Consider the following 115343-nt stretch of genomic DNA (forward strand, 5'->3'; position numbering starts at 1 on the left):
TCTCGGCAGCTCTGCTCGAGGTAACCCAAAATTTTCCGGTTCGGAACTTCGAATCGGCAACCAGGCCACATCGTGGCCAATCAATAAATAAGGAAATAACACTATGGCCACTGGCACCGTGAAATGGTTCAACGCTGAAAAGGGCTTCGGCTTCATCGCTCCTTCTGATGGATCTGCTGACGTTTTCGCACACTACAGCGCTATCCAGAGCTTCGGTTTCCGTAGCCTCGAAGAGGGCCAGACCGTTGAGTACACCCTGGAAGCTGGTCCAAAGGGCCCACAGGCTACCAACATCCAGGCTCGCTAAGAGACTTCCTTCGAAGGTGCAGTTCCCCCGCAAAGGTTGGAACTGCACCTTCGATGTGTTTAACCCGGAAGTTCAACTCATTTTGTTCGTCGCGCTGCCAATGGTGAGTGCTCCTGAATAACACCAACACCAAGCAAACGGGCAGGTATTGAAGCCAGCTTGGGAAAACGTCGAAGCAACACAGCTACCGGCAGCGGTAAAGTGACTTCTTCGTTGCTCCGCATGATCCGCCGCAGCCTACGATGCATGATGCGTTGCACTGATTGGACAATAATCGTTGGGACAATGCGTCGCTTCTGAACTCTTTGAACGTCTCTGTCGGAGATCGTCCATTTCCGTAACGGTTCAGCCAGAATTCTGGCGGTCGCCACCGCGTCTTGAACCGCAAGGTTGACGCCAACTCCACCAACCGGGCTCATCGCATGCGCCGAATCTCCGATGCACAATAATCCGGAGCGCCACCACCGTCGGGCACGATTAAGCTTGACGTCTAAAAGTTTCGCATCATCCAAGCTCAGATCGCCAACACCGGTGGCAAGTTCTGGATCGGCTTCAATGATTGAACTGCGCCACGCCTGAACTCCTTGGGCTCGAAGCTCGGAATCCATGCCTTTAGGCAGCAACATCGCCATCTGCACATAGTCAGTTCTGGGAATCATGACGAACGACTTATCTCGAGCGAATGCTGGGGACAAAACATTCGGGCGATCCAATTGGCCTGGTACCTTGAACCACCAGACATCAATCGGAACTGCAAAGTCTTTCATCACAATCCCTGCGGAATCCCGAATCCTCGACCACCGCCCGTCTGCTGCGATCGTTAACAGGGCTCTGATCTCCTTGACCCCGTCTGGCCCTGAATATCGAACACCGACAATCCTGTCGCCCACACTCAAGACGTCAAGGACTTCGCAGTTCATCCGCAGATCAAAGTTCGGCTCGGCTTCCCCGGCACGAGCTAACAGATTCAAGAAGTCCCACTGTGGCGCCATCGCTATATATGGATAGGGATGATTGATCGCCGCTAGGTTCAGCACGGTAGTTACCTTGCCGTCGCGGGTAGGGAACTGTGCACCGCTAACCTTGCTGAAATCGATCTTTTCAAATTCGCTCATCAAGCCAAGCTCATCTAGCAACTGCAGCGTTGATGGATGGATTGTGTCACCGCGAAAATCTCGGAGAAAATCTGCGTGCTTCTCCAGTACGGTCACTGGCACACCACAGCGGGCCAGCAAGAGACCTGCCACCATGCCGGCAGGGCCTCCCCCGGCAATTACACATCTAGTGTCGAACTCCATCGTCGTTTCCCTTCGGGAATGATCTGCCAGTTCCAGCTTGTCACCAATGCTCGCACATGAATAGTGCTTGCAAAGCTGATCACCAGGACTTGCTAGTTTCTCGATTCAGGAAAGTTCACGTCTTGTGTTCACCGACGTAGCAATGAATTTGGAGACGATAGAAACGAGCCAGGGCCTGCAGTAATCTGCAGGCCCTGGCTCATTTATACCTTTTCAGGCGACTCGAAGTTGAAGGACTAGAAGTCCCAGTCCTCGTCTTCGGTGTTGACTGCCTTACCAATGACGTAGGAGGAACCCGATCCGGAGAAGAAGTCGTGGTTCTCATCAGCATTCGGGCTCAATGCAGCCAGAATTGCTGGGGATACGTCGGTTACGGTCGATGGGAACATCGCTTCGTAGCCCAAGTTCATCAGCGCCTTGTTAGCGTTGTAGTGCAGGAACTTCTTAACATCTTCAGCCAAACCAACTGGATCATAAAGATCGTGAGTGTACTGAACTTCGTTTTCGTACAGCTCGTACATGAGCTCGAAGGTGTAGTCCTTCAGCTCCTGCTTGCGTTCTTCGCTAGCGCCTTCCAAGCCCTTCTGGAACTTGTAGCCGATGTAGTAGCCGTGGACGGCTTCATCGCGAATGATCAAGCGGATCAAGTCAGCGGTGTTGGTCAGCTTTGCGTGCGAGGACCAGTGCATTGGCAGGTAGAAGCCGGAGTAGAACAGGAACGACTCGAGCAGAGTCGAAGCGATCTTTCGCTTCAGTGGATCTTCACCGTGGTAGTAGCCTTCGATGATCTGAGCTTTCTTCTGCAGGTTCACGTTCTCAGTGGACCAACGGAAAGCCTCATCAATTTCCTTGGTGGATGCCAAGGTCGAGAAGATCGAGGAGTAGCTCTTTGCGTGCACCGATTCCATGAACGCGATGTTGGTGTACACGGCCTCTTCATGAGGGGTGATTGCATCTGGAATCAACGACACTGCACCGACGGTTCCCTGAATGGTATCCAGCAGGGTTAGACCGGTGAATACACGCATGGTCAGCAGTTTTTCGTCTTCGGTCAAGGTAGCCCACGACTGGATGTCGTTGGACAGCGGCACCTTCTCAGGAAGCCAGAAGTTGTTGACGAGACGGTTCCAAACCTCAACGTCTTTGTCATCCTGGATACGGTTCCAGTTGATCGCTTCAACCTTATTGGTCAGCTGAATCTTCTCGGTCATTGCCCCTCATCGAAAAGCTAAATCGTGTAACGAACTTTGCTACCAACTCTACCGTTCTTTCAAACTGTACAGAGTCAGCAAAACTTAAATCTAGCGTCAGATCTCATGTGATCTGACGTGTGTTTTTATACAAAGCAGCTGCCGTTGGTTCGGACCAAACGGCAGCTGCTTTGTGATATTAGCGCCCTATTGAGTGGCTACTAATCTCAGGCATTACAGTGCGCAGGAAACGCAACCTTCAACTTCGGTACCTTCCAAGGCCATCTGGCGCAGGCGGATGTAGTAAAGGCTCTTAATGCCCTTACGCCATGCGTAGATCTGTGCCTTGTTGATGTCACGAGTAGTTACGGTGTCCTTGAAGAACAGAGTCAACGACAAGCCCTGATCCACGTGCTGGGTAGCAGCAGCGTAGGTGTCAATGATCTTCTCGTAGCCGATCTCGTAAGCATCTTCGTAGAAGTCGATGTTCTCGTTGTTCATGTAAGGAGCCGGGTAGTAAACGCGGCCGATCTTACCTTCCTTGCGGATCTCGATCTTCGCTGCGACCGGGTGGATCGAGGAAGTCGAGTTGTTGATGTACGAGATCGAACCGGTTGGTGGAACAGCCTGCAGGTTCTGGTTGTAGATACCGTGCTCCATAACCGACGCCTTCAGAGCGTTCCAGTCTTCCTGGGTAGGAATGTGGATGTCGGCAAAGAGCTCGCGTACGCGCTCGGTTGCTGGAACCCACTGCTGGTCGGTGTACTTGTCGAAGAATTCTCCCGACGCGTACTTTGAGTTCTCGAAGTTATCGAAAGTTTCACCGCGCTCCATGGCGATCTTGTTCGACGCAGTCAATGCGTGGAACAGAATCGTGTAGAAGTAGATGTTGGTGAAGTCGATGCCTTCTTCAGAACCGTAGTAGATGTGCTCGCGAGCGAGGAAGCCGTGCAGGTTCATCTGGCCTAGGCCGATGGCGTGCGACTTCTTGTTGCCGTCTGCAATCGAAGGAACCGAACCGATGTAGGACATATCCGACACGGCGCTCAGTGCGCGGATCGCGATGTCTACAGAAGCTGCCAGGTTCTTGCCGTCCATAGCCTTGGCAATGTTCATGGAACCAAGGTTGCAAGAAATATCCTTGCCAACCTTTGAGTAGCTCAAGTCATCGCCGAATTCAGAGGCTGACGAAACCTGCAAGATTTCCGAGCAGAGGTTCGACATGGTGATACGGCCGGCAATTGGGTTTGCCTTGTTCACGGTGTCTTCGAACATGATGTACGGGTAACCGGACTCGAACTGGATCTCTGCCAGAGTCTGGAAGAAGTCACGAGCGCTGATCTTCGCCTTCTTGATACGCGAGTCATCAACCATCTCGTAGTACTTTTCAGTAACCGAGATTTCGCTGAACGGTACGCCGTAAACGCGCTCTACATCGTAAGGGCTGAACAGGTACATGTCTTCGTTCTTGCGAGCAAGTTCGAAGGTGATGTCTGGGATGACAACGCCCAAAGACAGGGTCTTGATACGGATCTTCTCATCAGCATTTTCACGCTTGGTGTCCAAGAACCGGTAGATGTCTGGGTGGTGTGCGTTCAAGTAGACCGCGCCAGCACCCTGACGTGCGCCAAGCTGGTTGGCGTAGGAGAAGGAATCTTCAAGAAGCTTCATCACTGGGATGACGCCCGAGGACTGGTTCTCAATCTGCTTGATCGGTGCACCGTGCTCACGCAGGTTGGTCAGTGATAGTGCAACACCGCCACCGCGCTTGGAAAGCTGCAGCGAGGAGTTGACCGCACGGGCGATGGATTCCATGTTGTCTTCAATACGAAGCAAGAAGCAGGAAACTAGTTCGCCACGCTGAGCCTTACCAGCGTTGAGGAAGGTTGGAGTTGCAGGCTGGAAACGACCGTCAATGATCTCGTCAACGAGCTGGGTTGCCAACTTTTCATCGCCACGAGCAAGGTGCAGTGCAACCATGCATACGCGGTCTTCGTAACGCTCTAGGTAACGCTTGCCGTCAAAAGTCTTCAGCGTGTAAGAGGTGTAGAACTTGAAGGCGCCCAAGAAAGTTTCGAAACGGAACTTCTTGTCGAAGGCGTGCTTAAACAGATCACGAATGTAGTTCATCGAGTACTGATCAAGAGTCTCGCGCTCGTAGTACTCGTGCTTTACGAGGTAAGCCAGCTTCTCGTCAAGATCATGGAAGAACACGGTGTTGTTGTTCACGTGATCCAAGAAGTACTGACGGGCTGCGTAGCGATCTACTTCAAACTGGATCTTTCCATCTGGACCGTAAAGGTTCAGCATGGCGTTCAGGTCGTTGTAGCTCAAGCCCTGGAACTGGGCTGGGAGCTCCTTTGAGCTCGTCATCGTTCCTGCCAATTCGGCGACGCTGGTGTCCAAAAGGTTTCAAGCCCTTCTTTGACTTTGAGAACGTCTTCCGACGTCCCCATAAGTTCGAATGTATAAAGTACGGGTACGTTGCATTTCTGAGCAATTCGCTTAGCCGCGATGCAGTAGTACTCGCCGAAGTTTGTGTTCCCCGCACCGATCACTCCACGAAGATTTACTCGATTTTCGTCATACCGCAGGAATTTCATGATTTGCGGAACGATGGAGTGTTTGCCTCGCTCTCCCCCATAGGTGGGGATGAGCAATACGTACGGTGCGGCGGAAATGAGCGGCGGCTCGGTGGCAAAGACCGGGATCCGAGCCGCATTCATCTCTAGTTTGTCCACGAACCTCTTGGTGTTCTCCGAAACCGAAGAGAAATAAATCAACTGCGATTTGGTGAGGTTAACTGATTCGTGGGCCTCAGCGTTTTGCTTGTCGGCAAGTGCTGTGGGTGACATCTTTTTTGCCTCCACTACAAAGTGAGCGGATTGGGCTGGTGCTTAGTTAGCTGGAGCCAGCAGATCGATCTTGTCTGGACGGAAGCCCGACCAGTGATCATCGTCGGTAACGACGACAGGTGCCTGCATGTAGCCCAAGCCACGGACGTGCTCCAACGCAGTGGCATCTTGCGAGATGTCGACCTTGTTGTACTCGACGCCCTTCTTATCCAACGCGCGGTAAGTAGCGTTGCACTGAACGCAGGAAGGCTTCGTGTAAACGGTGATGGCCATGTCCCTGATCCCCTTTAGAAAATTCTTGATGTTGGCCGGATTCCATCTGCTGATGGAAATTCCCAGCTGTCCTCTCGGATGCCTCAAAAACAGGGTCTTTGAGGTGCTACTGGTGCGAGCCGCACCAACGAGTTCAATACTACATGTTGTGTTTAGTCGGTCAAGCAGCCACAAGATGATGTATTACAAGTATGTCATTCTTCCCCCGCTACGTCCACAGGAACTGTGGATATTCGACCCCGTTTAAACCGCGATTTTTCGGGGTCTGTCAAACTTTTTCCACAGCTTCGTCGCCACAGCATGTGGGTTAAAAATTATTCTGTGACAAGTTTCTCGGCGTGTTCTCATTGCTACATCTAGTCCGCCGTGTGCCCTCGCCCCACTACATATAGTGTGGCTCCAAATGCCGACACTTCAGCTTCTAGCCCACGCGCTGTGCACAACCGGAGAACCTCAACCGGCGAGCACGGGGCAGAGGAAAGGGCAGCAAGCCAAATTAGCTCGCTGCCCTCCTATGGATCCGTCACCGGCCGCTAGTCGCTAGTCGCTAGTTGCTCACCGTGTTAGGCGTAGTTGCGAGCGCCAAAGATTCCCTGGCCCACCCGCACCACGGTGGCACCTTCGGCAATAGCCAGTTCGTAGTCGCCACTCATGCCCATAGACAGGTGTTTAAAGCCCGCCGGCGCATCCGGCTGCAAGGACTCTAGGGTTTGACGCAACAGGGAGAAGCTCGCGCGAATCTGTTGTTCATCAGTGGTGTGGGCGGCCATAGTCATCAGCCCTACCGGATTAAGCCGATCCAACGACGAGAGACCATCAAGTAACTCTGCAGCAGCTGAGGCAGAAATTCCCGACTTACTTTCCTCACCCGAGGTATTTACCTGGATGAACACCTCAAGGGTGCGGTCCTCTAGTTCTAGACGACGCTGTAGGGTTTCAGCCAGCTTCAACGAATCCAATGCGTGGAACTCATCAGCAAACTGGGCCACAAATTTTGCCTTGTTGGTTTGCAACGGGCCAATGATGGCGTAGCGCAGGTGAGGGAACTGCTCGCGGAAAATTTCGTGCTTCCCCTGAGCTTCTTGAACCTTGTTCTCCCCCAAGGTACTGACCCCGGCCGCGATGGCCAGCGACAACCGATCAACATCGATGGTCTTGGTGACCGGCAACAATCGCACAGAGTCCGCTTCACGGCCTGCAGCACTGGTGGCCGCAGCAATGCGCTGGTTCACCGCCGCAAGGTTATTAACGAAGTCTTCGGTGGTAGCCGCGTGCGCGGCAGCAGGTTGCGAAGTCAAGACGCCTACTTTCTAGCTCTCACAAAAATGTTGCTGGCGCCAAAGGCGCCAGCAACAAGCATATGCATAAATCCTTAGAACACTTGACGCCAGTTGGTCTTGGCCAGATCCAGCAACTCATCTCCACGACCCGACAGGACCGTACGGATGGCATAGAGCGCAAAGCCCTTAGCCTGCTCGAGCTTCACATTTGGTGGCATCGACATTTCCTGGCGATCCGTGATCACATCAAGCACTGCAGGGCCATCGTGAGCCAAGAATTCCTTGACTGTGGACTCCAGCTGAGCCGAGTCCTCCACCCGGTAGCCCTTGAGTCCGGCCGCGGTGGCCACTGCACCAAAGTCAGGATTCTGCAGATCGGTGGCATAGGTGACAAAGCCGGCGGCCTTCATTTCCAGCTCAACAAAGTTCAAGGACGAGTTGTTGAAGACCACTACCTTGACCGGCAACTTATTCTGCGTGGCGGTCAGCAGTTCGCCCAGCATCATGGCTAGCCCACCGTCGCCAGCAAAGGCAATCACCTGACGGCTACGATCCACCGCCTGGGCACCCAGAGCCTGCATCAGCGCGTTAGCCATCGAACCGTGGTTAAAGGACCCGAGCACCCGACGCTTGCCGGTCATGGTCAGGTAGCGGGCAGCCCAAATCACCGGGGAGCCAACATCGGCGGTGAAGACCGCGTCCTCATCGGCCGCTTGATCAATAAGTCGTGCAAGGTACTGCGGGTGAATCGCCGAGCCAGGCTTCGAAGGCTCAGCGAGCTCGTCAAGCTTGGTGCGCGTCTTACGGTAATGCTCTAGGGCGTGCTCCAAGTGCTTACGATGCGTTTGCACCGGCAATAGTGCGCTCAGCGCAGCGGCAGTGTCTTTGACCGTACCCACCAATGGCACGTCAACCTTGGTGCGTCGCCCAATCTGTTCGCCGCGGATGTCCACTTGGATGATCGTGGCGTTTTGTGGGTAGAACTGTTGGTACGGGAAGTCTGTGCCCAGCATCAACAGCACATCACACTCGGCGATGGCCTTAGCGCCGGAGGCGAAGCCCAGCAGGCCGGTCATGCCCACGTCGAAGGGGTTGTCGTACTCGATATGTTCCTTACCGCGCATGGCGTGGACAATCGGGGCGGCGAGCTTATCGGCTAGGGCCACGACCTCGTCATGGGCACCAGCAACGCCGGCGCCAGCAAGGATGGTCACCTTACGCGAACCCTCAAGGATCTCTGCGGCACGCTCGAGCTCCTGCTCATTGGGCAGAACACGAGGGTTGGTCTTAGCGATGAGCTGAGTTGCAGTGCGCTCCATTTCCGACAGGGCAACGTCTCCGGCAATCACCAATACGGCGACGCCACGCTTTTCGATGGCCTCACGGATGGCGATGCGAAGCATGCGTGGCATTTGCTTTGGATCAGAAACCTGCTCAGCATAAACGGAGCACCCACGGAAAACTTCCACCGGGTTGGTTTCCTGGAAGTAGTTGGAGCCAATTTCCTCGGTGGGGATCTGTGCGGCGATGGCCAACACCGGAACTCGCGAACGATTAGCGTCGTACAGGCCGTTGATCAGGTGAAGGTTGCCAGGTCCACAGGAGCCAACGCAGACGGCCAGCTCGCCGGTAATTTCTGCTTCAGCTGCGGCGGCAAAGGCGGCGGCTTCCTCATGTCGATGGTGAACCCACTCCATTCGACCGTTCTCGCGTAGTGCATCGGTGAGTCCATTTAGCGAGTCCCCCGGGATACCGTAAATACGGCGAACCCCTTGGGCATCAAGCTGTTCAATCAGGTGGTCGGCTACATTAGGCAAAACATTCCTCCTGCACACATTTTTTTGCGGGTCTACTGCTCACAGTACTGCGCCCATCTACCTTGTGCCATGGCTACGCACCAGTTGACATGGTTCCGCTGAGCACAACAACTAGTGCCGCAGAACACATCTGCTGACACTTCTTAATGTTCAGCGTGCACCAAAGCCATGACAGGCCAGCACTTAGCTAGGCTGAACTAATAAGGCAGTGCACCAACAAGTGCACCAATACAGGAGCAAGAGGCAAGCTAATGACTCAACCGCGCCGCATGGCCAACACCAACCAACTACCTGCTGGGGTGAAAAACGGGGCGATTTGGAAGCTGGAACCAGAAGAACGAGACCTTGATGCCAACGTCATCTCCTTGGCGCCAGACCAGAGCATCGGGGCACATCAAGGCCCGGCGCTCGATGTGCTGCTCCACATTTTTGCCGGCTCGGGCACCTTGGTCACCGAGGACTCGCGAATCGAGTTAACTCTCGGCGACATCATTTATCTGCCCGCTCGATCACAACGAGAATTTATCGCTGGGTCAGCTGGCTTGGCCTACTTCTCGGTGCACCAGCGTAAACGCACCCAGGGTTTGATGCCCACACCACCAGCTGTCTAAAGCAAAAAGCTAAAAAGCAAAAACTAGTGCTCGAACGTACCTGTGGCGAGGAACTGCTCCATCGCTTCGGTGTACGGGGCAAGGTTCAAGCCTTGATCATCAAGCCACTGCTGGTTGTAATAGGTGTTTGTGTAGCGCTCGCCGGAGTCGCAGAGCAGGGTCACCACACTGCCCTGCTCACCGTTTTTTAGCATCTGCGAGATGGTCTTAAACGCGGCGTAAAGGTTGGTGCCGGTGGAACCGCCAGCAAAGTACCTAGTCTTGGCACGCAGCAAGTGCATGGCTGCCAAGGAGGCTGCGTCCGGGACCTGCATCATATGGTCGATCACGCCGGGCATAAAAGAAGGCTCAACCGTCGGTCGCCCGATACCTTCAATTCTTGAACCCGTACCGGAGACGTAATCGGGGTTTCCGGTTTTCCAGCCTTCATAAAATGCGGAGCCTTCTGGGTCCGCAACACAGATGCGGGTGTCGTGCTGCTTATAACGAGCGTAGCGGCCAAAGGTTGCACTGGTTCCGCCGGTTCCGGCGCCTACGACAATCCAGCTTGGGATTGGGTGCGGTTCGGCAGACATCTGGGCATAGACCGATTCAGCAATGTTGTTATTCCCTCGCCAATCGGTGGCCCGCTCAGCGTAGGTAAACTGGTCAAGATAGTAGCCACCAGACTGGGCTGCCAACTCGCGGGCTGCAACATCTAATTGCCCAGCACCGTCAACAAGGTGGCATCGACCGCCGTAAAACTCGATGAGCTTAATCTTCTCGGTGCTCGTGGAGGCGGGTACCACCGCGATGAATTCCAGTCCGAGCATGCGCGAGAAGTAGGCTTCTGATACCGCGGTTGATCCGCTGGAAGCCTCCACCAAGGTGGTACCTTCCTTGATTCGTCCATTAACTAGTCCGTAGAGCAGCAGTGAACGGGCTAGTCGGTGTTTGAGCGAACCGGTGGGGTGCACCGACTCGTCTTTGAGGTACAGCTCAATCCCCCAGTGCGCCGGAAGCTCAAACCCCAACAGGTGTGTGTCAGCGCTGCGATTGGCGTCGGCGTTGAGCTGAGAAATTGCCTGTCGAACCCAAAGATCAGTCATATCTCAACTCTAACCGTGGCTTGCAGTTTGCACACGTCAACCGTGATAAATTCAAAACTGTGGAAATAAGGTTGGTATCCGGCGCCTACAGCGCACTCATGCTCCTTGGTTTGAGCTGGGCCTTATGGGCAGTACTCGCGGCGTCTAACCTGGTTGACGTGGCCGGTAGCTGGCTGGAACGGGACGCTTTTGTCAGTTCTGTTCCCTTGGCTGGACTGCTTCCGTGGCTCGGGCTCATGGCGGCCTTGGGCCTCTATGCCATCTGGCAAGGTATCGCGCGGTGGCGCCTTGAGCTACATCGACGTATGCGACTCTGGGTTCTTGCTGTAGTGCTCTTTAACGCCTTGTGGGTGCTGTGCCTGAAGCAGGAAATGATTGGCCTGAGCCTGCTTTGCGGTTACGTCCTGCTAGCAATTCTTATTCGAATCGCCATCATGATCGATCGCAGCTTCTTGGTCCACCAGATTGATCGCTGGTTAACCAGAGCGTGTTTCGGCTTATTTGCCGGTTGGTTGGCGCTCATTATCCTGGCTCAAACCATCGCCTTCGTCGCCATCCATCACGGCGACCCGAATTCTCTGATGTTCAAAGGCGCCACGGCTTTGGTGCTCGTTCTGCTCGCACTGTTCTTATGCGCTATTAGTTTCAAAAATCCCATCGGGATTTACCTCAACGCCGGAGCACTATGGGTTTTGGTCTGGATCATTATCGATCGGTACACGGGCCGAGATTCCTCGCCGTTATTTGCCACCGCCAGCCTGGTTGCCGCCATACTGATGCTCATTTGTCTGCTCAGTGCGCTACGCACACGCATCCGAAAGATCCTCGGTTCGCACTGAGCGCAACGCCGTGCGCTTGAGAGCTAACGGCTAGCTGGCTAGGCTAGTGAATGAGACCTAAAGGTCCACCAGAGAGGAAAACATGTCGAAGACTGCTAAGAGCTTTAAAGAAGTTGAGAAGTCATTGGCGAAACTCGCCAAGGCTGCCAAAGAAGAACTGCCAAAGGAAATCCGTGGCGGCTGGAATGAGGCTGTTTCCGGTGTCAATGTTGAAGCAATCAGCAAGGCTGGCTCCAACTTGATCGACAACGTCGGTGGTAACTCCAAGGCTGCTAAGCGTGCTCGAACTTCGGTTCAGAGCGCCGTACAGTCGGCTCAGAAGAACTTGGCTCCGAAGGAGAAGTCCAATAAGGGCGGCAAGTTCCTTCTTATTTCCTTGGTAATCGCAGCCGTTGCTGCTGTGGTCGTTTCCCAGGTTCAGAAGAAGAAATAAGCTTATTTTTTAGGGCGTGGCATCCATGGATGCCACGCCCTAATTCATGCCCAGAACCTGGAGCTGACAGCTATTTCGTTCGACGCTCTCGTGCTGATTTGACTGCAGCTGCAGCTCCTAGAACCGCAACCACCAGACTCACAGGAATCAGCCACAAGCTATCGGCGCCAGTTCTGACTTCCTTTACTCGTGGCTGCGCCTGGGCCAGTGGCACCAGTTGTGCGCGGCCAGGTTTCTCAGAGATGACTCCTTGGCTTGCTACATCAGGTAATGGCGAATCCTGCAGATCAAATACGTTTGCTACTGCCCCAAGCTTGGCAAAGACTATTTCGCCGGTAGCCTCATCCACGGCATCATTGTCGGTCGCTACGTAAACCTGGTCACCGGCTACCGCCAGTCCTTCCAGCTTTTCTTGGGTCCACCCGTGAGATTGTTCAAGTACCGGCAATACGTCAACAGCGAGTTTCTTGTGCACCATTGGTACCGACTCGCCTGAGTCACCCTGCTGGGCCAGCGGCCCCTCGAACTGGTAGATCGCTTTGTGCTTGGCCGCAGGTCCTGGCTGGTTATCGCGTTCGATGACAGCATAAGACCCATCAGGTAACGCGGTAATTTCCGAGAGGCCATTCCACGTTCCCTCAACCGCGGGATCCAGTTTGTATCCAAACCAGCTGAAACCTCCCGTGCTGGGTCTGTACGTGCCGATACGCACAAATGATTCATCTGGAACTTCTCGCTGAAGGGTGAATACAACTTCTTCGTCCTTACCGGTGCCACGAACGCTCACACCTTCAAGGCCCTGTTTCTGCAAGGAGCCCACAACCTCTGAGGGCAGCGCAACTTCCTGCTGCACCTTACCGGTTTCGTCAATCTTCACCAGCGTGTTGTTCTTGCCCGTCGATCCCTCGTTTGCGGCCCAGAACCCACCTTCTTCACGCGCTGCTATTCCTTCGAGGTCTAAGTCGGTACTTGCACCGGTCACGGGAATCGAGCTATCGACAGTGGCGGGATTGCCTGTGGTGATGGAGTAGATCCGTGACGCGTAGGCGTTGTCACTGACCGCATAGAGCTTATTTGGATCTTTTGGATCAGAGCTCAGACCGCTCAAGGCGCCGAATGGAACCAACGATTTTGTATTTGATTCCAGCTGCGGGAATTGTGGCTGATCCGCGCCAAAGGAATACAGGCTCACTACCGAGCGGACTTGATCTTCATCCGTTTCGGAGGCCACGGCCAACAAATTTCGTCCTGGGATTGGCAATAGACCTTCGGGGCCATTGGTAGTAGGTAGCGTCTGCACATAACGCGGTGATTTTGGATCAGACAAGTCATAAACGGCCACGAAGTTAGCTCGCTCTGTTGCTACAAAGCCGTAGTCCACCCCGTTGTAGTTAGCGATGGCCAGACCCTCAGGCTCCGTACCTTTTTTATCAGCCCGGCCTTCTGGGAACAGACCTTGAGACAGCGCGAGTTGTTCTAGCGAATTACCGGCGTCCCAGACGATTTTCCCGGTGCGTGAATCAAAGATCGTGAAACCTCGGCTTCCGCCCTTCCAATCGCCTTCATTGGCGGTGGCTAGATATCGGTCTTGAAGCCATGCAATCGCATCAGGTTCACGAGGCACGGCGTCCAGTGATCCGTTGACATCCAGTTGCCCATCGTCCTTTGTGTCGATGCCTTCTAGATCAACGGTGCCGGTGCTAAATGCGCGCCTGAGTTTTGCTGTGCGCAAGTCGATGAGCACAACTCCGTTATTTTCTTGGAGGGTTACCGCCAACTGATTTTTGGTGTTGATACTGACGTATTCTGGCTCCGGATCTTCTGGAGTATCCAGCCCTGCCTTGGCCAGTAGTGGCAGGGGCTTAGGATCGGAGCGTGTTCCGGAGGTGAGGGGTACCTCTCGAAGCCGCCACGACTCAGCGTTTTTATCTTTGAAGTCAATGATGGCAACTGCCCCAGCTGGCGCTTGCGGTAGACCGCCCTCGCCTAATTCCTCATCGCGTTCATTCTCAATGGCAATGCCTGCATAAGCTCCATCTTTAGAAATTGCTATGGAGTCAGGTTGGCCGGACAGTTTGATACTGTGTACCAATTTGCGGTCAGAAATTCGAACTACGTCTACTCGTCCAGAGGGATCACCATAGCTAGCGGAGCTATTGACGACCACAAGCACGTATTGACCGTAGGCGGCAACACTCGTGGGCTCGTCTTCGGCGCTTCCTAATTCATGCAAACCGAGCAGGCCAAGTCCTCGAGGGCTGGAGGGGTCTCTAATATCAAGGAAGCCGATGCTGCCAGAGAGTGCATCTGAGTAGATCAGTGTGTTTTCGTCGGAAGAGACCGTCGAAATTTCCGCTGCCGTTGTCGCTTGGGCTCCATCAGGATGGTTTTGATAAACAGGATAGGTAGCGACCCGTTCGAAGTACTCGGCGTTGTCCGCCATTACCGGTGGTGCGATGGCCGATGCCAGTAAAACTGCTGCCATCAATCCAAAACTCTTTGTTGCAGCGCGAGACACGCGTTTCTCCCTTGAGTATTTCCAGACTTTTCCTCCCAAGATTCTCAGTACAGAACCAAATGCTGGTGAACGAAAAGCAACGGTAAACCAGACTGTTCAAGTCGAATGGTTCCGCTCCTCACATTTAGTTGCATGCTTTCAACTAAAAGCGCAAACTCTGATTGTAAGTTCAATTTTCAAGGAGATCCATCATGCAACTAACCAATACCACCGTCCTAGGAACCGGCGTCCTCGGCTCACAGATCCTTTTCCAGACCGCCTACCACGGACTGCCAACTGTCGGCTTCGACATCAACGAGGAGGCACTTCGCGTTGCCGCAGGACGTCTGGACGCACTGGTCCTGGAATATGCCAACTTCTTTGGCGATCAGCACAAGGCCCAGGCCGCCCGTGACTCAATCAAACTGACCACCGATCTAGACGAAGCAGTGAAGCACGCAGATCTAGTCATAGAGGCGGTACCAGAAAGCTTGGCAGTCAAAGAACAGACCTACAGCAAGCTCGCGGAAGCCGCACGCCCGGAGACGATCTTTGTTACCAATTCCTCCACACTATTGCCGTCCGACATCGCCCCCTTCACCGGACGACCAGAACAATTCTTGGCACTGCATTATGCGAACAACATCTGGAAGAACAACACCGGTGAAGTCATGGGCACCGCCCAGACAAGCAAGGAAGCCTACGAGGCAGTCGTAGATTTTGCCGAACGCACCGGCTTGGTAGCCATTCGAGTTCTGAAGGAGCAGCCAGGCTACGTCCTCAACTCGATGCTTGTTCCATTCTTGGAATCGGCGAGCCACCTGTTAGTCAACGAAGTGGCTGACGCTGCCACCATCGACACCACCTGGAAGCTAGGAACCGGTGCACCCTATGGACCGTTTGAAATCTATGACATCGTCGGGCTAAACACCGCCTATCACATCTCCAGCAACGGCGACGAGACCAGCAAGAAATTCGCCGCTCTACTCAAAAGCGAATACATCGATCACGGCAAGCTCGGCGTCGCAACCGGCGAAGGATTCTACAAGTACAACAAGTAGTCCGCGACCCTGAGCACTAATGGGTGCAACCGCTCGGATAGGATGGCTTGGTGGCTCATATCGACGTTACTGACATCCAATACTTCCTCTCCGACGGCACCCAATTGCTGGGCGGCGTCACCTTCAAGGTCTCAGCTGGCACCAAGACCGCACTGATTGGCCCCAACGGTACCGGCAAGACGACCTTATTTAAGATCATTGCCGGTGACCTCAAAGCCGATGAAGGAACCATCAACCGCACCGGAACGCTGGGCATCATGCGCCAGTTTGTTGGCCAAGTCCGGGATGAAACAACCGTCAAAGAATTGTTGCTTTCCACCGCCGCCCCAGCACTTGCTCAGGCCGCACAGAAAGTCGCAAAATACGAAACGCTGATGCTCACCAGCGAGGACGAAAAAGTCCACATGCGTTACGCCGAAGCCATTATTGAATGGGGCGACGCCGGTGGTTACGAGCTAGAAACCACGTGGGACAAGGTCTGCATGGCAGCCCTTGGTGTGGAATTTGATGCCGCTTCCAGTAGGCTCGCCCGCACACTTTCGGGCGGCGAGCAAAAGCGTTTGGTTCTCGAAGCGCTCTTTGAAGGTAACGACGAACTGCTTCTGCTGGACGAGCCAGATAACTATCTTGATGTTCCGGGTAAACGCTGGCTTGAAGAGAAGATGCTCAACTCGCCAAAGACGGTACTTTTTATTAGCCACGACCGCGAGCTACTGAATAACGCTGCCACCCGTATCGTCACACTTGAGCCAGGCCATGGCGGAGCTACCGCTTGGATTCATGGCGGTGCCTTCGGCAGCTACATTCAGGCACGCCAAGAGCGCAACGAGCGGTTTGAGGAACTACGCAAACGCTGGGATGAAGAGCATGCCAAGCTCAAGGAACTGGTCAATATGTATAAGACCAAAGCCGCCTTCCGCTCGGACATGGCCAACCGCTACCATGCGGCAACCACTCGTTTGGAGAAGTTCCTAGAAGCTGGCCCTCCACAGGCAATCCCCCTGGAACAAAACGTGCAGATGCGCCTGAAGGGCGGGCGAACCGCAAAACGTGCCGTAGTAGCCGAAAAGCTTGAACTCTCCGGTCTAATGAAGGCTTTCTCAACAGAAATTTGGTTCGGTGACCGAGTCGGCGTTCTAGGTTCCAACGGATCAGGTAAGTCCCATTTCCTGCGCTTACTAGCCACCGGTGGCAGTGATCCAGAACGTGAGCATCTTCCCGTCTCAGATGTGGTGATTGCCGAGGTTCAGCATGAAGGTACGGTCAAGCTCGGGGCTCGAATCCGCCCGGGGTACTTTGCCCAAACGCACACGCGACCAGATCTTTTTGGTAGGACCCTTCTGGAAATCTTGCACCGAGGCGACGAACACCGCTCAGGCATGGCACGCGAAGCCGCATCCGGCGCGTTGGACGGGTACGGGTTGGCCGGTCAATCGGAACAGAAATTTGAGTCTCTCTCCGGTGGCCAGCAGGCTCGATTCCAGATCTTGTTATTGCAACTTTCTGGTGCCACACTGCTGCTTCTTGATGAGCCAACCGATAACCTCGACCTGCATTCGGGTGAAGCTTTGGAACGGGCCATTAACGCTTTTGAAGGAACCGTTCTTGCTGTCACGCACGACCGCTGGTTTGCCCGCGGCTTTGATCGATTCTTGGTCTTTGGCTCAGACGGAAATGTGTATGAGTCTGCTGAACCAGTGTGGGATGAACAGCGTGTAGTACGCAAACGTTAAGAACCACAGACATAAAACAGCCGGTGAGTTTGGTTGCTTTTGTAAAGACGAAATCAACTAAGCTCACCGGCTGTCTTCATTCACGCGCTTACCGGCATGTTACTGAAAGACGCTAAACCTGATGTTCGGGATGCAATTTCGAATGCGGCGCTTCAAGCTGATGTAAGAGTTGATGGATTCCGGGATGAATCAGCTGCCACCTACGGTATTTGCCGTCACGTTGCACCTGCACCACTTCAGCGCGGTGCAAAGTAGCCAGTGCCTGGGTGACCGTGTTGGCCGAAAGTTGCGTCGCCTCGGCTAGCTGGCTAACCGACGAACCCGGCGCTGCGTGCATGGCGATAAGTATCCTGATACGCGTTTCGTCGGCACATAAAGAAAAAACTTCGATCCATTCCGGAATCGTCTGATGCACCTTCGCGAGCGCGTCAGAGCCAATTCTTTCTAATTCTTCTTCAGCCACGGTTCACCATCGTTTCAAAGGGCGCTACGACTCCGAGTAACACAGACATCTGTCCAGCTGAACACATGTATTCTGAGATCATCAAACACCCTTTTGCTTGGAAAGGACCTGTGCCCGTGCGCAAGCCCGTGTCCCGCGCCGTAGCGATTCTGCTTCCCATCGTAATTGCATGCACCGGCTGCCAAGCAATTACTTCTGATGCATCGGTGAAACCAACGGTAAATTTGCTCACTCCAGCACTACCGGACTCACTGAATCCACTGGCAGGTTTTGATAACAATGGCGTGGGAAAAATCAACGAATCCTTATTCACTCTAGAGGGCGAATCTGACACGCTGCCGCAAATCGTTCCGCTCTTGGCCCAGAAAGATCCTAAGATTTCCGCCGACGGATTAACTTGGGATATTACGCTACGAAATGGCATCAACTTCAGCGATGGGACAACGCTGGATCCAGCCGACGTCGTCGCTAGTTATCAGGCAATCAAAGACCCACGCACTGCCTCTCCCCTAGCGAGCACGCTGGAAAATCTTGCAACGGTCAAAACCCATCGCAAAGACGGTGTGCGCTTCACCCTCCATGAACCGCAAGTCTCGTTTAAGACTTCCTTGCTCGTCGGTATTGCCCCTTCTGAACTGATCCATGAAGGTACACCAATCAGTGAGTCTTCACTGAACCGATCGCCAGTAGGCACCGGTCCCTATGTGCTCGATCATTTCGACAGCTCGTCACTCACCTTGAGCGCCAATAAGAATTACCGTGACGGACCGCCGGACGTTCAAAAAGTTTCTTACACTCAGTCGGAAGACGACAACGCTCGAACTCAAGCGATGGCTAGTTCCGATTTCACTGGCACCGTTTTACCTCCTCGCCTCGCAGCCAGCTTTGCCCAACGTGAAGGATACGAAGTCGTTACTGCCTCCAGCGCTGACTGGCGCGGCATCTCGCTCCCGGCCGATCACCCGTTTACCAAGGATCCAAAGGTTCGCCTAGCCCTGAACCTGGCGATCAACAGGGAAGAAATGATCTCCGGTGTATTGGCGGGGGCAGGCCGCCCTGCCTACACCTTTGTGCCACCGGAATATGGGCAGTTCTACAATTCCAAGGCAGTCTTCACCCGTGACCCGCGGCGAGCCGAAGAACTACTAGATGATGCCAGCTGGGTCTCGAACAAAGATGGCATACGGAACAAAAATGGGCAACGGGCCGAATTCACCTTGCTCTACAATCCTGGCGACACATTACGCAGAGACCTATCTTTGGCGCTGGCTTCCCAACTCGAAAAGTTTGGCATCAAGATTTCAGTCCAGCCAGCGACTTTTGACCAGGCTGAACCACGCGTGGGTACAGATTCCATCATGCTCGGCGGCGGAGACACTCCATACGACGTAGATACGCAGCTCTACAAAATGCTGCACTCCAGCTATCCCGAGGCCGGAGCGTACTACGACAATCCGACTCACTTCTCAAATGCAAAAATGGATCAGGCGCTTCATCAAGGACGTACCAGCACTGATCCAAAAACCCGCGCTACAGCGTACAAAGACGTTCAGGATCTTTACGTTAAAGATCCTTCAATGCTCCTGATCGCTTTCATTGATCACAGCTATGTACAGCGCAGCGACGTCCACAATACGTGGAACACCACCGGCACACTTCTTGAACCGCATGAGCACGGCACCGCATGGGGACCTTGGGCCAAAATCGGCGCGTGGAGCAAAAAATGACGATGACGACTCATTCAAGTCGGTGGGCTCTAGCTGGCAAGCTGGTTCTGCGACGCCTGCTCGTAGCCCTTCCGGTCACAGCCGGGCTAACCGCCGTGGTCTTCGCGCTAGCAAGCATTGCACCGTTTAATCCTTTGGCAACTTACCTTGGCTCCAGCTATGCGCATACCGACCCCGAACTGCGTGAACAGCTTCGAGACGAACTCGGATTCAACAAGCCTTCGCTTCAAGTCTGGACTCACTGGATCACGCATGCGATCCGCGGTGACTTTGGCGTTTCCATCTCGGCCTCTCGGCCGGTAGGTCAGGTGCTACTTGAACGCATTCCTTACACGTTGCTTCTTACCGGCACCGGCCTGATCCTAGCAATCCTCTTATCCCTGATTTTGGCTTTGGCAGCCGCTCGTTATCGCAACCAACTAATTGATCGTTTGGTTCAGGCCATCGGGCAGCTGGCGCAGTCGGTTCCAGTATTTGTTCTGGCGCTGGTAGCCATCGCCGTATTTGCTTTGCCGCTAGGCTGGCCCACCTCAGGTGTAGCGGCAGCAGGCATGACCCCGACGCCCACATCGATACTGTCGCACTTATTCCTGCCGGCAGTCATTCTGGCCATTAGCTTGTTGCCCTGGCTGCTTTTAAACTTGCGCACTTCGCTGCTGGAAGCAGTAGATTCTGATGCGGTCTTGGCTGCCCGCGGTCGAGGTGCAAAACAGGTGTTACTTGCCGAAGCCTTGCCCCAAGCGCTACTTCCTTTTATTACGGTCATTGGTGCTCGTCTAGGCGAATTGATCACCGGCGCTCTACTAATTGAAACCATCTTTTCCTGGCCAGGTGTCGCCTCAGCAGTTGTTGGTTCAGCCATAGCAGGAGACTTCGCTCTGCTGGCAGCGGTCACTGCTTGTTCTGCGCTGGCGGTCTTTGCAGGCAATGCCCTAGCCGATGCCGCATACCTACTAGCGGATGCCCGGGTGAACAATGACTAAGTCCAGTTACTCCTGGTTTGTAGCAATCATTGGGGCTGCGCTGCTGACATACGCTCTGTTGGTTCCCTCGCTGGATCCTACAGCGGTAAATACAGTGAATCTCGCCTCGGTGTATCAGCCCCCAAGCCCCAGTCATTGGTTTGGTACAGACCAACTTGGACGCGACCTCTGGTCCCGCACAGCCGCTGCATTGCGCGTCTCGCTGGTGATGGCCATCGGCGCCGCAGTTTTCTCGACGCTTTTGGGGATTCTTGCTGCGGTAGTGGCGGTCACCTCCGGTAAATGGGCCGACCGAATCATCACGCGACTCATTGATGTACTCAATGCGATTCCGCACCTTTTACTTTCCGTAGTCATTTTGGCCTTGTGGCCAGGGCAGATCTGGGCCATTGTGCTGTCCATTGCACTCACCCATTGGACTCAAACCGCCAGGCTACTGCGTGCCAAGCTCCTCTCGGAGCGCGAACGTGGATTTGTGCAACTGAGTCTCGCGACAGGTGCACGGCCACTAGCCGTGTGGCGAACTCACCTCATCCCGGCCGTGCTACCGCAGGCCACAATCGCTTTCGCCCTTCAGATACCACACGCCATGTGGCATGAGTCCGCACTGTCGTTTCTCGGCGTGGGGCTACCTGCACAGTCAGCTTCATTGGGGCTGCTACTCGAAGACGCCCGCAGCGGGATTCTCTCCGGCGCGTGGTGGCTGCTCGTATTCCCGTCCATAGCGTTGATCCTGGCCAGTTGGACGGCCACGACCGGATCGCATCATCTCCACGAACCAAAACAGGGTGCTCGCCACAAGGCACCGGCGGCATTATCCAAAGAATCATCCGGGCAATTCCAAAAGCAGATATCCGCGCCCGGGCTACAAATCACGGCGTCGGTTACAGCCGGAACAAGTCATCTAGTGCGTTCGGCTTCGCTCTGTGCCTCCCCCGGAACTATCCATGCGCTCACTGGAGAATCTGGGGCCGGGAAAACCTTGTTTTTGCGAGCCATCGCAGGACTACTTCCTGAAAGTCTGGAGGCCAATTCCATGCTGACCTTCCACGGAAAATCGTACAAAAATGCCGCTGAAGGAAAGCTCTTGGGTAAAGAACTTGTATTCATCCCCGGCTCTGCAGCCACCGCCCTCAATCCAGTACGCACGTTGCGTTCGGCGCTCAAACGAACTTTCCGTCAGCAGTTACGCCCAACCAGCAATCCTGACCTCATTGGGTACTGGCAAGGATTCGGATTAGAGCCACACCTACTAGATCTGTATCCGCACCAACTATCCGGTGGACAGGCTCAACGTGCGGTTCTGGCTCTCGGACTGGTCTCAGAGCCGAAATGCATCTTGCTCGATGAACCAACCAGCGCACTGGATAACACGACCCGAACGATTGTGGCTGACATTCTGCGCGGCGCAGCTCAACGGGGCGCGATCGTCCTCATCGTTACCCACGACCATGATCTGGCCGAAAACATGGCTGATGTTGTGCACGTGATGGATCACGGGCAACTCGTCACCATCCAGGCCGACAGTGTAGGAGCAAAGCGTTGAGCCTGACTCTTGAAAAGGTAACTGTAAGTCGTGGCGGACAAATGATCTTATCGTCAGCGTCACTGACTGTGGCCGCCGGAGAAGTCGTTGGAATTACGGCGCCTTCTGGGGCGGGCAAAACGACAATGCTGTCCGTGGCCTCTCTACTGCACTTGCCGGACTCGGGAAACGTTGTGATCAGCGGAACGGTGGTCTCGGCAGGAACCAACAAATCGAAAATCCCTGCAAGACTGCGCCAGAACATCGGTTTGCTCCCCCAAAATCCTAGGAATTATGCAGATCCTCGCCTGAGCTTGGCCGAAACGATCTGTACACCTTTGTCTTTCCGGGACGGCCGGTCGAGACCTAATCAAAAGCGCTATCGAGACCACATACTCCAACTTTGTGCCGAGGCCCAACTACCCGAAACCCTTTTGGAACGGCGTCCGGCGGAAGTCTCGGATGGTCAGTTGCAAAGAGCACTGCTGGCACGAGCGATCAGTTTAGATCCAAAGGTGTTGCTCTGTGATGAGCCGACGTCCGCCTTAGACCCAAAAACGACAGGTGCCGTTTTTGAGGTCCTGCGTGCCCGAGCGTCGAGGGGTGCCGCAGTCATCATCGCTTCGCATGACCTTAGTTCACTTGCCAATACCTGCGATGAGGTTCTGGCCCTAGATCAATTACAACGACGATAAGGACTCAGTACTTACGCAGTTGTACAGCTGCCTGACCGCGCAAACGCTGACGCAACTCGTTGACGATACTCATCAACACTGCGGTGGCACCTTCAGTTGATGTACCCAAGGTTCGTACCGACAGCCCTGAGGTAGCAGTCTCGGAAACCCCAACATGCACGGGCTCACTTTGTTGCTCAGCAACCTCGTAGGCAACGTCTCTCAAGGATTCAACCATCTGAGAATCGATCCGTGAATCCACCGCCAGAAGCATTCCCACATGGGTGTACTCCTGCAAATACAGGAGCGACTCTACGGCTTGGGCTCCCGGTTCTACCAATAGATTGTCGAGTACTGCCAGCTCACCGTCCACGTGAATTTCGGTACGCAAACGGATTCGATCATAACGAAATAACTGTCCGTCAGGGCTCCAGCCAGGCGTAATTACTTCGAAGATGACCAGTGAACTGGAGCTGTCCATCTTCACGACGGTTTCTTGCCGATAACTTGCATCTTGATAAGCGATAAGCTGATCGGGCAAATACTCTAGGACTGCGTCTTGCTCTAGCTCAACGATCATACGTGAGAGCGCTTCACCCTGTGGCGTGCGGTAGATCTTTGTTGCAGACTGCGTAGTTAATAGAAGGCTGGCCGAAGCCGCAACCTGCACGTCAACGCCGTACGTATCGGCGCCAAGATACCCGCCTCCGGGATTAACTACGGTGTAACAGACCTGCGGGGTGCTATCGAGATAGTGGGGTCGCAAAACCCGCAGGGCACCTTGATGAAACTGGCTGGTGGCGACGTCCTTACCCGCCCTGCGCTCAATACGCAGCGCCAGTTCACCGGTGAGTCGAGACTGGTCCACTAGGCAAGATCCGTCATCAAAACGTCGCGCTTGAGCCAAGTGATGACCTCTTCGAGTCCGTCATCCGTCTTCAGATTAGTGAAGCAGAACGGCTTGTGGCCTCGAAATTGCTTGGAATCAGATTCCATAATCGACAAGTCTGCTCCAACGTAAGGGGCCAAGTCTGTCTTATTAATGATGAAAAGATCCGACTTGATCATGCCCTGGCCTGCCTTGCGGGGAATCTTCTCCCCCTGGGCCACGTCGATGATGTAAATAGAAAAATCAACCAACTCTGGCGAGAACGTGGCTGAAAGGTTATCGCCACCAGACTCAACGAAGATGACCTGCAAGTCCTCATGCTTTGCTTTCAGGTCTTCAATGGCGGCTTCGTTCATCGAAGTGTCTTCACGGATAGCGGTGTGTGGGCAACCGCCAGTTTCAATCCCAACAATTCGGTCCAACGGCAGCACTCCGTTGGCTGCCAGAATTTTTGCGTCCTCGATGGTGTAGATGTCGTTGGTGATCGCCGCCATCGAGATCTCCCCGTCAAGTGCACGGGTGATGCGTTCAATTAGTTGGGTCTTTCCGGCGCCCACGGGGCCTCCGATACCAATACGAATCGGTTCCATAAGTGTGTTCCTCAAATTAGTTCGGACCGCGTCAACGGTCTTTGGCAGATGTTTTAAGACATGAACATGCGTGCGCGCTGGTGCTCATGTCGCATCTGTGCGATCTCGAGTCCCGGTGCGGCCACACCCAAATCTTGGTCATCCAGGGTGAAGATTTTGGTAACTGTTTCACCAACGGCTTCGTGCATCGAACGGATCACCCGTTGCCCGGCATCTTGCCCCAGCGGAATGGCACGAATTGCGTTCTGTGTCAGGCTTATCGCTGTCGAAAACAAGTAGCTGCTCAGCGCATCCGCCAGCGGTGCTCCGGCTCCGCGAGCGGCCAACGCAAAAGCGATGGCCGGATGCCCTACGCACCGCCCCGAACGTATCGCTTGTTCATAGCTTCGCAGCTCAGGCACCTCAAATCCTGCCAAGGATACGGCCAACATCCGCCCACCCATTTTTTGAGCCGCCAGACGTAGCTGCTTAGGCAGTGCCGAAGCATGGATCATTGAGTCCAGCGCAATAATGCGTTCCTTATCTTCAGCTTCGAAAGCAAAGCGAAGTAGCAAGCCATCTGTATAGGCCAACGATTGCGCTAGAAACTGCCGAAGCCACAGGGCAAAACTATGTTCATCCTGAACCTGACCTGATTCCAGATAGGATTCCATTCCAAACGAGTGACTGAAGGCGCCCGTGGGAAGAGCAGAATCCGAAAGCTGCAATAAGGTCAGCAGATGCCCAGAGCTAGTGGGTGTGTTCTGCATGTCGGAAAGGAACAGGCATAACACGTTCCTGACGTTCGTATGGAGCGTGGTGATGCTTCAAGAAGTCCTCAACAGTATGGTCGTATTGCACCACCATCACCTCAGCCTTGTACTCCGATTCAATATCGAAGAATTGTGCCTGCAGGTGACGATTGCCCAGTGAATGAGCGATGAAAGCCATCTCGTAGATTGATTGTGAAGCGATAACCAAAACGTCTGTAGGCAAGACAGAAATGGTGATGAGCTCGGAATCTGAAATCATCAAGATATCACCGTCTTTCAAATCCGGTCCCGGTGCTAGCCGAAGCCCTAGTTCTCGCCCATGGTCAGTGCTAACCCGTTGGATTCGTTTGACCAGATCCGCACTGGGCAGAACCACCTTCTCGTGATGCCTGTCGGCAAGCAGATCGGCGGATTCCTCATGGATGTTTCCCACGAGTTTTTCAATAATCATTGTGCTCCTTCTCAAAAACTTTCATGCGATAGCTCTGCTAGAACAGGAAATACCGTTGAGTCATCGGCAGTTCCTTGGACGGTTCGCAGGTGGCCAGTTCACCATCAACAGAAACCTCATAGGTTTGAGCATCAACCTTGATCTCTGGGGTATGCCCGTTGTGCTTCAGATCAGCCTTGGTGAGGTTGCGGATGCCGTGGCAAGGTCGAATGATCTTGCGAAGTCCCAACTGCTCCGGGACCCCGCCATCAATGGCCGCCTGGGACATGAAGGTGATGGAGCTGGAATGAACTGCCGAACCCATAGCACCAAAGCTAGGGCGGAGCGTGCGCGGCTGTGGGGTTGGAATCGAAGCATTTGAATCGCCCATAATCGATTGCACGACCATGCCACCCTTGATCACCAGGTCTGGTTTCACACCGAAAAACGCAGGATCCCACAGCACCAGGTCAGCGAACTTTCCTTCTTCAACGCTACCGATGGAATCTGAAATTCCTTGCGCAATTGCAGGATTGATCGTGTACTTGGCAACGTAGCGCTTCAGCCGCGCATTGTCGCCAATCTCTGGATCCCCGGCTAACTTACCGCGCTGGCGTTTCATGGAATCCGCTACCTGCCAGGTACGTAGCACCACTTCGCCCACGCGGCCCATGGCCTGCGAGTCCGATGAAGTAATGGAAAATACTCCCATGTCGTGCAGAACGTCCTCGGCAGCAATAGTTTCAGGACGAATGCGTGAATCGGCGAAGGCGACATCCTCGGGTATATCGGGATTTAAGTGGTGACACACCATGAGCATGTCCAGGTGCTCATCAACCGTGTTGGTTGTATAAGGCAGCGTGGGATTGGTCGAAGCAGGGATGACGTTGGACAGGCCAGCCATGCGAATGATGTCCGGAGCATGACCACCTCCGGCGCCTTCGGTATGGAAGGTATGAATAACGCGCCCAGCGATCGCCTCAATGGTGTCTTCGACAAAGCCACATTCGTTCAACGTATCGGTGTGAATCGCGACTTGAACGTCATATTCATCGGCTACCTTCAGCGATGTGTCGATGGAGGATGTAGTTGCGCCCCAATCCTCGTGGATCTTCAGCCCAATGGCTCCGGCTCGAATCTGTTCGACTAGAGGTGCCGTATCGCTGGCGTGCCCTTTACCCAAAAATCCGATGTTGACCGGAAGGTTTTCCACTGCCTGCAACATCCGTGCGATATTCCACGAACCAGGGGTCAGACTGGTCGCCTTGGTTCCTTCAGCTGGTCCAGTACCGCCACCGATCATAGTGGTGGTGCCATTGGCTAAAGCCGCTTCTACCTGACCCGGAGAAATGAAGTGAATATGGGTGTCGATGGCTCCGGCCGTCAGTATCTTGTGTTCACCGGCAATGATCTCGGTTGCGGCACCAATAGTGATGTCGACGCCGTCAGAGATATCTGGGTTGCCAGCCTTTCCGATTTTGAAGATGTGTCCATCGCGCAAAGCTACGTCTGCTTTGTAGATACCGCTGTAATCCAGAACCACGACGTTGGTGATCACGGTATCGGGAATGTTTTGATCTCGGGTTAGGCGACCATTTTGTCCCATGCCGTCACGAATGACTTTTCCCCCACCGAAGACAACTTCTTCTCCATAGGTTGTGTAGTCCTTTTCGATTTCTAGAAGCAGTTCCGTGTCAGCCAGGCGAATTGCGTCACCGGTGGTTGGGCCATACATTTCCGAGTACTGCTTGCGGGTCATTTCGAAGCCCATGATTACAGCTCCTGCTCATTCTGCGATGCTTCGTTGGCTGTGATCTGATCGGCGGTATTCTCTAGTGGACCGCCAACCGCATTTCGGAATCCGTGAACCTCTCGTGCTCCGGAATATTCGACTAACCTAACGCTGCGTGCGTCCCCTGGTTCGAACCTCACCGCTGTTCCGGCGGGTATGTCGAGGCGGAATCCGCGAGCGGAATCACGGTCAAATTCAAGCTTTGGGTTGACTTCAGCGAAGTGAAAATGGGAGCCCACTTGCACCGGGCGGTCGCCACGGTTCACGAGATTAATCGTTCGGGTCTTCTGCGTCTGGTTGCAAGCTATCGGCTCGTCGCGAAGTACGTATTCTCCGGGAATCATGATCAGTGCCTTTCTAACCGTCGATGCTAACGGATGGGACTATGGACCGTAACGAGCTTGGTGCCGTCAGGAAAAGTTGCTTCGACCTGAACGTCATGCATCATTTCGGCGATTCCTTCCATCACGTCCTCACGTCGAAGGATCGTGGTTCCGTAGCTCATCAGGTCCGCCACGGTGCGACCGTCACGGGCGCCTTCCATCAGCTCATAGGTGATGATGGCCGTAGCTTCTGGATAGTTGAGCTTCAGTCCGCGTCCTTGACGCCTGCGCGCCAGGTCCGCGGCGACAACGATCATGAGCTTTTCGTGCTCGCGCGGCGTTAGATGCATCGACAGATTCCCCATTCAACAGTTGCTCTGAGCTTTTCGTACTCTGACCGATAAACGGCCGCGAAACACTCATAGACAAAATTCATTGTCCCTAGACAATCTTGATTTTACCCATCGACCGCGTCGGCTCCCCCACGTGTCTATTTCTATGAAGTTAAGACTTCATTACGGCTGTTGCCTTTCCAGGTCAGTAGCGGTTCAAAGAAGGAGAATTACTATCAAATGAACGCAGTCTGCTCCCCGGAACGCCACTGGCAAGTTACGCCATTTTATTCGTTCCGAGGAGCAGGAGCATGTCGATTTCTCGCGTCCAATAAGACCTATTCGACCAGCTTGCCGATTTGCGAGACTTCGGTGATCAGTTTTTCGATCTCTTCAGGCACTGCAGGAATCGCTTCACGAACAATTCCCTCTGGCGACCACACCAGATTCACTTGCAACCTTGGATCCGTCATTGGGTAATCACTACGGTTATGACAACCGCGTGTCTCTTTGCGTTCCACGGCGGATTCCAATGTTGCCCTGGCAGCTAGAACAGAAGACTTGAGATCAAAGGCATGACAGAGGTCTTGGTAGCCAGCGATGTCCGGATGAATACCAATGTTTTGCATTCTCTCTTCGATCTCCGCCAGTTTCTCCAGTCCGCGATTTAGGCTCTCTTCGTTGCGAACGACCCCGGCATGTTCGGTCATGACATCCCGAATTGCTCGTTGCAAGGAACGAACGTTTTCCTCACCGTCGGCGTTCACTAGCGAATCCACAGTGCTGCGTGCCTTGTTTATGGCTTCATGCGACCGATGGTGCACCGACAGTGAGCGTGAATAATCGGAAGCTTCCTGCCCAACGATTCGGCCGAATACAAGCAACTCAATTAATGAGTTGCCGCCAAGGCGGTTGGCTCCGTGGAGTCCGGATGAGGCTTCTCCGATGGCGTACAGTCCTGGAACCTCACTGGCATGAGTCAACGGATCAACCCACACCCCTCCCATCGAATAATGGGCTGTCGGTGCAATCTCAATTTTTTCTCGGGTGATATCGAGCATCTGTTCTTCAAGCATGGTCTGATAGACCCGTGGAAGTCGCGACATGATGGTTTCGCGTGGCAGGTGAGAGACATCAAGCCATACACCGCCCTTGTCCGTTCCGCGTCCTTCGCTGATTTCCGTATAGGCGGCCAACGCAACTCGGTCGCGGGTGGACAGTTCCATGCGTTCGGAATCGTAGCTTTTCATAAAGCGCTCGCCCAAGGCGTTGGTGAGGATTCCGCCCTCGCCTCGGGCTGCTTCAGAGATCAATGTTCCAGCGACGGATTCGGGTTCGATAATGCCTGAGGGGTGGAATTGCACCAGCTCGGCATCGCGCAGACGGGCGCCGGCCTCTACGGCAAGACGGAAGGAATCTCCGGTGTTTTCATCTCGCCGTGAACTACTGCGACGCCAGATGCGGTTGTGTCCTCCGGCGGCCAAGATGACTGCGTCGGCTTGAATCAGGTAGCCCGTACCATCGTTGACGTCGAAGCCGTACGCTCCAAAAATCACGCCGTCGGCGACCAAGAGTTCGGTGACGTAGACCGAGTCCAGAATCGGGATCTGCAATTGTTCGGCACGCTTGATGAGTGTGCGTTGAATTTCTAGTCCGGTGTAGTCTCCGGCGAACGCGGTGCGACGGAATTTGTGGGCTCCGAAGAATCGTTGTGAAATTCGGCCGTCGTGTTCCCGTGCAAAGTTCATGCCGTAGCGTTCAAGGTCCTCGATGCCACGGGTTGCGCCTTGAGCCACGACCTGCACGGTCCGCGGATCCGCCAGGTAGTAGCTTTCCTTGATGGTGTCCGCAGCGTGTTGCTGCCAGCTGTCTTCTTCATCCATGGTTCCGAGTGCGGCGTTGATGCCGCCGGCGGCGAGTGAGGTGTGAGCGTCATTCTTTGGACGCTTTCCCACGGCGAGGACGTCGGTGCCCAGTTCGGCCAGTTCGATTGCGGCTCTTAGTCCTGAACCACCGGTGCCGATGACGAGGACTGAAGTTGATATTTGCTTTTCTGTTCTCATATTTCTCAGCTTCGACCTTTGCCGAGAATACGTCCAATGAATAATAATCATGCTTTCAATAGCGATAGGCTATGCATATGAATTTAGAGCAATTACGAGGCTTCGTCACCATCAGCGAGGTGGGGCACTTCACACGCGCTGCCGAGCTTTTGCACCTGACTCAGCCTTCGTTGAGCCGCCAAGTTTCGACGTTGGAGCAGGAGCTAGGGTCAGAACTGTTCCACCGTGCTAGGGGAAACATTTCACTCACCTCTGCTGGCCAAGCGCTGCTTCCTCGCGCGCGGCGCATGCTTGCCGATGAAGAATCTATCCGAAGCGAGATGGCCGACCTCGCGGGCTTACGTAGAGGTCGGGTGCGTCTGGGTGCGCCGCCAACACTTTGTGTGTCAGTGGTGGCCCAGGCTCTCGGTACGTTCCATGATCGATACCCTGGGGTGCAATTACAGATATCGGAGGCCGGGTCACGAGAGTTACTAGATCAGCTCAACGGCGGCCTGTTGGATCTGGCCCTGATCGTCACTTCAGAGCACTCGATCAACGGAAGTAACTTGGACAGCTTGGCATTATTCAAAGAAGAACTAGTGGTTGTTGATTCAACGACAAATCCGCATTTGCCGGAACTCGAAGAACTAGATTTACGCGCGTTAGCCCCTGTTCCACAGATCGCATTCTCGCGCAGCTACGATCTTCGAGCTAGCACCATGCGCACCTATAGAGACGCAGGCCTTCATCCAAATGTCGTTGTTGAAGGCGGGGAAATGGATGCCGTCTTGCGGTTCGTAAAGCAGGGGCTAGGCGTTGCGGTGGTCCCCGCGACCGTTGCACTTGAATCGTCAGGGCTGCGCACCATTGCGTTGCGCGCGCCGCAGTTGTCACGAACCGTTGGACTGGCACATCGTAAAGATGTCGCCTTGACCAGGGCCGCAACGGCTATGCAAGACTTACTTGCAGATACGGCCAAGGAATTATCAGAGCGCCACGAACAAATTACTTAGCTAGCTTGATCCCCAAGTGCGAGGCCATTTGTTCGGCCAGCATAGAAAGTTGCATTGTGCTGATCTGCGCGCCGCGGAGCCCCTCGAGTCCATCAACAAAGCCGAAATCCAATCCTTGAAAATCAACCTCGCGAAGCGTCGCCTGAGAACTCGACAGCTGCCCAGCGCGGCTATCCACGAATGACATGCGCTGAATCTTTGCTCCTTGCAGGTCCAGCTCATCAAACTGACAATTGCGAAACTGAACATCGCGAGCGTTCACTCCACGCAAATTCAACCAACCAAATTTGCAGTTATCAAAAACCACGGAATCAAATTCGGCGTCCGCAAAGTCAGCTGATCCAAACCGTGAATATCCAACTCGTACGTCATTGAAGTACGTTCCGGCGGCCTGCATGACTGGTGAGTCGATCTGTCTCAATTCGCACTGGATCAACCGAGCGTTGCTGATCTGTTCAAGTTGCAGCGAACTGATCAGGCATTCTTCTAGGCGCGCTTCACGGGCCTGCAGCGGTTCTACAAGCCTGTCAAAGTGGAGAAGTTCTAGGTACTCGCCGCCATCTAAATCACCGCTGTATCCGGTCGCCAGCTGGGGCAGGGTAAACGGTCTGATTTTCGGCGCGTGCATCAACTCTCCTCTTTTTGACCGACTTTAGAACTCGTCGATCACCAGCTTCTTCATCCCAAGCATATGCTGGAAAGCATCTGGTCGTTTCATCAATTCGTCCATGTTGGCAGGGACGATTTGCCAGCTAACGCCGAATTTGTCGCTGAGCCAACCGCAGGCTTCCGCCTCTGGAACGGCGGATAATGCATCCCAGAGTCGATCAATCTCTGCCTGACCTTCACAATCCCATTGCAGAGAAACACCGGGGGTAAAGGTGAAGGGTTGACTCACCCCTGAATCCATTGCTGAGAGAACATCCTCACCCAACGAAAATTGGGAAAACATGATTGATTCGGCATGTACTACTTCATTGGCCTGCCCATACGGCACTTGCATATGGACCTTTGCCCCGAAGACGTCTGAGTAGAATTCCAAGGCCTCCGCTGCACGATTCTGTGCCTGGCCGCAGAACATAAGGCTTGGCAATACCTGGGCACCGGGCTGAATCTCTTGGGCTGATTCCATCAGTTGCCACGACACACCAAAACGGTCAGTGACCCATCCATAGTGCTCGCTGAAAGGATACTGCTGCAGTGGCATCATGACCTGGCCGCCATCGCTGAGCGCCGCCCATGTACTGTCCAGCAACTCTCGTTCCGAGGCCCGGAAATTGAGAATAATCGAAATCGAAGGATTCGGGTCAAACTCATTTCCGGCATTAATGAGGGTAATTTTCGTGCCCCGAACCCACACGGAGACCGTCAGCGCCTCTCCCGCAAAGGGTTTCTGAAAGTCCAACAGCCCCTCGGTGGGATATCGGGATTCCACCTCAGATCTAGCTTCGGGCAACGCAGCTGCGTAGAAATCTCCGGCTTCCTCAGCGTTTCCTTGCATCCATAGATTTACCGTCAGATTTTGCATTGCGTCCCCTATCCCTCGCTGTCATTCCAAGTTACGAACTCGCTTCCATTATTGGAAGAGCAATCAGCGATTTTTCAGATCAGTAGTCTCTCGATCACGACCCTTGAACTCATCCATTGAGTTATAGACGCCAATGACGTTCTCAGCCACGTAGTCCCAGGCGACGCGGGGCAAGACACCGCGTAGGAACTGACCCAGCCTGCTGGTCCACGGTAGGAGCACCAATGGCGTACCTGAGAGCATGGCTTTCCATGCACGCTCAACGACCTGCTCTGGTTGCAAGATTGGGGTGAGCAACATTGGTTTCGCTCCCTCAAACATCCCCGTTGAAACGTAGGTGGGACAGATGGTCGTGACTGCAATCTCTGGATCGCTTTCAAGCTCCAGCCTCAACGAGTCGCTCCATGCCAAAGCTGCCGACTTTGAGGCGCAGTAGACACTCATATTCGGGTTGGACACCAGCCCTGCTGCAGAAGCCATCGTCAGAATGCGTCCGGTGCCCCGTTGCGTCAGTTGAGACAACAACTCGTGAGTGATGTACATCGGAGCCAAGGTATTGATTTGAATCGTGGTGGTGATCTGCTCGGTGCGGTGTTGTTCAAATGGAGATCCAGTAACAACGCCCGCGTTATTGATCAGAATGTCCACACCGCCGGAGCTGATGGCCTGGGCTGCAGCACTCTTGATTTGATCCAGCTGAGCCAAGTCAACCACTTGAGCGTCAACATTAACTTCGAGTAACCGGAGTTCTGCAGCTACCTCTTCTAAGCCTGCCTCATTAACGTCCCAGATGATCACTCGGGATGCGCCTTCGAGAGCAGCCTTACGGGCAAACAATCGTCCCATCCCGCTAGCCGCTCCAGTGACCAATACCTGTTTCCGTGCGACTGATTCCAATGCTGGCTTTGACATGGTTACCCTCCCGTAGATTCTTTCTTGGGCTCAGCATATCCTGTGACGCGGGTTACAACCACGCACATCCTGAGTCAGACAATCGCGTTTGCCAGTTAGCCTTGAAATATCAAAAACACACCCCGGAGGGACTATCGTGCGCATTGACCGCCTAGACGCGGACCTTATTGAGTTACTGACCGAATCACCGATGCTGCCGGTCATGGAATGTGCACGGCGCCTTGGTGTTGCCCGAGGGACAGTAAGTAGTCGGTTGACCCGGCTACACGATGCCGGTGTGATCCAAGGAATTATCCCGCGCATTGAACCTGCGGGATTCGGCTACTCTTTGGTGGCGTTTTGCCAAGTAGAAATTATTCAGCGATACGGGCATGGTCCGGTCGCTTCGGCCCTAGAAGAGTCCATCCCCGAGATCGTAGATATGTACACGGTCACCGGAACCTCGGATCTGCAATTACGTGTAGTTGCACGCACGGCCGAAGACCTGCAAGAAATTTTTGACAGGATCAACCGCGTGCCCGGTGTGGCAAGGACCTCATCCTCATTTGCCCTGCATGAACATTTTCAAGGGCGCACGCTTCCATTAGTCTCCGCTTGCGCTAGGGCCGAGGCCGAGACGGAAAAGGCTAAGCAGAATGACTAGTAAAATAGTCAGGTGGGCAATGACCACTATGCAGCCTGCATAGGTACTCAGACTCCGATTGCACGGTTCAATCGTTCAACCTACAGTCATTGCTTGTGAATCGCGACACGCGAGAATATGAGCGAGACCACTGCAAGGAGTGTCGTTGCAAGGGTCTTGCTGTTTGAACGATTGCCAGCCTCAAGTTGTTTTGGCAATCAGAGAGGAAACTCATGACCCTTCACCAGCGCCCCTCCTTGCAGAAAGTACCCGCTTACAAGCAGGGTAAGCCCGCACCCGCTGGAGCTTCTAAACTCTCCTCCAACGAATCCCCGCACAGCCCACTTCCCTCTGTGCTCTCCAGCATCCAGGAGGGGCTGGCAACTATCCATCGTTACCCGAGCATTGCAGCTCCACAGCTCACCAATGCACTCAGCGACCAATTCGATATCGCCCCTGAGCACATCACCCTCGGGGCAGGTTCAGTTGAAGTCGCGGCCCAGATCATTCATGCCGTCGCCGCAGAAGGTGACGAAGTCATGTACGCCTGGCGTTCGTTCGAGGCCTACCCATCACTGGTCCGAATTGCTGGCGCCACTCCGGTTGAAGTCCCCCTCGACAGCGAATCACGTCACGATCTGCCGGCCATGCTCAACGCGATTACCGAAAAAACACGCCTCATTTTTATCTGCAATCCCAACAACCCGACTGGAACGGTTGTTCAGGCCCAGGCACTCGATGATTTCATCAATGCTGTGCCACGCGATGTCCTTGTCGTAGTCGACGAAGCCTACGTGCATTTTGACCGTTCCACCGTACGCGCTGATGGACTTGCCCTCTTCTGCAAGTACCCACACGTGGCCGTACTCCATACGTTCTCCAAGGCTTACGGACTTGCCGGCCTGCGAATCGGCTATGCAATCAGCCCTTTGAAAGTAGCAGAAAACTTGCGTAAAGTCGCAGTGCCCTTCGGTGTCTCTGACCTAGCACAGCGTGCCGCAGTAGCTTCCCTAGCTGCCATCGATGAGCTCTCCGTACGCATCGAAGAGGTCGTGACTCAGCGCGAACGCATGTATGAGGCTCTAGCGGCCGCTGGATACCCAGTTGTGAAGTCGCAGGCAAACTTCGTTTGGGTTGATGCCGGTGAGCAAACCATCGAGTTGGAAGCCCAGCTTGCTTCCGGCGGAGTCATTGTCCGCGCATTCGCCGGTGATGGACTACGTATTTCCTCCGGCACCGAAGAAGATGTCAATCGTGTGCTGGCAGCTTTGCCAGCAATCAAACCCGCAGAGGCGGCCACCGCATGACCGCAATAAAAACTCCGACTTCCCAGCTCCACTCTTCGCTGACTCAACGCCAGATTTCCATGATGGGTCTGGGCGGAGCTATCGGCGCTGGCCTTTTTGTTGGATCCGGCCAGGCGATCTCCATTGCAGGCCCGGCAGTATTGATTTCCTACTTGATCGCCGGAGCGGTCATCATCGTCATCATGGCGATGCTCGCCGAAATGGTTGCTGCACACCCATCCTCCGGCGCATTCAGTACCTTTGCCCACAGGGCCATGGGTCGAAGCGCCGGGAGCACCTTAGGCTGGCTGTACTGGATTCAGCTAGTCGTTGTGATCGCCGCCGAGGCTACCGGTGCAGCAGCCATCACGGCCACTTGGCTCCCTGCAGTCCCTCAATGGGCATGGGTGCTCGGCTTTGTAGTCATCCTGACCGCCGGGAACCTATTGGGTGTTCGGAACTATGGACGGTTCGAATACTGGTTTGCGGTCATTAAAGTTGCCGCGATTCTCGCGTTCTTGGTCTTCGGCGTCTTGGTTCTTACACGCGTTATCCCTACCGACGCATCCGTAGGATTTGGCAATCTTTCTGCTCACGGTGGATTCGCACCGGGCGGAATGCCCGGGATCGCTGCCGCACTGCTCATCGTGATCTTCTCCTTCGGTGGCACCGAAGTTGTTTCTATTGCCGCTGCTGAGTCGAGTGATCCTGCTGGCAACATCAAGCGAACTGTGAAGTCAGTGATGCTTCGCATCCTCTTCTTCTACCTCGGCTCGATCCTCATCATTGTGGCACTGCTGCCATGGAACGATCCGGCTATTGCCGACGGTCCTTTTGCTGCCGCTTTGGGCGTTATGAACGTCCCGGGTGTCGGACTACTGATGAACGCCGTGGTCGTCGTTGCATTGCTCTCGGCAATGAACGCCAATATCTACGGGGCATCGCGCATGCTCTACTCGCTGGGTCAGCGCAAGTTGGCTCCACGAGCTGTCACCCACGTGACTGGCAAGGGCGTGCCATCCAAGGCCGTGCTCAGTTCGGTCACTTTCTCATTCCTCGCGGTGGGTCTGAATTGGATTTGGCCTGAGACCGTCATGCCTGTCCTGCTCAATGTAGTCGGGTCAACGATCATCATCATCTGGGCGTTTATCGCGGTAACTCAGTTGATCTTGCGACGCCGGGCAGATAGGAATGGCGAGAAATTGCCTTTGCGCCTGTGGGGTTTCCCAGCACTGAGCATCGCAACTCTGGTTGTTCTCGCGGTGATCGTAGTTATCGCCATGACTGATCCTGCAGCACGCACCCAGTTGCTACTGACCGGTGGACTCACCGCAGCGATCTGGCTAGTTTCCAAACTAGTCTTACGTGAACAGTCCGACGAGTTGGTCAGCAACGAAAGTTAACGACTGCCGTCGAGATCGAAGCCTAGGTTCAATTCATCCGTGAATTGAACCTAGGCTTTTCTTTTCACCATTTCGTGGATCCAGATTGGAGCGAATGGTGAGGTGCACCCGGGTGACGTCGGATAATCCGCGAGTACCTGCAGTTTCTCGCCAATTGCCAAAGCCCTGGCACGAAGCGGGGCATGTTCAATTCCGATATTTGCCAAGGTATTGTTCATTGCCCACTGCAAGCGGTCCGGTGCCGTGACCATCCGTCGCTCGATGGTATCCAGCAGTTCTGGAAGATTAAGCTTGTCGGGGTCCTTGGCCACTTGGTGTGCTGTCAGCTCCCAACCTGCTGCTTCCAGGACTGGGTCTTGCTCGAGCATTAGCGCGCATCGAAGCTGTTCAAGGAGCTTAGTTTTTTTGACGATGTAGCTAAGGAACCAGCTCTGCACCTTAGGCGTGCTGGCTTGTTTGCTCCATTGAAGAAGCTGTTCAAGGGTGAAGCTACGTGGCTTAGCAATCAAGATGGCAACCAAAGCGCTTGCTGTGTCCTGCGTGTTCCAGAGTTGCTCGGCAAGTTCCTGATTAGACTTCAACGACTTCGCTAAAGCCCTCAACTTACTCAAGTTAACGCCAAAGTCATCGCCGTGGCGTTCGTTGATGGCCCTAGCTTTGGGGTCTTCCAGCTCGGCCAGCGCCTGCTGGACGTCCTCGACCAAACTGTCTGGTCCTAATTGCTGGCTCAATTTCTGCTCCACATCTAGTAGTTGCTAAAGCGACTGAACAGGTTGTCGAAGTATTGTTCTTAACTTCGACGGGGTCACTCGTCTAGGATCGCCAAGATAGATTTCGTGATGTTTGCCGGTCATCTGCAATCCATGCTTTGGGATGAAATCCTCGTGCATGCTCTTGAGCACCGGTCCCTCGTCATCGTAAGTACCAACGTGCAAGGTCTGAACGCATTGACCTTCATCCAAGACTTCTATGCGCACCTTGTCGACGGCAGGCAAGTTCTTGCTAGCTTGTGCGGCTTCTTTAGCTTGCAGCGCGTCACCGTCGTCTAACCACCGTGGAATCATCAACATCAGCGTCCAGTGCCACAAAGACTTATCCCTATGATCAGTGAAGCTAGTCAGATCATCGGCCCACCACAGCCCTTCAAGCGGTGGCACCACGTAATCCCTCCCGATCTGCTTACTCGCGAATTTCAGCTTGTAAGCAATTGGGTATAGCGACTCCACCGCCTGGGTATAGGCCGTGGATATATTGGGATCTCCGGTTCCGTCAACCATCAGATAACGAGTGGGTTCAAGGGTTAGTACTTGAAATTCGGAAGCCTTCGCACGATAACCGGGGCTAACTTTTTTGAAATCAATCTTCTCGACCAATACTTCGCTCCCCTAGTTCCACGACTACTTAGAACCACTTACGCCATTTGAATACACCATATAGTGCTGCAGCAAATACGACCATGAACAGCACCGCACCGGGATACCCAAAGGACCAGTGAAGTTCCGGCATGTTATCGAAATTCATGCCATAGATGGCCGCGATCAGCGTCGGGGCGAAGAGAATTGCGGCCCAACCAGAGATCTTCTTCATGTCTTCGTTTTGCCGTTGGGCGACCAATGTGGCGTTCACGTTCAAAATCTGGGACAAGGCTTCTCGATACTCAAGCGCTTGGGTATTAGCGCGAGTCAGGTGGTCAGTGACGTCCTGTAGATAGGTTTGCAGCTCCTCAGGAACTGGATACTTACTGAACCCGTCGTCCAGTGAGCGCACTACCTCAAGCAGGGACGCCGTGGAGTGCTGCATATCAACGACCTCTTGGCTTAGTCGATAGATGCGTTCGGTGACGGCTGCATCTCCGCCGAACACCTGGCTTTCGATCTGTTCCTTATCAATGCCTAGTCCGCGAAGAACTGGAGCGTATCCGTCAACAATTTCATCCAATATCCGATAGAGCACAGCCTCCGCCCCTAGCCGCAGGAGCTTAGGGTCTTTGAGCAACATCTGATGTTGTTGAAGGTTTCCATTACTGATGGACTCAGCAAATTCGTGACCGTCGGTTCCATCAATCCAGCGGTGATCTTGGCAAAAGACCGCAACGGAGCCAGGCCTGACGAGAATATGGAACTCAGAAAGTTCAACTGTCTCGGCTTCATCAAGATACAGCGCGGAACGAACAACGATGAGGAGCACGTCGCCATAGCGTTCAAGCTTGGGGCGCTGCCGAGCATGCAAGAGGTCTTCAACGAGTACCGGGTGCAGGTTCCAAGCCTCGGTCAGTTCTTGGATATCGGCTTCGTTCGGCGTTGGGTACAGCGAAAGAGCGATCCTGTTGTCACCAGTTTGGCTGAATTCAAGAGCTTGAGTTGCGGTGATGTCCGCTGGAGCCGTCTCCACAGCACCGTCATCAATGAATCGCACTCGCTTCAGGCTATGAGTCGATGCCTGGTTGTTGGCGGTGTATTTTGCTCGTGAGCTGCGTCGCTGAATTCGTGCCATGGTGCTCCTGGTTGAATGACTTTGTTCCAGTATCGCAAGGAGAATCAAAATAGTGGTGCACAAAGCTTTCGGCAACACAACGAGTTTTGTGCAACTGCTCTCTGCGTGAGGTCCCCGCTGCTCTGGTCCTTCAAAGACACGTATCTATTGATGAAATCAATGAGCCTATAAACGAGAAAATCCTGAAATTCTTTTCCAAGAATTTCAGGATTTAATTGGTGGAGATAAGGGGATTCGAACCCCTGACCTTCTGCATGCCATGCAGACGCGCTACCAACTGCGCCATACCCCCAAAGGATTGCTACCCCGATCAGGCAACTCCATTATCATAGAGGACTAACTGATCAGGATGCAAATTCCAGATTACTGGTTGTTCTGGGACAATTCCTCAGGCAACTCAATAACTGGGCAGTCGGCCCAGAGGCGTTCCAAAGCGTAGAAGATACGATCTTCCTGGTGCTGAACGTGGACAACAACGTCGCCGTAATCCAAAAGTACCCAGCGACCCATGCCGAAGCCTTCACGGCGGACCGGGCGCATGCTGTACTCTGCGAGAACCTTTGCCTGGATCTCGTCAACGATTGCGTTCACCTGCGGTTCTGATCCACCAGAGACAATCAAGAAAGCGTCGGTGACGCCCAAGCGATCGGCTACGTCGAGCGCGACCATGTTTTCTGCCATCTTGTCAGATGCAGCATGAGCTGCAATCTTCACGAGGGCAATTGAATCTGCGTGTGCTCCCATTGAGTGGGGTGTCTCCTTGTTAGAGGTGTAGATCGAGAATCTTATTTTGCTATGAAATTAGTTGCCGAGCAACATGATCAGTCCTGCGATCAGTGCTGCGCCGCCAAGGCTAAGGGCCACAATCATGGCAATCAGCATGTTGTTGGCACGTCGAACACCGTGGGTTTGTACGTCCAAGGGTTCCAGACCCTGAGCATTTACCGCGTTGATGCGAGGCATCTGTACTGCTGCCGAATCACCAGCAGGTGTTGCTTTCTTCTGCTCAACAGCTGACTTATCTGCAGGCTTCACCGCAGGTTTTGCGGCCGGCTTGGCAGCTGGCTTAGCTTCTGGTTTTGCCTCAGGCTTAGCCACTGGTTTTGGTGCTGGCATAGCAGTCTGCTTTGGAGCAGGCTTTGCCGTAACACCAGACTTGCCAGCTGGCTTCTTAGCTGCAGGAGCGGCCTGGTTCTTCTTCGAGCTGATCTTGCCGTCAGCATCCAGGTTCAGCGAAACGCTTTGTGTCTTTGGACCTTGAACGCCAGTCTTGGCGATACGGTCCTCAACCTCGCGAATGTTGCCCATCGCGCCGGTGAATGGATCAGAGGACTTGTCGTCCTTGCCCTGCTTCGCATTCTCCACACGCAGACGTTCGCGTTCAGCTGCTCGACGAGAAATGATCGCTGCACGTGCAGCCATTTCACGCTGGTGAGCAAGAACTTCGAGATCAATCTCGGAGTCGTCCTCCCCCAGCAGGTTTGGATCAATTGGAGTCTTCGGTGCATGAGCACGACGTGCTGCCAAGGCCTGCTCAACACTCATCACCGTAGTTTCAGGTGAATCATCATGATCCGCCGGCTTCTTCGCTGGCTTGGTTACAGGCTTTGGCGATGCAGCTGGCGCGGCATGACCTTGCTCGGCTAACGCCTGAAGGCGCAGTTGACGACGAGTAAGTGGCTTAGGGTCATCGCCAGGTTCCACGGTTGGAATGTGGCTAGTCAGAGCGTCAACTTCGCCCTCTAGGCGGCGACGCTCGCGCAGTGCCTCACGGTTGCGTGCGCGGCGCAATGAGGCGCGCTCCCCCGTGGACCCCTCAGGAGTATTTTCAGCTTCGGCAGATTCTTCGCTGGCATCAGGCTTGGCCGAGGCTGCTGCTTGAGGCTGCGCTTTTGAAGAATCGTTCTTTGGCTGCTCTGGCTTGCTAGATGCAGGGGCAGGCACAGCTGCTTTAGCCTGACTTTGCGGTGCAGGTTTAGCAGGAGCTGCGACAGGCTTGTCCGCGGGCTTGCTTGTAGTGGATGCTGGGGTGACCTTAGCCTCATTCTGCTTAGCAGGAACTGGCTTGGCTGCGTTTGGCTGTTTTGCGGCGTCAGGCTTCGGAGCAACAACTGGTGCTGGCTTAGCAGTAGCTTGCGCGGCAGGGGTCGACGGCTTGACAGCCGGCTTAGCGGCTGGAGTCGAAGGTTTTGGAGAAGCAGCGGGCTTAGCCTCTGCTTTAGCTTCGGGCTGTGACGCCTTCGGCTTGACTGCATCCGGCTTCGCCTCAGGGCTCGCTTCAGTTCTCGCAGGCTTGGCCGACTTCTCGGACTCCCCTGTGTTCTTCTGATCTGCGAGTTCTTTAGCGTCTTGCTCAGCCTTGCTATTAGCTAGCAAAGCTTCCATTTCGGCGCGTCGCTTTTCTCGCAGAGCTCGCCTGCTAGAAACCGGCTGCGAGTTATCGCTCATCCTGTACTTCTCCCGACCGCATAGACAAATACCGTCACCCTTACCTAGAGATTATGCCGTGTTACGTCACCGAATGTGAGGTTACGACTCGGTATACAGCCCATATTTTGCAATGTACTGCACCACACCGTCAGGCACAAGGTACCAAACTGGCTTCTCTTGGGCGACGCGTTCACGACAATCCGTAGAGGATATCGCTAGTGCTGGAATTTCAAGCTGTGAGACATTTTCACGTCCCAAATCACTCATCACGTAACCCGGACGACTAACACCAACAAAATGCGCTAGGTCCCAAACTTGATCGATGTCGCGCCAACTCATGATCTGACTCATCGCGTCTGCACCGGTAATGAAGAAGAGTTCTGCTTCCGGGCGCTGGGCGCGTAAGTCCAAGAGAGTATCGCGCGTGTAAGTTGCACCCTCACGGTCAATGTCTACCCGGCTTACAGTGAAGCGGGGATTCGACGCCGTCGCAATGACAGTCATCAAGTAACGATGCTCTGGGCTCGTTACTTGCTTGTCTGCCTTCTGCCACGGCTGGCCGGTAGGTACAAAAACTACCTCATCCAAATTCAGCTCAGCTGCCACCTCGCTGGCGGCGACCAAGTGGCCATTATGGATAGGGTCAAAAGTACCGCCCATCACGCCGAGGCGTAATGGGCGATCACGATGCTGACGCTCAGCCAAGACTAATGACTGTGTGGTTCGTGAGTCTTGAACTGACGGTGAATATCCTGCTCTTCTTCCTTGGCAGGATGACGGTTGCCTACGTTGGTGTAGGAAACGGTGATCAAAAGCAAGATCATCAATGCAACGAAGATGCCGCCACCGATAAGCAGGGACCAGGTGTGCCCACTGATGCCAGTGGTAGAGGCTTCAGAGGCCAGAATCAGCGCGTTCAAGTAATTCTCCAGTCGTATCCACGGTACCGATTGAGCCGTAGACCAAAGCCAACGGTTCAACGGCCCGAAAAGTAACGGTACGTTTCTTCTACATCCTACCGAAAAGCGCCGTCAGAAACTATTTACGGACGTGACCGTCACCCTGAACAATCCACTTGGTAGTGGTTAGCTCAGTCAGACCCATTGGACCACGAGCGTGCATCTTCTGAGTCGAGATACCAACTTCGGCTCCAAGACCTAGCTGGCCACCATCGGTGAAACGAGTCGAAGCGTTAACAATGACCGCAGCCGATTCAATCTCAGCAATGAAAAGCTCAGAGTTCGCCAGCGATGAAGTCAAGATAGCTTCTGTGTGACCGGTCGAGTATTCACGGATGTGATCCAGAGCCGCGTCAATGTCATCTACTACCTTGACGGCAATATCCAGATCCATGTACTCGGTGCTCCAGTCCTCTTCCTGGGCAGCCACCGTTTCTAGGCTAGGAACCAACGCTGCAGCGCGCTCATCAACATGCAGGGTCACCCCCGCAGCCGACAGGGCCTTCAGTACAGCCACAGCGGCAGTGGAATCCTTATGGATCAACAGCGTCTCCACGGTGTTGCACACACTTGGTCGCTGAGTCTTGGCATTGGTCAGAATGTCGATGGCCATCTGCTGTTCAGCATCTGCGTCCAAGAAGATGTGCACATTGCCTTCACCGGTTTCAATCACTGGAACCTTGGCAGTGGTGACAACACGCTGAATCAGGTCACGGCCACCACGAGGAATCAAGACGTCAACCTTGCCTCGTGCGCCCATCAACGCATCTGCGCCGTCGCGACCATATTGATCAATGGAAGTCACGAGGTCTCGTGGAAGAGACACAGATTCTAGTGCGTCACGAATAGTCGAGACCAGTGCCTGATTTGAGTTGAAGGCAGCGGTTCCGCCTCGCAACAACACGGCGTTGCCACTCTTGAGCGACAGCCCAGCAATGTCTACGGTCACGTTGGGACGAGCCTCGTAAATAGTTCCAATGACACCCATTGGGACATTGACCTGACGCATGCGCAAACCGTTAGGCAGGGTCTCGCCGCGAACTACGCGACCGACAGGATCTGGCAGGCCGGCAAGTTCATGCAAGGCGGAAATCAGACCGTCAATGCGCTTATTGTCCAGCTTCAGGCGGTCCAGCATGGCCACAGAAGTTCCGTTGCCACGGCCAACTTCTAAGTCTTTTTTGTTTTCTTCAATGATCTTGGAGCGGTTCGCGTCAATCCCGGAGGCGATGGCCAACAGCGCGCGGTCTTTCCAATCTCGGTTGGCTCGTTTGAGAACCCGCGATGCACGGCGAGCTCGATCAGCGAGCTGATAAACCGAATTGGTGACGTCGGTGATCTGTTCTTCTGTTCGTACTGCGTCGATACTCATAGTTCCCATCCTAGAAAATAGGTTCGATCAAAGCTAGGTCATCGACATGCACTACTGACTTGTCGTAACCTTCGCCGAGCTGATCCACCAGGTCTCCGGTGTTCTGCCCCAGCATTTCAGGTAGCTCATCTGACCCGTAATTAACCAGGCCACGGGCAAATGGAACTCGGTCAGATCCGCAGAGTTCCACGGCGTCCCCAGCTTCAAATGCACCTTCAACCCCAATGATGCCGGCGGCAAGCAGCGAGTTGGTTCCCCGCGCAATAGCCTTGACTGCACCGTCATCAAGAATCAGCCGGCCTTCAATACCAGCGAGGTAAGCCAACCATACGTCTCGTGCGGAGCGGCGTGAATTGCGTGCGGCAAACCAAGTGCCGACGTCCTGACCACGCAAGGCCTTAGCCGCGTTGTCGGTACTGGTAACGAGTGTTGGGATACCTGCTGAAGAGCTCATGGTTGCAGCATCAACCTTGGTGATCATGCCACCGGTGCCCACTCCCGCAGCTCCTGGGGTACCCAGATCAACGGATTCAAGCTCGTCGGGGTGCTCAATGGTGCTGATTCGGCTTCCGCCGTCCGCAGGGTGTGCGTCATAGACGGAATCAACATCCGAGAAGAGCAGAAGGGCATCGGCTTTCACCAAGTGAGCTACCAGGGCAGCGAGGCGATCATTGTCGCCAAAACGAATTTCACGGGTGGCTACCGCGTCATTTTCATTCACGATAGGTAGCACGCCCAGGTTCAGCAATCGAACCAAAGAACGCAACGCGTTGGTGTAAGAGGAGCGACGCATCAGGTCATCTGCGGTCAGTAGGACCTGACCCACTCGCAAATCATGCTCTTCAAATAGCTGTGTGTATTCGGCCAGCAGCAGACCCTGACCAACTGCGGCCGCGGCCTGCTGGGTTGCCAAGTCCTTTGGACGTTTTGGCAAACCCAGCGGGGCCAGTCCGGCGGCAATTGCACCGGAGGAAACAAGGATAACCTCGGTCCCGTTATTCACGGTCTCGGCGAGAGTGTCCACCAAGAACTTCAGTCTTTCATGCGATATCCCCCCGCTAACTGTGGTTAGCGAGCTTGATCCGACCTTGACTACGATCCGCCGTGCTTCGGGCAGTTCGTGAGGAGAGGTAATGGCTGAAATAGTCTTAGTGGCACTTTCACTCATACTTTAATTTTCCTCCTGGGCTGCCTTCGGTGGTGCAGCCTTCTTGTTGCGTTTTGCGTTCACCGACTCAGTCCAGATGCCGGCCTTGCGTTCAGCTTCAAGCTCTGCACGAGCTTCAGCCTTCGCGGCCTTGCGCTCTTCGTGATCGGCGCGCTTTTCTTCGCGAGTCTTGCGATCTCCGCGGTCTTCCAGACGGATGTCTTCACCACGTCGGCTTCCGCCGAGTAGTTCAGCACCGGCAGCCATAGTTGGCTCCCAGTCAAAGACCACGGAATCTTCTTCGGAGCCAATGATGACAGCGTCACCAGGCTTGGCACCGGCCCTAAATAGCTTGTTCTCTACCCCCAGTTTTGCTAGGCGGTCGGCTAGGTAGCCAACTGCCTCATCATTACGGAAGTCAGTCTGCATGATCCAGCGCTCAGGCTTTTCGCCGATAACGCGCCACAATGGCTCAAGGTTCTGCTCTTCGCGGCGGATGTAGAACTCTTCCTGCTTCGAAGAACGCTGACGGATCACTGGCACCTCAACAACTGGTGCCTCGACAACTTTTTCGGCTCGCGCCTGTTCTACCAATTCAGCCATAGCGAAGGACAGTTCACGCAATCCATTACGCGAGAGTGCCGAGATCTCAAAGACACGGTATCCGCGCTTTTCCAGCTCTGGACGGACAAATTCAGCCATTTCGGCGCCGTCTGGCATGTCAATCTTGTTTAGGGCGATCAGCTTTGGGCGCTCGATCAGTGGAACGATCGTGCCGTCAGTTCCAGCAAAGGTGGAGTCGGCTTCATAGTTGGCCAACTCGGCTTCGATGATATCCAGATCGGTCAGTGGATCACGATCTGATTCCAGCGAGGCACAGTCCAAGACGTGCACAATGGCTGCACAGCGCTCTACGTGGCGCAGGAACTCGTGTCCCAAGCCCTTGCCTTCGGAAGCACCTGGGATCAGTCCTGGCACGTCGGCTACGGTGAAGCGAACTTCGCCGGCCTGGACTACGCCTAGGTTAGGAACCAAGGTGGTGAACGGGTAGTCGGCGATCTTTGGACGCGCTGCAGAAACAGCGGCAATCAACGAAGACTTACCAGCCGATGGGTAACCCACCAGAGCAATATCTGCCATGGACTTCAGTTCAAGGACAATGTCCTGAGCGGTGCCTGGAATACCCAGCAATGCGAAGCCTGGAGCCTTGCGCTTATCCGAAGAGATTGCCGCGTTGCCCAGACCACCCATGCCACCAAGGGCCGCGATGTACTCGTCCCCGATGTTGATGAGGTCACCAAGGATGTCGCCATCTTTGGTCTTGATTACGGTACCTGCAGGCACGCCAAGGATCAGATCCTCACCGTGCTTGCCTGGGTGCAGTCCACCCTTGCCTGGCTCGCCGTTGCCGGCTTTGCGGTGTGGCAGGTGGTGGAAGTCCAGCAGCGTGGTGACCTGAGGGTCAACGCGCAAGATGACGTCGCCACCCTTGCCGCCGTTGCCGCCATCGGGTCCGCCAAGCGGTTTAAATTTCTCGCGCTTGATGGACACACAACCGTGGCCACCATTACCTGCGGTGACATGAAGGGTTACGCGATCAACGAATGCAGCCACGGGGCCATCTTCTCCTAGTACGGGGTTGCGAGCTGTGCTCGCAGAAAAGTCTAACTATGCACGCAAGGGGCGGACCGAATAACGGCCCACCCCTTGTGTACTAAAAAATTTGCCTGTTGCCTAAATTAGGCTGCGGCAACAATGTTCACCACGCGGCGACCACGACGGGTGCCGAACTCGACTGCGCCAGCAGCCAGGGCGAACAGGGTGTCATCCTTGCCACGGCCTACGCCGGCGCCTGGGTGGAAGTGGGTGCCACGCTGACGAACGATGATTTCGCCAGCCTTGACTTCCTGACCACCAAAGCGCTTTACGCCTAGGTACTGTGCGTTGGAATCGCGACCGTTGCGAGTGGAACTCGCACCTTTCTTATGTGCCATGCCTTTTAGCCTCTTTCGCTACAAAAATGGATATTACGATCGGCCCAATTAGGCGATCGAGGTGACCTTGACCTTGGTCAGAGCGGCACGGAAGCCCTGGCGCTTCTTGTAACCGGTCTTGTTCTTGTACTTCTGGATTACGATCTTCTCGCCGCGAAGGTTTTCTACAACCTCAGCGGTGACCGTGACCTTAGCCAAATCAGCAGCTGCGGAAGTAACCTTCTCGCCATCTACCAACAGCAAAGCTGGAAGCTCGATGGAGCTGCCTGGGGCAGCCTGAAGACGGTCAACGGTGATGAGGTCTCCAACGGAAACCTTCTCCTGGTGGCCGCCTGCGCGGACAATTGCGTACACCACGTGGGTACTCACTTCTACTCGACGTTTATTGTCTTACCGGCGCAGATATCGACCCGAACACCCAATAAAGGATGCGAATCCCGGGGATCTCATGCGCTTGTGCCTTGACGCCGAGCGGACGGAAAGTCCGTGATCTTGGCGTTTAGCACCGATCAACTAGATTACGCTAGTCCACACCACTGGGGCAAATACAAAGTGCCCCAGCGGGGGAAGCGTGACCAAGTTCATCTATTTCAGCTCGCGTACCGGAACACCCACTCCGAGCATTACCGGTTGCCCGGCAGGCTCAGATGGCTTTTCTTTGTGCGAACTGGAGACATCCATTTGAACTACCGAACCGGTAGCTTCGGATACCTCAGCCACGAGAACTTCTGCACTCGCGTCGCCTTGAGCCGAGGTGGCTCGACGACTGCGTCGCTTCGGTTTCGTGGAACTCTGTGGGGCTACCGCGCTAACGGTGGCCGTTGATTCAGCAGGGGTGCTGATCTCAGAGGCGATAGGGGCGTTTGCTGCCGGCATGGCCAGACCGGTCAATACCGGCTGGTCCTGCTGCGACTGCGCTGCTCCTGCGCCCTGTGGTCGTGAAGCACGGCGTGAGCGCTTGCGAGGCTGCGTGGCAGCCTTTGGCTCCTGATGAACTTCAACCGCTACCGACTGTACCTCTTCGGTGCTCGATTCAGCTTCATCAACCTTAGCGTCCTGCGTCTCATTCTCCGACTGGGAACGGTTACGTCCCCGTGAGCGTGAACGACGACGTGGCTTGCGCCCGCCCTCATTATCCTCATCGGACTCGCCCTTGCCCGGTAGGGCCGCTTCGAGAGCTTCAAGGGTGACCGAGATGTCGCCGTCAGGCTGCACGCTGGTCTTGATCACAGGAATCTGCTCACCTTCGATGTTCACCGCATTTTCAGCGTGTACTTCGAGGTGCGAGGCAGCAGCGATGCTTGCCAACGCGTTACGCGCGGCTTCATCCTTCTCACCGTCTACGGTGCTCTCCTGCTTTGCAGCTGGCTTGGTCTCGTCCTTCTCGCCACCACGACGGCGACGGGAATTACGAGCAGGCTTTTCATTAAACTTTTTTACCTGAACTTCGCCGGCCGAGTTGAAGGTGCGACGCGACTCAACTGGTTCTTCGTGAGTGATCACACCAGCGCCAGCACAATGCTCGCACTCTTCACCGAAGACTTCCAGCAATCCGGTGCCCATACGCTTACGCGTCATCTGGACCAGACCCAAGGAGGTCACCTCGGCTACCTGGTGCTTGGTGCGATCTCGACCCAAGCACTCAACAAGACGACGCAAGACAAGATCGCGGTTGGACTCAAGGACCATATCGATGAAGTCGATAACGATGATGCCACCGATGTCACGCAAACGCAGCTGGCGAACAACTTCTTCGGCTGCTTCCAAGTTGTTCTTGGTCACAGTCTCTTCAAGGTTGCCACCGGAGCCGGTGAACTTACCGGTGTTCACGTCAACGACGGTCATCGCTTCGGTGCGGTCAATAACCAGCGAACCACCCGAAGGCAGGTAGACCTTGCGGTCCAGCGCCTTGGCAATCTGCTCATCAACACGGTAGTTAGCGAAGATATCCTCGTCGGATTCCCACTTTTCCAAGCGTCCCATCAGATCTGGTGCTACGTACATGACGTAGGCCTCGATGGTGTCCCAAGCGTGCTCGCCGGAGACGATCAGCTTGGTGAAGTCTTCGTTGAAGACATCGCGGACTACCTTGATGGTCAGATCTGGTTCGGAGTACAGAAGCTCCGGAGCCAGGGTCTTGGTCGAGTTGGCCTGCTCTTCGATACCTTCCCACTGCGCACGCAGACGGTTAATATCGTTGGTCAGCTCCTCTTCGGAGGCACCTTCAGCGGCGGTACGTACGATGACGCCGGCGTTTTCTGGCAGGTGATCCTTCAAAATCTTCTTCAGGCGCTGGCGCTCAACATCTGGCAGTTTGCGCGAGATGCCGGTCATGGAACCACCTGGTACGTAGACCAAGTAGCGTCCTGGCAAGGAAATCTGGCTGGTCAGGCGTGCACCCTTGTGACCCACTGGATCCTTGGTGACCTGAACGAGTACCGAGTCTCCGGCCTTCAGCGCGTTTTCGATGCGACGTGGCTGACCTTCAAGGGCAGCGATATCCCAGTTAACCTCACCGGCGTACAGCACAGCGTTACGGCCGCGTCCGATATCCACGAAAGCTGCTTCCATGGATGGCAAGACGTTCTGCACCTTGCCAACATAAACGTTGCCGATCAGCGAATCCTGCTGAGTTTTGGAAACGAAGTGCTCTGCAAGCACACCGTCTTCCAGGACACCGATCTGAATGCGGTCCTCGCGCTGGCGAACGATCATCTTGCGTTCTACCGACTCGCGACGTGCCAAGAACTCTGCCTCGGTAATTACCTGACGGCGACGGCCGGTCTCGCGGGATTCACGGCGACGCTGACGCTTTGCCTCAAGACGCGTTGAACCGCGCACCGAGGTTACTTGGTCGCTGGCTGCGCCGTGGCTCTCCACACTGGCACGTGGGGCACGAACTCGGGTGACCGTGTTGGGTGGATCATCTTGTGAGCCACCTTCAAGTTCCAAGTCCACATCTCCGCGACGGCGGCGGCGGCGACGACGTGAAGTTACGTCATCGGCCTCAGCATCGGAGTCCAGCGCTTCACGGCGGGCTGGTTCATGCTTCTTAGCCACGGCCTGAGCCAGAACTGCCTGAGCGGTTTCCGGAACAGCAAATGGGTTAAGGATCATGGAGCTGCCGTGTTCAGCAAGTAGCTGACCGGTGTGGTCTTCTACTACTGGAGCCGGAGCATCAGCCACTGCAGTTTCTTCAGTCTGCGCAGTCTCGGCAGTTTCTGCAGGTGCAACAACAGCGCTAGCTAGTTCTTGCTGATCCGCAGTTTCTTGCCGGGTGGCTGCTTGCTCGACTGCTTCGTCGCTGGCAGCGTGGCGTGCAACCTGAGCTTTACGCTCAGCCTGACGGTTGGCCCGCTTGGTTGAATCAGGGGTTGAGACCTGGGTGCGGCGAGTCGCTCGCCAGCGGTATGGGCTTTCTTCAACGCCAGCTGCGGCGTTGAGTTCTGCCAAGGTCATTGCACGACGCAGTGGTCGCGCTGGTGTGGTTGAAACGCTGGTTCGACGGGCACGTGTTGAACGATTGCCTCGCTTGTTACCTTGCGCCCCGCCCTTTCGTTGATTTGCTGCGCTCATTAGATTCGCGTACTCCTACTTTGTCCCGCTTAGGCATCCTCCACAGACGGCGCCACCGCTGAAACTACAATCATCACGTGTCTCTTGGCCGACTAGTTACTATCGGTCAGACACAAAAGCTCGCTATTTTCCGCAAGATTGCCACTAGCTCTGAAATAGAACTGGACGCAATTCCTGCGGATCAACGTGGCCTATGAAAACCGGCTGCTTTCCTTTGCAGCCCTACGATCCGCGGTATTCCCTCGGGAGGCGCACGTATTGGGCACTCAACCGAAGCGATGCATCGCCAGGCGATCTGTTGTTTCAAAAGTCTGTCGTCGGGTTGAAAGCAGACTGTGGATCCGCGAGCAACCATCACTATTCTCTCATATATAGTTCACACCGCGTTCACCGCTTCTCATCAGTTCCACAGAATTGCTCCTTAAGATGAAAAGGCTCAAAGCGGAAACTCCCGCTTTCCTACAAATTTATGGAATAGTCGAAACATGGTTTCATCACTAGAAAAGAGCCAAAACCCGGGCGTGTTGCCTTGGTGGGCTAGAGAACGCGGTTTCGGGCTGCTCTTGGTAATTACCGGATTCATCTCATGGCTAGCTGCCGGAATCTTGGTATTAGAGCGCTTGGAGCTGTACAAGAACCCGGATTACGTCACCAGCTGCGACATCAATCCATGGATTTCTTGTGGCACTGTGATGCGATCTGCGCAAGCCGGAATCTTCGGCTTCCCCAACCCATTCTTCGGTATTGTCTGCTTCGCTATTGTACTCACTATTGGTGCCGTACTACTGGCGGGTGCAACAAACTTCAAACGCTGGTTCTGGATCTGCTTCCAAGTAGGCGTAACTGCAGCTACGGGTCTGGTCATTTGGTTCTGGTCCCAGGCTCTTTATGAAATCAATGCCCTGTGCCCTTACTGCATGATTGTGTGGGTCATGGTGATTCCACTCTTTGTCTTCACTACAGCGCGCAACGTAGTCACCGGCGTTATTCCGGCAGGTGCAGCGGTCAAGCGATTCTTCACCGAGTGGAGCTGGATCATTACCGCAGTTCTGTGGATCCTAGTTGCCGCTTCCATCGTCTTGCGCTTCCCTAACGCGTTCTTCGGCTAATCCGCCTTTAGCCATCTCGAATAGTCTTGGCCAGCCGGGTCGTTGCCTTAGCAACGACCCGGCTGGCTTTTAACTGCCTTGTTGATTTGGTGGTGTTGAGTTCAGTGACATAACTCAACTACGCATGTGCAGGACTTCGCGCTCCGCGATTTTTTCAAATTCTCCACAGCAAAGACCGGTAGATTAGGTACATGGCAAGTGACAAATGGAACACAGAGAATGCCCAAAATTATGGAATCGATCTACTGATTTCAGACCAATTGCGATTGCGTGAGCTACAAGAGGATGATCTCGCTTTCCTCACCCAATGGTGGAACAGTCCAGAATTCATGGCTCTCCAAGGAAGCCTCGTACTCCCCCACCCGGTCAATGAAGCTGCCACACTTTTCAAGTCACGAAGCCTGAACCGGGGCACCACCGACGGCGTTGGCCTGTCGATCACGCTTCCCGATGACACGCTAATTGGCCACACCGCACTGTATGACTACAACGCTCCAGCACGATCCGCTGAGCTGATGATCATGATCGGTGGGTCTAACGTAGGTCAGGGTTACGGAACTTTGGCAACAAAGATGATCATTGATTACGGCTTCCGCGAGATGGGTCTTAACCGGATCGGCCTGAACGTCTGGGCATACAACGAGAGAGCCTTACGCACTTTTGTTCGCACCGGTTTCCACGAGGAAGGCCGAATCCGCCAGGCAGGATTCCACGATGGCTCGTTCCACGACAAGATAGTCATGGGGCTACTGGCCGAGGAATATTTCAAGGCCTAAAAGTCCCGGCTCGTAGGTTTCATCAGGTGATCATCCCGCATTGGGACGGTCACCTGACTGCCTTAACTACGTGCTGTCCACTGACCCCGGATTCCAGCGCACGGTTACCTCGCACGGATAATCAATCGACAGGCTTCAGTCCCTTATTTTTCGGCTAAAACCTAGGCTGAATAGGATTTAACCTGCCCTGAGGTGTCGGCCTAGGTGCTCGTCAACTCGTTGGCCTATTGTTAGAACTACTTAGTACAAGCTACGAGGAGCAACAATGGCTTTTTTCGGCAAGGGCAAAGCCCAAGCGCCAAAGAAGAAGCAAACAAATCCAGCAAAAGCAGCATCCGGAGCCCAGCAACTAGTCACCAAAGATACCGAGCCTGACTTTACTGTCAGTGGACTTTGGAGTGATCTCTTAGGACGACTAGGTATTCGCAGTGCCCAGCTACTCATCGTCGGTACACTTGCCGCCTTCCTTATTGTGGGCATGCTGCGCCTGACAATGATCGTGATCCCAACTTTGTTGGCCGTGATCATCTCTTGTGCACTTTGGCCTCTCGTAGTGAAACTGCGCAAGACCTTTTCGCCATTACTTTCGGCCTGGATTGTTTTCCTTGGGACCTTCCTGGTTCTCGGTGGCATCGGAACCGGGCTAGTCTTCTCTGTCATTAACGAATGGCCAAAGTTGGTAGATAAGGCCGTACAGGGTTTCAACCAGCTCAACGATATGGTTCAAGGCTTGGTTGGCAATCTGCCAATCACAATTGATCAGACCCAAATTGATGAAGCGGTAAAGACTGTCACTGGCTTCATGACCAGTTCGCAGTTCGGCACGGGCGCATTAAATACGCTTAGTGCTGCCGGCAGCTTCTTGACTGGGCTAGTTCTACTTTTGGTGATCCTCTTCTTCTTCCTGAAGGACGGAGATCGTATCTGGGCATTCGCCGTTTCATGGACTCCTGATCACTACCGCAACAAGTGGATCCAGTCCGGTGACCGCGCCTTGCGCACCTTCGGCGGGTACATTCGAGGCACCGCAACGGTTGCTGCCGTTGACGCCATTGGTATCACCGCGACCTTGCTGATTGTCCGTGTACCGCTGGCAATCCCGCTAGGTGTCATCGTCTTCCTCGGTTCATTTGTTCCGATGGTCGGTGCCACTGTGGCCGGCATTCTTGCCACCTTGATCGCGTTGGTGACCAATGGACCGGTAGTCGCTTTGATCGTCTTGGCTGCGGTAGTCGTGGTGAACCAGCTGGAAGGTAACTTCCTACAGCCGGTTGTCATGGCGAGCGCACTGAACCTGCATCCACTAGTCGTACTGCTCGCATTGACCGGCGGCACCGTGCTGGCTGGAATTATCGGTGCGGTACTAGCTGTTCCCCTGGTAGCTGCAGCGTGGGCTGTGATCAAGGTTTGGACAGGGCGAGACAAATCCAATCCGGTTGCTGCGGCCAGCGCCGATATCCAAACGGAAGCTGAGATCGAGGAAGAGGATGCAGCGTTGGCTAAGGCCGATCGCGCTGAAGACACCTCGTCCGAAGAGGCCAAAGGGTAGCCGTTTTTGTTGACAAGCTCTCCGGAAGATCATCCCTGAAAAATCAGGGAAATCTTCCGGAGAGCTTTTTTTTACCCTGATCTTGACTGGGTCGATTTGTTACGCAAAACGTCAACTAATCACGCTGATAGTCATTTTCTTCCCTGAGTATCGTTGTCACGAGACTAGGCTTTGTGTTTAATGTGACTTATGTGAGGTAGGCTTTCCATCCCAGGATGCTTCACTTAAACCACGGTATTGCAGTTCCTGATCCAGATTCAGTCAGCTTCGGGATAACGCGGCAAGAGCCACTGGAAGGATTGTGCATGTTGAATTTTGAGAACGGGAATACAGATGATGACTTCCCGCATCTAGCCGACTCCTTGGCCGAGCATCATCAGGTCGTGATGATTGGAATACCTGAGGAGCAACAGTTAGATCAAGGCGGCAGCACTGCCCCTCCAAGCGTTGAGAGCCTCGACGATTGGCTCTAGAAATTCGCCAAGGCAAAAAATCCCGGCAGATCATCGATCTGCCGGGATTTCTCATGTTCAGCTTACTTGCCGAACCAGATACCAATTTCGCGTTCTGCTGACTCAACGGAGTCCGAACCGTGCACGAGGTTCTGCTGAACCTTCAGGCCCCAGTCGCGGCCGAAGTCGCCACGGATGGTGCCAGGTGCTGCGGCGGTTGGATCGGTGGTGCCAGCTAGCGAACGGAAGCCAGGAATTACGCCCTGTCCTTCAGCAACGATGGCTACAACAGGACCGGAGAGCATGAACTCAACCAGTGGCTCGTAGAATGGCTTGCCTTCGTGCTCTGCGTAGTGCTCGGCCAAAAGCTCGCGAGTAGCTTCCAGCTGCTGCAGCTTCACAATGGTGTAGCCCTTGGCTTCAATGCGGGCAAGGATCTGTCCGGTCAGGGCGCGCTTGACGCCATCTGGCTTGACCAAGATCAGTGTACGTTCAGTCATTTGACTACCTCTTCGTATCGTTGATGTATTTCTAGGTTATTAGGCTTGTTCGGGGTGCGCTTGGTCCCAAGCTTCTTGGGCTGCGGCGCGACGTCGATTCTCAGCGTCAATTTCTTCACCCTTGGATAGGGCGTACCACCAGCACAAGGCGAAGGCCGCGGCGAGGTAGAACATATCGACCAAGATAAATCCGCTGAGGAAAAAGACCAACTGCAAGACCCATCCGATGATGAATCCGATCTTCTTTCCGAGTAACGCACAGTTAAGAATGCACAGTAACGCGATGACGGCGCCAAGGCCGAGCACCACAGCAGGTTCTCCCCCACGCTTGAGACCAAATGCAGCCAAGGTGACAAATACTGCCAGCAGGGCTTCACAGACCAACACGGTGGAAGCAAACATCGTTTTTGTAGAACGTTGCTTCTTTTTCATACCAGGACGCCACTCGCGCTGTGCACGGGTGAGTTTGGCCATTACGATTCACTTCCCTTGAGCAACAATGAAATTTCGCCCACCAGTGTAATCGAACCGGTGACCAAGACGCCGCCGCCGAGATCTTCTCCAGCTTCAGCGCGACCCACCGACCATTCCACGGCATCTTCAAGATCTTCAGTGACGTGGATGTCTTCTTCAGGCCATCCAGCGTTCATGGCTAGGGTGGCCAGCTCACCGGCTGGGATGGCACGAGGCGAGGAAGACTGGGTGATGCAAAGGTCCTCAACCATATCGCCGTACTCTTCACGCATGGTGTAGAGCATTGCTTCTGCGTCCTTTTCCTGCAGGATGCCAACCATGAGTACCAGTCGGGTGAACCCGTATGATTCCTTGATTGCATCTGCAGAAACGCGAATTCCCTCAGGATTGTGTCCAGCATCTACCAAGATGCTTGGTGCGCTACGTACCAATTCAAGGCGACCCGGACTGGAGGTCGCGGCAAAGCCTTGACGCACTAGATCCGCGTTCAGCTCGCGCTGGCCTCCCCCAAGGAACGCCTCAACAGCAGCAAGGGCCACGGTTGCGTTCTGTGCCTGGTGGGCACCAAGCAGTGGCAGGAAGATCTCATCGTAACGAGCAGCCTGTCCCTGAATGGAAATTAGCTGTCCACCCACACCAGACTTACGCTCCAAAAGCTTGAAGTCCAAGCTGTCAAAAGCTGCAGGAACTTCCAGCTCACGCGCACGGGCAAGCAATACGTCAGCGGCATCGGTAGGCTGCACCGAAGAAACTAGGTATCCGCCTGGCTTGAGGATCCCCACCTTCTCTTCAGCAATCAGCTCGGTGGTGTCCCCCAGCAGGTCGGTGTGATCCAGCGAGATAGGGGTGAAAACCGAGACATCGCCATCGGCAACATTGGTGGCATCGGTGATGCCGCCCAATCCAACCTCTAGCACCACAACGTCCACTGGTACCTCAGCAAAGATGGCAAAGGCCAAGATGGTGACCGCTTCAAAGTAGGTCAGCTTGTTTTCGCCGCGCTCGACAAGCTCAGCATCAACAAGTTCGATGAAGGGCAAGATCTCGTCCCAGACGCGAACGAAAGTTTCATCATCAACAGGATCCCCGTCAATGCTGATTCGCTCGGTGACGGAAATTAGGTGCGGCGAGGAATACCGCCCGGTGCGCAGGTCATGGGCACCGAGCAGTGACTCGATCATGCGTGCAGTCGAGGTTTTGCCGTTGGTACCGGTGATGTGAATGACCGGGCAAGACTTGTTTGGTTCGCCCAGGAACTCCATGGCACGGAACATCGGATCCATCCGAGGTTCCATCTTGTTTTCTGGAGCACGGGCCAGCAACTGGCCGTAAACCCGATTTAGTTCGCTCACTAGTTAGCCTCTGCTGTGGTGGTGTCGAGCTTCTGTACGCTTACGCTTTCAGCCTTGGCGTTTTCATCAACACGCAATTCAAGCTGCGCGGTGAGAGTTTCACCGGAGATCAATTCGCGGTTAGCTTCTAGCGCTGCGATGGTGGCCGCGTTAGCAGTGATCACCGTCTGGATGCGATCCGAAACCTGCAGGTCTGCATCCTTACGGGCAGACTGGATGGAACGAACCATGTCACGTGCGGTGCCTTCAGCAGCCAGCGCCTCGGTCACCTCGGTGTCCAATACCAAGAAGCCGCCGTCGATCACTGCGGCAGCGATATCGCCTTCTGCATCTACGACGGTATCCAAGGTGTATTCACCTTCAACAAGTTCCAGACCGCCAGCGGTCACCACGCCATCGGTCACTGACCAGTCACCGGACTTGGCGCCCTTGATGGCCTGCTGCACATTCTTGCCCAAGCGTGGACCGGCGGCACGAGCGTTGACTACCAGTTGCTGGCTGATGCCGTACCTAGCTGCGTCGACACCCTCAGCGTCGATCAAGGTCACGGCTTTCAGGTTCAGTTCATCCTTGATGATCGAAGCGTAGGTACCGTCCAAACGTGCAGCACCAGCCAAGACGATCTTCAGTTCAGCCAGTGGCAAACGCACACGCAGGTTCTTAGCCTTACGCAGTGAGGAGCCCACCGAGCAGATCTTACGAGTGGTTTCCATGGTTTCCAACGAGCCTGCATCGGTTGGGAACTCGTTGGCATCTGGCCAATCGGTCAGGTGCACCGAACGCTGGCCGGTCAGTCCGCGGAAGATCTCTTCGCTGGCCAGTGGCAGCAGCGAAGCGGTGACCTTCACCAAGGTTTCCAGTGCGGTGTACAGGGTGTCGAAGGCCTGGGTATCTTCATCGAAGAAACGCTGGCGGCTTCGGCGTACGTACCAGTTGGTCAAGGTATCCATGTACTGGCGTACAGCTTCGGTGGCGTCAGAGACTTCGTAAGTGTCCAGAGCAACGGTGACATCACGCACGAGCTGGCCGGTCGCGGCGAGCATGTACCGATCCAGCGGGTCGGTTGAGCTGGTTGAACGCTTGGCCTCGTAGCCAGCCCCGTTGTTCGCAGAGTTGGTATAGAGGTTGAAGAAGTGCCAAACATTCCACAGTGGCAGTAATACCTGACGCACGCCATCACGGATGCCCTGTTCGGTGACAACGAGGTTGCCGCCGCGCAGGATTGGGCTAGCCATCAGGAACCAGCGCATCGCATCGGAGCCATCGCGGTCTAGGACCTCGTTAACATCCGGGTAGTTGCGCAAGGACTTGGACATCTTTTGACCGTCTGAGCCCAACACGATGCCGTGGGAGATCACGTTGGTGTAGGCAGGGCGGTCAAAGAGCGCGGTGGAAAGCACGTGCATGGTGTAGAACCAGCCACGGGTCTGACCGATGTACTCAACGATGAAGTCAGCCGGGTGGTGTCCGGAATCAAACCAGTCTTGGTTGTTGAATGGGTAGTGAACCTGGGCGTATGGCATCGAACCGGAATCGAACCAGACATCCAGTACGTCTTCTACGCGCACCAGGGTGCCGCCTTCGGCGCAGCCTTCGTGAGCCTTGGTCAGCTCATCGATGAATGGGCGGTGTAGATCTGGCTGTCCTTCGTGGTTCAGTGGCAAGCGACCGAAGAAGTTCTTCAGTTCATCCAATGAGCCAAAGACTTCGCGGTGGGTGCATTCTGCTCCCGTGCATTCCCAGACTGGGATTGGCGAACCCCAGTAGCGGTTACGCGAGATGGACCAGTCGCGAGCGTTTTCCAGCCACTTGCCAAACTGGCCGTGCTTCACGTTGCCTGGGATCCAGTTGATCTGCTCGTTCAGCTCGACCATGCGGTCCTTGAACTTGGAGACCTCAACATACCAAGAAGAAATCGCGCGGTAGATCAGCGGGGTACGGCAACGCCAGCAGTGTGGGTAGGAGTGCTCGTAGGAGGCCTGCTTGATCAGCTTGGCTTCATCCTTAAGCACGTTGGTGATGGTCTTGTTGGCGTCAAAGACCTGCACACCAACGATGTCAGCCAGTGGGCCGCCGGCAAAGACGGAGAGGAACTTGGCGCCCTCATCGACAGAGATGATGACAGGGATGCCGTTTTCTTCACAGACCTTCTGGTCATCTTCACCGTAGGCCGGAGCCTGGTGAACGATGCCGGTACCGTCAGCTACGGTGACGTAGTCGGCGGTGACAATCTGCCATGCGTTCTCGGTGCCGTACTTCTCGGTGTCGGTGTAGGTATCCCACAGTGGCTGGTAGCGTACGCCAGCAAGATCAGCACCAGCAAAGGTGGCGGTGATCGCAGCGGCAGCGTCCTTGGCATCCTCATAGCCCAAGTCCTTGGCGTAGGAGCCCAAAAGGTCCTTGGCCAGCAGGAATGGACCGGCGGCGGCTGAGGCCTTCACGCCGGCCTCACCAGCTGGAACGACAACGTACTCGATCGATGGGTGCACTGCCAGCGCGGCGTTGGTTGGCAGGGTCCACGGGGTGGTCGTCCAGGCCAGGGCCTGTACGCCAGCAAGGGCCTTGGAGGCCTCGGTTTCGCCGGCAAGGATGGTGAAACCAACGGTGACGGTCTGGTCCTGACGGTTCTTGTAAACGTCGTCGTCCATACGCAACTCGTGGTTGGACAGTGGGGTTTCGTCCTTCCAGCAGTATGGAAGCACACGGAAGCCCTGATAGGTCAGGCCCTTGTCCGAGAGCTGTTTGAAAGCCCAGATGACCGACTCCATGAACTCAACGTTCAGGGTCTTGTAGTCGTTCTCAAAATCAACCCAGCGAGCCTGACGGTTGACGTACTGCTTCCACTCGTCGGCGTACTTCATCACCGAGGTGCGGCAGGCGTCGTTGAACTTATCGATGCCCATGGCTTCGATCTGCTTCTTGTCCGTCATGCCCAGCTGCTTCATGGCTTCCAGCTCGGCTGGCAGTCCGTGGGTATCCCAACCGAAGCGACGCTCAACGCGCTTGCCCCGCTGGGTTTGGTAGCGAGCTACAAGGTCTTTGACGTAGCCGGTAAGCAGGTGGCCGTAGTGTGGCAGACCATTAGCGAAGGGAGGGCCATCGTAGAAGACGAATTCTTCACCCTCACGCTGATCAATGGAGGCCTGGAAAGTGTCGTCGTTCTTCCAGTATTCGAGGACGCGCTTCTCAAGTTCTGGGAATCGCGGTGAAGCCGGGGTCGAACCGGTTGGGTCAGTGGTGACCTTCGGGTAAAAGCTCATCGAATGGGCCGTCCTTCAAGCGTAGGGTCGATAATTCCTTGCCTACGAGGACGGCAGAAATGCCGCGGTACCACCCCGCTTATTCCTCACCCGATGGTGAAGAACCACTTGTCATCAGCTATGACGGGCTGGTCCCGTTCGGTTCTACTAGGTGGTGCTGGCAAACCAGTACCGCTGTTCTTCCGAAGGCTCCCCGGTGATAGCCGGATCAATACCTGAGTAGTTCTATCCTACCGTGTCATTGTTGTGGTGAAAATTCCCCTGATCACCATGGCGTGAAGTGAGTTAAGGCTCACAACCAATAGCTAGTAAAACCCATTGCGCCACTTCCTACATTTTCAGAATAGCGCGTTGAGGGGGCCTTGCCGCAAGGCCCTACCCATGGTTCATAATCAATAACTTCCCCTTTGAGCATCACCCACGTCCGGGAGTCACCGTGCCAGAAAGAGCCATGAGCATCAGCTACTTTGAGATTTCCGAAAAATCATCCGACACCGAACCTTTCACCGCCCTCGACGAAGATCAGCAACGCTTAGATGAGATCGCCGCACGCGTAGAAGAACTGCGCAGCGAAACCGTGCAGCGCATCGCCCGTCGCGGGAAAGACCACGCCGGCAACTTGCAACAATCCCTAGAACGCGACATTGAGCTCAACGAGTTAGGTCAAAGGCTTCGCCAGCTTGACCGCATGGGGCCCATTGCCTGCCTGGGGTTCATGCAAAACACGACTACCGGCGAGCGCCAGTACATCGGCCGCGTTGGGCTAAGCGATGCCGTAGGCAAGCAACTGATGCTCGATTGGCGCGCACCGGCTGCAGAACCATTTTTCGCAGCGACCCATGAAAATCCTTATGGCTTATCTCTACGCCGGCGTTATCGGTGGCGTCGTCAGGTCATCACCGATTTTTGGGATGAAGTGTTTGATTCATCGCTACTGTCCGAGCATCAAAAACTAGATGATCGCTCATCCTTCCTCGCTTCGCTCTCAAGCACTCGGACATCAAAGATGCAAGATGTCCTCTCAACCATTCAGACGGATCAAGACGCAATCATTCGCGCCAGCTCGAAAGGTGCACTGGTAGTTGATGGTGGGCCCGGAACCGGGAAAACCGTAGTTGCTCTTCACCGGGCGGCTTATTTGCTCTATGCGGATCCGCGCTTGCGCAGCCAAGGCGGCAAGATTTTGGTTGTCAGTCCACACGAAGCCTATTCAGCCTACGTCTCCGATATCCTGCCCAACCTTGGCGAGGAGGAAGTACAAATCTCAACGCTTTCGAACATAGTTTCGATTGAGGGTGAGGTGCTTGCCGAGACAGACCCGGACATCATTCGTATCAAGGCCAGTACCTCGATGCTCAATACTGTCCAGAGAGCGGTGAAGGTTTTCCAATTACCTCCGAATACCAGCTTGGAAATTCAACTCACTGACGGCCAAGTTACTCTTTCGCCTGAGCTGTGGCGCAACGCGGTATCGATGGTTGACTCCGCTACGCCTCATAACGAAGCAAGAGTTCAACTACGCGAGGCACTGATTGAACTGCTTCTGCCACACCTAGCCAGCGAAGCATCATTGCACCAGACCCTGCGCCATGAGCTCGAAAGAAATACCGACCTCGCTGCCCACCTCAATGAGTGCTGGCCACTACTAGATCCAATGAATCTGTTGCGCAGCCTGTATACGACACCAGCGCTGCTGCGCTATAGCGGTGTAGAGCTGGGCGATGACGACATCAAGAAGTTACTCGCCGCTCCCTCAACACGTTCGTGGACCAATGCCGATATTCCGCTGATCGACTTGTCTCGCTCGCTGATCGGTGATCCCGCCAACGAATCAAAGCGGCAGCGCCGTGAAGCGACGGTGCGGGCAGAACGTCAACAGTGGAAAAGTGTGATCAGTGATTTAGTGCAGTCCGCTGACGATAAAGAGGACTTGAGTTCTCAATTGATCCACGAAGATCTTCAAGAGCAACTACTGAACCAACATCTTGAAGCCGACTCCGAAACGGAAATTTTCGATGGACCCTACTCACATGTCGTGATTGATGAAGCACAAGATCTGACTGACGCCCAGTGGGCTATGGTCTTGCGCCGATGCCCCTCGGGCAGTTTAACGATTGTTGGAGATCGGGCCCAGGCATCAAGAGGCTTCACCGGTTCGTGGGAGGAACGCCTGAGTCATCTCGGGATCAGAGATGCCACGGTCTCGCAGCTACGGGTGAATTACCGTAGCACCGCAGAAATCATGGAAGTTGCTGCCGCGCAGATACACAGTCAGATGCCCGATGCCAATGTTCCTGATTCCCTGAGATCTGATGGAGAGTCGGTTCGCTTCGCCAGCCCAACACAGCTGACGTCGATTCTTGAGCAATGGCTGGCCAATCATCCAGAAGGTACAGCAGCTGTTATCAGCCACCCTGCCTACATTGCATCCAACCGGGTTAGCTCGCTTTCGCCAGAAAATGTCAAGGGCCTTGAATTCGATTTTGTGGCTGTCTACAAACCCGAAAACTTTGGCACCGGTCTATCGGGCGCAGTTCGGCGGTACGTTTCGATGACCCGGGCAACTGCCCAATTGGTAGTGCTCACAGACCAGTAGTCAGCCACAGCTTTAGTAGGCTGGCATTCATGAGTACTAATGAGCCACAACGACTGGACCTAGAGATCCAGCAGCATTCCTTGGCATCGCCAAGGGTGCTGTTGTGGGGTCAGCATCTAGTCACGGCCATACTGCTGGTGATTGCGATGCTGCGACAAGTCTCAACGCCAGAGCATCTTTGGGCGGCCGTCCTGGTCTCGGTACTTTTTGCTTGCTGGTACGCCATGGGGTTCGTTCCATTGACCAACAACAAGATCATCAACAGGCCCGCTTGGTGGTTAGCAATCCTCCTGACCATTTGGATAGTCAGCCTGTTTGTCTCTGCAGAATTCATGTGGCTAGCTTTTAGCCTCTGGCTCCTGCTGGGACACCAGCTTCCATTTGTACCGTCCATACTGTGGTCCGTTGTGGTCTACGCATTCACGTTGATCGCACCCTTTCTACACCACGGGGAACTCAACGTTGCCGCGGCGGCGGGCCCACTGGTCGGTGGCCTTTTCGCTTGGGGCATCTCGCGTGGTTACTTACAGATGGAACGCGATGCGCAGGAGCGCACCTCATTGGTCAACTCCCTGATGCGTGCTCAAGAAGAGACATCAGCCTTACAAGAGGAGCTGGCCCGTTCGCAGCATGAAGCAGGCATAGCAGCCGAGCGTACTCGGCTGGCCCGAGAAATCCATGACACCATTGCTCAGCAGCTTTCCTCTATCGGGTTACATGCAAAAGCCGCAAGCGCTGCAAGCAACCTCGATGCTGCCAACGAGGCTTTGGAACGGATCGACCATCTCTCCGGGCAGTCCCTGACAGACCTCCGCAGAATCATCGCCGCGCTGGCTCCAGCAGAACTTGATTCCCAAGCGCTCGCCGGAGCCCTCTCCCGCATCCTTGATGACTTCGCAACAGATTCCGGGGTGAAGAGCAGAGTAGATATTGAGCCTGGTTTACCCCTGCTCGATCCAAGCCTGCAGATTGCCCTGCTTCGTACCGCGCAGTCAGCCCTGTCCAACGTTCGACGCCATGCGCAGGCCACCACTGTGGTGCTCAGCTTGAGCTACAGTGACGACGAAGTACGCCTAGACATCGTCGATGATGGGCGCGGCTTCACCCCACCGAATGGCAAACTGCAACACAATACGCCCGTAGGTGGCTTCGGGCTGACCGCCATGAACCGTCGGCTTAATGAACTTGGCGGAGGATTGGACGTAGAGAGCGCCATTGGCGAGGGTACTGCCCTCTGCGCTCACCTTCCACTGCACTTTGCAAAGGACAACTCATGATCAAGATCCTGCTCGTTGATGACCACCCGATTGTTCGCACTGGCCTTCGCGCATTGTTTGATAATTATGCGGATATCCACGTTGTCGGCGAGGTCTCCACCGGCGAGCAAGCCGTGGACTTCGTCAAAGACACGGCGGTTGATGTGGTGCTGTGCGACCTGCGATTAGGCGCCGGCATGAATGGTGCGCAAACAACCGCTGCCATCCGTAAACTTCCCAAGGCTCCGCAAGTATTGATCTTGACGACCTTTGACAAAGATTCAGAGATATTAGCTTGCATTGAAGCTGGGGCCTGCGGTTATCTGCTCAAAGACGTCAGCGCTCAGACCATCGTCGAGTCCCTTCGACAAGCCGCCGCCGGCCACATGGTGCTAGCCCCAGAAATGACGCTGCGTGTTGTTGAAGGGATGCGCCGACCCAAAGTGGAACTCACAGCACGTGAACGCGACGTGCTTTTACAACTCGCTACCGGTGCGGGCAATAAACAGATCGCCAAGGCGCTTTTTGTTTCCGAAGCTACGGTCAAAACGCATTTGGTGCACATCTTCGACAAGCTCCAGGCAACCACACGAACCGACGCAATCAATAAGGCTAAGGACCACGGTCTGCTCTAGTTCGTTTCTGGGTCAGAACAACACACCAGAGCCCGTCTCAACCTTTCGGTTGATCTTTTATTCAGCTCATTCCACGATGGCTGGAACAGCAAATTCTCGTTAACTGGAACTATGAAAGTTTCAGTTGTTTCTCGGGTTGCTCAGTCACTGACCAGCCGCCGCGGCGCCCGCATTTGGGTCGGCGCAATAATCGCTTGTATCGCCATTCTTTTTGGAGCGCTCAGCAGTCTTGAAGCTCCAGCCCGTTCCGACAGTTCATTAGTAGACGGCTCAGACTCGGCCAAAGTTCAACAGATCTTGGACGAGAACACCTCAGCCAACAACACCACCGCCCTATTGGTCGCCACGAAGACTGATAGTTCTGCTCTCACGAATCAAGACAAGAGCGACCTAGAGAGCCAAAGCAAGGCACTGTCCGAGGGTGCAAAGGTTACCGGTGGTCGCTTCTTGTTCAGCGATGATGAGCAAGCAGCAATGCTCCCGCTTTCGTGGAGCACGGTGTCTACCGAAGCAGACAAACAAACACTGCAGGATATCCGTGATTGGATTCAACAAAATCCAGTTCAGGGTCTTGATCTGCGAGTAACTGGTTCCACCGCCTTCGCTGTAGATATCACCAACGCGTTCGCAGGGGCCGATTTCACCTTGCTGGCAGTCACCGTAAGCATCGTTGCTGTGCTGCTCATTCTCACCTACCGCTCGCCTGTGCTGTGGTTGCTTCCGCTAGCCGTTGTAGGCATAGCCGACCGTAGCGCCTCGCTGGTAGCTAATCTGTTGGGCAACCTCTGGGGCTTAAGCTTCGACTCAGGCGTGCTCAGTGTCCTAGTCTTCGGTGCAGGTACCAACTACGCCCTGTTGTTGATCTCGCGCTACCGCGACGAACTGCACAAGACCGACGACCATCGTCAAGCACTGAGCAAAGCTTGGACTTCCAGCCTCGCAGCCATCCTGACTTCAAACCTCACCGTCGTCCTTGCGCTATTGACCCTCGGCCTAGCCGTCATGGACGACACTCGTGGACTAGGTATTGTCTGCGCGGCCGGACTATTGATCGCTGCAATCTTTGTTCTATTACTTCTGCCTCCCGTACTTGCAATGAGCGGACGTAAAGCCTTCTGGCCGTTGATCCCTCGCCCCGGAACAGAAATCACAAAAGAGAATTTCTTCGGACGTGCAGCACGAGTAGTAATGCTTCGTCCCGGACTGAACCTGACTGCCTTGGTAGTTCTCTTGCTGGTACTTGCTAGCGCGCTGGCCGGAACTCGAATCGGTTTGTCGCAGACGGAACAATTCCGTACGCCAACACAGTCGGCTACCGCAATGGAACAACTCTCTGCTCATTTCCCGGCCGGCGAAGCCCAACCAATTACGGTCCTTGCTCATGCAGATCAAGTTGATGCGCTGAACAGTCAGTTCGCTGGAGTAGAGAACGTGAAGCGTGTGGGCGCTGCAACGCAGGTAGGAACCTCGGACTGGCAGCAGATTTCCGTCATTCCCGAAGTTGATCCAAACTCAGCTGCGGCGAAGGAGCTAGTGACCGAGCTTCGCACGCTTACCGCAGATCAAGAGCAAGTACTCATTGGCGGACAAACCGCTGCGCAATTGGACTCACATCAAATGCACTTGCGTGATTTGTATGTGATTGCCCCATTGATCATGATCATCTGTTTGGTCATGCTCGGATGGCTTACCCGTTCATGGCGTACAGCCCTCGCCTTAGGACTGGTAAACCTGCTCAGTGCCGCCGCTGCCGTTGGGTTAGGCTCACTGGTTTCCTCACTCGTCTTTGACGCCAAGGCCCTGGACGTTCAGGTTCCACTCCTCGCCTTCGTCTTTTTGGTGGCGTTGGGTGTGGACTACACGATCTTCTTCACCCATCGGGTCCAACAAGACGTTCAAGAACTTGAACTCCGCAAAGCAGTGGTGCAGGCAGCAAGCCGTACCGGGTCAGTGATCACCAGCGCCGGATTGGTTCTGGCGGGAGTCTTCGCAGCGTTGGCTACCTTGCCGCTCACCGTGCTTGGTCAGCTGGGCTTGATAGTCGGACTTGGCGTCTTACTCGACACCTTCGTTGTCCGAACGCTATTGCTCCCAGCCCTCTTCTCCGTACTGGGTTCAGCCAAGCGACCCATATTCGGCAAATCATCGTCCTCTGCAGAAGCTCCTGCAGATTCATCAGCTCACAAAGAAAGTGAAATCAATGCGTAAGCTCGTCAACTTCTCCTTCATCTACATGATCCTCGGCGTCGCTTCAGGACTGTTCTACCGCGAATTCACCAAAATCAATGACTTCCCCGAAGGTCAGTCAACCCAGCTCTCGGTGGTGCATACACACTTGCTGATCCTGGGCTTCATGATGCTCCTGTTGGTCTTGCTTTTGGAAAAGGCGTTCACGCTGAGCAAGCACCGCAAGATGTTTGCATGGTTCATGGGTACCTACAACGTCGGTGTTGTTCTGACCGCCGGCATGCAGCTAACCCACGGCATCATGACTGTGCTAGGAATTGAATCATCTGCGATGATCTCTGGCATCGCGGGGCTAGGCCACATGTCTATCACTGCGGGCATGGTCCTGCTGTTCGTCATGCTTCGCCGTAACGTGACCGAAGGCAAAACCCTCGAAAAGGCTGCGGTTGCGAGCTAACCGGTAACTAGGCAAAACCGAATAATGCAACAGCTCAGGCACTTAGTGCCTGAGCTGTTGTCTTTCCTGAGACGTTTTCTTCCCATACTGGGGTGTGTCCCTGCTATAAATTGAGGCAACAGCGTTCTCCGGAGGAGCAAAATTGAACAACGCATTATTCTCGATTCTGGATACAGAGACCACAGGGCTCTTCCCTGGAGGCAACGATCGCATCGCCGAAATTGCGATTGTCACCATGACTCGGTCCGGAGAGATAGTTGAACGATGGGAAACGTTGATAAATCCCCAGCGCGATCTTGGCAAACAATCAATTCATGGAATCCAGAGTCGCGACATACTGGCCGCTCCGACCTTCCAAGAAGTCGCGGAAGAGCTCCATTGGAGGCTCTCCGGCACGGTTCTAGTCGCTCACAACCTTTCATTTGACGCTCGATTTCTTGAAGCAGAATTCCGAAATAGTTCCGTACCTGTTCCAGTTGATTTTCTAGACCAGGGTATTTGCACCATGCGGATGTCTCATCGATATTTGCAGGGCGCTGGCCGGTCTCTGCAGGACTGTTGCGACTCGTTTGGCATCGAACTGCAAAACTCCCACAGCGCTGCAGGTGATGCCGCAGCTACCGCGGTGCTACTGGCTCGTTACATGGAACTAGATCCTGACGAACGCGAATGGGACGCCAAACTACAATTGGCATCAGCTGCTGCTTGGTTTTCTTCGGAACCCCAAAATCGAATCGTTCCCGTGATTCGCCAATCGACTTCCAAGAAACCCACAGAGCATTTTCTCGAAAAACTGGCGGCTGAACTTCCCGAGTTTCTCGGGACTGAATCAGAAGAAAACTATCTAGCGCTACTAGACCTGGTACTCATGGATCGATACCTCTCAGCTCACGAAGAATCGCAATTGATTCAAGCTGCTCAGGAAATCGGATTAGACAAAGATCGTGCTCTGGCACTGCACAAAATCTATTTTCAGCAGCTCGTTGATACCGCTTGGTCAGACGGAATTCTCACCGATGAGGAAATCAAGGATCTCGAAAAGGTCATCGCTTTGCTTGGACTGCCCCAAACATTGATCGATTCGGTTCGAGATCGACCAGCTGAGTTCGAATCCAACAAGCGTCCTCCGCTTGGACACCACAGCGCAGGAATCGCACCCGGATCCTTGGTCGTCTTAACTGGAGACATGAGTCAACCGCGCTCGGATATCGAGGCAAAGCTTAGTTCCGCCGGATACACGCCACACAGAGCGATAACGAAAAAGGTAGCGTTATTGGTTGCCGCTGACCCTGACTCGCTTTCGGGTAAGGCGAAAAAGGCCCGGGACTACGGAATACCAGTAGTCGGCGAGGACTATCTATGGAAGACGCTGCTGTAACTCACGAACGTAGGCAAATACACCAATGGCGGTGACTGCTAGCAATTTCTTGCTAGCAGTCACCGCCATTGAGCACCAGAGTCTGGGGTGAAGCTTACAGACTCTCAGCTAATTTTTTTGCGCGTGAGATTTCCAAAAGCTCTTCACGCTCTACAACCTTCACGCGGTCACGGGTGATGTCACCGAAGCGAGTGGAGACGGTGCCTGCGGACGCGCCCAGGTCCTTCTCGTGCTCATCCAAGGTCTTCCAGCCGTCCCAATCCGAGTAAGCAACTTCGCGGCTTTCAAGCAGCTCAGAAATCGACTCTGTCGACTCTGGCTGCGCCAGGTTGCCCAAATCTTCAAGCAGGTGGGTGATGGTCTCAAGAGCGTCGCCCTTGGTGTGACCGATCAGGCCGATAGGTCCACGCTTGATCCAACCGGTAGCGTACAGGCCAGTTACATGGGTGCCTGCTGCGTCAAGAACGCGACCTTCCACGTTTGGAAGAACACCCTTGGCGCCGTCGTATTCGATCTCTTCTACTGCGGAGCCGAAGTAGCCGACTGCGCGGTAGATAGCCTGCAGTGGGTAGTCAACAAACTCGCCGGTGCCGCGGGCGCCGCCGTTTCCATCAAGTTCGTTGCGCTCTACCTTCAGACCGGTAACCTTGCCGTCTTCGCCGAGAACCTCAACTGGGGACTGCAAGAAGTGCAGGTGCAGGCGACGTGAAGCGCTTGGTTCCTCTTCACGTTCTTCCTGCTCAATGAGCCAGTTGGTCAAGGTGGAGACCATGGTCTTGGTCTGGTTGTTGCTCTTCATAGCTTCATCCGAAGCCTTGTCGAACTCGAAGTCCTCTGGGTAAAGGACGATGTCTACATCCTTGGAGTGCGAAAGTTCGCGCAATTCCAGTGGGGTGAACTTCACCTGAGCTGGACCACGACGGCCAAAGACGTGCACGTCGGTCACGGCGGAGTCATTGAGCTGCTCGTAGATGTGCTCAGGAATCTCAGTTTCCAACAGCTGGTCAGCGTGCTTGGAGAGGATACGTGCCACGTCCAAGGCAACGTTGCCGTTACCGATAACAGCAACTTCCTTGGCCGAAAGATCCCAATTCTTATCAGCATCTGGGTGTGCGTCGTACCAAGAAACGAAGTCTGCACCGCCGAAGGATCCTTCGAAGTCGATGCCTGGGATATTCAGGTCCGCATCCTTCTGGGCGCCAGTGGAGATGATCACGGCGTCGTAGCGTGCTCGTAGATCTTCTAGGCTGATGTCGCGGCCAAGGCCAACGTTGCCATAGAAATCGATCCAGTCATTATTAAGCACCTTGTGCAAAGCGTTGATAATGCCCTTGATGCGCGGGTGATCCGGGGACACACCGTAGCGGATCAGACCGAAAGGAGTAGGCAACTCATCGAAGAGGTCTACATGTAGCTTCAGTTCACCCGAGGCGACTGGCTGGCTCTTGTTCAGCAGGTCCGCGGCGTAGATGCCAGCAGGACCGGCGCCAACAATGGCTACACGCAGTGCGCGGGAGTTTAGGTGCTCTGGGACGATAATTTCACTCATCAAACAACTTCTCTTTCTTAGTCAACGAATGAGGCCGGCTCGGTGGCATCGGCGTTCTCTAGCGGCAGGAGGTCTACCAGTTGGTCGGAGGCTTCCGGGGCTAGCCGAACGACATCACCAATAACGATGACGGCCGGATTCGCCACTGCGGCCTTGCGGGCGCGCACTACAATCTCTTCTAGCGTACCGATAGTTGTGCGTTGCGTCTGTGAGTAACCTCGCTCAACTATCGCAATCGGCGTACTTGACGGCAAACCTCGGGTAAGCAATGTCTCAACAATTAGTGGCAAATTAGATACGCCCATCAGCACCGCCAGGGTGTGATCAGAGCGAACCGGAACATCTGCAAGTTCAGTGTGACCACTAACTACGGTGAATCCAGTGGCGATCCCCCGGTGAGTGACAGGAATTCCTGCAGCACCCGGCACCGAAATCGCGCTGGTGACACCAGGAATCACGCGAGTGGAAATTCCGTATTTGGCTGCGTAAAGCACTTCTTCGCCGCCACGGCCCAAAACAAATGGGTCCCCGCCCTTGAGGCGAACAACGTGCTTGCCTTCCAGCGCGTATTTGACCAGCAGTTCGTTGGTCTCGTCTTGGGTCTTCACGTGACAGCCCGGGCCCTTGCCCACATCGATGACGGCAACATCATCTGAGAGGTCTGCCAACAATGCGGTGGGACCCAAACGGTCTGCCAGAACAACATCTGCGGAAAGCAAAGCCTTGTATCCGGCTACGGTGATCAGCTCTGGATCTCCCGGGCCACCACCAATAAGGGTGATATGTCCTTTAGCCATTGCTCTCCCCCGTACGGCTCATGCCACGGTCACGCAATAGTTTGCGTTCAATAGGAGCGAAGACGGCCAATTCAATGAGTACACCAACCAACAGGATGGTGAGAATCACCAGCATAACCAGCGAAAGATCTGCCAAGTCGCGTCCTCGTTGAAGCAATGAGCCAACGCCCAGGGCCAACGAACCACCAACGGCAATGAGTTCTGCAGCCATCAATGAACGCCAAGCAAATGCCCAGCCCTGACGTAGACCAGCTACGTACCCAGGCATAGCTGCTGGTAACTCAATGTGCAGCATGTGCTCCCACTTGGAAGCACCGAGCACCTTGGACAGCGACTTGTACTGCGAAGGAATCATGTCAATGCCCGAAAGCAAGCCATTGATAATCGATGGAATCGCACCCAGCAACAGCACCGTGTAAATGGTTGCGTCGCTGAGACCAAAAAGAATAATGGCTGCTGGCACCCACGCGATAGACGGCAAAACCTGCATAGCCGAAACCAACGGGCCCACGCCCTTGCGCAGCAATGGCTGGTGCGCAAGGAGCAAAGCTAACGGTGTTGAGATCACCACGGCAATCACAAATCCGCTCACTGCGCGGAAGAGTGAATTGCCCACAGCCGATACAAGCGAACCGTCGGCAAGCAGCTGCGGAAGCTTTTGCGCCACAGATATTGGACCTGGGAACAAGTCTTCACGCAGCGGGCTAACCCACGAAACGATCTGCCACAGGCTCACCAGTACTACCACGGTAAGCAACGGAGCAACCAGTGCATCGAGCCGGCCACTAGGGCGCAGCTTGAGGGCAAGCACGGGCTTCAACTTAGTTCGAGATTCGGTCATTGAGCTCATGTTTCCGTTGCTCCTTCCTTAGGATCGTGGTCAGTTCATCGGCCAGGGCCGCTGCTTGGGTCGGGTTATTGCGTAGCTCATCGGTGATGCGCCGGGTTTCCAGGATGCGTCCCGGGTGGGAGGAGAGCACCAGAATTCGACCGGAGAGTCGAATCGCTTCGCGTACATTGTGAGTCACGAAGATGATGGTCTTGCCCGTCTGTTCCCACAACGAGCGCAGTTGTTCGTGCAACATGTCACGGGTTATCGCGTCAAGAGCCGCAAATGGCTCATCCATCAAGAGAACCTGTCGGTCCTGAGCCAAGGCTCGGGCTAGGGCCACTCGCTGACGCATACCGCCTGACAGCTCATGCGGTTTTTTGTTGCTGGCATGTCCTAGCTGGACCAGCTTGAGCAGTTCTTCAACTCGCGCTCCGCGTTTGTCCGCCGGATGTCCGGCAAGCTTTAACGCCAAATCGACATTTTCACTCGCGGTGAGCCATGGCAGCAGGTTCGCGTCCTGGAACATGAATGCTGCGCCATCTTTGGGAACTTCGAGCCAGCCCGAGGTTGGTGCAAGGAGACCAGCAATCATGTTCAGCAACGAGGACTTGCCACAGCCCGAGGCACCGAGGACGGCAATAAATTCGCCGTCTTCAATTTCTGTGCTGAGCCGGTCGATAACCAGCCCGGTACCCGGGTAGCTCAGGGAAACTTCATTTAGCAGAACTCCCATTACCGCTCCTGTTTGTCGAGAAAACGAGTGTCAACCAGTCCGTCAGCGTCTCCGCCGGTTCCAACGCCTACGGCCAGAGCGTGGTCAACCAGCTCTTGGTAAGTTTCCGGAAGCGGATCAGAACTAAAGTTGACTTCCTTCAGCGCCGCGGCAATAACCGCTTCATCAAAGGTACTGCCGTTGGCCTTAGCCAACGCTTCTTGCACTGCCTTCAACTTTTCCTTGTCGTCAGCGGTGTTTAGCCAATCAATTGCTTCAGTATTGGCATCCACCAATTTCTGAACAGTTGCCGGGTGGCTTGCCATGAAATCTTTTGAAACCACAAGAACGGTGGTTGGGAACTTACCCTCAGGCCACAGATCAGCTTCATTCACCAATCGGTGACCGCCGTTCTTTTCAACAAGCAACGAGGCATAAGGTTCTGGAACCCATGCGCCGTCAATCTCACCGCGGCCAAAGAGCTGAGCAACGGTGCCATTCGAGCTTGGTGTCACGGTGGCATCCTGGCTCAGTTTTAGACCCTTGACGTAGTTACGTAGGGCCACGTCCTGGGTTCCGCCGAACTGTGGGCTTGCCAGGTTAGTCCCCGCCAATTGCTCTGGCTTGGTGATCTTGTCGTTGACAACCAAACTTGCGCCACCGTAAGCGACACCGGAGATCACATTCAGCGACTCACCATGGCTGGACAGGTAACTGTTCAGCGCTGGGTTTGGCCCCAAATATGCGGCGTCAATGGCCCCGGAATTCAAAGCTTCCACTGCAGCCGGTCCGGCGTTGAAGATCTGGCTTTCAATCTTCGTGCCGTCCGAGTCCAGCTGGTCTTTGAGAATTCCCTTGGACTGTGAAATAAGCGCCGGCGCGTGGGTGAGGTTAGCGAAGTAACCAATCTTCAGTTCTTCGGCCGGGCCCTTATCAGCGGCGTTGGCCTGAATCTCATTTGGCCCCGGCAGGAAGGTGGTCACTACAGCTGCAGCTGCCAAGACCCCCACAGCGGCTAGGCCCAGGAACCGGCTACGGTACCCGGTCTTGCCGCTGTGTGCGGTCAAACGTACGCGGTCTTTGTTTTCTGCGGGCTCTGGCAGATCAGGCTGCTTCATTGTTTTCCTCGATGATCCCCGCAGCCAGGGTGCGCCCGGAGGTAGGATCAATCAACAGGAAACTACCGCCAGTACGCGAAGTTGCATACTGCTCGATGGCCAATGCTGCCTGGCTACGCAGGGTGATGCGACCCAGGTCATTGAGCTCCAAGCTATCGGCAGGATGCTGCGAGTAGTCGGCCACGTTGATGACATAGTCAACGGTGGAAAGCTTCGCTGCAGCTACCTTGGTACCGTGCTTGATCAGCAGGCGTTGGCCGTTGGTTAGCTTCACCGGATCCAAGACGCAGATATTCGCTTGGAATTCGCGCTGTGGGGTTGGCAGCTCACCGGCCACGATCGTGTCGCCTCGAGCAATGTCCAGGTTGGAATCAAGTTCAACAACAATTGCGTCGCCGGCCTGAGCCTGCGTGGATTCGCCTGCTGGGGTACTGATCCCCTTCACCCGGCTGGTGACAGGATGACCATTGGAGAGCACCTGTACGGTGTCCCCCACATTCAGGACGCCATCTACCAAGGTGCCCGCGTAGCCACGGTAATCGCGGTACTGTTCTGGATCTAGCCCTGGAGCAAGTGCACCCTGCGGACGGATCACGTACTGTACGTCCAGTCGTGCAACGCCGCCGTTAAGCTTTGGTTCGATGTCTTCCAGCAGACCGAGCAGGGTTGGTCCGGTGTACCAGCTAGCTGCCTGCGAAGGCTCAACGACGTTATCGCCCTGTAGTGCAGAGACTGGAATAACGGTGGTGGATTGGACGCCCAACTCAGCTGCGAGGGATAGTACTTCAGCTTCAATGTCGCCGAAGCCCTTTTCATCCCAACCGATTAGGTCCATCTTGTTCACGGCCACTACCAGGCGTGGCACACGCAGCAAGGCGAGCACACCGAGGTGGCGACGGGTCTGTTCCAATACGCCATTACGTGCGTCAACCAAAACGATCGCCGCATCAGCGGTGGACGCACCGGTGACGGTGTTACGGGTGTACTGAACGTGGCCCGGGCAGTCGGCCAGGATGAACGAACGCCTGTCGGTGGAGAAGTAGCGGTAGGCAACATCAATGGTGATGCCCTGCTCGCGTTCTGCACGCAAACCGTCGGTGACCAAAGCTAGATCCAGGGTTCCGTCGGCACCGCCAAAGCCGCGTTCGGCGCTGGTACGTGCGATGTCATCCAGCGAGTCAGCAAGAATTGCCTTGGCGTCGTGAAGCAGGCGGCCAACCAAAGTTGATTTGCCGTCGTCCACCGAACCAGCGGTGGCGATGCGCAATAGTGTGGTCGTCATTTTAGAAGTACCCTTCGGTCTTGCGGTCTTCCATACCCGCGGCGGAAATGCGATCATCGGCACGGGTAGCGCCGCGTTCAGTCACGGTGGCGATGGCCAATTCGTCCAGCACCTTGCCAACGGTGTCAGCTGCGGAGAGCACCGCACCGGTGCAGCTAGCGTCACCAACGGTGCGGTAACGAACCTGCTTGAGGATCACTGGCTCGTCCTCGTTGGGCTGACTGACCGGGGTCAGCGCACGCCACATGCCATCGCGTTCAAAAACTTCGCGGGTGTGGGCAAAGTAGATCGGAGGCAGTTCAATATTTTCGCGCTCGATGTAGGCCCAGATGTCGCGTTCGGTCCAATTGGAGATCGGGAACGCGCGTACGTGCCAGTCCGGCTCGTGACGTCCGTTGTAGAGGCTCCAGATTTCTGGGCGCTGATTACGTGGATCCCACACACCAAATTCATCGCGCAGCGAGAGGATGCGTTCCTTGGCGCGGGCCTTGTCTTCGTCACGGCGTGCGCCGCCGAAGACAACGTCAAAGCCGTTGTTTTCAATGGTGTCCAGCAGAACACGAGTCTGCAGGCGGTTACGGGTACCGTCTGGCAGTTCGGTGAGCTCACCGCGGTCGATGTATTCCTGAACGGAACCAACCACGAGGTTCAGTCCGTACTTTTCCACGACGGAGTCACGGAAGCTCAGGACCTCGTCAAAGTTGTGGCCGGTGTCGATGTGTACCACTGGGATTGGCACGCGCAGTGGTGCCACGGCCTTAGCCAACAGGTGCAGGACTACAACGGAGTCCTTGCCGCCGGAGAAGAGCAGACCTGGCTTCTCAAATTCGGCAAGTACTTCGCGGATGATGTGAATGGATTCGGCTTCCAGAGCGTCCAAGACGCTGCGCTGGGTGCCTGTCGGGGCGTTAGCGATAATAGTCATGGCCTTTTCCTTAGATGTGGATGCCGCACTCGGTCTTGTTTAGTCCTGCCCAACGGCCGGCGCGAGGGTCTTCGCCCTCAGCAACTGGCTTGGTGCAGGGTTCACAACCGATGGATGGGTAGCCATTAGAGAGCAAGAGGTTCACTGGCACCTGCTTTTCGGTGGCGTAGTCAATGAGCTCGTCAAAGGTCCACGGTGCCAGCGGGTTGAACTTGATCAGGCCGTGCTTTTCATCAAAAGTGATCAGCTCAGTGTTGGTTCGAGTTGGCGCTTCGTCACGACGTACGCCGGTAAACCATGCACTGTAGCCAGCCAGCGACTTGGCCAGCGGATCAACCTTGCGCATCTGGCAGCAGGCCGCAGGATTGCTAGCAAAGAGATCCTTGCCGTACTTTTCATCCTGTTCAGCAACGCTGAGTTCTGGAAAAACGTCTACGACGTTGACGTCCAAAGAGCGGGCAACTTCATCTCGGGTGCTGCGGGTTTCCACAAAGTGGTATCCGGTATCGAGGAAGAGCACATCTACCTTAGGTAGTTGTTCGGCCACTAGGTGTGGAAGAACCGCATCGGCCATCGAGCAGGCGACAGCAACTTCATTAACATCTAGGTGCTTAGCGGCAAAGGCGATAACCTCGGCCGCGGTGGCGTCCCATCCCAGTTCTTCGGCGCCGAGCTTTGCGATTTCGCGCAGTTCGGCTTCGGTACGGGCGCGGGTTGGAGTCTGTTCGCTCATTTCAGTTCATCCTCTTCTGCTCGGTGTGCCCACGAGGCGAATGATTCACCTTCGGTGGCGGTTTCCGAGTAGTTCTTCACAACACGTTCAACGTATTCGGGCAATTCATCGGCGGCGACCTTCAGGCCTCGCACGGTACGGCCCAAGGCGGCCTCGCCATTTTCGTAACCGGCAAGGGTACCGCCTAGGTGTACCTGGAATCCGGAAACCTGTTCGCCCTGGTCATTGGTGATCAGCTGTCCCTTAAACCCAATGTCAGCGGTTTGGATACGGGCGCAAGAGTTCGGGCAACCATTAACATGCAGGCTCAGTGCACGTGGCAGCTTGCCCTCGTGGTCTTTAAGACGATCTTCGATCTTTGCTACGGCATCAATCGTTGTGTCCTTGGTGTCCACAATGGCCAGCTTGCAGAATTCAATGCCGGTGCAGGCGATAGCCGAACGCTTAAACAGGCTTGGATAGGCCTCAAGCTTCAGTTCGCGGGCAGCACCGACAAAGTCCTTCACATTGTCCTTAGGAATATCCAAGGCAATGATCTTCTGGTGTGGGGTGGTGCGCAGTCGGGTGGAGCCATGGGACTGCACCAGATCTGCCAAAGCGATCAGCGACGAGCCCGAAACGCGTCCGGCCGGAGCGGTCAGGCCGATGTAGAACTTGCCATCCTTCTGCTCGTGTACTCCGCTGTGGTCCCCTGCTTCTTCAGGCTGAACCGGCAACGGCCCATCAGGAAGTTCATATCCGAGGTATTCGTCCTGCAGCACCTGACGGAACTTTTCGGTGCCCCACTCGGCCAGCAAGAACTTCAGACGTGCACGGTTGCGTAGGCGACGGAAACCGTAGTCACGGAATATCGAAACAACGCCTTCCCAAACATCGGGAGCTTGCTCTTCGGTGACAAAGGCACCCAATCGTTCGCCTAGGCGTGGGTTTGCAGACAAGCCGCCGCCAACCCACAGGTCATAGCCCGCGCCCAATTCAGGGTGAACCGTAGCGATCAAACCGATGTCGTTGATTTCGTGCACAACGTCTTGGCTTGGGTGGCCGGTGATGGCGGTTTTGAATTTGCGAGGAAGGTTCGCGAACTCTGGGCGACCAATGTAGCGACGGGAAATCTCAGCGATCACCGGGCTTGGATCAATAAGTTCGTCCTTGCTGATGCCAGCTACAGGAGAACCGAGGATGACGCGCGGCACGTCGCCGCAGGCCTCGGTGGTGTGTAGGCCTACAGCTTCAAGTCGCTGCCAGATCTCTGGGACGTCAACAACGTCGATCCAGTGCAGCTGAATGTTCTGACGATCGGTCAGATCCGCAGTGTCGCGGGCGAAGTCGACGGAGATCTGGCCGATGACGCGCAACTGCTCAGTGGTTAGCGCGCCACCGTCGATGCGCACGCGCAGCATGAAGTAGCGATCTTCAAGTTCTTCAGGGGTCAGCGTTGCAGTCTTGCCACCGGGGATGCCCTGGGCACGCTGGGTGTAAAGGCCCCACCAGCGGAAGCGTCCGTGCAGGTCCTCAGGATCAATGGAGTCGAAGCCTTGCTTGGAGTAAACGTTCTCGATACGTTCACGCACATTCAGGCCGTTATCGGCGGCCTTCATCTCTTCGTTGGCGTTCAGCGGCGTGGTGCCGTCGATCTTCCATTGGCCGTTGGGCTTTGACGCCCGTTTTGGACGAGCGGGTGTGGTTGTCTGCGTCATGTATTCAAGCGTAGAAACCTACCCCATGGGGTCAGCAAACGCGTGCGGTCATATGACCGCTCAATGACTAAGAAGTTAGAACTTCGTCATTTGGCGTCACATAACCGGCCGTTCCTAACGTCTCTTTAAGACGCATAAGGAAACATTGAGCAATAGTTACGTCAGGTAACAGCGGTCTTGTCACAACGTCTGCACCCGTGCTAGCGAGTTTGTGCTGGAAGTACCCGTCGGCCAGCAATGAGCTAAGTACAACCACCGGTCGCTTCATTGCGTCGTCCACCACTTGAGCTATTTGTGGTTTGGCCCCGGCGCAATAACCGACCAGCACTTCACGATTCAGAATCTGCGCGATTTGGCTGGCAAGGTCTTGCGCCTGAATCTGACCTACTTCTAAACGGGTCCCGGCTGCGGCCAAGACGAGTACCGGATCATTGTCCAAATGTTGTCGTGCGCGACTGGCCAGCACCTGTGCCAATTGTGGCAAAGGCCCTAGTGGACCGGCTGCAACCGTGTTTTCACGGGATTGCACTGCCTGTGCAATATCTGAGGTTGTGTGTACTCCGTCCGAGACCAGCAGCGGCAAGATCACTGCTGGTTCGGAATCCGGCAAGGCGGCGACTACATCGTCCAGCGACGGTTGTTGCACGTCGACATATGCTTCATGCCAAGCGAGCTTAACCTGCAATTCTTCCTTGGCTAGCGCTTCAAGCTGATCTCGTAAATCGTGGATCAGTTGTTGGCCATTGGCGTTGTCGGTGCCATGAGATGTTGCAAGAACGTGAATCGTGCGCGGGGTTGATTGGCTCATTAGGTTGGTCCTCACCGGTGGAATGCGAAACGTTTGTTACGCGTTGCGAATTAGCTTGTGGTTAGCAGCCTGCGCCTGCGGACGAATCACGATTTCATCCAGGTTCACGTGGGCTGGTGCACTCACCGCGTAGCGGATCACCTCGGCAACGTCTTCGGCGGACAGCGGATTTTCCACACCGGCGTAAACACTGTCTGCGGCGCTTTGGTTGCCAAGGCGTCGAAGCGAAAATTCCTCGGTCTGCACAAGACCAGGCAAAATTTCGATGACTCGAATACCGTTTTCAACTTCCTCAAGACGGAGCGCTTTGGTCATGGCACGCTCGGCTGCCTTGGCTGCGTTGTACCCACTGCCACCTTCATAGCTGGCCAACGCCGCAGTTGAGGTCACGTTCAGCACGGTGCCACGAGCTTGGCGTAGTTGCGGAAGCAACGCACGGGTCAGGCGCATAGTTCCCATGACATTTGCCTGCCACATGAATTCCCAATCTTCATCCACTGCTTCGGCCCAGTACTCGGTGCCGCGTGCGCCACCAGCACAGTTAATCAGTGTGTCTGCACCACCTGCTACCTGCACAGTTTTTGCTAGAACATCAACATCTGTTTGGACGCTCACGTCAGCAGGTACCGAAACTGCTCCGGTTTCCTTGGCCAGGGCCTCCAAACGATCAGCCCTGCGTGCCACGGCAAATACCGTCCACCCCTGATCACGAAGTGCTCGAACAGTTGCTTGACCAATTCCGCTGGAGGCACCAGTGACCACGGCGGAACGAGGAGTTTTAGTTTCAAAGTTATCCATGCTTCTAACTGTAGGACTAGTTGATTACCAGTTGGTAAGGCATGAATTTCTCTTACGTTTCAACACGGTAATTATTTGTTCTGTTACACAGTTTGAAAATGCCCAAATCAACGTGCCGTAGACCAAGCGTCTACCTTTAGGCGCAAAGCCCTGCGAACAAAGGGCGGAAGTACTCCTAGTCTTCGTGGCGCAGGCCATGACAACGAATGCCAAGGCACTGCTCAAAACATGAAAGAATAGGGATATGGCAGAAGACAACTTGGGCACAGACACGCCCGCAACAGTTACCGTTCCTGAAAAGCCCGCTTTGGAAGGCTTGGAAGAACGTCTTTCGTCCCGGTGGCGCACCGAGGGCACCTATCACTTCAACGAGGACACGACCCGCGAGGCCGTCTACTCCATCGACACTCCCCCACCAACGGCGTCCGGTTCCCTGCACGTAGGACACATGTTCTCCTACACCCAGACCGACGTCTTGGCTCGTTACCAGCGCATGACTGGCAAGAATGTTTTCTACCCACTGGGCTGGGATGACAACGGACTTCCAACCGAGCGCCGTGTACAGAACTACTTCGGCGTCCGTTGCGACCCGACCAAGCCGTACATCGAGGGTTACCGCCCACCAGAAAAGCCGGCGAAGAACCAGCGTGACTGGGATGTCATCAGCCGTAAGAACTTCATTGAGGTCTGCGAAGAACTAGCCGTTGAAGACGAAAAGGTCTTTGAGCAGCTCTTCACCACCCTTGGCCTGTCCGTGGACTGGCGCATGACTTACCGCACCATTGACGACAACTCACGCGCCGCCTCACAGCGCGCCTTCTTGGACAACTTGAACAAGGGCGACGCCTACATGGCCGAAGCTCCAACCCTGTGGGACGTCACTTTCCGCACCGCAGTGGCACAGGCAGAACTCGAAGACCGCGAGATGCCTGGCGCTTACTACCGTTACGCCTTCAATGCAGAAGATGGCGAGCAGGTCTTCATCGAGACTACCCGCCCGGAACTGCTTGCTGCTTGTGCTGCCTTGGTTGCACACCCCGATGACGAGCGTTACCAGCACCTATTTGGCAAGACCGTTACCTCGCCTATTTTCGGTGTTCCAGTCACCGTGCATCCACACCCATTGGCTCAGGCCGATAAGGGTTCGGGCATCGCCATGGTTTGCACCTTCGGCGATTTGACCGACGTGACCTGGTGGCGTGAATTGCAGTTGCCAACTCGTCCGATCGTTGGCCGTGATGGCCGCATCCTCGCAGAGACCCCAGAGTGGATCACCACCGAAGCTGGCAAAGAAGCCTACGCTCAGATTTCGACTAAGACCGTCTTCTCGGCTAAGGAAACCGTTGTAGAGATGCTCTCCGAAGCAGACCTACTTGACGGTGAGCCTAAGAAGATTTCCCGTCCGGTGAACTTCTTCGAAAAGGGCGACAAGCCTTTGGAAATCGTCACCTCACGTCAGTGGTACATCCGCAATGGTGGCCGTGACGAAGAGCGTCGCAACCAGATGATCGCTCGCGGCAAGGAAATTGATTTCCACCCGTCGTTCATGCGCTCGCGCTACGAAAACTGGGTTTCGGGCCTCAATGGTGACTGGCTGGTTTCCCGCCAGCGTTTCTTCGGCGTCCCAGTACCAGTGTGGTACCAGGTCAACGAACATGGCGAACCAAACTACGACGCTCCAATCCTGCCAACCATCGAGCAGCTTCCGGTTGATCCGGCCGCCGATGCTCCGACTGGTTACTCCGAGGATCAGCGCGGTGTGGCCAATGGCTTCATTGGCGACGCAGACGTTCTTGATACTTGGGCTACCAGCTCGCTGACTCCACAGATTGTTGGCCGTTGGGGTCGCGACGACGAGTTCTTCTCGAAGGTCTACCCATTCGATCTGCGCCCACAGGGTCACGACATCATTCGTACCTGGCTGTTCTCCACCGCGGTTCGTGCAGATTCACTGCACGATAGCGCACCGTGGAAGCATGCTGCGATTTCGGGTTGGATCTTGGATCCAGACCGTAAGAAGATGTCCAAGTCCAAGGGCAACGTCGTAGTACCAAACGAAGTTCTGGACAAGTTTGGTGCCGACGCTGTGCGTTACTGGGCTGCCAGTGCCAAGCTTGGTGCGGACACCGCGTACGAGATCAACCAGATGAAGATCGGTCGCCGTCTGGCGATCAAGATCCTGAATGCCTCGAAGTTCGTACTGAACTTGGGTGCCACCGACGCTAACGTCCTCACCGACGATGCTGCAGTAGTCACCAATGGTCTTGACCGTTCACTGTTGGCTCGACTGTCCACCGTGATCGAGGACGCCAAGCGTGCCTTCGATAATTACGATTACGCTCGTGCGTTGGACATCACCGAGTCATTCTTCTGGTCGTTCACCGACGATTATGTTGAGCTGGTCAAGGATCGTGCCTACGGCGGTCACGGTGAAGCTGAGCAGGCCAGCGTGCTGGCAACTCTAGCCACCACACTGGACTCCGTTCTGCGCCTGTTTGCACCGTTCTTGCCATTCGCTACCGAAGAGGTTTGGGGTTGGTGGCGCACCGGGTCGGTTCACCTGACCCAGTGGCCAAGCACCGATCACTTGGCTTCGGCCGTTGAAGGCGCGGATCCTGCGATCTTGCCCCTAGTTGGCGTTGCTCTGTCGGGTATCCGTAAGGCAAAGTCCGATGCCAAGGTTAAGCAGCGCACCGAAGTTCTCTCCGGAGAAATTCACGCTCCAGCCGCTCAGGTAGCTCAGCTTCGTGCTGGTTTTGAGGACTTGAAGTCCGCAGCCAACGCTCGCGAGCTGACCTTGGTTGAAGCTGAAGGCGAGCTTACCGTCACCAACGTAGAGTTGGCTGAAACCGAAGAAGCTTAGTCTCAAGCCAAGAAAGTCCGGTTGCCATTCCCACTATTAGTGGAAATGACAACCGGACTTTTCTTTGCCCTTACTACTCCCCTGATGAGGACTCCGAGTCTTCTGAGGGAGAAGGTCGAATCAACTCTCTGGGCAAAGCAACACGACGTCGTTCTTCCGTGAAGTGCTTCTTCTGTTCGTCGACGCTTTCTTCTAGGCGATGCCTTTGGGCGGGGACTTGGTTCCCATCCTTTGACGAGTGTTCTTTTGGCATCATCCCTACTTCCTTTGACCTAGTCCGGCGAAAGGCCCCATCGCTTCCTTTCGCCGGCGGTTGGTCGCTTAGCTCTGTGCGTTCTGGTAAGCCTGCTGGATTACTGAACCCCAGTATGGTCCGAACATGGTGTTTCGAACAGTGTTGTAGCCGAAGCTATTTACAGAGTTCTGGTAACCCGAAGAACCGGATCCCAAGAACCATGGTCCACCGGAAGAACCGCCGGTCATGGTGCAAGAAATACCCTGTGACTGAGTTTGACCGAATGGGTCATCAGTTGCGGTGCCTGAGCAGGACTGGAGAGTTTCACCGTTGAATGGTGAAGCTGCTGGGTAACCGTAGGCCTTGTAGGCCATACCTCGTGGCTGGTTGAAGGCGACACCTGAAGCACCTACGGTGTCAGTCAGGGTGACTCCACTGCTGTTGGAGACCACTGCAAAGCCAGTGTCGTAAGTGATGTCACCGCTGCCGGACCATTGCGAGGTGGTGACCAATTCTGTCGCAGCGAAAGTGCCGTACGGAGTCTTGCCGTTCTCGTAGGCTGGTGCGAAGACCCAACGCGTGGCAAAAGCTCCAGGGCCTTCGTTCAAGCAGTGACCGGCAGTGGATACCGTGGATTCGTTTGACGAGACGACAGCGTTGCCGGAGCAAACGTAGTCAACCCCACCGAGGGTGAAGAAGACTTTGCCGATGTGCGAAACTGGGGACTCCTGGCTGGCACGCGTCTTGCCACCAGTGGTGCTCTTCAAAGATCCGGCGTTGGCCTTGGCTGCATGGCCTGGAACCTTGGCTGCGTTACCCGTGTCTACCTTCGCAGCGGATCCTGATTTTCCTTTGACGAGTGAATCGGCGCTCTTTGCAGCTTTCATTCGATCGGCAGTCCAGTAATCAATCGCGGTATCTGCTTTTTGAGAAGGTATCTTAATCGACTGGATATCGTCGTTGGATCCGTGAGGGGCTGCGGTGGCCATCGGTGCGGTGCAGAGCATCAATGCTCCGGCGAAAAGTGCGGCTCCAGCCAACTTGTGTCGGCCTTTGAGTTTCGATGAATCCGCTTTTAGGGTACGAACTTGCACGATATAACTCCTTGTCCAGTGGCACATGGCCACTAACGATGGGGGTGCTTTAGCACTCGTGCAAATTAGTCAAACACACACTTCACACAAATTCCATAGGAATCTTTTCCTCCGCTGAAAACTGACACATCAACGAATTAGCGTCAGATTGTGAAGTAACTCATGCTGGTCACAGGTATCGACATCGCGCTGTTCTAGGCCCATGATCCGGTAAATAAACTTTGCGATATTTCGAGTCAAGGTAACTTCAGCCCGAAAATCCGGATCTTTCGCTGCTAGACCGCCACGCAACGCGGCACCATTGGTGGCAGTCACCCTTGTGCTGGAATTATGAAACAAAAACTTCGGTATCGGGTACTTTGTTGTCAGTCGGGGCTAGATCCTGAGCGAAAAAAATATCCTGATTTAGTGTTCAAAAACGGACTTATTCACACTTACCACTACCCATCCCCCGGCCACACGCACCTACAACCGAACAAGATCCGTACTGAGCAGCGCCTATCGGTCCTGTATCTGAGCCATTGACTGGTGGCGGTCATGAGACCGAACGAGCGGCACAGAGGCGACACCAATAATCCCGGAGACAATTGCGGTCACCAACAGCGCCATAGATAAACCGTGACTCACCTGGTCAAAAATTCCCCGCGCTAGCTCACGACTGAAGTGCGAGAGAAGTCGTTCTCGTACATAATCAGGGATAAGGGTCCTAAGGGCTATGTAGCTAAGGCCTATTGTCACGGTCAGCCAAAGGCATGCCTTAGAAAAGTACCGGGGAGCTAAAACAACTCCAGCTAGAAGTACAGCAGCATTAATGTAAATGCCCCACGGGCCAAGTGTCTGGATCATGAGATAGATCTTCTGCAGGGCGGGTAAGGCGTTTTGTTGAACCAGATCCAGGGTCCATGAGAAATTCCCAACCGAGGGCAAGCCCGGAATCCCTATGCCGCTGAGCGTCTTTGTTACTCCGGAGAGAACATCGTCGAGCTGGAAGGTGAGCTTGCCGGCCTGATCTATCTCTCCGGCATCCGGCTCTGTAAATACCCGGTCGGTCGTTTCATGGCTACTTCGTAATGCCGTCTGCCAAGTTGCTGCAAAGCTGTCGGATTGCACTACGCGCAAGGCACTGTCTTCGATCGCCTGATCGGCTTTGTCTGCCAATTGTTCTGCAGGAATCAACTGGGACAAGAGACCATCACCGGTCACTGCCTTGATTCGATCTTCAACCTGCAACTGATCCGAGATCGACGCCGTGACTTGCTCCGCCACGAGATCCTGTAAGCCCTGGTTCTCGGCCAGCGGTCCAAGCGTGTCTACGAACCCATCGGTGTCAGTGATATGAGTTGACGCCCAAAGGCCACCTATTGAGATGGGAGCAATGAGCACACCAAGAATGATACAAATGCTGGATGCTACCCGGCGCCAGAGTGGAGGCTGCGAGCTAAAGACCACGATGAATTCCTTCGCGAGGAGACTTGGCTGATCGAATCGGCAGTTAGCAACACTGATAAGCCGAAGACTAGTGACTCATTTTAGCAATGGTCGGTAACTCGTTAAAGCGTTGAAGGACGCTCCCTGGCTAAGAGGAAACGTCCTTCAAATGACTAGGTAGTCAGACTTACTCGAAAACTGGGCTCTCGGTGCGAGTACGCTTCATTTCGAAGAAGTACGGGAACGAGGCTAGCTGAGCGGCAGCGTCGAACAGCTTGCCTGCCTCTTCGCCAGTTGGAATTCGGGTGATTACTGGACCGAAGAACGCTACGCCATCAACTGCGACGACCGGCGTGCCAACGTCCTGGCCGACCTTGCTAATTCCGTTTTCGTGGCTTGCACGCAAGGCCTCGTCGTTGGCATCAGTGTGCGCCGCTTCAGCAAGTTCAGCAGGAAGACCAGTCTTTTCGAGAGCCTTCTTGATGACTTCATCTCGATCGGTGATCTTCTCATAGTGGAGAAGCTCGCCCATTGCGGTGTAAAGCCCGTCAACAACTTCTTGGCCATGCTCCTGTGCTGCCTTGATGACAACGCGCACTGGGCCCCACGAGGAGTCCATCATGGAACGGTAATCCTCTGGAAGGTCGCGGCCCTCGTTGAGTACCGAGAGGCTCATGACGTTCCAAGTAACATCAATGTCGCGTACTTTTTCTACTTCTTTGATCCAACGGCTAGTTGCCCACGCGAATGGGCAGATTGGGTCAAACCAAAAATCAACGTGCTGGCGTTCGGCCATGGAATCCCAACTTTCCTGAGAAAAATAATCTAACGATTGTCTAGCGGACTACGCGGACTTCTTGTCGCGCTTGGCCACCATAGCGTGTGAGAGCATTGCTGGCTCTTCGCCGTCGAGAACGGTGCCACGGGTGACAACAACTTCTGCAACGTCTTCACGGCTAGGAAGATCAAACATGACTCCCCCAAGCGTTTCTTCGAGAATTGAGCGCAAACCACGTGCACCAGTTTCGCGTTCGATGGCCTTCTCAGCCACTGCATCAAGAGCAGACTGATCGAAGCTCAAAGCGACGCCGTCCATTTGGAACATCTTCTGGTACTGCTTGAGCAGCGCGTTCTTTGGTTCGGTCAATACTCTGACAAGAGCTTCCTTGTCCAGGTGCTCAACAGTAGTGATGACTGGAAGTCGACCAATGAATTCTGGAATCAAACCAAACTTCAGCAGATCTTCAGGCCGTACATCAGAGTACGATGCGGTCTCGCTCTTCAGTGCCTTGAGGGGTGCACCGAATCCGATACCCTTCTGACCGGCGCGGGAAGAAATGATTTCTTCTAGTCCGGCGAATGCACCGGCAACGATGAAGAGAATGTTGGTCGTGTCCAACTGAATAAAATCTTGATGCGGGTGCTTGCGCCCGCCCTGTGGTGGAACAGCTGCAACGGTTCCTTCGAGGATCTTCAGCAAGGCCTGCTGCACGCCTTCACCCGAAACGTCTCGGGTGATCGACGGATTCTCGCTCTTACGGGAAATCTTGTCGATTTCATCGATGTAGATGATGCCGGTTTCGGCCTTCTTAACATCGTAATCGGCAGCCTGAAGCAGCTTCAGAAGAATGTTTTCAACGTCCTCGCCAACATAGCCAGCTTCAGTCAAGCTTGTGGCGTCGGCTACAGCAAAAGGCACGTTGAGCTTCTTGGCCAACGATTGCGCTAGATAAGTCTTGCCACAACCAGTTGGGCCAATGAGCATGATGTTCGACTTGGAGACTTCAACTTCGTCCAGTGGGTCATCATTGGTCAGCGCAGCCACGGGACCATGGTCCTGGTTTCCGTGAATTCGCTTGTAGTGGTTGTAAACAGCCACCGAGAGAGCGCGCTTAGCGTTCTCCTGACCAATCACGTATTCCTGCAACGAATTAAAGATTTCGCGAGGCTTGGCTAAGGAGAATTCCTCATGCACCTGCTCCTCTGCAAACTCCTCCGCAATGATTTCGTTGCAAAGCTCGATGCATTCAGTACAGATGTAAACACCATGGCCTGCAATTAGCTTCTTAACCTGCTTTTGACTCTTCCCGCAGAAAGAGCATTTCAGTAGATCTGAGCCTTCACCCATGCGTCCCATCGCACCATTCTCCCGTTTACTTGAGTAGCTGTGGACTTACTCAATTCTAGGCTAGTTGTACCCCAAATTAGATGAATATGGCGGTTTACCTGTGTTGCGCCACTTCACCTTCGTAAAGTGGCGTCCTTGGGTAAACCGCCATTCATCGGGGATTATTCCGTTTAAGTGCTAGCTACCCAGCTGAGCACGGTTTAGCTTACGTGGAGTCAGTACTTCATCCACGATGCCGTAGGCCTTAGCTTCCGAAGCAGTCATGAACAAGTCACGCTCAACGTCGTCACGAACCTTCTCTACTGCCTGGCCCGAATGCGAAGCAAGAGTTTCTTCTAGCCATGAACGCATGCGCATGACTTCTTCTGCCTGAATCTGCAGATCGCTAGCGGTACCGCGTTCGCCGCCACCCATTGATGGCTGGTGGATCAGCACACGAGCGTTTGGCAATGCAAGGCGCTTGCCTGGAGTACCGGCGGCCAGCAGCACTGCAGCTGCGGAAGCTGCCTGACCCAAGCAAACCGTCTGAACTTCTGGACGGATGAACTGGATCGTGTCGTAAATTGCTGTCATCGCGGTGAACGAGCCACCTGGCGAGTTGATGTAAAGGGTAACGTCTCGTTCTGGATCCATGGATTCCAGGACCAGCAGCTGAGCCATTACGTCATCAGCAGAAGCATCGTCGACCTGTGCACCGAGGAAAATGATGCGGTCTTCAAATAGCTTTGCGTATGGATCCTGGCGCTTGAACCCGTATGGGGTGCGCTCTTCGAACTGAGGAAGAATATAGCGAGCCGATGGCATCTGGCCACTTACGGCTTCAGGATTGAAGTTCATGGTTTTCTCCTTGGACAAATCTTTGGGAATGAAGTGGTGGGCTCGGCTACTTAGGCTCTACGCCGCCGCCACCGGTGACAGACCCGGCATGCTTAGCAACCTTGTCAACAAAGCCGTATGCCAGACCTTCTTCAGCGGTGAACCACTTATCACGCTGGTTATCAATCAGGATCTGTTCCACGGTCTGACCGGTCTGCTCAGCGGTCAGTTCACTCATGACCTTCTTCATGTGCATGATCAGTTCAGCCTGGATCTTGATGTCCGAAGCGGTACCGCCAATGCCACCGGAAGGCTGGTGCATCAGGATACGTGCGTTCGGAGTCGCGAAGCGCTTGCCTGGGGTACCCGATGAAAGCAGGAACTGTCCCATCGAAGCAGCCAAACCGGTTGCTACGGTGACAACATCATTCGGGATGAAGTTCATCGTGTCGTAGATGGCCATACCTGCAGTGATCGAACCACCTGGGGAGTTGATGTACAGGTAGATGTCCTTCTCAGGATCTTCTGCAGAGAGCAGGAGCAACTGCGAGCAGATGGCATTCGCATTGTCATCGCGGACTTCGGAGCCCAGCCAGATGATGCGCTCCTTGAGCAAGCGGTTGTAAATGTAGTCGTCGCGGCTGGCCGGGTCAACGGCGGCCATCGTAGGAGTGCGCGAATCATTTGACATGTTCTCTACCTCTTCCAAACGTGTAGATCAGATTCTGGAATTTTTATTTCTAATCCCAAAGCTGCAACTGGTTACTTTGAGATTACTTACTTCAAGGCTTTCATGGGACGTTTCATGCCCGTGTTTCGCTCACGGCGCATGATGCACGCCGGGAGCGAACAAAAATGGCCATTGACCGCCTTTTAGAGGCGGCCAATGGCCATTGGAGAGTAGTGAAAACTACTTTGCTTCTTCGGTTTCAACCTCAGCAGCAGCTTCGTCTTCACCAGCTGGCTTCACGAAGGAAGTCAGGTCCACTGCTTCACCGTTGGAATCGGTGACCTTAGCGAACTCAAGAACCTTTGCAAGTGCCTTGCGACGACGAACCTCGCCCATAAGCATTGGAACCTGGCCGGCGCCGTCCAGCATCTGAGCGAACTGGTTTGGCTCCATGCCGTACTGACCTGCGGTCTGAACGATGTAATCGATCAGCTCGGACTGCTCAACGCCAACTTCTTCAGCATCTGCAACTGCATCCAAGATGATTTCGTTCTTGAAAGCACGCTCGGTGTTTTCGCGAACCTCGGTGCGGTGCTCTTCGGTGTCGTGACCCTCTTCAGCGTCAGGAGCGTTGAAGTGCTGCTCGATCTGCTCGTCGATAACCGAAGCTGGAACAGGAACCTCAACAAGCTCAACAAGCTTGTCCAGAACCAATTCGCGAGCCTCTACGCCCTGCTCAACGGTCTTGCCTTCTGCAGCGTCCTTAGCAAGGTTTTCGCGCAGTTCAGCAATGGTGTCGAACTCGGAAGCAAGCTGAGCGAAATCATCGTTAGCTTCTGGAAGTTCGCGCTGCTTGACAGCGTTGATAACAACCTTGACGGTTGCGGACTTGCCAGCGTGCTCGCCGCCAGCAAGGGTGGTTTCGAAGGTTGCATCTTCGCCAGCGGACAGGCCGGTAACAGCCTCGTCCATGCCCTCAAGCATGTTGCCGGAACCGATCTGGTACGACAGGCCCTGTGCGGAGTCAACCTCTTCGTCCTCAACCTTTGCGGTGAGGTCGATGGTGACGAAGGAGTCTGCAGCTGCTGGAGCTTCAACTTCCTTCAGGGTGCCGAAGCGACCGCGAAGGTCGTCGAGAGCCTTCTCGATGTCCTCGTCAGCAACTTCCTTGGCTTCAACAGAAACTTCGAGGCCCTTGTAGTCCGGAAGTTCAACCTTCGGACGGATATCAACTTCGAGGGTGAAGACCAGCTGGCCTTCGCCTTCCTTCTCGATGGAAGGAAGCTCAGTGATATCAACCTCTGGGCGGGACAGTGGGGTCAGCTCGTTCTCAACCATTGCCTGCTGGTAGAAGTCGTTCAGACCTTCGTTAACAGCGGTTTCGATGACGTAGCCACGGCCAACGCGCTGATCGATCATGCGAGTTGGAACCTTGCCCTTACGGAAGCCTGGAACCTGGATCTGCTGTGCGATGGTCTTGTACGCCTCATCGACGCGGGGCTTCAGTTCCTCGTAAGGAACCTCAACGGTTAGCTTCACCCGAGTCGGGTTGACGTTTTCAACGGCGCTCTTCACAGCGTTGTACTCCTGAGTGTCTAAGGATTAGGTTTTATCTGCAAAAAACCCCGCAACATGGTGGCGTTGCGGGGTTGTTCGACAGAGTCGGGGTAACAGGATTCGAACCTGCGACCTCACGCTCCCAAAGCGCGCGCTCTAGCCAAGCTGAGCTATACCCCGATTAGCAGTGAACAGTCTAACCCGAGTCATCCTGTATCCACTAATCGTTTGTGATGCTTACTAGTTGCCTTTGACAGTTCCTAGTGATCACAAGATCTAAATAATATTTAGCTCTCAATTTTCATGAGCTGAAATCCAAGAATTTCTACTCATAAAGTCGGGGTAACAGGATTCGAACCTGCGACCTCACGCTCCCAAAGCGCGCGCTCTAGCCAAGCTGAGCTATACCCCGAAAGTCCGTTGGTTCACAATTTTCATTGTGAGCTGCATCGAACTGATAGGTTGTGAATCCACCCGAGAAGTAAATCCTGTGGATTCTGGTGATCTGACTACTCAGATCTATTTTCATGGCTGAATTATCTTCAGCCATAAAGTCGGGGTAACAGGATTCGAACCTGCGACCTCACGCTCCCAAAGCGCGCGCTCTAGCCAAGCTGAGCTATACCCCGATAAAGTTTGGAAAACCCTACTTCATCTGGACTTTCCGTCCTGTGTTCAACTCAGGAATCATTTATTTCCCGTGCTGATCACAAGAAACTAAGTTACACGGGTTCGAACCAAAAGCAAAATCGAAACCCACGCATGTCGAAGATTCACATCCGCGTGAATCCGCGGATATACGGTGATTACTTATGTCAGAAGCCAAACTTAGGTGGTTCACGTGAGTTGAATAACAGAATTTTGACGCAAAAAGTTCTTCAGCCGGCTGGAGCTGGAGGCGACATGTTTCGCAAACTGGACCTTAGATAACCAATGCACCACATGAACCCGGGGCCTCATAGTTTGAGCTGTGCCACCAATCCCCCGGCCAATAGGCTCGAGAGTAATGGCGATCGCACCATGCGCACCGTGTGTACCGTGTGCACCGACAGCAGTCAGATCTAGCATCAGCTCCTGCGGACCCAGACAGGCGCCGGTTCAGGCACTGCAAAAAACGAGCCACGATTAGTCACTCTGCAGCACAGGCGGAAACTTCGACACAACAAAAAACTCCGACTCTCAATTGAGAGCCGGAGCATTTGGTCCGAGGGGATGACGGGAATCGAACCCGCGTAATCAGTTTGGAAGACTGAGGCTTTACCATTAAGCTACATCCCCATTTCGAAGCTTTTCTCGCTTCGAACAAGATTGAGTCTAGACCATAAAAGATGCGCTTTGCAAATCGGGGATTCCCGTTCTCACTTGGAGGCACTCGAATAGCATCTGAATTGAGCATCTCAAAGCTATACACGCCGACACGGCGAAGAAAAACTATTCTGCTCGTCTCATCAACCTAAGCCGTCCAATACTGAGCTGAATTCTTTCTCGGCATTTTCTGGCATCTCGGGCACCAATAAAGTTTCCTGGCGGCAACCTCAGTCAAAGCAATGTTGCCGCTGCAGCGACGGCATCCGAGTCCCTGGCGTTGATATACGTAGTACGCGTTATCGGGCCAAAGGGGAATTCCGGCTTGTCGATCTTCGGGGTAGGTCGTGATGATTTTTCCATCACGCACACCGTCTTCCATGATCGCGACTATGTCGTACCAGAGCTTTCGAGCTTTTTGCGAAGACAGCTGATTGGCAGGTAGCTCGGGGGCGATGCGGTTGCGGAACAACGACTCGGCACGGTAGATATTGCCAACCCCGCTAATCAGGCTTTGATTCATTAAAGCGACAGCAATGGGCGTTTTGGTCTTCGAGAGGTTCTCCCGAAACTCAGAGTAGCCACTGGCTAATACGGTGTCCGAGTCCAGCAGCGCTTCAGCTGACTTGGTGGCCCGAAATTCATTTGCCGCACGGGCTAGCGGATCCGGTCCCAAGTTATTTAGATGTTTCTGAACCTGCGGATATTCAAGCACCTCGCAAGCAGTCGGTCCTCGCAGATCAGCCCAACCGTGCTCAGAAACAATCCGCGCTCGGACTGCACCCACAGGTTCCGGTGGTCCAAGATACTGCCTCGCGGAAACTTCTGAGCGCGTTTCCGTCTCGCCAATCTTCCGAGGTGCGCCAATGGAAGAAGCACCGCTGAAGTGTTCGTCTCCCCCAAAGCTAAACGCACCGTAGAGTCCGAGATGAACTCTGAGGTACAAGTCATTGGAGAAGCGACAGAACAATTGCTTCCCCTTGGCAAAGGCGACTTCTAGTTCGTAGCCATCGATACGCGCTGCATCAGATGCGAACCTGCCCTGCGGAGAAGAAACATGCACCACTTGCCCACCAAAGACGTCGTCAAATTGGCGGGCAAGTCGGTGCAGGGAGTGGCCTTCAGGCACGACTAGTCAATAACCTCGCCAGTGGTTTCGTACGAGGCAATCTTGCCGATTCGTCGTACGTGGCGTTCTGCATCGCTAAACGGCTCAGCCAAGAAAGCTTCGATTAGTTCTGCGGCTTCTTCAACCGAGTGCTGGCGTCCGCCAACGGCAATTACGTTGGCATCGTTGTGCTCACGCGCCAACTTGGCGGTATCCAAGTTCCAGGCCAAGGCGGCACGAATGCCTTCAACCTTGTTTGCCGCAATCTGCTCACCGTTGCCGGAGCCACCAAGAACGATGCCTAGGGAATCCAATCCTTCGCGCTGTTCCTTGACTACGGCCTTGGCAGCGTTGATGCAGAACGCAGGGTAGTCATCCTCAGGATCGTACGACTCTGGACCATGGTTGACCATTTCATAGCCTTTGCCAGTCAAGTACTTCACCAAGTAGTCGCTGAGCTCTAATCCGGCATGGTCTGTAGCAATATGCACGCGCATAGTCTGTGGCCTCTTTTAGCTTGGAGGGGTCATTTACTTTCCTATACAGCTTAGCGAGGTCCGATGAGCTCCTTGTCATGTTCCGATGATCTGGCAGTAATATCGGCAGGATTTCTCACGGATTGAGACTCAAGCCACCAGGTTTCTAGGCGATATGGGGCATTTGCGTAAATTGTTCCAGAGATGACTTGCTTTACACCCCGCCAGAAGTGACACAATATACAAATATTCAGTATCCGTTTCATAACTGTCTCGGACGCACACTTCATCAAGAACTGGAGACCCAATGCCAGGAATGAACCTCACCCGCGCTGAGGCAACCGTACGCGCAGGACTGCTCAACGTCGACAGCTACGAGGTTAGCCTGGACCTCACCCGCGGTGAGCGGGTATTCACGTCCAAAACCACGGTACGATTTAGCGCTACCGAAGGTGCTTCAACTTTCATTGATGCTGTCACCGACAATGTGCGTTCGATCAACCTCAATGGGGTCGAGCTAGATCCAGCAACCCATTCCGATGGCATCCGCATTCAGCTTCCCAACCTTGCCGAGCAAAACGTCCTGGTTATTGATGCAGACGCGCTGTACATGAACACCGGCGAAGGGCTACACCGCTTCGTCGACCCAGTGGACCAAGAGGTTTACCTCTATACCCAGTTTGAAGTTGCCGATTGCCGTCGCATGTTCGCCGTGTTCGAGCAGCCAGACCTTAAGGCGACCTTCCAGTTCACGGTGACCGCACCGAAGTACTGGAACGTTGTTTCCAATGCTCCAACCCCAGCTCCACAAGAGCAGGGCGAAGCGGCGACTTGGGCCTTTGCCCCGACTCAGCGAATTTCCTGCTACATCACCGCGCTTATCGCTGGCCCCTACCAAGTAGCCCGTGACTCGCTGGTCTCCTCTAGCGGACGTACCGTTGAACTCGGCGTTTTTGCTCGCGCATCCATGATGGAATACCTGGACGTCGAAAATATCGTGACGATCACCCGTCAAGGTTTCGAGTTCTACGAAAAGAACTTCGGCACCCCTTACCCATTTGAGAAGTACGACCAGCTGTTCGTGCCTGAATTCAACGCAGGTGCCATGGAAAATGCCGGCGCTGTAACCTTCCTTGAAGAATATGTGTTCCGTTCTCGTCCCACCGGAGCGATGGTAGAACGCCGTGCCATCACCGTGTTGCACGAATTGGCGCACATGTGGTTTGGCGACCTCGTCACCATGAAATGGTGGAACGACCTGTGGCTCAATGAGTCCTTCGCCGAATTCATGTCGACCTTGGCTGCGGCTCAGAACACCGAGTTCACTAGCGCGTGGACCACGTTCAATACCTTGGAGAAGAACTGGGCTTACCGCCAGGATCAGTTGCCTTCTACTCACCCGATTGTGGCACCAATCAACGATCTCGAAGATGTTGAGGTCAACTTTGATGGCATCACCTACGCCAAGGGTGCCAGCGTCCTGCGTCAGCTTGTTGCGTTTGTCGGCCAGGAAGAATTCATGGCAGGCGTGCGCCAGTACTTTGCTAAGCACGCATGGTCCAACACCGAGCTTCCTGATTTGCTCTCCGAGCTTGAAGCCTCCAGCGGTCGCGATCTCAGCGGCTGGGGCGCACAGTGGCTTGAGACTGCAGGTGTCAACACGCTTACTGCACAGATCAGCACCGATGATGCTGGCATCATCACCGACTTCAGCATCCTTCAAAGTGCAATTTCCGACTACCCAACTCTGCGTCAGCACCGACTGGCGGTTGGGTTCTACAGCCTTGACGAAAATGGATCTTTGCAGCGTGTGCACCGAGAAGAACTAGACATCTCGGGTGCCTCGACCCCGGTTTCGTCTTTGGTTGGGCTCGCTCAGCCTGACTTGGTGCTGCTCAACGATGATGATCTGACGTACGCGAAGATTCGTCTGGATGAACGCTCACTAGCGACCGCAACCGAGCACCTCAAGGACTTCCAAGAGTCCCTGCCTCGTACCCTTGTTTGGTCCGCTGCGTGGGACTCCGTGCGTGATGCTGAATCCCCTGCCAGCACCTACGTCCAGTTGCTTCTGAACAACATCGGGCACGAGTTTGACTCGTCCGTCATCATGGTCCTCTTGCGCCAGCTGAACACCTCACTGGATAGCTATGTGACCCCAGAAAATAGCAGTGAGCTCTCGGTTCAGGCTGCGGATCGTTTGTGGCAGCTGGCCACTGAAGCTCAGGCCGGTTCAGATGCCCAGTTGCAGTTTGCCAAGGCCTTTGCGCACCGTTCCCGTAGCGCTGAACAGCTCGATACAGTTCAAAGCCTGTTCGACGGATCCAAGACACTGGACGGTCTGGTCATTGATACCGATTTGAAGTGGTCTTTGACCATCGCGCTGAGTGCCGGTGGACGTTTGTCCGATGAACAAATTGATGCAGTTCTCGCCACGGACGACACCGCAAAGGGTAAGGCCTCTTGGTACACCGCCCGAGCTTCACGCCCAACGGCAGAAGCCAAGGCCAAAGCCTTTGAAGCGGCAACCGCAGCGAAGCTGTCCAATGATCAGCAAAGCGCCGTCATCGCAGGGTTCAACAACACTCATGACAAGTCCCTGATCGCTGAATACGGTGAGAAGTACTTCGCATTGTTGGTCCATGCGTGGGAAAACTTCTCCCACGAAATGGCTAAGCAGATCGTGCTGGGCTTCTACCCAAGCTCGCAGGTGTCACAGGCTACCTTGGACACGACGCAGGCCTTCTTGGAATCTTTGGGCGACAAGCATCCAGCACTACGCCGCTTGTTGACCGAGTCCGCTGCTGATGTTCGACGCGCTCTAGCTGCACGCCAGGCAGATTTCTAAAACAACCGCTGAACTATAGATGGGGATGCACGCTCAGCTCTCAAAGCTCATGTGTGCATCCCCATTTGGTTAAAGATGCGACAATAATTTCATGGATCTTTCGCATCATGAGTATCGCGTCAGCCTCGAATGGACCGGCAACCGCGGAACTGGAACTGATAGCTACCGAAGCTATGGACGGGACCATATTGTCAGCTCGCCGGGTCTTCCAGTTCTACCAGGAACGGCCGACCCGACCTTCCATGGCGACAAGGACCGGTGGAATCCAGAGCAATTACTGCTTGCAGCATTGAGTCAATGCCACATGCTTTCGTATCTACACATTGCGGTGAATAACGGCTTGAAAGTTATTGGCTACACCGACACCGCGCAAGGTACTTTGCGCCTGAATGCTGATAACAGTGGCGAATTCACGCAAGCAGTTCTGAAGCCCGCGGTCAGACTGGCTGATGAATCTCAGCGCGAACTCGCGAACTCACTGCATGAACAAGCCAACAAAGTTTGTTTCATTGCTAGGTCTGTTAACTTCCCGGTACTTCATGAACCGGTCCTGCCAAGCAATTCTTGAGGAATGAATATGAGTGAAAACCCGCAAATCCCGCACAGCGTTAAGCAGGATCCTTTCAGCAAACCTCTCGTTTTAGGTGCATCAAGCCAAGAGTTTCTTGACCTAGCAGAGCAACCTGTAGACGCATCTTTGTACCCGGGAACGTTTTACCACGAGGTAGGCGGCCGAGAAGTATTCGCAAAATTGACCAAGAATTTCTATGATTCTGTAGCTCAGGATGAAGACTTCCGCACCATGTACCCGGAAAAGGATCTGCATCCAGCACAGGTACGGCTTCAGTTGTTCCTTGAACAATACTGGGGTGGCCCGACTACATATTCGGAGCACCGCGGACACCCGCGCCTACGAATGCGCCATGGTAACTTCACCGTAAACTCGCACTACCGCGATGTGTGGATGGGCCATATGAACAAGGCCATTGATCAGTTGGACCTGCCTCCACTGCACGCTGAGACGCTTCGAGATTACTTCGAACGCGCTGCACACTCAATGCTGAATACACCGGACTAATCCGGAGCTTCAAAAACTAATGGTCTGAAACCAATATTGGTTTCAGACCATTAGTTTAAACTTCGAGGATCTAACCCAGTAACGAGGACTGGCGCATTACCGCGTGCCCACGTCCGTTGCTCACGCGGTACCAACTACCCCTGCGCAATATTCGGCTCTGTCCATCTTTGGTCAGGAAGCCCAACGCATGCATCGCAAAGGCCGCGCCCAGTGGCAAGGGTGAATCTTGTCCCTCAATTTCGGAGGACCATACACGTTGGCGAATTTGCGAGATGACAGGCTTTCCCGGATTCTCTGGCAGCGCTTGAGCAACTGCATCAATTCCGGTTTGGGCGGCCCGGGATAGGTCAGCATCGGCAATAGAGCCTGAGTCTTCCCACTGCGACATCGGCACAGAAATGCCGGCCCAACGAGCTGTAGCTTCGACCGGTGGCACGGTGAATTCGACCGAACTATCCCCCATTCTTGCCAGTCGATCCTGCACTGAAGACAATGAGTAACTCGCATCTAGCTCAGCCGGCTGAGCCAGCCGGTGTACGCGCATGCCTAGAACGGTGTATTGACCCTGACCCAATTCAGCAGGAACTAGAACAGGTACGTAAACGGCCAGCGCGGTTCCTCGGGCAACAAATAGCGCCGCGTCATCTTCAATAGTCTTGGCTCGACTAATAAAGTTCGAAAGGTCACTGACGGAATTTACATCGTCAAAAATCAGTACGTCGCTTGCCATGGATTAATGTTCTCACGACGAGCATGCCCAATTTCCACGAATTAGCTCATGGCGTGAAGTCTGGTCAGGTAATCGTATAGTTTACGTACAAGCAGGTCCGCCCAATGAGGAGGGTACCTTCAAGTAACATTGGGTAAAGATCTGCACTACAAAGAACTTCAAGGAGTTTATGCCGTGACCGGAGACCTTGGTACCACTCAGGCACTACTGGACTTGCTAAATCTGGATGGGGAAAATCAGGCCCGAACGGACGAAGATATCTTTGTCGGTCGCATGCCCAAACAGAACCGGAAACGCGTATTCGGTGGCCAGGTATTGGCTCAATCTGTCATGGCCGCATCGCGCACCGTCGATTCCACTCGCGCTATCCACTCTTTGCACGGATATTTCCTTCGCCCCGGCGACCCTGAGCAGACCATTACCTTCGGGGTACAGCGCCTGCGCGATGGTCGTTCATTCTCCGCACGCCGAGTTCATGCCTACCAGAACGGCGATCCCATCCTTTCGATGATCGCCTCGTTCCAAGAACCAGCGCAGGGTTTAGAGCATCATGACCCAGCACCGCTGAACGCACCTGATCCAGAATCCCTGCCAACCACAGCTGAACTTGTGGGTCATCTGGATCATCCTGTAGCCCGGGAATGGGCTTTTGAACGCCCATTCGACGTTCGTCATGTCTCCGAGCCCATCTACCTTTCCGGCGACGAGACTCGTGGTGCCGATACGGCAGTCTGGTTGCGGACGACTTCGGCGATGCCAGACGATCCGACGATGCACCGTGCAGCGTTGGCGTACGCCAGCGACTACATGCTGCTCGAACCAATTCTCAAGGCACATGGACTAGCCTGGATCCATCCCGGGTTGAGCATCGCTAGCCTAGACCATGCCATGTGGTGGCACAGGGACTTCCGAGTTGATGAGTGGCTGCTCTACGTCCTCCACTCCCCTTCGGCTTCCTCGGCACGAGGACTTGGCACCGGGCAATTCTTCAACCGCGATGGTCAGCTCGTAGCAACAGTCGCGCAAGAAGGCATGGTCCGGCTTCCGGAATTTGGGACCAAGAAATAATCTTGGCTTTGGCTTCCTAGATGTCCAGCTCCACGTTCTCCCTTGGTACGGCTACGCACGTTAGAATGTGACCGTCAGGTATCGTGGCGCTGGGCTCCATCGGATAGCTCACGCTCCCCTTGAGCAGCTTGACCGCGCATTGACCGCAGGATCCGGCTTGGCATGAGCTTGGAGCGTCGATCCCTTGAGCCTGCAACGCATCCAGAAGTACACCTTGTTCTGGTTGCCACTCAAAGTGTTTTCCAGAGTCAAAACAATTGATCTCTGCGTTAGCGAAGTCTTGAAATAGCTCGCTGAAATCTTTGTGCGGTGAGACAAAGGCCTCGCAGTGAATGTTCTGCGGTTCGATACCTTCGGCTCGACAGATCTCCTGAGCCATCTGCGTGAACGATTGAGGTCCACAAATCACCACGCTGTCACAGCCTGCGACTACGCGGGCGATGTCTTCAGGATTCGGACGTGCCACGGTGCTATCAAAATATTGAACCGTAGGCGCAGCATTCCCTCGGCCAGCTAGTGCTCTTGCCTCCGAGAACAGCGCGTTCGGGGCGCCACGCTCAACGTGCACCAGTCGGAGATCCTGTACCTGCGCGGCAGCTTCATGATCACGTAGCAGCCCAAGAACAGGGGTGATCCCAATTCCCGCTGAGACCAAGGCCGTGCGCTCTCGCAGGACCTTGGCAGCAGTCACCGACCCGTAGGGTCCAGATATCAGTAGTTGTTCTCCTGGTTCAAGTTGCGACAGTTTCGCAGAAACTGCTCCTTGAATCCTTACGGCTATGGTGACGTTCTGCTCGTCAACGGCGGTGACCGTGTAGTTTCGCCAAGCAGGATCCGAGAAGTGAACCCTAAGATACGTTCCAGCCTCGTCGTGCTCCTTGAACCAACCGAATGTGTCGCTCAAAGTAATTTCGACTAGGTCTGAAGAGACCTTGGTGGTTTTTTGGACTGTCGCATATCGAGGCGAACGCTTCGCGGGAACTAGGTTTGAAATATCCTCGCTTGGCATTTCAATCTTAATCTCGTCGCCCACTTCAAGCGTTCCGGGCTCGAGAACCGTTCCGTAGATACCGCAATGCAAATGACCAAAGTGCGTGGCAAGCAACCGTGGCCCATTGATATCCACTTCAGTGGTTTCCGGATTCACCGATGTGGCCGAACACCGCTCAATCGACTTGGTTATTGCAATCCTTGCCTCGCCAATGCGTATTACCTTGCCGATGAGTCCAAATTCTGCAAAGGCCGGGAGTCCTTCCACTAATATATTGCCGCGGTATCTGCGCGGGTCCATCTCAATCTGCCCCGCGACCGATAGACGCTCGACTGTCCTGGGATTAATGATGGAAATGCCCGAACGTTGAGAATCGAACATTCCCTTCGGCATAGATACTGCTCGGCGCCCGATGGCACCCTGAGTCGGAAGATGCGCTGACAAGTACGCACCAAGTTCCGCCACGCCGTCAGGCGTTGACGAGTCGAATGTCAGTGAAGACGCATTCACTTGATCTGGCGCTGCGACGGTAATAAATGGAGGGTTGGATTCCACAGACCATTTTTGCAGGCTCTTATTGTTTTTTAGGATGGTGAAGCTGTGGCAGCTGCCCCACTGTCCATCAAGAACCTCGACCGTTCCGTTCGTGAATGCGATACTGCGATCGCCGCGTATTCCACTGCCAACGCTGACAGCGCCAGCGTCGATTGCTTCGCCGGGCAAGCCCTTGATCGGAAAACGAAATAGCTGAGCAATCTTCATGGATTCAGTCTAGTAAATCTCGTCAGGTCTCAACCACATCGTGAAGATCAGTCGTCCTGTTCAGCTCCTTCGATTACCTCCAGCCTTCTGGCCCCTGATCCATCCTTAGACAGTTGATCTTCGGGGTTAAGCAGCCCACAAGCTTGCATCGAGAGGCACCCGCATCCGATGCATCCCATAAGCCGATTTTCTAGCTCCTCGATTGCCCTGCGACGAGCTGCCAATACCTGTTTCCACTGTTCGGTGGCCCTGAGCCAGTCCGTTTCCGACGGGACACGACTCATAGGTACTGGGGCTAAAGCGTGCTTGATGTCTTTGAGCGCAATGCCCAGTTGCCGGCCTACGGTAATGAGTGAGATCCGCCGAAGCAGATGCCTTGGGTATCTACGTTGGTTTCCGCCTGTGCGTAATGACGAGATGAGCCCAACCTCTTCGTAATAGTGAAGGGCTGAGCGGGCAACTCCGGTACGGTCGCTGACCTGTCCGATGGTGAGCAATTCTTGCGCGGGTAGCTCTTCTGAAGGTTCCTGCGGACTTGTTGTGCGAATCATCACGACTCCCCTCCTTGACCTCAAGTTTACTTGAGGTCTTAGTGTGGAAGTAATCAATATCGTTGGTGGGAGCCTGTAAAACTTCCACATCAGCTGCTGAACCTTATTTCTCGGGTTCAGGCAAAGGAGCCACTGGATGAGCCAATTGTCAGATGATTTTCGTACGGCGTTCCGCCATCATCCAGCTGGTGTCGCACTTATTACCGCAACGGTAGATGACGTTCCCTACGGATTGACTATTTCTTCCTTGGCTTCCTTGTCCATTGAGCCAGTAGCCGTTTCATTTTCGCTAGCCAAAGAGTCAGGAGCTGCCGGCGCGGTCCTTGCCGCTTCCAGCTTCGTCATTCACATGCTCGGCGAACAGCAGGACGAATTGGCCACCAACTTCGCCCGACCGGGAGCCCCGCGTTTCACGCCTGAGCAAAAATTTCGTATCTTGCCTACGGGTGAACCGCATTTCATCGATGCGCCCGTAGCCTTCCGCGCCACGCTTCACTCATCGGTCAGCGTAGGCGGGTCACGACTAATCGCGGCGGAAGTTCACGAGATTCTTCATGGGCTTTCAGAACAACATTTGCTCCACCAAAATCGGGAGTACCTGCGTATCTCAGAATTCCTGAACGCTTCGACGTCGCGGCAATAGCTCGACTACTGAACTTCTTCGTTATATAGCAATGGCCGCCACAAAAGTGGCGGCCATTGCTATACAGCTTCCTAGTCACGAGTCAGTCGACGGTGAGTCACGCGATGAGGCTTAGCTGCATCGGCGCCCAGGCGCTCAACCTTGTTCGCTTCGTAGGACTCGAAGTTGCCCTCGAACCAGTACCAGTTCGATGGGTTCTCTTCGGTGCCCTCGTAGGACAAGATGTGGGTTGCCACTCGGTCCAGGAACCAACGATCGTGCGAGACCACGACGGCACAGCCTGGGAAATCAAGCAAAGCATTTTCCAATGAGGAAAGGGTCTCAACGTCCAAGTCGTTAGTTGGCTCATCGAGAAGCAAGAGGTTGCCACCCTGCTTCAGGGTCAATGCCAAGTTCAGACGGTTGCGCTCACCACCGGAAAGCACGCCGGCCTTCTTCTGCTGGTCTGGGCCCTTGAAACCGAAGGCCGAGACGTAAGCGCGAGAAGGCATTTCAACCTGTCCAACTTGGATGTAGTCCATGCCATCCGACACAACTTCCCACAGGGACTTCGTCGGATCAATGTTTTCGCGGTTCTGGTCAACGTACGAGATCTTGACGGTATCGCCAATCTTCAGCGAACCAGCGTCTAGTTCTTCCATGCCAACAATGGTCTTGAAGAGAGTTGACTTACCAACACCGTTCGGACCGATGACACCAACGATGCCGTTACGAGGCAACGAGAAGGATAGTCCGTCGATCAATACACGTTCGCCGAAACCCTTCTTGAGGTCGTTGGCCTCAATAACAAGCTGACCCAAACGTGGGCCAGGTGGAATCTGGATCTCTTCAAAGTCAAGCTTGCGGGTGCGCTCAGCTTCCGCAGCCATTTCTTCATATCGAGCCAGACGAGCCTTCGACTTGGTCTGACGTCCCTTCGCGTTCGAGCGAACCCATTCGAGTTCTTCGGCCAGACGCTTAGCAAGCTTCTGATCCTTTTTGCCCTGAACTTCCATACGCTCGCGCTTCTTCTCCAGGTAAGTGGAGTAGTTGCCCTCGTATGGGTGCAGACGGCCTCGGTCAACTTCACAAATCCACTCGGCGACGTGGTCGAGGAAGTAACGGTCGTGAGTAACTGCCAATACTGCGCCTGGGTAAGCAGCTAGGTGCTGCTCCAGCCAAAGTACGGACTCGGCGTCCAAGTGGTTAGTAGGCTCATCGAGCAGCAACAGGTCTGGCTTCTGCAGCAATAGCTTACAAAGAGCAACACGACGACGCTCACCACCGGAGAGGTGGGTTACCAACTCATCGCCAGGTGGGCAACGCAATGCATCCATTGCCTGTTCTAGCTGGTTGTCGATATCCCATGCATCGGCCGCGTCGATAGCTTCTTGGAGCTTGCCCATTTCTTCAAGAAGGGTGTCGAAATCAGCACCTTCTTGAGCCATCTCTTCGGAAATCTCGTTGAAGCGAGTGATCTTTTCGTAGATCTCGCCTACGCCTTCCTGGACGTTGCCCAGGACGGTCTTTTCTTCGTTTAGCGGTGGCTCCTGAAGCAGGATGCCCACCGAATATCCTGGTGAAAGCCGCGCTTCACCGTTGGACGGGGTGTCGATACCCGCCATGATCTTCAAGATCGTTGACTTACCAGCACCGTTCGGTCCCACAACACCAATTTTGGCGCCTGGGAAGAACGACATGCTGACATCGTCAAGGATGACTTTGTCACCAACGGCCTTGCGAGCCTTGGTCATCGTATAAATGAATTCCGCCATGTTGTTAAGGCTAGTCGGTGATAGGGGGCAAAACCGAATCCGAACTCAACTATTTTGGCTTGGTGGTGCTCGGATTCACTTAAGTGAGCCAAGCACCACCCAACAATGAGTATTCAGGCCGCTTGACCCTGGTCTTTTGGCCAACTCGCATCTGCGTCAGTTTGAGATTCAGAATGCGATACTCGTTCAATTTCTGAGGTGTCCGTACGAACTCTCGTGAAGGTGCTTGTTCCAAAACGAAGATCGTGACCAACACTGAAGGCTTCGACATCGGCGCTTGTTCCGCGCGTACCATCTGCTCTCTCGAATTCTCTGATCTGCAGCTTGCCGAAAATCACCACATGATCACCTTGGGCCAGTGACTCCATGGTGTTCTCCGCCAAGCCTCGAAAAGCCGAGACTGAATACCAGTTAGTTGGCCCGTCGGCCCATTGGCCTGATTCAAGATCTCGCTTCCTTTCGTGAGTAGCAGCTCGGAACTTCAGAACAGAAACTCCTTTTTGGGTAATGGTCAACTGCGGATCCGTGCCAACGATGGCACGGATAGTCACTAGATCGCTCACTGGACCCACTCCTTATAATCCGGACACCGAGGACTGTTCCCGGCGTTAGTCCTCATGGTGCTGCCTGCTCGATTACCCAAGAGAGCGACGACCGCGAATTGTGGATACCCAGTCAATCGCCCCTCCTTGTTGCCCGAGGTGATCCAAGTTCTGCTCCGGCGACGTTCGAACTAGAAGTGGCTGGCTCACCGGTCCAGACGATGTGCCTAGAATCGCGAAGACGCCGTTGCAGTTAAGTAGGCCGAGATTTTGGTCAATTGAAATAACCTTGCCTGATTAGGCGGAAATGGATAACTTCGCCCTAGTAGCCTCAAGTCGTATTTTTAGTAGGCAATGAGCTAAACTATTCTTCGGCTAAGCCTCCGTAGCTCAGCTGGATAGAGCAAGAGCCTTCTAATCTCTAGGTCACCGGTTCGAATCCGGTCGGGGGCACATTTAACCGCTGTTCACTTTGAAAATAAGTGAGCAGCGGTTTTTTCTTGTGGAGAGAATACCTGCTTCGCTAGACAGGTTTAGTCCATGGGACAGCGTTCGAAAAACCTGGCGTCTAGCAGTTGCTAGACAGGGCTCACGGCATGTTCCCGCACCGATTCCCTGCCCTCATTTGGCAATAATTGAAGACTCGCGTAGGGGCAATTATCGCCTTCCAGCTTCATAAGTTTCGTCGCCTGATGGCCTGAGATCAGCCAGTTTCCTGTGCGCGCGCTTAACAGGAGCCACGCATCCTCGCTGAATCAAAACATGGGGCAACTGAACGGTAACTTAGCGGCGAATTTTGCGATAAACTCTAGGGAATATAGAAACCGAGAGGCAACATTTTCTCATGATTCAACCGGTCGCCATCCGAGAGCGGCTCGTCCCCTCTGAGCGCACCAGTATCAACCTAATATTCCTGCTTGCAGGACTTTCCTTCGCTTCGTGGGCCGGCCGGCTTTCGATTATCGATGCAGTACTAGGATTTTCCGGGTTAGGTCTCGGCTCGTTCCTGCTTTGCATGACCGTCGGAACACTTATTGGCTTGGCAATCATCCCAACCATCAGTCGATACGTTCCCACAAAACGACTCTTGTGTTCTCTGCCTCTGGGGCTTGCGCTTTGCCTTCCGATACTCGGCATCGCCATCTCAATCACTCAAAGTACGGCACTGGCCTACATTGCCTTGTTTATCAACGGCATCATTTTTGGTTGCCTCGACATCATGATGAACGTCAGCGGTGCACGAATTGAACGTGAACTCGGGCGGAGCATCATGCCCTCGCTACACGGTTACTTCAGCCTAGGCTCTTTGTTGGGAGCCGGCGTGGCAACAGCATCGATCGCACTGCACATCCCGAGTATCTGGCATTTCAGTTTTGTATCCGTAGCCATTCTCGTGTTGGCATTTGTCGCCCATCTTGGACTGTCCTCGTGGGAAAACGAGAACTTCGCAAACCGTGCCAAAGAGAAATCTGCGCAGTCCTCGGCACCACCACGCAAGCTCGGACTACTTATGCTCTTGGGTCTGATGGTTGCCGGGCTGAGCTTCGCAGAGGGTGCTGCCAACGACTGGATAGCCGTTGCCACCGTGGACGGCCACGGGTTGAAGCACCAGGACGGTGCGCTCATGTTCACGCTGTTCGTGGGGGCTATGACGTTGGGCCGTTTTGTTGGCGGTCAGCTCGTAGACCGACTTGGGCACAAGAACACGTTGCTGTTCATGGGATCTATCGGACTAGTTGGCGTTTGCCTGTTCATCATCGGAGCCAATCCGTATCTCATCGGTTTGGGTTCGGCAATGTGGGGACTTGGCAGTTCTTTGGGCTTCCCCGTCGGCATGAGTATCGCAGCTTCCAGGAGTGAACGCCTGGGCCCCAAGGCTGTAAGCATTATCAGCGCCTTCGGATATGGTGCAATGCTTGGCGGCCCGCCACTCATTGGACTCATCGTCGACAGCACCGGACTGCCTCAAGCACTCTGGATCTGTGCGATCGTCTTGGTGATGTCACTTCTACTAACTCCCCGAGTCAGCCGACGCCCGCGCTAGAGCTCTTCGCGCAACTAGACAGGGATAACGGCGCGCTCTTTGATGTTACGCATCACGATGGTACTGGTGAGCTTCTCAACCCCAGGTAGTCCGACCAAGACATCGTCATAAACGCGCTGGTAATGACTGAGGTCTTCGGCAAAAACGCGGAGCAAAAAGTCAGGTTCACCAAAAAGTCGTTGCGCGTCAACGATGAGATCCACCTTTTCGACGGCTAGCTCAAAATCTTTGAGCTGCGCACGATCCTTGAGCGTGACAAACACGAGCGCTTCAAAACCTAGACCAACCCGATCTGCAGCGATCACGGCTTGATATCCCGTAATGATTCCGGTTCGCTCAAGCTCACGAATACGTCGATGGCACGGAGCTACGGACAGACCAATCTTTGTGGCCAACGCCGTAGCGCTGATACGACCGTCAATCTGCAGTTCAGCGAGTATCGCGCGATCCAATTTGTCCATGATGCCAGCGTAGCGCACAAATAGTTTGCGCCAACTCGTCAGAAAGTACGCTTTTCTTGCACAAAGTTCGGATTCCTCCCAAAAATCAGCAAACACATTTTGAGTGAAATTTCCTATGGTTGATTCAACGCTGATTGATACCTAGGAGACGGACTTATGGACCTCGCTCAAATTGCAGGATTTCTCCTAGTCTCAGTTACTTTGGCGTGCACCCCAGGAGCCGATTGGGCATACATCATTTCGGCAGCCCTCGGCCAGCGCAGCTACCGGCCAGCAATCTGGGGTCTCATCTCCGGCTACCTTTTGCACACGGCACTGTTGGTTTGCGGAATCGCAGCTTTGGTCGCCAGTTCACCAACTGCTTTGATGTGGTTAACCGTTGCTGGCTCCTTCTACCTACTCTGGCTCGGCATCTCCACGCTGGCGTCATTCAAACGTGCGAAGTTTTATGATCCAGCCGAGGCTTCCAGTCCTTCTAGCGTCGACTCTACAGATTTTGTACCAGCAGAAAGTCGCACACCGCTGAGCGAGGGTTCCGTTGCGGTCATGTCCAAGCCCAAAGGTTCCATAATTTCACGAAGCCCGTACCTGCGTGGCCTACTGACCAGTGGAACAAATCCCAAAGCGTTACTACTCTACGTTGCCTTGATTCCACAGTACCTGGACACCTCAGCAACAGCGCCAATCTCCGTTCAGACCGCCACCTACGGTCTAACACATGTGGGCGTTTCGATTGTTGTCTACTTCAGCGTCGCGATGGCAGCAAGGGCGTTGTTGCGCTCACGTCCAAAGGTAGCTCGGGGCGTCACATTATGCTCGGGTGTCATTATGGTGTGCCTCGCGCTTGGCTTGATCTACGAACAATTTTTTGTCGCATAGCTAATTTATTGAACGCTGATCAAGACAATTGAACAGTGATCAAGTATGCTCTTTATCGATGGTATTTCAACCATCCGATCCGTTAGTCAGACCAACGCCACAATGACGTGCAAGTTCGGTTTGGCTCAGAGCATCACGCTGGAGCTTTTGTGGAACTACCCCCAATCCGCATCGAGAACGTCACTGTTCGGTATGAGGACAGAGACGTTTTGACAGACGTCAGTCTCACCCTGAATGAACAGCGAATTGGCATCATTGGCGCCAACGGTGCCGGCAAAAGCACGTTGTCACGGTTGCTCAACGGACTGGTGCTTCCCACCCAAGGTTCGGTTCATATCGGCGAGCTGAACACCACGCAACACTCCAAGCAGATCAGGCGTCAAGTGGGATTTGTTTTTCAGAATCCCGCCAATCAAATCATCATGCCGATCGTCTCCGAAGATATTGCTTTTGGGCTAAAGAACCTGGGGATGAGTAAAAATGAGCGGCAGCAACGCGTCGCGGAAACCTTGTCCGAGCTGAACATCTCCCACCTCGCAGATCGTGAAAGCCATACGCTCTCCGGTGGCGAGCAACAAATGGTGGCACTGGCTTCAGTCCTAGCGATGCGCCCTCGGACCATCGTTTTTGATGAGCCAACAACCATGCTCGACTTGCGCAACAGGCTTGGCTTTCAACGCGAAGTATCCAGGCTCTCACAAAGAGCCATCGTGATTACCCATGACCTGGAAATCCTCGAAGACTTTGAACGTGTGCTCGTCGTGACCGATGGACACATTGCGTTCGACGGGCCCGCCGATGCCGCAATCGACCACTACCGGGCATGGAGTCACGCATGATCGCGGCTCACAATACCTCGTACCTTTCGCGCATAAAGCCCGGATGGAAGTTTGGAAGCCTGCTGGTACTGAGCATCGCGCTCTACATGATTACTTCGTGGCAGGTCCTGCTGGTGGCATTCGTGCTCAGTGTGTTCTTGCTGGCCACCGCACGTGTACCAATGAAATTCCTTCGCGGACCATTGATCTCCATCACCATCATTCTTGGTGTCGTTTTTATCCTGCTAGGGATACAAACGGACTGGCTAAACGCTCTTCGCTCGGTTCTACGCCTGTTGACCATGTGTCTATTGGCTTATTCGGTCAGTCTCACCACGCGCTTTTCAGAGATGCTGGAACTCTTTCAGCAAGTTGCCTCGCCACTACGCTACGTGGGCGGAAATCCAGATCAAATCGCATTGGCTCTCTCAATGACTATTCGCTTCATTCCTGAATTGAAAAAGGTCTACATTGAGGTCCGAGAAGCGCAACATGCTCGGGGCTTGGCTAACAACCCGCTGGCCGTCACGGTCCCACTGGTCGTACGTTCACTAAAAATCGCAGACGAAACTGCGGAGGCACTCGATGCCCGCGGCTACGATTCGGCACCGACACGGCGCTAGCTTCACACCGATTTCTCCCTTACTCTTGCTCTCCCTAGGAAAATCTATGACTTCTTCAACTTCCACCTCACAAACCAAGAACACTGTCTACATTGCCGTCTTCGCCGCGATGATCGCCGCCATGGGTTTGCTTCCTCCGATCACGCTTGGAATCATCCCCGTGCCGATCACGTTGCAAACTCTCGGAGTCATGTTGGCCGGAGCGTTGCTCGGTCCATGGCGTGGTGCTATGGCTTCACTAGTCGTCGTTGTTCTGGCCTTGGCTGGGTTGCCCTTGCTCGCCGGAGGACGTGGCGGGTTCGGCGTATTCTTGGGCCCAACCGGCGGATACCTCTTGGGATGGATTCTAGGGTCCCTGATCATCGGTGCACTGTTCAAGTACTGGGTGTTGCGGATTACTGGCAAGACGGCCCAGTTCTTTGCAGGATTACTCTCCGTGATCGCCGGCGGCATCGGAGGCATCTATCTCTGTGGTGTCCCTTGGACTGCAATGGTTACCGGACTGGACCTAGGCACCTCGCTGCTTGGTTCAGCGGCGTTCCTACCTGGCGATCTGTTCAAGGCAGTCGTGACCACCTTGGTGGCCCTAACCGTGCACCGTAGTTACCGTGGGCTGATGAAGTAAGCCATGGATTACTGGACCGCTCTGAATCATTGGTCCCAACAACGCCCCGATCATCTAGCCGTTGCTTCTACCGTCGGCCAGCTGACCTATTCTCAGCTAGCCGACTACGCCCAGCAACTGGCTACAACGCTGGATGCTGTTCCAAATCAACGAATTGGAATACTGACCAGCGACCCCGTTCAGATGGCTGTCGGCTTCCAAGGAACTGCGCTGGCGGGCAAGACCTTAGTAGTGCTCGACCCAGCTTGGCCTGAAGCGCTCCTGCGTTCAATGATCAATCTGCTTCAGTGTACCCATCTGATCTCCCAGGACTTACCGGAATGTCTTGATGCCGACACCTTCAAGCTGGTTCCACTCCCCCAGAGTGGTTCAACTGGCCCACGGATCACCCGTGCCAATTCACCCAAACGTGAACTACTGATCATCTGCACTTCGGGTACAACATCACGACCCAAGGCAATTGTCAGGACCGCTGAATCCTGGACCACATCCATAGCTTCCGGTGCAGACATATTGGGAGCAACCTCAGCTTCGATCACGCTTTCTCCCGGTCCAATATCCCATGGTCTCGGACTGTACTCGCTGGTGGAATCCTTACACACCGGTGGAACATTCGTGGGCACCGGTCGATGGAATGTGGACGGAACCCGCACGCTTCTCAAGCGCTTCAGGTGCAACAGAATTGTCAGCGTTCCCACCATTCTGGAACTGATGCTCAACAGCATAGATGCCAACCTGCTTGGCCACGTGACCTGCGTGGTTAGCGGCGGAGAATCACTACGTCCCGTAGTCGTGAACCAATTACATAGTCTTGTCTCCGTGAGGCACTGCGTTGAATACTTTGGGAGCAGCGAACACAGTCTGATTGCCTATGCGAAACGCGTCCCCGGAGGTATGGCTTCCAACAACTTCGTTGGGACATTGTTCCCAGAGGTAGAAGTTCACCTGCACGACAAGGATCTGCACACTGGCACGGGACGCGTATTTGTTCAAAGTCCGTTTAACGCGATTGATTACTTGGCCGAGACCGCCCCACCCATGGCCAGATGCCACACTTCGACAAGCATCTGCGACATGGCAAAGGTATCGGGTAATCGCGAGATAACTTTCTTGCGGCGCGGTGACGGAATGCTGAATCTGCACGGCAACAACATCTACGTCCAAGAAATAGAACAGGCTTTTGTCCGAGTCGGATTGCCTCAGATAAAGATCCAGGTCCAGGGCAGTGACGGAAATGAACGCCTCGTCGCCTTCGTCTGCTCCACACCTGTTGATGGCCAGGACCTCTTATCCGAGCTCGGAGAATTCCTGCCCACCTACAAAATCCCCCACGAAGTCATATTCATGAGCCGTTGGCCGCAAACTTTCAGCGGCAAGGCGACCCTATTGCATCTGGGCGAAGGCTCCAAAGAATTCCTACAAAGATTGCGACTACGATGACTGACGCCTTTGTCATTAATGCACTACGCACGCCGATCGTTAGGGCAGGTAAAGAGTACGCCCGCACAAACGCCGAACAACTTTTGGCACCGGTTTTTGATGCCCTGCTCGAACGCTGTGGAGTGTCGCCGGCGAGCGTTGATCACGTGTTCGTTGGAAATGCCGCAGGACCGGGCGGCAATATTGCGCGCGTCGCGGCGCTCGCTTCGAGCCTACCTTCATCAGTTGGAGCTACCTCTCTGGATGCACAGTGCGCTAGCGCGTTAGAGGCCATTGCAGCCGGCGCACGCATGATTCGTTGTGGCGAGGCTCAGATTGTACTTGCTGGTGGTGTGGAATCGGTCAGCACCGCGCCCTGGCGGGTCGAAAAGCAGACGTCTTCCATCTCGCCGCCAAGACTCTATTCACGAGCAAGATTCACTCCGTTTCCAGACCCCGATCCAGACATGGGTACCGCTGCAGAAAACATTGCTGCACGATTCGGTGTGAGTCGGGCTCGGCAGGATGCCTTTGCCTTGCAAAGCCACCAACGCGCAGTGCAAGCTGCGGTGGATGGCGTCTTTCGCGATGAACTAGTTCCAGTGAAGACCGCCTCTGGACTCATCGAGGAAGACACGTGTCCTAGATCCACGCTCAGTGCCAAGAAGCTGGCTACGCTCAAACCCGCTTTTGTGGAAGGCGGAAGCGTGACGGCAGGAAATTCTTGCCCGATCAATGACGGGGCAAGCGCTGTGCTCTTGGTCAGCAAGAAGGTTATTGAGAAGCTGCAGCCGCAGTTTGCCCTGCGTTATCTCGCATCGTCCTCTGCCGGATGTGATCCTGAAATTTTGGGGATGGCCGCTGCACCTGCCTATCAAAAACTTTCAAAGCTTCTGGAGGACGCACCACAGCAGTACGAGCCGCTGATTGAGTTTAATGAAGCCTTCGCCGTCCAAGCGCTGGCCTGTCTTGACCAATTGGGGATCGCTCCCGAGTCAGTCAATCGAGAAGGCGGAGCCTTAGCAATTGGGCACCCCTACGGCGCTAGTGGAGCTATTCTAGTCACGCGGCTATTTTCTCAAGCACGGCGAATGAATCTGTCTGGGCAACGGGCTTTCGCATTGATGGCTGCGGCCGGCGGCACAGGTAGCGCCATCGGGTTTGAAACAGTCATCAATTGATCTCTACTCGCGTCGTACAGTAACCCGTATTTTCAGCACAGTCTCTAACTCAAACAAAAAACGCGAGTCGCTACGGATCTTTTCGGATCTGTAGCGACTCGCGTTTTAGGAGTCGAAATTAGATGTTGAACCCAAGGGCTCGCATCTGATCGCGACCGTCATCGGTGATGCGTTCTGGACCCCAAGGTGGCATCCAAACCCAATTCAGACGGTGATCATCAACGATGTTCTCCAACGCCTTTGAAACCTGCTCCTCGATAATGTCGGTGAGCGGGCAAGCTGCGGTGGTCAACGTGAGATCAAGAATTAGCACGCCATCTTCTGCGTACTTCAAACCGTAGAGCAGCCCCAAGTCAACGATATTAACACCCAGTTCCGGGTCAATAACGTCCTTAAGTGCTTCCTCAACATCTTCCAGAGGAGTCGAAACGGCTCCTACGCTCTGCTCGGTTGATTCAGTCATTGAAATACCTTTAGGCCTTGACGTTCAGGTAGCGGTCGTAGCCTTCGTCTTCCAGACGGTCAGCAAGCTCCGGGCCGCCCTGTTCAGCAACGTGACCGTCGACAAACACGTGAACGAAGTCAGGCTTGATGTAACGCAGGATGCGAGTGTAGTGGGTGATCAACAAGGTACCCATGTTGTTCTCATCCTGTGCGCGGTTCACGCCCTCAGATACGATCTTCAGTGCGTCAACGTCCAAGCCCGAGTCGGTCTCGTCGAGAATGGCGAACTTAGGCTTGAACAGTTCCAGCTGAAGGATCTCAACACGCTTCTTCTCGCCACCGGAGAAGCCTTCGTTGACGTTACGACCAGCGAAGTCGGCGTCAATCTTGAGCTTGCCCATAGCTTCCTTGACGTCCTTGGTCCAAGTACGCAGCTTCGGAGCTTCTCCGTCGATTGCGGTCTTAGCGGTACGCAGGAAGTTGGTCATGGTTACGCCTGGTACCTCAACTGGGTACTGCATAGCCAAGAACAGGCCAGCCTTAGCGCGCTCGTCAACGCTCATTTCCAGCACGTTTTCACCGTCGAGGGTGATGGAGCCGGAGGTGACGTTGTAGCGTGGGTGGCCAGCGATGGTCGAAGCCAAGGTCGACTTACCCGAACCGTTAGGACCCATAATTGCGTGGGTCTCGCCGGTCTTGATGCTCAGGGTTACACCCTTGAGAATTTCTTTCTCGCCCTGCTCGGTGTCAATAGAGACGTGCAGGTCTTTGATTTCCAGAGTAGACATACGTCGTTCCGTTTCTTTCTAAAAAGCTCTAAGGCTAAAAAGCTGGTGAAGCGAGTACTACCTAGTGCTCGGTAGCAGCCAATTCTTCTTCGATGGTGTCGGTCAGTCGCTCCTGGAGAGCTTCGTCGCCGATTTGCTGAACGATTTCGTTCAGGAAGCCACGGACTACCAAGCGGCGTGCGGTCTTTTCGTCGATACCGCGAGCCATCAGGTAGAAGAGGTGCTCATCATCGAAGCGACCGGTGGTCGATGCGTGTCCAGCACCATCGATCAAACCAGTTTCGATTTCCAGGTTTGGAACCGAGTCAGCGCGAGCGCCGTCGGTCAGAACCAAGTTGCGGTTAGCTTCGTAGGAATCGGTACCCACAGCTTCCTTCTGGATCAGCACGTCGCCAACCCAAACAGTGTGTGCGTCCTTGCCCTGCAGCGCGCCCTTGTAAAGAACGTTCGACTTGCAGTTAGGAACTGCGTGGTCGACGAACAGACGGTGCTCAAGGTGCTGGCCGGGATCTGCGAAGTACAGGCCGTAAAGCTCAACTTCCGCACGTTCGCCGGTGAAGCGAGCCGATGGGTTCACACGAACCAAGTCGCCACCGAAGGAAACAACGATGTGCTTGAACTTAGCGCCCTGGGCAACCAGTGCCTGCTGCGAGGAAGCGTGTACTGCGTCATCTTCCCAAGCCTGCAGTGAAATCACAGTCAAACGGGCGTTGGCGCGAACATCAAATTCGATGTTCTGTGCCAGTACTGCCGAGCCAACGTGATCCAAGATCACGGTAGCTTCTGAGTTTTCTTCAGCAACAATGATCAGGTGCTGAGCGGCAGGAACCAACGATTCGCCGGTGATGCGAAGGCTAGCGTTAGCGCCTTCAGCATTCTTCGGAATGGTCACAACCTGAGTCTCGGAAGCGAACTTCCAAGCATTGGCTGAAACGCGATCATCCGGAGCATGCGCTACACCGTTGAGGGAATCATCTGCAGACACAACCGAAAGCTTGGCGATGTCATTTCCGGTGAGTTCAACCTTTGGAGCTGCGCCAGTGAGGTCATCACTGTGCAGGCCCTTAAGTCGCTTCAAAGGGGTGAAACGCCAGTCTTCTTCACGACCGGTCAGCTTTGCGAAATCCTCAACGTTGGTGCTGGTCAAACGACCGGCACGCGAAGAATCCGGAGCAGCAACTCCGCCACCGTGGCTGTGTGCCTTGGTGGAGGCACCGCCTAGTGGCGAGCTGTCATTATCGTTGATCGGCGAAAGATCTTCGCCCTCTTCGGTGAAACCAGGAATGGATGGAGCGCCAATGCGCACCTTCTCATCTGGGATGTGGGTGGTGGTCTCCGACATTCTTAACCGACCGATCCTTCCATCTGAAGTTCAATAAGGCGGTTCAGTTCCAGCGCGTATTCCATAGGAAGCTCACGCGCAATTGGCTCAACGAAGCCACGCACGATCATCGCCATTGCCTCGTCCTCGGCCATACCGCGGGACATGAGGTAGAACAGCTGCTCTTCGGAAACGCGGGAAACGGTCGCCTCGTGGCCCATGGTGACGTCGTCTTCACGAACGTCGATGTATGGGTACGTGTCCGAACGCGAAATCTGGTCAACCAGCAACGCGTCACAGACCACCGAGTTCTTGGTGC

106 protein-coding genes and 6 tRNA genes (1 of these 112 running past the window's edge) are annotated in these 115343 nt (G+C 54.5%); 38 read left to right on the forward strand and 74 right to left on the reverse strand.

The genetic code is table 11. The features are described 5' to 3' along the window. Window positions 1–103: 103 nt before the first annotated feature. Window positions 104–307, forward strand: a complete 204-nt coding sequence (locus AC1Z3F_RS06120) for a cold-shock protein (protein WP_013349123.1) — start codon at window positions 104–106, stop codon at window positions 305–307. Window positions 308–384: 77 nt separating this feature from the next. Here AC1Z3F_RS06120 and AC1Z3F_RS06125 read toward each other — a convergent pair whose 3' ends face one another. The 7 genes from AC1Z3F_RS06125 to poxB form a co-directional block, all read right to left on the reverse strand. After that, window positions 385–1605, reverse strand: a complete 1221-nt coding sequence (locus tag AC1Z3F_RS06125) for an FAD-dependent oxidoreductase (protein WP_483566804.1) — start codon at window positions 1603–1605, stop codon at window positions 385–387. A gap of 236 nt (window positions 1606–1841) precedes the next feature. Then, on the reverse strand, window positions 1842–2816 hold the full coding sequence (gene nrdF, locus AC1Z3F_RS06130) for a class 1b ribonucleoside-diphosphate reductase subunit beta (RefSeq protein WP_131088310.1): 975 nt from the start codon (window positions 2814–2816) through the stop codon (window positions 1842–1844). Between the two features lie 213 nt (window positions 2817–3029). Further along, window positions 3030–5168 (reverse strand): class 1b ribonucleoside-diphosphate reductase subunit alpha, encoded by a 2139-nt coding sequence (gene nrdE / locus AC1Z3F_RS06135; RefSeq protein ID WP_131088311.1) that lies wholly within the window; start codon window positions 5166–5168, stop codon window positions 3030–3032. After that, on the reverse strand, window positions 5165–5650 hold the full coding sequence (gene nrdI / locus AC1Z3F_RS06140; RefSeq protein WP_131089769.1) for a class Ib ribonucleoside-diphosphate reductase assembly flavoprotein NrdI: 486 nt from the start codon (window positions 5648–5650) through the stop codon (window positions 5165–5167). Before nrdI ends, nrdE begins: the two co-directional genes overlap by 4 nt. Window positions 5651–5692: 42 nt before the next feature. Further along, on the reverse strand, window positions 5693–5923 hold the full coding sequence (gene nrdH / locus AC1Z3F_RS06145) for a glutaredoxin-like protein NrdH (protein ID WP_131088312.1): 231 nt from the start codon (window positions 5921–5923) through the stop codon (window positions 5693–5695). Window positions 5924–6486: 563 nt separating this feature from the next. Next, window positions 6487–7221: a YggS family pyridoxal phosphate-dependent enzyme gene (locus AC1Z3F_RS06150; RefSeq protein ID WP_131088313.1), complete on the reverse strand. Its 735-nt coding sequence runs from the start codon at window positions 7219–7221 to the stop codon at window positions 6487–6489. Window positions 7222–7295: 74 nt separating this feature from the next. Beyond that, window positions 7296–9020 carry a ubiquinone-dependent pyruvate dehydrogenase gene (gene poxB / locus AC1Z3F_RS06155; protein WP_131088314.1) on the reverse strand — a complete coding sequence of 575 codons (1725 nt, stop codon included), beginning with the start codon at window positions 9018–9020 and terminating at the stop codon, window positions 7296–7298. 251 nt (window positions 9021–9271) lie between these two features. On the opposite strand from poxB, the gene AC1Z3F_RS06160 reads away from it, so the two are divergent. Then, the gene (locus tag AC1Z3F_RS06160) at window positions 9272–9631 is read left to right on the forward strand and encodes a cupin domain-containing protein (RefSeq protein ID WP_131088315.1); all 360 of its coding nucleotides are present in this window, start codon (window positions 9272–9274) and stop codon (window positions 9629–9631) included. 23 nt (window positions 9632–9654) lie between these two features. On the opposite strand, the gene AC1Z3F_RS06165 is transcribed toward AC1Z3F_RS06160, so the two are convergent. Then, window positions 9655–10719 carry a PLP-dependent cysteine synthase family protein gene (locus AC1Z3F_RS06165; protein ID WP_131088316.1) on the reverse strand — a complete coding sequence of 355 codons (1065 nt, stop codon included), beginning with the start codon at window positions 10717–10719 and terminating at the stop codon, window positions 9655–9657. Between the two features lie 59 nt (window positions 10720–10778). Between AC1Z3F_RS06165 and AC1Z3F_RS06170 the strand changes: the two genes are divergently transcribed. Both AC1Z3F_RS06170 and AC1Z3F_RS06175 read left to right on the forward strand, forming a co-directional pair. Then, window positions 10779–11558: a hypothetical protein gene (locus AC1Z3F_RS06170; RefSeq protein WP_483566805.1), complete on the forward strand. Its 780-nt coding sequence runs from the start codon at window positions 10779–10781 to the stop codon at window positions 11556–11558. A gap of 82 nt (window positions 11559–11640) precedes the next feature. Further along, complete coding sequence (locus tag AC1Z3F_RS06175) at window positions 11641–11991, forward strand: hypothetical protein (protein WP_131088318.1); 351 nt, start codon at window positions 11641–11643, stop codon at window positions 11989–11991. A 70-nt stretch (window positions 11992–12061) separates the two neighbouring features. On the opposite strand, the gene AC1Z3F_RS06180 is transcribed toward AC1Z3F_RS06175, so the two are convergent. Then, window positions 12062–14509, reverse strand: coding sequence for an esterase-like activity of phytase family protein (locus AC1Z3F_RS06180; protein WP_483566806.1), 2448 nt, complete (start codon window positions 14507–14509; stop codon window positions 12062–12064). A gap of 191 nt (window positions 14510–14700) precedes the next feature. Between AC1Z3F_RS06180 and AC1Z3F_RS06185 the strand changes: the two genes are divergently transcribed. Beyond that, window positions 14701–15549: a 3-hydroxyacyl-CoA dehydrogenase gene (locus AC1Z3F_RS06185; RefSeq protein ID WP_131088320.1), complete on the forward strand. Its 849-nt coding sequence runs from the start codon at window positions 14701–14703 to the stop codon at window positions 15547–15549. 50 nt (window positions 15550–15599) lie between these two features. After that, window positions 15600–17282: an ABC-F family ATP-binding cassette domain-containing protein gene (locus AC1Z3F_RS06190; RefSeq protein WP_131088321.1), complete on the forward strand. Its 1683-nt coding sequence runs from the start codon at window positions 15600–15602 to the stop codon at window positions 17280–17282. Window positions 17283–17394: 112 nt separating this feature from the next. Here AC1Z3F_RS06190 and AC1Z3F_RS06195 read toward each other — a convergent pair whose 3' ends face one another. Next, window positions 17395–17745: an ArsR/SmtB family transcription factor gene (locus tag AC1Z3F_RS06195; RefSeq protein WP_131088322.1), complete on the reverse strand. Its 351-nt coding sequence runs from the start codon at window positions 17743–17745 to the stop codon at window positions 17395–17397. 116 nt (window positions 17746–17861) lie between these two features. On the opposite strand from AC1Z3F_RS06195, the gene AC1Z3F_RS06200 reads away from it, so the two are divergent. From AC1Z3F_RS06200 to AC1Z3F_RS06215, 4 genes are read left to right on the forward strand one after another with little or no spacing between them, the layout of a single operon-like run. Further along, window positions 17862–19472, forward strand: a complete 1611-nt coding sequence (locus AC1Z3F_RS06200; RefSeq protein WP_483566807.1) for an ABC transporter substrate-binding protein — start codon at window positions 17862–17864, stop codon at window positions 19470–19472. 2 nt (window positions 19473–19474) lie between these two features. Further along, on the forward strand, window positions 19475–20455 hold the full coding sequence (locus AC1Z3F_RS06205) for an ABC transporter permease (protein WP_483566808.1): 981 nt from the start codon (window positions 19475–19477) through the stop codon (window positions 20453–20455). Beyond that, window positions 20448–22001 carry an ABC transporter permease subunit gene (locus AC1Z3F_RS06210; RefSeq protein ID WP_483566809.1) on the forward strand — a complete coding sequence of 518 codons (1554 nt, stop codon included), beginning with the start codon at window positions 20448–20450 and terminating at the stop codon, window positions 21999–22001. Before AC1Z3F_RS06205 ends, AC1Z3F_RS06210 begins: the two co-directional genes overlap by 8 nt. A 41-nt stretch (window positions 22002–22042) precedes the next feature. Then, window positions 22043–22675, forward strand: coding sequence for an ATP-binding cassette domain-containing protein (locus AC1Z3F_RS06215; protein WP_483566810.1), 633 nt, complete (start codon window positions 22043–22045; stop codon window positions 22673–22675). A 4-nt stretch (window positions 22676–22679) separates the two neighbouring features. On the opposite strand, the gene AC1Z3F_RS06220 is transcribed toward AC1Z3F_RS06215, so the two are convergent. The 8 genes from AC1Z3F_RS06220 to AC1Z3F_RS06255 form a co-directional block, all read right to left on the reverse strand. Next, a complete protein-coding gene (locus AC1Z3F_RS06220; RefSeq protein ID WP_444613513.1) occupies window positions 22680–23561 on the reverse strand; it encodes an urease accessory protein UreD in 882 nt (293 codons plus the stop codon). After that, window positions 23522–24133, reverse strand: a complete 612-nt coding sequence (ureG, locus tag AC1Z3F_RS06225) for an urease accessory protein UreG (RefSeq protein ID WP_131088327.1) — start codon at window positions 24131–24133, stop codon at window positions 23522–23524. The genes AC1Z3F_RS06220 and ureG overlap by 40 nt, the downstream gene beginning before the upstream one ends. A gap of 53 nt (window positions 24134–24186) precedes the next feature. Further along, complete coding sequence (locus AC1Z3F_RS06230; protein ID WP_131088328.1) at window positions 24187–24882, reverse strand: urease accessory protein UreF; 696 nt, start codon at window positions 24880–24882, stop codon at window positions 24187–24189. After that, window positions 24863–25336, reverse strand: coding sequence for an urease accessory protein UreE (gene ureE / locus AC1Z3F_RS06235; RefSeq protein WP_483566811.1), 474 nt, complete (start codon window positions 25334–25336; stop codon window positions 24863–24865). The genes AC1Z3F_RS06230 and ureE overlap by 20 nt, the downstream gene beginning before the upstream one ends. A 37-nt stretch (window positions 25337–25373) precedes the next feature. Continuing rightward, complete coding sequence (ureC, locus tag AC1Z3F_RS06240) at window positions 25374–27086, reverse strand: urease subunit alpha (RefSeq protein WP_483566812.1); 1713 nt, start codon at window positions 27084–27086, stop codon at window positions 25374–25376. Window positions 27087–27088: 2 nt separating this feature from the next. Beyond that, window positions 27089–27451 (reverse strand): urease subunit beta, encoded by a 363-nt coding sequence (locus AC1Z3F_RS06245; RefSeq protein WP_131088331.1) that lies wholly within the window; start codon window positions 27449–27451, stop codon window positions 27089–27091. Between the two features lie 26 nt (window positions 27452–27477). After that, window positions 27478–27780, reverse strand: coding sequence for an urease subunit gamma (locus AC1Z3F_RS06250; protein WP_262197619.1), 303 nt, complete (start codon window positions 27778–27780; stop codon window positions 27478–27480). A 320-nt stretch (window positions 27781–28100) separates the two neighbouring features. Then, window positions 28101–29825, reverse strand: coding sequence for an FAD-binding protein (locus tag AC1Z3F_RS06255; protein WP_262197618.1), 1725 nt, complete (start codon window positions 29823–29825; stop codon window positions 28101–28103). Window positions 29826–29902: 77 nt separating this feature from the next. On the opposite strand from AC1Z3F_RS06255, the gene AC1Z3F_RS06260 reads away from it, so the two are divergent. Continuing rightward, on the forward strand, window positions 29903–30820 hold the full coding sequence (locus AC1Z3F_RS06260; protein ID WP_262197617.1) for a LysR family transcriptional regulator: 918 nt from the start codon (window positions 29903–29905) through the stop codon (window positions 30818–30820). Here AC1Z3F_RS06260 and AC1Z3F_RS06265 read toward each other — a convergent pair. From AC1Z3F_RS06265 to AC1Z3F_RS06275, 3 genes are all read right to left on the reverse strand, one after another. Then, complete coding sequence (locus AC1Z3F_RS06265; protein WP_131088335.1) at window positions 30813–31448, reverse strand: pentapeptide repeat-containing protein; 636 nt, start codon at window positions 31446–31448, stop codon at window positions 30813–30815. The genes AC1Z3F_RS06260 and AC1Z3F_RS06265 overlap by 8 nt on opposite strands. A 24-nt stretch (window positions 31449–31472) precedes the next feature. Beyond that, window positions 31473–32348: a VOC family protein gene (locus AC1Z3F_RS06270; protein ID WP_131088336.1), complete on the reverse strand. Its 876-nt coding sequence runs from the start codon at window positions 32346–32348 to the stop codon at window positions 31473–31475. A gap of 63 nt (window positions 32349–32411) precedes the next feature. After that, entirely contained in the window at window positions 32412–33260 is an 849-nt protein-coding gene (locus AC1Z3F_RS06275) for an SDR family NAD(P)-dependent oxidoreductase (RefSeq protein WP_483566813.1), read from the reverse strand. A gap of 136 nt (window positions 33261–33396) precedes the next feature. On the opposite strand from AC1Z3F_RS06275, the gene AC1Z3F_RS06280 reads away from it, so the two are divergent. From AC1Z3F_RS06280 to AC1Z3F_RS06290, 3 genes are all read left to right on the forward strand, one after another. After that, complete coding sequence (locus AC1Z3F_RS06280; protein WP_131088338.1) at window positions 33397–33903, forward strand: Lrp/AsnC family transcriptional regulator; 507 nt, start codon at window positions 33397–33399, stop codon at window positions 33901–33903. A gap of 212 nt (window positions 33904–34115) precedes the next feature. Then, entirely contained in the window at window positions 34116–35189 is a 1074-nt protein-coding gene (gene hisC, locus AC1Z3F_RS06285; protein WP_483566814.1) for a histidinol-phosphate transaminase, read from the forward strand. Further along, window positions 35186–36571 (forward strand): amino acid permease, encoded by a 1386-nt coding sequence (locus AC1Z3F_RS06290; protein WP_483566815.1) that lies wholly within the window; start codon window positions 35186–35188, stop codon window positions 36569–36571. The genes hisC and AC1Z3F_RS06290 overlap by 4 nt, the downstream gene beginning before the upstream one ends. Window positions 36572–36621: 50 nt before the next feature. On the opposite strand, the gene AC1Z3F_RS06295 is transcribed toward AC1Z3F_RS06290, so the two are convergent. From AC1Z3F_RS06295 to AC1Z3F_RS06360, 14 genes are all read right to left on the reverse strand, one after another. Next, window positions 36622–37302, reverse strand: coding sequence for a DNA alkylation repair protein (locus AC1Z3F_RS06295; protein WP_483566816.1), 681 nt, complete (start codon window positions 37300–37302; stop codon window positions 36622–36624). A 24-nt stretch (window positions 37303–37326) separates the two neighbouring features. Next, window positions 37327–37944 (reverse strand): GyrI-like domain-containing protein, encoded by a 618-nt coding sequence (locus AC1Z3F_RS06300; RefSeq protein ID WP_483566817.1) that lies wholly within the window; start codon window positions 37942–37944, stop codon window positions 37327–37329. A 28-nt stretch (window positions 37945–37972) separates the two neighbouring features. Further along, complete coding sequence (locus AC1Z3F_RS06305) at window positions 37973–39064, reverse strand: magnesium and cobalt transport protein CorA (protein ID WP_131088343.1); 1092 nt, start codon at window positions 39062–39064, stop codon at window positions 37973–37975. A 216-nt stretch (window positions 39065–39280) separates the two neighbouring features. Continuing rightward, window positions 39281–39356: transfer RNA gene (locus AC1Z3F_RS06310), tRNA-Ala, on the reverse strand. Between the two features lie 71 nt (window positions 39357–39427). Beyond that, window positions 39428–39808 (reverse strand): ribosome silencing factor, encoded by a 381-nt coding sequence (rsfS, locus tag AC1Z3F_RS06315; RefSeq protein WP_131088346.1) that lies wholly within the window; start codon window positions 39806–39808, stop codon window positions 39428–39430. A 57-nt stretch (window positions 39809–39865) separates the two neighbouring features. Beyond that, window positions 39866–41512, reverse strand: coding sequence for a hypothetical protein (locus tag AC1Z3F_RS06320; protein ID WP_483566818.1), 1647 nt, complete (start codon window positions 41510–41512; stop codon window positions 39866–39868). 81 nt (window positions 41513–41593) lie between these two features. Next, window positions 41594–42199 carry a nicotinate-nucleotide adenylyltransferase gene (nadD, locus tag AC1Z3F_RS06325; RefSeq protein ID WP_131088347.1) on the reverse strand — a complete coding sequence of 202 codons (606 nt, stop codon included), beginning with the start codon at window positions 42197–42199 and terminating at the stop codon, window positions 41594–41596. 2 nt (window positions 42200–42201) lie between these two features. Next, window positions 42202–42414 carry a hypothetical protein gene (locus AC1Z3F_RS06330; RefSeq protein WP_131088348.1) on the reverse strand — a complete coding sequence of 71 codons (213 nt, stop codon included), beginning with the start codon at window positions 42412–42414 and terminating at the stop codon, window positions 42202–42204. 118 nt (window positions 42415–42532) lie between these two features. Beyond that, window positions 42533–43825: a glutamate-5-semialdehyde dehydrogenase gene (locus tag AC1Z3F_RS06335; protein ID WP_242632443.1), complete on the reverse strand. Its 1293-nt coding sequence runs from the start codon at window positions 43823–43825 to the stop codon at window positions 42533–42535. 10 nt (window positions 43826–43835) lie between these two features. Then, window positions 43836–44993 carry a glutamate 5-kinase gene (proB, locus tag AC1Z3F_RS06340; RefSeq protein ID WP_483566819.1) on the reverse strand — a complete coding sequence of 386 codons (1158 nt, stop codon included), beginning with the start codon at window positions 44991–44993 and terminating at the stop codon, window positions 43836–43838. A gap of 3 nt (window positions 44994–44996) precedes the next feature. Further along, window positions 44997–46586, reverse strand: coding sequence for a GTPase ObgE (obgE, locus tag AC1Z3F_RS06345; protein WP_483566820.1), 1590 nt, complete (start codon window positions 46584–46586; stop codon window positions 44997–44999). Window positions 46587–46711: 125 nt separating this feature from the next. Beyond that, the gene (gene rpmA / locus AC1Z3F_RS06350; protein ID WP_022875303.1) at window positions 46712–46966 is read right to left on the reverse strand and encodes a 50S ribosomal protein L27; all 255 of its coding nucleotides are present in this window, start codon (window positions 46964–46966) and stop codon (window positions 46712–46714) included. Between the two features lie 48 nt (window positions 46967–47014). Then, a complete protein-coding gene (gene rplU / locus AC1Z3F_RS06355; RefSeq protein WP_013349163.1) occupies window positions 47015–47323 on the reverse strand; it encodes a 50S ribosomal protein L21 in 309 nt (102 codons plus the stop codon). A gap of 228 nt (window positions 47324–47551) precedes the next feature. Next, on the reverse strand, window positions 47552–50425 hold the full coding sequence (locus AC1Z3F_RS06360) for an Rne/Rng family ribonuclease (protein ID WP_131089773.1): 2874 nt from the start codon (window positions 50423–50425) through the stop codon (window positions 47552–47554). A gap of 602 nt (window positions 50426–51027) precedes the next feature. Here AC1Z3F_RS06360 and AC1Z3F_RS06365 point away from each other — a divergent pair. The 4 genes from AC1Z3F_RS06365 to AC1Z3F_RS06380 all read left to right on the forward strand — a co-directional run bounded on the left by AC1Z3F_RS06365 (window position 51028) and on the right by AC1Z3F_RS06380 (window position 54449). Further along, window positions 51028–51651: a vitamin K epoxide reductase family protein gene (locus AC1Z3F_RS06365; protein WP_131088352.1), complete on the forward strand. Its 624-nt coding sequence runs from the start codon at window positions 51028–51030 to the stop codon at window positions 51649–51651. 191 nt (window positions 51652–51842) lie between these two features. Further along, entirely contained in the window at window positions 51843–52427 is a 585-nt protein-coding gene (locus AC1Z3F_RS06370) for a GNAT family N-acetyltransferase (RefSeq protein WP_131088353.1), read from the forward strand. A 265-nt stretch (window positions 52428–52692) separates the two neighbouring features. Continuing rightward, the gene (locus AC1Z3F_RS06375) at window positions 52693–53976 is read left to right on the forward strand and encodes an AI-2E family transporter (protein ID WP_131088354.1); all 1284 of its coding nucleotides are present in this window, start codon (window positions 52693–52695) and stop codon (window positions 53974–53976) included. A 305-nt stretch (window positions 53977–54281) separates the two neighbouring features. Then, a complete protein-coding gene (locus tag AC1Z3F_RS06380; RefSeq protein ID WP_165477267.1) occupies window positions 54282–54449 on the forward strand; it encodes a hypothetical protein in 168 nt (55 codons plus the stop codon). Window positions 54450–54511: 62 nt separating this feature from the next. Here the strand turns inward: AC1Z3F_RS06380 and ndk are convergent, their stop codons facing one another. The 4 genes from ndk to ileS are packed head-to-tail and all read right to left on the reverse strand — an operon-like array spanning window position 54512 to window position 60014. Continuing rightward, window positions 54512–54928 (reverse strand): nucleoside-diphosphate kinase, encoded by a 417-nt coding sequence (gene ndk / locus AC1Z3F_RS06385; protein WP_131088355.1) that lies wholly within the window; start codon window positions 54926–54928, stop codon window positions 54512–54514. A 39-nt stretch (window positions 54929–54967) separates the two neighbouring features. Then, window positions 54968–55402 carry a DUF4233 domain-containing protein gene (locus AC1Z3F_RS06390; RefSeq protein WP_131088356.1) on the reverse strand — a complete coding sequence of 145 codons (435 nt, stop codon included), beginning with the start codon at window positions 55400–55402 and terminating at the stop codon, window positions 54968–54970. Beyond that, on the reverse strand, window positions 55402–56697 hold the full coding sequence (locus AC1Z3F_RS06395) for a bifunctional folylpolyglutamate synthase/dihydrofolate synthase (RefSeq protein ID WP_131089774.1): 1296 nt from the start codon (window positions 56695–56697) through the stop codon (window positions 55402–55404). The genes AC1Z3F_RS06390 and AC1Z3F_RS06395 overlap by 1 nt, the downstream gene beginning before the upstream one ends. A 56-nt stretch (window positions 56698–56753) precedes the next feature. Beyond that, window positions 56754–60014: an isoleucine--tRNA ligase gene (ileS, locus tag AC1Z3F_RS06400; protein ID WP_483566821.1), complete on the reverse strand. Its 3261-nt coding sequence runs from the start codon at window positions 60012–60014 to the stop codon at window positions 56754–56756. Between the two features lie 451 nt (window positions 60015–60465). Here ileS and helR point away from each other — a divergent pair, with 451 nt between their 5' ends. The 6 genes from helR to AC1Z3F_RS06430 all read left to right on the forward strand — a co-directional run bounded on the left by helR (window position 60466) and on the right by AC1Z3F_RS06430 (window position 68523). After that, complete coding sequence (gene helR, locus AC1Z3F_RS06405; RefSeq protein WP_483566822.1) at window positions 60466–62610, forward strand: RNA polymerase recycling motor ATPase HelR; 2145 nt, start codon at window positions 60466–60468, stop codon at window positions 62608–62610. A gap of 29 nt (window positions 62611–62639) precedes the next feature. Next, window positions 62640–63887 carry a histidine kinase gene (locus tag AC1Z3F_RS06410; RefSeq protein ID WP_483566823.1) on the forward strand — a complete coding sequence of 416 codons (1248 nt, stop codon included), beginning with the start codon at window positions 62640–62642 and terminating at the stop codon, window positions 63885–63887. Next, window positions 63884–64501: a response regulator gene (locus tag AC1Z3F_RS06415; RefSeq protein WP_483566824.1), complete on the forward strand. Its 618-nt coding sequence runs from the start codon at window positions 63884–63886 to the stop codon at window positions 64499–64501. The genes AC1Z3F_RS06410 and AC1Z3F_RS06415 overlap by 4 nt, the downstream gene beginning before the upstream one ends. Window positions 64502–64612: 111 nt before the next feature. Next, entirely contained in the window at window positions 64613–66709 is a 2097-nt protein-coding gene (locus AC1Z3F_RS06420; RefSeq protein WP_483566825.1) for an MMPL family transporter, read from the forward strand. Next, a complete protein-coding gene (locus AC1Z3F_RS06425; RefSeq protein ID WP_483566826.1) occupies window positions 66702–67145 on the forward strand; it encodes a DUF2871 domain-containing protein in 444 nt (147 codons plus the stop codon). Before AC1Z3F_RS06420 ends, AC1Z3F_RS06425 begins: the two co-directional genes overlap by 8 nt. A 142-nt stretch (window positions 67146–67287) precedes the next feature. Further along, complete coding sequence (locus AC1Z3F_RS06430; RefSeq protein WP_483566827.1) at window positions 67288–68523, forward strand: exonuclease domain-containing protein; 1236 nt, start codon at window positions 67288–67290, stop codon at window positions 68521–68523. A gap of 94 nt (window positions 68524–68617) precedes the next feature. Here the strand turns inward: AC1Z3F_RS06430 and AC1Z3F_RS06435 are convergent, their stop codons facing one another. The 11 genes from AC1Z3F_RS06435 to AC1Z3F_RS06485 form a co-directional block, all read right to left on the reverse strand. Next, the gene (locus AC1Z3F_RS06435) at window positions 68618–70072 is read right to left on the reverse strand and encodes an FAD-dependent oxidoreductase (protein ID WP_262197587.1); all 1455 of its coding nucleotides are present in this window, start codon (window positions 70070–70072) and stop codon (window positions 68618–68620) included. 17 nt (window positions 70073–70089) lie between these two features. Further along, the gene (gene cobA / locus AC1Z3F_RS06440) at window positions 70090–70869 is read right to left on the reverse strand and encodes a uroporphyrinogen-III C-methyltransferase (RefSeq protein ID WP_131088364.1); all 780 of its coding nucleotides are present in this window, start codon (window positions 70867–70869) and stop codon (window positions 70090–70092) included. Continuing rightward, entirely contained in the window at window positions 70862–71719 is an 858-nt protein-coding gene (locus tag AC1Z3F_RS06445) for an ABC transporter permease (RefSeq protein WP_131088365.1), read from the reverse strand. Before AC1Z3F_RS06445 ends, cobA begins: the two co-directional genes overlap by 8 nt. Next, entirely contained in the window at window positions 71691–72434 is a 744-nt protein-coding gene (locus tag AC1Z3F_RS06450; protein WP_131088366.1) for an ABC transporter ATP-binding protein, read from the reverse strand. The genes AC1Z3F_RS06445 and AC1Z3F_RS06450 overlap by 29 nt, the downstream gene beginning before the upstream one ends. Continuing rightward, window positions 72434–73531, reverse strand: coding sequence for an ABC transporter substrate-binding protein (locus AC1Z3F_RS06455; protein WP_483566828.1), 1098 nt, complete (start codon window positions 73529–73531; stop codon window positions 72434–72436). The genes AC1Z3F_RS06450 and AC1Z3F_RS06455 overlap by 1 nt, the downstream gene beginning before the upstream one ends. Continuing rightward, on the reverse strand, window positions 73518–74813 hold the full coding sequence (locus AC1Z3F_RS06460; protein WP_131088368.1) for a sulfate adenylyltransferase subunit 1: 1296 nt from the start codon (window positions 74811–74813) through the stop codon (window positions 73518–73520). The genes AC1Z3F_RS06455 and AC1Z3F_RS06460 overlap by 14 nt, the downstream gene beginning before the upstream one ends. 1 nt (window position 74814) lies before the next feature. Next, window positions 74815–75738, reverse strand: coding sequence for a sulfate adenylyltransferase subunit CysD (gene cysD / locus AC1Z3F_RS06465; RefSeq protein ID WP_131088369.1), 924 nt, complete (start codon window positions 75736–75738; stop codon window positions 74815–74817). 10 nt (window positions 75739–75748) lie between these two features. Beyond that, the gene (locus AC1Z3F_RS06470) at window positions 75749–76471 is read right to left on the reverse strand and encodes a phosphoadenylyl-sulfate reductase (RefSeq protein WP_131088370.1); all 723 of its coding nucleotides are present in this window, start codon (window positions 76469–76471) and stop codon (window positions 75749–75751) included. Then, window positions 76468–78168, reverse strand: coding sequence for a nitrite/sulfite reductase (locus tag AC1Z3F_RS06475; protein WP_131088371.1), 1701 nt, complete (start codon window positions 78166–78168; stop codon window positions 76468–76470). The genes AC1Z3F_RS06470 and AC1Z3F_RS06475 overlap by 4 nt, the downstream gene beginning before the upstream one ends. 67 nt (window positions 78169–78235) lie before the next feature. Next, window positions 78236–78976, reverse strand: a complete 741-nt coding sequence (locus AC1Z3F_RS06480) for a sirohydrochlorin chelatase (RefSeq protein WP_262197586.1) — start codon at window positions 78974–78976, stop codon at window positions 78236–78238. 36 nt (window positions 78977–79012) lie between these two features. Beyond that, window positions 79013–79774, reverse strand: coding sequence for an SDR family oxidoreductase (locus AC1Z3F_RS06485; protein WP_131088373.1), 762 nt, complete (start codon window positions 79772–79774; stop codon window positions 79013–79015). Between the two features lie 244 nt (window positions 79775–80018). Here AC1Z3F_RS06485 and valS point away from each other — a divergent pair, with 244 nt between their 5' ends. Then, window positions 80019–82637 (forward strand): valine--tRNA ligase, encoded by a 2619-nt coding sequence (gene valS, locus AC1Z3F_RS06490; protein WP_483566829.1) that lies wholly within the window; start codon window positions 80019–80021, stop codon window positions 82635–82637. Between the two features lie 321 nt (window positions 82638–82958). Here the strand turns inward: valS and AC1Z3F_RS06495 are convergent, their stop codons facing one another. The 14 genes from AC1Z3F_RS06495 to AC1Z3F_RS06560 all read right to left on the reverse strand — a co-directional run bounded on the left by AC1Z3F_RS06495 (window position 82959) and on the right by AC1Z3F_RS06560 (window position 93475). Continuing rightward, window positions 82959–83966, reverse strand: a complete 1008-nt coding sequence (locus AC1Z3F_RS06495; RefSeq protein WP_262197584.1) for a trypsin-like serine peptidase — start codon at window positions 83964–83966, stop codon at window positions 82959–82961. A 129-nt stretch (window positions 83967–84095) separates the two neighbouring features. Then, a complete protein-coding gene (locus tag AC1Z3F_RS06500; RefSeq protein WP_262197583.1) occupies window positions 84096–84281 on the reverse strand; it encodes a hypothetical protein in 186 nt (61 codons plus the stop codon). 183 nt (window positions 84282–84464) lie between these two features. Continuing rightward, window positions 84465–85232 carry a hypothetical protein gene (locus tag AC1Z3F_RS06505; protein ID WP_262197582.1) on the reverse strand — a complete coding sequence of 256 codons (768 nt, stop codon included), beginning with the start codon at window positions 85230–85232 and terminating at the stop codon, window positions 84465–84467. A gap of 349 nt (window positions 85233–85581) precedes the next feature. After that, the gene (locus AC1Z3F_RS06510) at window positions 85582–86190 is read right to left on the reverse strand and encodes a mycothiol-dependent nitroreductase Rv2466c family protein (RefSeq protein ID WP_131088377.1); all 609 of its coding nucleotides are present in this window, start codon (window positions 86188–86190) and stop codon (window positions 85582–85584) included. A gap of 48 nt (window positions 86191–86238) precedes the next feature. Further along, window positions 86239–87531, reverse strand: coding sequence for an ATP-dependent Clp protease ATP-binding subunit ClpX (gene clpX / locus AC1Z3F_RS06515; RefSeq protein ID WP_262197580.1), 1293 nt, complete (start codon window positions 87529–87531; stop codon window positions 86239–86241). A gap of 168 nt (window positions 87532–87699) precedes the next feature. Next, on the reverse strand, window positions 87700–88359 hold the full coding sequence (locus AC1Z3F_RS06520; RefSeq protein ID WP_131088379.1) for an ATP-dependent Clp protease proteolytic subunit: 660 nt from the start codon (window positions 88357–88359) through the stop codon (window positions 87700–87702). A 46-nt stretch (window positions 88360–88405) separates the two neighbouring features. After that, window positions 88406–89002 (reverse strand): ATP-dependent Clp protease proteolytic subunit, encoded by a 597-nt coding sequence (locus tag AC1Z3F_RS06525; protein WP_131089775.1) that lies wholly within the window; start codon window positions 89000–89002, stop codon window positions 88406–88408. A 246-nt stretch (window positions 89003–89248) separates the two neighbouring features. Next, window positions 89249–90583, reverse strand: coding sequence for a trigger factor (gene tig, locus AC1Z3F_RS06530; RefSeq protein WP_131088380.1), 1335 nt, complete (start codon window positions 90581–90583; stop codon window positions 89249–89251). A gap of 87 nt (window positions 90584–90670) precedes the next feature. Next, window positions 90671–90745 (reverse strand) — tRNA-Pro (locus AC1Z3F_RS06535). Between the two features lie 157 nt (window positions 90746–90902). After that, a tRNA-Pro gene (locus tag AC1Z3F_RS06540) sits at window positions 90903–90977 on the reverse strand. A gap of 142 nt (window positions 90978–91119) precedes the next feature. After that, window positions 91120–91194: transfer RNA gene (locus AC1Z3F_RS06545), tRNA-Pro, on the reverse strand. 578 nt (window positions 91195–91772) lie between these two features. Next, window positions 91773–91843, reverse strand: a tRNA-Gly gene (locus tag AC1Z3F_RS06550). A 175-nt stretch (window positions 91844–92018) separates the two neighbouring features. After that, window positions 92019–92999 (reverse strand): Fpg/Nei family DNA glycosylase, encoded by a 981-nt coding sequence (locus AC1Z3F_RS06555; protein WP_444613558.1) that lies wholly within the window; start codon window positions 92997–92999, stop codon window positions 92019–92021. 2 nt (window positions 93000–93001) lie between these two features. Then, window positions 93002–93475, reverse strand: a complete 474-nt coding sequence (locus AC1Z3F_RS06560; protein ID WP_131088382.1) for a ribose-5-phosphate isomerase — start codon at window positions 93473–93475, stop codon at window positions 93002–93004. A gap of 286 nt (window positions 93476–93761) precedes the next feature. Here AC1Z3F_RS06560 and pepN point away from each other — a divergent pair, with 286 nt between their 5' ends. The 3 genes from pepN to AC1Z3F_RS06575 all read left to right on the forward strand — a co-directional run bounded on the left by pepN (window position 93762) and on the right by AC1Z3F_RS06575 (window position 97380). Continuing rightward, window positions 93762–96302: an aminopeptidase N gene (gene pepN, locus AC1Z3F_RS06565; RefSeq protein ID WP_483566830.1), complete on the forward strand. Its 2541-nt coding sequence runs from the start codon at window positions 93762–93764 to the stop codon at window positions 96300–96302. Between the two features lie 91 nt (window positions 96303–96393). Further along, a complete protein-coding gene (locus AC1Z3F_RS06570; RefSeq protein WP_444613560.1) occupies window positions 96394–96870 on the forward strand; it encodes an OsmC family protein in 477 nt (158 codons plus the stop codon). A gap of 9 nt (window positions 96871–96879) precedes the next feature. Beyond that, a complete protein-coding gene (locus tag AC1Z3F_RS06575) occupies window positions 96880–97380 on the forward strand; it encodes a globin (protein WP_444613561.1) in 501 nt (166 codons plus the stop codon). A 70-nt stretch (window positions 97381–97450) separates the two neighbouring features. On the opposite strand, the gene AC1Z3F_RS06580 is transcribed toward AC1Z3F_RS06575, so the two are convergent. Next, window positions 97451–98110: a DUF8185 domain-containing protein gene (locus tag AC1Z3F_RS06580; RefSeq protein ID WP_131088385.1), complete on the reverse strand. Its 660-nt coding sequence runs from the start codon at window positions 98108–98110 to the stop codon at window positions 97451–97453. Window positions 98111–98284: 174 nt separating this feature from the next. Between AC1Z3F_RS06580 and AC1Z3F_RS06585 the strand changes: the two genes are divergently transcribed. Continuing rightward, on the forward strand, window positions 98285–99178 hold the full coding sequence (locus tag AC1Z3F_RS06585; protein WP_131088386.1) for an acyl-CoA thioesterase: 894 nt from the start codon (window positions 98285–98287) through the stop codon (window positions 99176–99178). A 16-nt stretch (window positions 99179–99194) separates the two neighbouring features. On the opposite strand, the gene AC1Z3F_RS06590 is transcribed toward AC1Z3F_RS06585, so the two are convergent. Then, window positions 99195–100931, reverse strand: a complete 1737-nt coding sequence (locus tag AC1Z3F_RS06590; RefSeq protein ID WP_483566831.1) for a 2Fe-2S iron-sulfur cluster-binding protein — start codon at window positions 100929–100931, stop codon at window positions 99195–99197. A gap of 47 nt (window positions 100932–100978) precedes the next feature. After that, on the reverse strand, window positions 100979–101482 hold the full coding sequence (soxR, locus tag AC1Z3F_RS06595) for a redox-sensitive transcriptional activator SoxR (protein ID WP_262199722.1): 504 nt from the start codon (window positions 101480–101482) through the stop codon (window positions 100979–100981). A 136-nt stretch (window positions 101483–101618) separates the two neighbouring features. Between soxR and AC1Z3F_RS06600 the strand changes: the two genes are divergently transcribed. Next, window positions 101619–102125, forward strand: a complete 507-nt coding sequence (locus AC1Z3F_RS06600; protein ID WP_262197576.1) for a flavin reductase family protein — start codon at window positions 101619–101621, stop codon at window positions 102123–102125. 71 nt (window positions 102126–102196) lie between these two features. Here the strand turns inward: AC1Z3F_RS06600 and ettA are convergent, their stop codons facing one another. Beyond that, window positions 102197–103879 (reverse strand): energy-dependent translational throttle protein EttA, encoded by a 1683-nt coding sequence (gene ettA / locus AC1Z3F_RS06605; protein WP_131088390.1) that lies wholly within the window; start codon window positions 103877–103879, stop codon window positions 102197–102199. 113 nt (window positions 103880–103992) lie between these two features. Continuing rightward, a complete protein-coding gene (locus AC1Z3F_RS06610; protein WP_483566832.1) occupies window positions 103993–104442 on the reverse strand; it encodes a single-stranded DNA-binding protein in 450 nt (149 codons plus the stop codon). A gap of 358 nt (window positions 104443–104800) precedes the next feature. On the opposite strand from AC1Z3F_RS06610, the gene AC1Z3F_RS06615 reads away from it, so the two are divergent. Beyond that, window positions 104801–104874 (forward strand) — tRNA-Arg (locus AC1Z3F_RS06615). A 391-nt stretch (window positions 104875–105265) separates the two neighbouring features. After that, entirely contained in the window at window positions 105266–106465 is a 1200-nt protein-coding gene (locus tag AC1Z3F_RS06620) for an MFS transporter (RefSeq protein ID WP_444613565.1), read from the forward strand. Between the two features lie 14 nt (window positions 106466–106479). Here AC1Z3F_RS06620 and AC1Z3F_RS06625 read toward each other — a convergent pair whose 3' ends face one another. Beyond that, window positions 106480–106926, reverse strand: coding sequence for an Lrp/AsnC family transcriptional regulator (locus AC1Z3F_RS06625; protein ID WP_262197574.1), 447 nt, complete (start codon window positions 106924–106926; stop codon window positions 106480–106482). Between the two features lie 156 nt (window positions 106927–107082). Here AC1Z3F_RS06625 and AC1Z3F_RS06630 point away from each other — a divergent pair, with 156 nt between their 5' ends. The 6 genes from AC1Z3F_RS06630 to AC1Z3F_RS06655 all read left to right on the forward strand — a co-directional run bounded on the left by AC1Z3F_RS06630 (window position 107083) and on the right by AC1Z3F_RS06655 (window position 112471). Next, window positions 107083–107805, forward strand: coding sequence for a LysE family translocator (locus AC1Z3F_RS06630; protein WP_483566833.1), 723 nt, complete (start codon window positions 107083–107085; stop codon window positions 107803–107805). 149 nt (window positions 107806–107954) lie between these two features. After that, window positions 107955–108644: an energy-coupling factor ABC transporter ATP-binding protein gene (locus tag AC1Z3F_RS06635; RefSeq protein WP_483566834.1), complete on the forward strand. Its 690-nt coding sequence runs from the start codon at window positions 107955–107957 to the stop codon at window positions 108642–108644. After that, the gene (locus AC1Z3F_RS06640) at window positions 108641–109246 is read left to right on the forward strand and encodes an energy-coupling factor transporter transmembrane component T family protein (protein WP_444613568.1); all 606 of its coding nucleotides are present in this window, start codon (window positions 108641–108643) and stop codon (window positions 109244–109246) included. Before AC1Z3F_RS06635 ends, AC1Z3F_RS06640 begins: the two co-directional genes overlap by 4 nt. 46 nt (window positions 109247–109292) lie before the next feature. Then, on the forward strand, window positions 109293–109871 hold the full coding sequence (locus AC1Z3F_RS06645) for a biotin transporter BioY (RefSeq protein WP_131088397.1): 579 nt from the start codon (window positions 109293–109295) through the stop codon (window positions 109869–109871). Window positions 109872–109874: 3 nt separating this feature from the next. Further along, window positions 109875–111311, forward strand: a complete 1437-nt coding sequence (locus AC1Z3F_RS06650; RefSeq protein WP_262197572.1) for a class I adenylate-forming enzyme family protein — start codon at window positions 109875–109877, stop codon at window positions 111309–111311. Continuing rightward, window positions 111308–112471: a thiolase family protein gene (locus AC1Z3F_RS06655; protein WP_483566835.1), complete on the forward strand. Its 1164-nt coding sequence runs from the start codon at window positions 111308–111310 to the stop codon at window positions 112469–112471. The genes AC1Z3F_RS06650 and AC1Z3F_RS06655 overlap by 4 nt, the downstream gene beginning before the upstream one ends. A 118-nt stretch (window positions 112472–112589) precedes the next feature. Here AC1Z3F_RS06655 and AC1Z3F_RS06660 read toward each other — a convergent pair whose 3' ends face one another. The 4 genes from AC1Z3F_RS06660 to sufB all read right to left on the reverse strand — a co-directional run. Next, window positions 112590–112934 (reverse strand): metal-sulfur cluster assembly factor, encoded by a 345-nt coding sequence (locus AC1Z3F_RS06660; protein WP_131088400.1) that lies wholly within the window; start codon window positions 112932–112934, stop codon window positions 112590–112592. Window positions 112935–112944: 10 nt separating this feature from the next. Further along, window positions 112945–113703, reverse strand: coding sequence for a Fe-S cluster assembly ATPase SufC (sufC, locus tag AC1Z3F_RS06665; RefSeq protein ID WP_131088401.1), 759 nt, complete (start codon window positions 113701–113703; stop codon window positions 112945–112947). A 61-nt stretch (window positions 113704–113764) separates the two neighbouring features. After that, entirely contained in the window at window positions 113765–115045 is a 1281-nt protein-coding gene (sufD, locus tag AC1Z3F_RS06670; protein WP_483566836.1) for a Fe-S cluster assembly protein SufD, read from the reverse strand. Window positions 115046–115047: 2 nt separating this feature from the next. Continuing rightward, on the reverse strand, window positions 115048–115343 hold the 3' portion of the coding sequence (sufB, locus tag AC1Z3F_RS06675; protein ID WP_131088403.1) for a Fe-S cluster assembly protein SufB. The gene runs 1165 nt beyond the window's last position; only the last 296 of its 1461 coding nucleotides appear in the window; its start codon lies off the right edge, out of view — the gene reads right to left on this strand; the stop codon is at window positions 115048–115050.

This window comes from Glutamicibacter sp. MOO4, assembly GCF_056934395.1.

Coding starts and splice junctions, on each gene's coding strand:
- AC1Z3F_RS06120 (WP_013349123.1), top strand. CDS start 104: ATGGCCACTGGCACCGTGAAATGGTTCAACGCTGAAAAGGGCTTCGGC.
- AC1Z3F_RS06125 (WP_483566804.1), bottom strand. CDS start 1,605: ATGGAGTTCGACACTAGATGTGTAATTGCCGGGGGAGGCCCTGCCGGC.
- nrdF (WP_131088310.1), bottom strand. CDS start 2,816: ATGACCGAGAAGATTCAGCTGACCAATAAGGTTGAAGCGATCAACTGG.
- nrdE (WP_131088311.1), bottom strand. CDS start 5,168: ATGACGAGCTCAAAGGAGCTCCCAGCCCAGTTCCAGGGCTTGAGCTAC.
- nrdI (WP_131089769.1), bottom strand. CDS start 5,650: ATGTCACCCACAGCACTTGCCGACAAGCAAAACGCTGAGGCCCACGAA.
- nrdH (WP_131088312.1), bottom strand. CDS start 5,923: ATGGCCATCACCGTTTACACGAAGCCTTCCTGCGTTCAGTGCAACGCT.
- AC1Z3F_RS06160 (WP_131088315.1), top strand. CDS start 9,272: ATGACTCAACCGCGCCGCATGGCCAACACCAACCAACTACCTGCTGGG.
- AC1Z3F_RS06165 (WP_131088316.1), bottom strand. CDS start 10,719: ATGACTGATCTTTGGGTTCGACAGGCAATTTCTCAGCTCAACGCCGAC.
- AC1Z3F_RS06175 (WP_131088318.1), top strand. CDS start 11,641: ATGTCGAAGACTGCTAAGAGCTTTAAAGAAGTTGAGAAGTCATTGGCG.
- AC1Z3F_RS06185 (WP_131088320.1), top strand. CDS start 14,701: ATGCAACTAACCAATACCACCGTCCTAGGAACCGGCGTCCTCGGCTCA.
- AC1Z3F_RS06205 (WP_483566808.1), top strand. CDS start 19,475: ATGACGACTCATTCAAGTCGGTGGGCTCTAGCTGGCAAGCTGGTTCTG.
- AC1Z3F_RS06210 (WP_483566809.1), top strand. CDS start 20,448: ATGACTAAGTCCAGTTACTCCTGGTTTGTAGCAATCATTGGGGCTGCG.
- AC1Z3F_RS06215 (WP_483566810.1), top strand. CDS start 22,043: ATGATCTTATCGTCAGCGTCACTGACTGTGGCCGCCGGAGAAGTCGTT.
- ureG (WP_131088327.1), bottom strand. CDS start 24,133: ATGGAACCGATTCGTATTGGTATCGGAGGCCCCGTGGGCGCCGGAAAG.
- AC1Z3F_RS06230 (WP_131088328.1), bottom strand. CDS start 24,882: ATGCAGAACACACCCACTAGCTCTGGGCATCTGCTGACCTTATTGCAG.
- ureE (WP_483566811.1), bottom strand. CDS start 25,336: ATGATTATTGAAAAACTCGTGGGAAACATCCATGAGGAATCCGCCGAT.
- ureC (WP_483566812.1), bottom strand. CDS start 27,086: ATGGGCTTCGAAATGACCCGCAAGCAGTACTCGGAAATGTATGGCCCA.
- AC1Z3F_RS06245 (WP_131088331.1), bottom strand. CDS start 27,451: ATGATTCCCGGAGAATACGTACTTCGCGACGAGCCGATAGCTTGCAAC.
- AC1Z3F_RS06250 (WP_262197619.1), bottom strand. CDS start 27,780: ATGCATCTAACGCCGCGCGAGCACGAAAAGCTCATGATCGTTGTCGCC.
- AC1Z3F_RS06255 (WP_262197618.1), bottom strand. CDS start 29,825: ATGAGAACAGAAAAGCAAATATCAACTTCAGTCCTCGTCATCGGCACC.
- AC1Z3F_RS06260 (WP_262197617.1), top strand. CDS start 29,903: ATGAATTTAGAGCAATTACGAGGCTTCGTCACCATCAGCGAGGTGGGG.
- AC1Z3F_RS06265 (WP_131088335.1), bottom strand. CDS start 31,448: ATGCACGCGCCGAAAATCAGACCGTTTACCCTGCCCCAGCTGGCGACC.
- AC1Z3F_RS06270 (WP_131088336.1), bottom strand. CDS start 32,348: ATGCAAAATCTGACGGTAAATCTATGGATGCAAGGAAACGCTGAGGAA.
- AC1Z3F_RS06275 (WP_483566813.1), bottom strand. CDS start 33,260: ATGTCAAAGCCAGCATTGGAATCAGTCGCACGGAAACAGGTATTGGTC.
- hisC (WP_483566814.1), top strand. CDS start 34,116: ATGACCCTTCACCAGCGCCCCTCCTTGCAGAAAGTACCCGCTTACAAG.
- AC1Z3F_RS06290 (WP_483566815.1), top strand. CDS start 35,186: ATGACCGCAATAAAAACTCCGACTTCCCAGCTCCACTCTTCGCTGACT.
- AC1Z3F_RS06305 (WP_131088343.1), bottom strand. CDS start 39,064: ATGGCACGAATTCAGCGACGCAGCTCACGAGCAAAATACACCGCCAAC.
- rsfS (WP_131088346.1), bottom strand. CDS start 39,808: ATGGGAGCACACGCAGATTCAATTGCCCTCGTGAAGATTGCAGCTCAT.
- AC1Z3F_RS06320 (WP_483566818.1), bottom strand. CDS start 41,512: ATGAGCGATAACTCGCAGCCGGTTTCTAGCAGGCGAGCTCTGCGAGAA.
- AC1Z3F_RS06335 (WP_242632443.1), bottom strand. CDS start 43,825: ATGAGTATCGACGCAGTACGAACAGAAGAACAGATCACCGACGTCACC.
- proB (WP_483566819.1), bottom strand. CDS start 44,993: ATGAGTGAAAGTGCCACTAAGACTATTTCAGCCATTACCTCTCCTCAC.
- rpmA (WP_022875303.1), bottom strand. CDS start 46,966: ATGGCACATAAGAAAGGTGCGAGTTCCACTCGCAACGGTCGCGATTCC.
- AC1Z3F_RS06360 (WP_131089773.1), bottom strand. CDS start 50,425: ATGACCTTGGCAGAACTCAACGCCGCAGCTGGCGTTGAAGAAAGCCCA.
- AC1Z3F_RS06365 (WP_131088352.1), top strand. CDS start 51,028: ATGGTTTCATCACTAGAAAAGAGCCAAAACCCGGGCGTGTTGCCTTGG.
- AC1Z3F_RS06370 (WP_131088353.1), top strand. CDS start 51,843: ATGGCAAGTGACAAATGGAACACAGAGAATGCCCAAAATTATGGAATC.
- AC1Z3F_RS06375 (WP_131088354.1), top strand. CDS start 52,693: ATGGCTTTTTTCGGCAAGGGCAAAGCCCAAGCGCCAAAGAAGAAGCAA.
- AC1Z3F_RS06380 (WP_165477267.1), top strand. CDS start 54,282: ATGTTGAATTTTGAGAACGGGAATACAGATGATGACTTCCCGCATCTA.
- ndk (WP_131088355.1), bottom strand. CDS start 54,928: ATGACTGAACGTACACTGATCTTGGTCAAGCCAGATGGCGTCAAGCGC.
- AC1Z3F_RS06390 (WP_131088356.1), bottom strand. CDS start 55,402: ATGGCCAAACTCACCCGTGCACAGCGCGAGTGGCGTCCTGGTATGAAA.
- AC1Z3F_RS06395 (WP_131089774.1), bottom strand. CDS start 56,697: ATGGAACCTCGGATGGATCCGATGTTCCGTGCCATGGAGTTCCTGGGC.
- ileS (WP_483566821.1), bottom strand. CDS start 60,014: ATGAGCTTTTACCCGAAGGTCACCACTGACCCAACCGGTTCGACCCCG.
- helR (WP_483566822.1), top strand. CDS start 60,466: ATGAGCATCAGCTACTTTGAGATTTCCGAAAAATCATCCGACACCGAA.
- AC1Z3F_RS06410 (WP_483566823.1), top strand. CDS start 62,640: ATGAGTACTAATGAGCCACAACGACTGGACCTAGAGATCCAGCAGCAT.
- AC1Z3F_RS06415 (WP_483566824.1), top strand. CDS start 63,884: ATGATCAAGATCCTGCTCGTTGATGACCACCCGATTGTTCGCACTGGC.
- AC1Z3F_RS06420 (WP_483566825.1), top strand. CDS start 64,613: ATGAAAGTTTCAGTTGTTTCTCGGGTTGCTCAGTCACTGACCAGCCGC.
- AC1Z3F_RS06425 (WP_483566826.1), top strand. CDS start 66,702: ATGCGTAAGCTCGTCAACTTCTCCTTCATCTACATGATCCTCGGCGTC.
- AC1Z3F_RS06435 (WP_262197587.1), bottom strand. CDS start 70,072: ATGAGTGAAATTATCGTCCCAGAGCACCTAAACTCCCGCGCACTGCGT.
- cobA (WP_131088364.1), bottom strand. CDS start 70,869: ATGGCTAAAGGACATATCACCCTTATTGGTGGTGGCCCGGGAGATCCA.
- AC1Z3F_RS06445 (WP_131088365.1), bottom strand. CDS start 71,719: ATGAGCTCAATGACCGAATCTCGAACTAAGTTGAAGCCCGTGCTTGCC.
- AC1Z3F_RS06450 (WP_131088366.1), bottom strand. CDS start 72,434: ATGGGAGTTCTGCTAAATGAAGTTTCCCTGAGCTACCCGGGTACCGGG.
- AC1Z3F_RS06455 (WP_483566828.1), bottom strand. CDS start 73,531: ATGAAGCAGCCTGATCTGCCAGAGCCCGCAGAAAACAAAGACCGCGTA.
- AC1Z3F_RS06460 (WP_131088368.1), bottom strand. CDS start 74,813: ATGACGACCACACTATTGCGCATCGCCACCGCTGGTTCGGTGGACGAC.
- cysD (WP_131088369.1), bottom strand. CDS start 75,738: ATGACTATTATCGCTAACGCCCCGACAGGCACCCAGCGCAGCGTCTTG.
- AC1Z3F_RS06470 (WP_131088370.1), bottom strand. CDS start 76,471: ATGAGCGAACAGACTCCAACCCGCGCCCGTACCGAAGCCGAACTGCGC.
- AC1Z3F_RS06475 (WP_131088371.1), bottom strand. CDS start 78,168: ATGACGCAGACAACCACACCCGCTCGTCCAAAACGGGCGTCAAAGCCC.
- AC1Z3F_RS06480 (WP_262197586.1), bottom strand. CDS start 78,976: ATGAGCCAATCAACCCCGCGCACGATTCACGTTCTTGCAACATCTCAT.
- AC1Z3F_RS06485 (WP_131088373.1), bottom strand. CDS start 79,774: ATGGATAACTTTGAAACTAAAACTCCTCGTTCCGCCGTGGTCACTGGT.
- valS (WP_483566829.1), top strand. CDS start 80,019: ATGGCAGAAGACAACTTGGGCACAGACACGCCCGCAACAGTTACCGTT.
- AC1Z3F_RS06510 (WP_131088377.1), bottom strand. CDS start 86,190: ATGGCCGAACGCCAGCACGTTGATTTTTGGTTTGACCCAATCTGCCCA.
- clpX (WP_262197580.1), bottom strand. CDS start 87,531: ATGGGACGCATGGGTGAAGGCTCAGATCTACTGAAATGCTCTTTCTGC.
- AC1Z3F_RS06520 (WP_131088379.1), bottom strand. CDS start 88,359: ATGAACTTCAATCCTGAAGCCGTAAGTGGCCAGATGCCATCGGCTCGC.
- AC1Z3F_RS06525 (WP_131089775.1), bottom strand. CDS start 89,002: ATGGCCGCCGTTGACCCGGCCAGCCGCGACGACTACATTTACAACCGC.
- AC1Z3F_RS06560 (WP_131088382.1), bottom strand. CDS start 93,475: ATGCGCGTGCATATTGCTACAGACCATGCCGGATTAGAGCTCAGCGAC.
- pepN (WP_483566830.1), top strand. CDS start 93,762: ATGCCAGGAATGAACCTCACCCGCGCTGAGGCAACCGTACGCGCAGGA.
- AC1Z3F_RS06570 (WP_444613560.1), top strand. CDS start 96,394: ATGGATCTTTCGCATCATGAGTATCGCGTCAGCCTCGAATGGACCGGC.
- AC1Z3F_RS06575 (WP_444613561.1), top strand. CDS start 96,880: ATGAGTGAAAACCCGCAAATCCCGCACAGCGTTAAGCAGGATCCTTTC.
- AC1Z3F_RS06580 (WP_131088385.1), bottom strand. CDS start 98,110: ATGGCAAGCGACGTACTGATTTTTGACGATGTAAATTCCGTCAGTGAC.
- AC1Z3F_RS06590 (WP_483566831.1), bottom strand. CDS start 100,931: ATGAAGATTGCTCAGCTATTTCGTTTTCCGATCAAGGGCTTGCCCGGC.
- soxR (WP_262199722.1), bottom strand. CDS start 101,482: ATGATTCGCACAACAAGTCCGCAGGAACCTTCAGAAGAGCTACCCGCG.
- AC1Z3F_RS06600 (WP_262197576.1), top strand. CDS start 101,619: ATGAGCCAATTGTCAGATGATTTTCGTACGGCGTTCCGCCATCATCCA.
- ettA (WP_131088390.1), bottom strand. CDS start 103,879: ATGGCGGAATTCATTTATACGATGACCAAGGCTCGCAAGGCCGTTGGT.
- AC1Z3F_RS06620 (WP_444613565.1), top strand. CDS start 105,266: ATGATTCAACCGGTCGCCATCCGAGAGCGGCTCGTCCCCTCTGAGCGC.
- AC1Z3F_RS06625 (WP_262197574.1), bottom strand. CDS start 106,926: ATGGACAAATTGGATCGCGCGATACTCGCTGAACTGCAGATTGACGGT.
- AC1Z3F_RS06630 (WP_483566833.1), top strand. CDS start 107,083: ATGGACCTCGCTCAAATTGCAGGATTTCTCCTAGTCTCAGTTACTTTG.
- AC1Z3F_RS06640 (WP_444613568.1), top strand. CDS start 108,641: ATGATCGCGGCTCACAATACCTCGTACCTTTCGCGCATAAAGCCCGGA.
- AC1Z3F_RS06645 (WP_131088397.1), top strand. CDS start 109,293: ATGACTTCTTCAACTTCCACCTCACAAACCAAGAACACTGTCTACATT.
- AC1Z3F_RS06650 (WP_262197572.1), top strand. CDS start 109,875: ATGGATTACTGGACCGCTCTGAATCATTGGTCCCAACAACGCCCCGAT.
- AC1Z3F_RS06655 (WP_483566835.1), top strand. CDS start 111,308: ATGACTGACGCCTTTGTCATTAATGCACTACGCACGCCGATCGTTAGG.
- AC1Z3F_RS06660 (WP_131088400.1), bottom strand. CDS start 112,934: ATGACTGAATCAACCGAGCAGAGCGTAGGAGCCGTTTCGACTCCTCTG.
- sufC (WP_131088401.1), bottom strand. CDS start 113,703: ATGTCTACTCTGGAAATCAAAGACCTGCACGTCTCTATTGACACCGAG.
- sufD (WP_483566836.1), bottom strand. CDS start 115,045: ATGTCGGAGACCACCACCCACATCCCAGATGAGAAGGTGCGCATTGGC.